121 protein-coding genes and 5 riboswitches (2 of these 126 cut by a window edge) are annotated in these 115,343 nt (G+C 36.1%); of the genes, 43 read left to right on the top strand and 78 right to left on the bottom strand.

The annotated features are described in order from the left end of the window. Together O1A01_RS05720 and O1A01_RS05715 are read right to left on the bottom strand one after the other, a co-directional pair. Nucleotides 1–738, bottom strand: partial view of an ATP-binding protein gene (locus O1A01_RS05720; protein ID WP_066419152.1) — the start only. The gene continues 2,268 nt to the left of window position 1, outside the view; only the first 738 of its 3,006 coding nucleotides appear in the window; it begins with the start codon at nucleotides 736–738; its stop codon lies beyond the left edge, outside the window. 5 nt (nucleotides 739–743) lie between these two features. Beyond that, entirely contained in the window at nucleotides 744–1,970 is a 1,227-nt protein-coding gene (locus O1A01_RS05715) for a metallophosphoesterase family protein (protein WP_066419154.1), read from the bottom strand. Nucleotides 1,971–2,151: 181 nt separating this feature from the next. Here O1A01_RS05715 and O1A01_RS05710 point away from each other — a divergent pair, with 181 nt between their 5' ends. After that, nucleotides 2,152–2,337 (top strand): YhzD family protein, encoded by a 186-nt coding sequence (locus tag O1A01_RS05710; RefSeq protein WP_066419156.1) that lies wholly within the window; start codon nucleotides 2,152–2,154, stop codon nucleotides 2,335–2,337. A gap of 55 nt (nucleotides 2,338–2,392) precedes the next feature. Here O1A01_RS05710 and O1A01_RS05705 read toward each other — a convergent pair whose 3' ends face one another. The 14 genes from O1A01_RS05705 to O1A01_RS05640 form a co-directional block, all read right to left on the bottom strand. After that, on the bottom strand, nucleotides 2,393–3,169 hold the full coding sequence (locus tag O1A01_RS05705) for an enoyl-CoA hydratase (RefSeq protein WP_066419158.1): 777 nt from the start codon (nucleotides 3,167–3,169) through the stop codon (nucleotides 2,393–2,395). Between the two features lie 213 nt (nucleotides 3,170–3,382). Beyond that, entirely contained in the window at nucleotides 3,383–3,964 is a 582-nt protein-coding gene (sipW, locus tag O1A01_RS05700; protein ID WP_066419161.1) for a signal peptidase I SipW, read from the bottom strand. Nucleotides 3,965–3,987: 23 nt separating this feature from the next. Continuing rightward, nucleotides 3,988–4,446 carry a hypothetical protein gene (locus O1A01_RS05695; protein ID WP_066419162.1) on the bottom strand — a complete coding sequence of 153 codons (459 nt, stop codon included), beginning with the start codon at nucleotides 4,444–4,446 and terminating at the stop codon, nucleotides 3,988–3,990. Between the two features lie 151 nt (nucleotides 4,447–4,597). Next, nucleotides 4,598–5,203 carry a TasA family protein gene (locus tag O1A01_RS05690; RefSeq protein ID WP_066419165.1) on the bottom strand — a complete coding sequence of 202 codons (606 nt, stop codon included), beginning with the start codon at nucleotides 5,201–5,203 and terminating at the stop codon, nucleotides 4,598–4,600. 185 nt (nucleotides 5,204–5,388) lie between these two features. Continuing rightward, complete coding sequence (locus tag O1A01_RS05685; RefSeq protein ID WP_066419168.1) at nucleotides 5,389–5,709, bottom strand: hypothetical protein; 321 nt, start codon at nucleotides 5,707–5,709, stop codon at nucleotides 5,389–5,391. 72 nt (nucleotides 5,710–5,781) lie between these two features. Then, entirely contained in the window at nucleotides 5,782–10,137 is a 4,356-nt protein-coding gene (locus tag O1A01_RS05680) for a S8 family peptidase (protein ID WP_066419210.1), read from the bottom strand. 675 nt (nucleotides 10,138–10,812) lie between these two features. Beyond that, complete coding sequence (locus O1A01_RS05675) at nucleotides 10,813–12,312, bottom strand: coproporphyrinogen III oxidase (protein WP_270065769.1); 1,500 nt, start codon at nucleotides 12,310–12,312, stop codon at nucleotides 10,813–10,815. Nucleotides 12,313–12,504: 192 nt separating this feature from the next. After that, the gene (locus tag O1A01_RS05670; RefSeq protein ID WP_066419172.1) at nucleotides 12,505–13,107 is read right to left on the bottom strand and encodes a response regulator transcription factor; all 603 of its coding nucleotides are present in this window, start codon (nucleotides 13,105–13,107) and stop codon (nucleotides 12,505–12,507) included. After that, nucleotides 13,104–14,234, bottom strand: a complete 1,131-nt coding sequence (locus tag O1A01_RS05665; RefSeq protein ID WP_066419174.1) for a sensor histidine kinase — start codon at nucleotides 14,232–14,234, stop codon at nucleotides 13,104–13,106. Before O1A01_RS05665 ends, O1A01_RS05670 begins: the two co-directional genes overlap by 4 nt. A gap of 5 nt (nucleotides 14,235–14,239) precedes the next feature. Continuing rightward, on the bottom strand, nucleotides 14,240–14,980 hold the full coding sequence (locus O1A01_RS05660; RefSeq protein ID WP_066419183.1) for an ABC transporter permease: 741 nt from the start codon (nucleotides 14,978–14,980) through the stop codon (nucleotides 14,240–14,242). Continuing rightward, complete coding sequence (locus O1A01_RS05655; protein WP_066419185.1) at nucleotides 14,955–15,875, bottom strand: ABC transporter ATP-binding protein; 921 nt, start codon at nucleotides 15,873–15,875, stop codon at nucleotides 14,955–14,957. Before O1A01_RS05655 ends, O1A01_RS05660 begins: the two co-directional genes overlap by 26 nt. 191 nt (nucleotides 15,876–16,066) lie before the next feature. Then, entirely contained in the window at nucleotides 16,067–16,927 is an 861-nt protein-coding gene (locus O1A01_RS05650) for a Cof-type HAD-IIB family hydrolase (RefSeq protein WP_066419187.1), read from the bottom strand. A 414-nt stretch (nucleotides 16,928–17,341) separates the two neighbouring features. After that, nucleotides 17,342–17,698, bottom strand: coding sequence for a YlbF/YmcA family competence regulator (locus tag O1A01_RS05645; protein ID WP_066419190.1), 357 nt, complete (start codon nucleotides 17,696–17,698; stop codon nucleotides 17,342–17,344). Between the two features lie 135 nt (nucleotides 17,699–17,833). Continuing rightward, nucleotides 17,834–18,967 carry a DUF445 domain-containing protein gene (locus tag O1A01_RS05640; RefSeq protein WP_066419196.1) on the bottom strand — a complete coding sequence of 378 codons (1,134 nt, stop codon included), beginning with the start codon at nucleotides 18,965–18,967 and terminating at the stop codon, nucleotides 17,834–17,836. Between the two features lie 120 nt (nucleotides 18,968–19,087). On the opposite strand from O1A01_RS05640, the gene O1A01_RS05635 reads away from it, so the two are divergent. From O1A01_RS05635 to O1A01_RS05600, 8 genes are all read left to right on the top strand, one after another. Continuing rightward, nucleotides 19,088–20,467, top strand: a complete 1,380-nt coding sequence (locus O1A01_RS05635; protein WP_066419199.1) for a YheC/YheD family endospore coat-associated protein — start codon at nucleotides 19,088–19,090, stop codon at nucleotides 20,465–20,467. After that, nucleotides 20,468–21,523: a YheC/YheD family endospore coat-associated protein gene (locus O1A01_RS05630; protein WP_066419202.1), complete on the top strand. Its 1,056-nt coding sequence runs from the start codon at nucleotides 20,468–20,470 to the stop codon at nucleotides 21,521–21,523. It abuts the gene before it with no gap. Next, a complete protein-coding gene (locus O1A01_RS05625) occupies nucleotides 21,520–22,878 on the top strand; it encodes a YheC/YheD family endospore coat-associated protein (RefSeq protein ID WP_066419205.1) in 1,359 nt (452 codons plus the stop codon). The genes O1A01_RS05630 and O1A01_RS05625 overlap by 4 nt, the downstream gene beginning before the upstream one ends. After that, on the top strand, nucleotides 22,875–24,131 hold the full coding sequence (locus tag O1A01_RS05620) for a YheC/YheD family protein (RefSeq protein WP_066419208.1): 1,257 nt from the start codon (nucleotides 22,875–22,877) through the stop codon (nucleotides 24,129–24,131). The genes O1A01_RS05625 and O1A01_RS05620 overlap by 4 nt, the downstream gene beginning before the upstream one ends. Nucleotides 24,132–24,514: 383 nt before the next feature. Then, on the top strand, nucleotides 24,515–24,727 hold the full coding sequence (locus tag O1A01_RS05615) for a DUF5342 family protein (RefSeq protein WP_066417137.1): 213 nt from the start codon (nucleotides 24,515–24,517) through the stop codon (nucleotides 24,725–24,727). Nucleotides 24,728–24,778: 51 nt separating this feature from the next. Next, nucleotides 24,779–24,958: a hypothetical protein gene (locus O1A01_RS05610; RefSeq protein ID WP_270065768.1), complete on the top strand. Its 180-nt coding sequence runs from the start codon at nucleotides 24,779–24,781 to the stop codon at nucleotides 24,956–24,958. An 85-nt stretch (nucleotides 24,959–25,043) separates the two neighbouring features. Beyond that, the gene (locus tag O1A01_RS05605; RefSeq protein WP_066417146.1) at nucleotides 25,044–25,970 is read left to right on the top strand and encodes a PucR family transcriptional regulator; all 927 of its coding nucleotides are present in this window, start codon (nucleotides 25,044–25,046) and stop codon (nucleotides 25,968–25,970) included. A gap of 114 nt (nucleotides 25,971–26,084) precedes the next feature. Further along, nucleotides 26,085–27,191, top strand: a complete 1,107-nt coding sequence (locus O1A01_RS05600) for an ABC transporter ATP-binding protein (RefSeq protein ID WP_066417148.1) — start codon at nucleotides 26,085–26,087, stop codon at nucleotides 27,189–27,191. A gap of 52 nt (nucleotides 27,192–27,243) precedes the next feature. Here O1A01_RS05600 and O1A01_RS05595 read toward each other — a convergent pair whose 3' ends face one another. After that, on the bottom strand, nucleotides 27,244–27,486 hold the full coding sequence (locus O1A01_RS05595) for a hypothetical protein (protein WP_066417150.1): 243 nt from the start codon (nucleotides 27,484–27,486) through the stop codon (nucleotides 27,244–27,246). Nucleotides 27,487–27,818: 332 nt separating this feature from the next. Here O1A01_RS05595 and O1A01_RS05590 point away from each other — a divergent pair, with 332 nt between their 5' ends. Next, nucleotides 27,819–28,034 carry an alpha/beta-type small acid-soluble spore protein gene (locus O1A01_RS05590; RefSeq protein ID WP_066417152.1) on the top strand — a complete coding sequence of 72 codons (216 nt, stop codon included), beginning with the start codon at nucleotides 27,819–27,821 and terminating at the stop codon, nucleotides 28,032–28,034. A gap of 200 nt (nucleotides 28,035–28,234) precedes the next feature. Here O1A01_RS05590 and O1A01_RS05585 read toward each other — a convergent pair whose 3' ends face one another. From O1A01_RS05585 to O1A01_RS05575, 3 genes are all read right to left on the bottom strand, one after another. Then, the gene (locus O1A01_RS05585) at nucleotides 28,235–29,536 is read right to left on the bottom strand and encodes a hemolysin family protein (RefSeq protein WP_066417155.1); all 1,302 of its coding nucleotides are present in this window, start codon (nucleotides 29,534–29,536) and stop codon (nucleotides 28,235–28,237) included. 121 nt (nucleotides 29,537–29,657) lie between these two features. Beyond that, nucleotides 29,658–31,673 (bottom strand): ABC transporter ATP-binding protein, encoded by a 2,016-nt coding sequence (locus O1A01_RS05580; protein ID WP_094366270.1) that lies wholly within the window; start codon nucleotides 31,671–31,673, stop codon nucleotides 29,658–29,660. 5 nt (nucleotides 31,674–31,678) lie between these two features. After that, entirely contained in the window at nucleotides 31,679–33,430 is a 1,752-nt protein-coding gene (locus O1A01_RS05575; RefSeq protein WP_270065767.1) for an ABC transporter ATP-binding protein, read from the bottom strand. A gap of 568 nt (nucleotides 33,431–33,998) precedes the next feature. On the opposite strand from O1A01_RS05575, the gene O1A01_RS05570 reads away from it, so the two are divergent. Next, complete coding sequence (locus O1A01_RS05570; protein ID WP_066417162.1) at nucleotides 33,999–35,009, top strand: S66 family peptidase; 1,011 nt, start codon at nucleotides 33,999–34,001, stop codon at nucleotides 35,007–35,009. 261 nt (nucleotides 35,010–35,270) lie between these two features. On the opposite strand, the gene O1A01_RS05565 is transcribed toward O1A01_RS05570, so the two are convergent. The 22 genes from O1A01_RS05565 to O1A01_RS05460 all read right to left on the bottom strand — a co-directional run bounded on the left by O1A01_RS05565 (nucleotide 35,271) and on the right by O1A01_RS05460 (nucleotide 57,102). After that, entirely contained in the window at nucleotides 35,271–35,711 is a 441-nt protein-coding gene (locus tag O1A01_RS05565; protein WP_066417164.1) for an NUDIX domain-containing protein, read from the bottom strand. A gap of 388 nt (nucleotides 35,712–36,099) precedes the next feature. Continuing rightward, nucleotides 36,100–36,585, bottom strand: coding sequence for an acyl-CoA thioesterase (locus O1A01_RS05560; RefSeq protein ID WP_066417167.1), 486 nt, complete (start codon nucleotides 36,583–36,585; stop codon nucleotides 36,100–36,102). A gap of 173 nt (nucleotides 36,586–36,758) precedes the next feature. Beyond that, a riboswitch (cobalamin riboswitch) is annotated at nucleotides 36,759–36,936 on the bottom strand. A gap of 36 nt (nucleotides 36,937–36,972) precedes the next feature. Next, nucleotides 36,973–37,554, bottom strand: coding sequence for a GNAT family N-acetyltransferase (locus tag O1A01_RS05555; protein WP_270065766.1), 582 nt, complete (start codon nucleotides 37,552–37,554; stop codon nucleotides 36,973–36,975). A 22-nt stretch (nucleotides 37,555–37,576) separates the two neighbouring features. Next, on the bottom strand, nucleotides 37,577–38,536 hold the full coding sequence (locus O1A01_RS05550) for a glycine-rich domain-containing protein (RefSeq protein ID WP_270065765.1): 960 nt from the start codon (nucleotides 38,534–38,536) through the stop codon (nucleotides 37,577–37,579). Between the two features lie 112 nt (nucleotides 38,537–38,648). Beyond that, nucleotides 38,649–39,626, bottom strand: a complete 978-nt coding sequence (locus tag O1A01_RS05545) for an aldo/keto reductase (protein ID WP_270065764.1) — start codon at nucleotides 39,624–39,626, stop codon at nucleotides 38,649–38,651. 303 nt (nucleotides 39,627–39,929) lie between these two features. Continuing rightward, nucleotides 39,930–40,562 carry a thiamine phosphate synthase gene (gene thiE / locus O1A01_RS05540; RefSeq protein WP_270065763.1) on the bottom strand — a complete coding sequence of 211 codons (633 nt, stop codon included), beginning with the start codon at nucleotides 40,560–40,562 and terminating at the stop codon, nucleotides 39,930–39,932. Next, nucleotides 40,559–41,362 (bottom strand): bifunctional hydroxymethylpyrimidine kinase/phosphomethylpyrimidine kinase, encoded by an 804-nt coding sequence (gene thiD, locus O1A01_RS05535; protein ID WP_066417179.1) that lies wholly within the window; start codon nucleotides 41,360–41,362, stop codon nucleotides 40,559–40,561. The genes thiE and thiD overlap by 4 nt, the downstream gene beginning before the upstream one ends. Before the next feature lie 10 nt (nucleotides 41,363–41,372). After that, nucleotides 41,373–42,389 (bottom strand): thiazole biosynthesis adenylyltransferase ThiF, encoded by a 1,017-nt coding sequence (locus O1A01_RS05530; RefSeq protein WP_270065762.1) that lies wholly within the window; start codon nucleotides 42,387–42,389, stop codon nucleotides 41,373–41,375. Then, the gene (locus tag O1A01_RS05525) at nucleotides 42,389–43,156 is read right to left on the bottom strand and encodes a thiazole synthase (RefSeq protein ID WP_066417184.1); all 768 of its coding nucleotides are present in this window, start codon (nucleotides 43,154–43,156) and stop codon (nucleotides 42,389–42,391) included. The genes O1A01_RS05530 and O1A01_RS05525 overlap by 1 nt, the downstream gene beginning before the upstream one ends. Nucleotides 43,157–43,158: 2 nt before the next feature. Continuing rightward, the gene (gene thiS, locus O1A01_RS05520; protein ID WP_066417187.1) at nucleotides 43,159–43,362 is read right to left on the bottom strand and encodes a sulfur carrier protein ThiS; all 204 of its coding nucleotides are present in this window, start codon (nucleotides 43,360–43,362) and stop codon (nucleotides 43,159–43,161) included. Then, the gene (gene thiO, locus O1A01_RS05515; protein WP_270065761.1) at nucleotides 43,359–44,486 is read right to left on the bottom strand and encodes a glycine oxidase ThiO; all 1,128 of its coding nucleotides are present in this window, start codon (nucleotides 44,484–44,486) and stop codon (nucleotides 43,359–43,361) included. The genes thiS and thiO overlap by 4 nt, the downstream gene beginning before the upstream one ends. After that, the gene (tenI, locus tag O1A01_RS05510) at nucleotides 44,483–45,100 is read right to left on the bottom strand and encodes a thiazole tautomerase TenI (RefSeq protein ID WP_270065760.1); all 618 of its coding nucleotides are present in this window, start codon (nucleotides 45,098–45,100) and stop codon (nucleotides 44,483–44,485) included. Before tenI ends, thiO begins: the two co-directional genes overlap by 4 nt. A gap of 358 nt (nucleotides 45,101–45,458) precedes the next feature. Further along, nucleotides 45,459–45,564: riboswitch (TPP riboswitch) on the bottom strand. A gap of 62 nt (nucleotides 45,565–45,626) precedes the next feature. Continuing rightward, entirely contained in the window at nucleotides 45,627–46,424 is a 798-nt protein-coding gene (locus O1A01_RS05505; protein WP_270065759.1) for an energy-coupling factor transporter transmembrane component T family protein, read from the bottom strand. Then, nucleotides 46,402–47,832, bottom strand: coding sequence for an ABC transporter ATP-binding protein (locus O1A01_RS05500; protein ID WP_270065758.1), 1,431 nt, complete (start codon nucleotides 47,830–47,832; stop codon nucleotides 46,402–46,404). Before O1A01_RS05500 ends, O1A01_RS05505 begins: the two co-directional genes overlap by 23 nt. Nucleotides 47,833–47,886: 54 nt before the next feature. Then, the gene (locus tag O1A01_RS05495; RefSeq protein ID WP_066417200.1) at nucleotides 47,887–48,468 is read right to left on the bottom strand and encodes an ECF transporter S component; all 582 of its coding nucleotides are present in this window, start codon (nucleotides 48,466–48,468) and stop codon (nucleotides 47,887–47,889) included. Between the two features lie 12 nt (nucleotides 48,469–48,480). Then, nucleotides 48,481–49,161 (bottom strand): thiaminase II, encoded by a 681-nt coding sequence (gene tenA, locus O1A01_RS05490; protein ID WP_066417202.1) that lies wholly within the window; start codon nucleotides 49,159–49,161, stop codon nucleotides 48,481–48,483. A 164-nt stretch (nucleotides 49,162–49,325) separates the two neighbouring features. After that, nucleotides 49,326–49,432: riboswitch (TPP riboswitch) on the bottom strand. Between the two features lie 324 nt (nucleotides 49,433–49,756). Then, on the bottom strand, nucleotides 49,757–52,810 hold the full coding sequence (locus O1A01_RS05485) for an efflux RND transporter permease subunit (RefSeq protein WP_270065757.1): 3,054 nt from the start codon (nucleotides 52,808–52,810) through the stop codon (nucleotides 49,757–49,759). A 339-nt stretch (nucleotides 52,811–53,149) separates the two neighbouring features. Continuing rightward, nucleotides 53,150–53,605 carry a spore coat protein GerQ gene (gene gerQ, locus O1A01_RS05480; protein WP_270065756.1) on the bottom strand — a complete coding sequence of 152 codons (456 nt, stop codon included), beginning with the start codon at nucleotides 53,603–53,605 and terminating at the stop codon, nucleotides 53,150–53,152. Nucleotides 53,606–53,628: 23 nt separating this feature from the next. Further along, the gene (locus O1A01_RS05475) at nucleotides 53,629–54,108 is read right to left on the bottom strand and encodes a cell wall hydrolase (RefSeq protein WP_270065755.1); all 480 of its coding nucleotides are present in this window, start codon (nucleotides 54,106–54,108) and stop codon (nucleotides 53,629–53,631) included. A gap of 294 nt (nucleotides 54,109–54,402) precedes the next feature. Then, nucleotides 54,403–54,717, bottom strand: coding sequence for a YbjQ family protein (locus tag O1A01_RS05470; RefSeq protein ID WP_066417216.1), 315 nt, complete (start codon nucleotides 54,715–54,717; stop codon nucleotides 54,403–54,405). After that, entirely contained in the window at nucleotides 54,698–54,901 is a 204-nt protein-coding gene (locus O1A01_RS05465) for a hypothetical protein (protein ID WP_066417218.1), read from the bottom strand. The genes O1A01_RS05470 and O1A01_RS05465 overlap by 20 nt, the downstream gene beginning before the upstream one ends. Nucleotides 54,902–55,080: 179 nt before the next feature. Continuing rightward, entirely contained in the window at nucleotides 55,081–57,102 is a 2,022-nt protein-coding gene (locus O1A01_RS05460; protein ID WP_270065754.1) for a transglycosylase domain-containing protein, read from the bottom strand. 215 nt (nucleotides 57,103–57,317) lie between these two features. Between O1A01_RS05460 and O1A01_RS05455 the strand changes: the two genes are divergently transcribed. Then, entirely contained in the window at nucleotides 57,318–57,704 is a 387-nt protein-coding gene (locus O1A01_RS05455) for a hypothetical protein (protein WP_066417224.1), read from the top strand. A 298-nt stretch (nucleotides 57,705–58,002) separates the two neighbouring features. Beyond that, the gene (gene mscL / locus O1A01_RS05450) at nucleotides 58,003–58,416 is read left to right on the top strand and encodes a large-conductance mechanosensitive channel protein MscL (protein WP_270065753.1); all 414 of its coding nucleotides are present in this window, start codon (nucleotides 58,003–58,005) and stop codon (nucleotides 58,414–58,416) included. A 667-nt stretch (nucleotides 58,417–59,083) separates the two neighbouring features. Here mscL and O1A01_RS05445 read toward each other — a convergent pair. Continuing rightward, nucleotides 59,084–60,328, bottom strand: coding sequence for a dicarboxylate/amino acid:cation symporter (locus tag O1A01_RS05445; protein ID WP_066420659.1), 1,245 nt, complete (start codon nucleotides 60,326–60,328; stop codon nucleotides 59,084–59,086). Nucleotides 60,329–60,599: 271 nt separating this feature from the next. On the opposite strand from O1A01_RS05445, the gene O1A01_RS05440 reads away from it, so the two are divergent. The 3 genes from O1A01_RS05440 (at nucleotide 60,600) to O1A01_RS05430 (ending at nucleotide 64,625) form a co-directional block, all read left to right on the top strand. Continuing rightward, on the top strand, nucleotides 60,600–60,830 hold the full coding sequence (locus O1A01_RS05440) for a hypothetical protein (RefSeq protein WP_066420657.1): 231 nt from the start codon (nucleotides 60,600–60,602) through the stop codon (nucleotides 60,828–60,830). Between the two features lie 143 nt (nucleotides 60,831–60,973). Continuing rightward, nucleotides 60,974–61,168, top strand: a riboswitch (cobalamin riboswitch). Nucleotides 61,169–61,337: 169 nt separating this feature from the next. Next, nucleotides 61,338–63,572 carry a ribonucleoside-diphosphate reductase subunit alpha gene (locus O1A01_RS05435; protein WP_066420656.1) on the top strand — a complete coding sequence of 745 codons (2,235 nt, stop codon included), beginning with the start codon at nucleotides 61,338–61,340 and terminating at the stop codon, nucleotides 63,570–63,572. A gap of 12 nt (nucleotides 63,573–63,584) precedes the next feature. Further along, nucleotides 63,585–64,625, top strand: a complete 1,041-nt coding sequence (locus O1A01_RS05430) for a ribonucleotide-diphosphate reductase subunit beta (RefSeq protein WP_270065752.1) — start codon at nucleotides 63,585–63,587, stop codon at nucleotides 64,623–64,625. A 52-nt stretch (nucleotides 64,626–64,677) separates the two neighbouring features. Here the strand turns inward: O1A01_RS05430 and O1A01_RS05425 are convergent, their stop codons facing one another. Both O1A01_RS05425 and O1A01_RS05420 read right to left on the bottom strand, forming a co-directional pair. Further along, a complete protein-coding gene (locus O1A01_RS05425) occupies nucleotides 64,678–65,457 on the bottom strand; it encodes an undecaprenyl-diphosphate phosphatase (protein WP_066420653.1) in 780 nt (259 codons plus the stop codon). Between the two features lie 11 nt (nucleotides 65,458–65,468). Then, the gene (locus O1A01_RS05420; RefSeq protein ID WP_066420651.1) at nucleotides 65,469–66,053 is read right to left on the bottom strand and encodes an undecaprenyl phosphate transporter UptA; all 585 of its coding nucleotides are present in this window, start codon (nucleotides 66,051–66,053) and stop codon (nucleotides 65,469–65,471) included. Nucleotides 66,054–66,265: 212 nt separating this feature from the next. Between O1A01_RS05420 and O1A01_RS05415 the strand changes: the two genes are divergently transcribed. Next, nucleotides 66,266–67,258, top strand: a complete 993-nt coding sequence (locus tag O1A01_RS05415; protein WP_066420650.1) for an HD domain-containing protein — start codon at nucleotides 66,266–66,268, stop codon at nucleotides 67,256–67,258. Between the two features lie 26 nt (nucleotides 67,259–67,284). Here O1A01_RS05415 and O1A01_RS05410 read toward each other — a convergent pair whose 3' ends face one another. Further along, the gene (locus O1A01_RS05410; protein ID WP_066420649.1) at nucleotides 67,285–67,521 is read right to left on the bottom strand and encodes a hypothetical protein; all 237 of its coding nucleotides are present in this window, start codon (nucleotides 67,519–67,521) and stop codon (nucleotides 67,285–67,287) included. A 220-nt stretch (nucleotides 67,522–67,741) separates the two neighbouring features. On the opposite strand from O1A01_RS05410, the gene O1A01_RS05405 reads away from it, so the two are divergent. The 3 genes from O1A01_RS05405 (at nucleotide 67,742) to O1A01_RS05395 (ending at nucleotide 69,393) form a co-directional block, all read left to right on the top strand. Further along, nucleotides 67,742–68,104 (top strand): hypothetical protein, encoded by a 363-nt coding sequence (locus tag O1A01_RS05405; RefSeq protein ID WP_066420648.1) that lies wholly within the window; start codon nucleotides 67,742–67,744, stop codon nucleotides 68,102–68,104. A 307-nt stretch (nucleotides 68,105–68,411) separates the two neighbouring features. After that, nucleotides 68,412–69,029 carry a hypothetical protein gene (locus O1A01_RS05400; RefSeq protein ID WP_066420647.1) on the top strand — a complete coding sequence of 206 codons (618 nt, stop codon included), beginning with the start codon at nucleotides 68,412–68,414 and terminating at the stop codon, nucleotides 69,027–69,029. 157 nt (nucleotides 69,030–69,186) lie between these two features. After that, on the top strand, nucleotides 69,187–69,393 hold the full coding sequence (locus O1A01_RS05395; RefSeq protein ID WP_270065751.1) for a hypothetical protein: 207 nt from the start codon (nucleotides 69,187–69,189) through the stop codon (nucleotides 69,391–69,393). 59 nt (nucleotides 69,394–69,452) lie between these two features. Here O1A01_RS05395 and O1A01_RS05390 read toward each other — a convergent pair whose 3' ends face one another. Next, a complete protein-coding gene (locus O1A01_RS05390) occupies nucleotides 69,453–69,854 on the bottom strand; it encodes a DUF2500 domain-containing protein (protein ID WP_235858292.1) in 402 nt (133 codons plus the stop codon). 188 nt (nucleotides 69,855–70,042) lie between these two features. On the opposite strand from O1A01_RS05390, the gene O1A01_RS05385 reads away from it, so the two are divergent. The 4 genes from O1A01_RS05385 (at nucleotide 70,043) to O1A01_RS05370 (ending at nucleotide 74,019) form a co-directional block, all read left to right on the top strand. Further along, complete coding sequence (locus tag O1A01_RS05385; protein WP_066420645.1) at nucleotides 70,043–70,936, top strand: EamA family transporter; 894 nt, start codon at nucleotides 70,043–70,045, stop codon at nucleotides 70,934–70,936. Between the two features lie 99 nt (nucleotides 70,937–71,035). Next, nucleotides 71,036–71,137, top strand: a riboswitch (purine riboswitch). Nucleotides 71,138–71,280: 143 nt separating this feature from the next. Further along, the gene (locus O1A01_RS05380) at nucleotides 71,281–71,910 is read left to right on the top strand and encodes a xanthine phosphoribosyltransferase (protein WP_270066378.1); all 630 of its coding nucleotides are present in this window, start codon (nucleotides 71,281–71,283) and stop codon (nucleotides 71,908–71,910) included. Further along, on the top strand, nucleotides 71,876–73,387 hold the full coding sequence (locus tag O1A01_RS05375; RefSeq protein ID WP_270065750.1) for a solute carrier family 23 protein: 1,512 nt from the start codon (nucleotides 71,876–71,878) through the stop codon (nucleotides 73,385–73,387). Before O1A01_RS05380 ends, O1A01_RS05375 begins: the two co-directional genes overlap by 35 nt. 356 nt (nucleotides 73,388–73,743) lie before the next feature. Next, nucleotides 73,744–74,019: a hypothetical protein gene (locus tag O1A01_RS05370; RefSeq protein WP_066416681.1), complete on the top strand. Its 276-nt coding sequence runs from the start codon at nucleotides 73,744–73,746 to the stop codon at nucleotides 74,017–74,019. 49 nt (nucleotides 74,020–74,068) lie between these two features. Here O1A01_RS05370 and O1A01_RS05365 read toward each other — a convergent pair whose 3' ends face one another. From O1A01_RS05365 to O1A01_RS05340, 6 genes are all read right to left on the bottom strand, one after another. Further along, nucleotides 74,069–75,142 carry a D-alanyl-D-alanine carboxypeptidase family protein gene (locus O1A01_RS05365; protein ID WP_066416683.1) on the bottom strand — a complete coding sequence of 358 codons (1,074 nt, stop codon included), beginning with the start codon at nucleotides 75,140–75,142 and terminating at the stop codon, nucleotides 74,069–74,071. Nucleotides 75,143–75,306: 164 nt separating this feature from the next. After that, nucleotides 75,307–75,501, bottom strand: a complete 195-nt coding sequence (locus tag O1A01_RS05360; protein ID WP_066416684.1) for a hypothetical protein — start codon at nucleotides 75,499–75,501, stop codon at nucleotides 75,307–75,309. Continuing rightward, nucleotides 75,494–76,015, bottom strand: a complete 522-nt coding sequence (locus O1A01_RS05355; protein ID WP_270065749.1) for a QcrA and Rieske domain-containing protein — start codon at nucleotides 76,013–76,015, stop codon at nucleotides 75,494–75,496. Before O1A01_RS05355 ends, O1A01_RS05360 begins: the two co-directional genes overlap by 8 nt. A 26-nt stretch (nucleotides 76,016–76,041) precedes the next feature. After that, nucleotides 76,042–76,584 (bottom strand): 4Fe-4S dicluster domain-containing protein, encoded by a 543-nt coding sequence (locus O1A01_RS05350; RefSeq protein WP_270065748.1) that lies wholly within the window; start codon nucleotides 76,582–76,584, stop codon nucleotides 76,042–76,044. A gap of 18 nt (nucleotides 76,585–76,602) precedes the next feature. Then, nucleotides 76,603–78,726, bottom strand: coding sequence for a formate dehydrogenase subunit alpha (gene fdhF / locus O1A01_RS05345; RefSeq protein ID WP_270065747.1), 2,124 nt, complete (start codon nucleotides 78,724–78,726; stop codon nucleotides 76,603–76,605). Then, the gene (locus tag O1A01_RS05340; protein WP_270065746.1) at nucleotides 78,723–79,886 is read right to left on the bottom strand and encodes an MFS transporter; all 1,164 of its coding nucleotides are present in this window, start codon (nucleotides 79,884–79,886) and stop codon (nucleotides 78,723–78,725) included. The genes fdhF and O1A01_RS05340 overlap by 4 nt, the downstream gene beginning before the upstream one ends. A gap of 312 nt (nucleotides 79,887–80,198) precedes the next feature. On the opposite strand from O1A01_RS05340, the gene O1A01_RS05335 reads away from it, so the two are divergent. Both O1A01_RS05335 and O1A01_RS05330 read left to right on the top strand, forming a co-directional pair. Continuing rightward, nucleotides 80,199–80,966, top strand: coding sequence for an Mrp/NBP35 family ATP-binding protein (locus O1A01_RS05335; RefSeq protein WP_066416692.1), 768 nt, complete (start codon nucleotides 80,199–80,201; stop codon nucleotides 80,964–80,966). Beyond that, the gene (locus O1A01_RS05330) at nucleotides 80,950–81,654 is read left to right on the top strand and encodes a Crp/Fnr family transcriptional regulator (RefSeq protein WP_270065745.1); all 705 of its coding nucleotides are present in this window, start codon (nucleotides 80,950–80,952) and stop codon (nucleotides 81,652–81,654) included. Before O1A01_RS05335 ends, O1A01_RS05330 begins: the two co-directional genes overlap by 17 nt. Nucleotides 81,655–81,675: 21 nt before the next feature. Here O1A01_RS05330 and O1A01_RS05325 read toward each other — a convergent pair whose 3' ends face one another. Both O1A01_RS05325 and O1A01_RS05320 read right to left on the bottom strand, forming a co-directional pair. Beyond that, the gene (locus O1A01_RS05325; RefSeq protein ID WP_270065744.1) at nucleotides 81,676–82,806 is read right to left on the bottom strand and encodes a TIGR04053 family radical SAM/SPASM domain-containing protein; all 1,131 of its coding nucleotides are present in this window, start codon (nucleotides 82,804–82,806) and stop codon (nucleotides 81,676–81,678) included. An 88-nt stretch (nucleotides 82,807–82,894) separates the two neighbouring features. After that, nucleotides 82,895–83,479 (bottom strand): molybdenum cofactor guanylyltransferase, encoded by a 585-nt coding sequence (locus O1A01_RS05320; RefSeq protein ID WP_270065743.1) that lies wholly within the window; start codon nucleotides 83,477–83,479, stop codon nucleotides 82,895–82,897. A gap of 129 nt (nucleotides 83,480–83,608) precedes the next feature. Here O1A01_RS05320 and O1A01_RS05315 point away from each other — a divergent pair, with 129 nt between their 5' ends. Next, nucleotides 83,609–84,295 carry a Crp/Fnr family transcriptional regulator gene (locus tag O1A01_RS05315; protein ID WP_270065742.1) on the top strand — a complete coding sequence of 229 codons (687 nt, stop codon included), beginning with the start codon at nucleotides 83,609–83,611 and terminating at the stop codon, nucleotides 84,293–84,295. Between the two features lie 38 nt (nucleotides 84,296–84,333). Here O1A01_RS05315 and O1A01_RS05310 read toward each other — a convergent pair whose 3' ends face one another. Both O1A01_RS05310 and O1A01_RS05305 read right to left on the bottom strand, forming a co-directional pair. Continuing rightward, entirely contained in the window at nucleotides 84,334–85,050 is a 717-nt protein-coding gene (locus tag O1A01_RS05310) for a YwiC-like family protein (RefSeq protein ID WP_270065741.1), read from the bottom strand. A gap of 176 nt (nucleotides 85,051–85,226) precedes the next feature. After that, nucleotides 85,227–85,619 (bottom strand): respiratory nitrate reductase subunit gamma, encoded by a 393-nt coding sequence (locus O1A01_RS05305; RefSeq protein WP_270065740.1) that lies wholly within the window; start codon nucleotides 85,617–85,619, stop codon nucleotides 85,227–85,229. A 263-nt stretch (nucleotides 85,620–85,882) separates the two neighbouring features. On the opposite strand from O1A01_RS05305, the gene O1A01_RS05300 reads away from it, so the two are divergent. After that, nucleotides 85,883–86,209: a hypothetical protein gene (locus O1A01_RS05300; RefSeq protein WP_066416710.1), complete on the top strand. Its 327-nt coding sequence runs from the start codon at nucleotides 85,883–85,885 to the stop codon at nucleotides 86,207–86,209. Between the two features lie 38 nt (nucleotides 86,210–86,247). Here the strand turns inward: O1A01_RS05300 and O1A01_RS05295 are convergent, their stop codons facing one another. From O1A01_RS05295 to O1A01_RS05275, 5 genes are all read right to left on the bottom strand, one after another. Next, nucleotides 86,248–86,976, bottom strand: a complete 729-nt coding sequence (locus O1A01_RS05295) for a nucleotidyltransferase domain-containing protein (protein WP_270065739.1) — start codon at nucleotides 86,974–86,976, stop codon at nucleotides 86,248–86,250. Between the two features lie 211 nt (nucleotides 86,977–87,187). Beyond that, nucleotides 87,188–87,421, bottom strand: a complete 234-nt coding sequence (gene moaD, locus O1A01_RS05290; protein ID WP_066416714.1) for a molybdopterin converting factor subunit 1 — start codon at nucleotides 87,419–87,421, stop codon at nucleotides 87,188–87,190. Next, entirely contained in the window at nucleotides 87,418–87,879 is a 462-nt protein-coding gene (locus O1A01_RS05285; protein WP_066416717.1) for a molybdenum cofactor biosynthesis protein MoaE, read from the bottom strand. The genes moaD and O1A01_RS05285 overlap by 4 nt, the downstream gene beginning before the upstream one ends. Beyond that, entirely contained in the window at nucleotides 87,872–88,381 is a 510-nt protein-coding gene (gene mobB, locus O1A01_RS05280; RefSeq protein ID WP_270065738.1) for a molybdopterin-guanine dinucleotide biosynthesis protein B, read from the bottom strand. The genes O1A01_RS05285 and mobB overlap by 8 nt, the downstream gene beginning before the upstream one ends. Further along, nucleotides 88,378–89,601, bottom strand: coding sequence for a molybdopterin molybdotransferase MoeA (locus O1A01_RS05275; RefSeq protein WP_333482935.1), 1,224 nt, complete (start codon nucleotides 89,599–89,601; stop codon nucleotides 88,378–88,380). The genes mobB and O1A01_RS05275 overlap by 4 nt, the downstream gene beginning before the upstream one ends. A gap of 236 nt (nucleotides 89,602–89,837) precedes the next feature. Here O1A01_RS05275 and ric point away from each other — a divergent pair, with 236 nt between their 5' ends. Both ric and O1A01_RS05265 read left to right on the top strand, forming a co-directional pair. Next, nucleotides 89,838–90,551, top strand: coding sequence for an iron-sulfur cluster repair di-iron protein (gene ric / locus O1A01_RS05270; RefSeq protein WP_066416724.1), 714 nt, complete (start codon nucleotides 89,838–89,840; stop codon nucleotides 90,549–90,551). A 19-nt stretch (nucleotides 90,552–90,570) separates the two neighbouring features. Continuing rightward, nucleotides 90,571–91,104, top strand: coding sequence for a hemerythrin domain-containing protein (locus O1A01_RS05265; RefSeq protein ID WP_235858139.1), 534 nt, complete (start codon nucleotides 90,571–90,573; stop codon nucleotides 91,102–91,104). A gap of 38 nt (nucleotides 91,105–91,142) precedes the next feature. On the opposite strand, the gene O1A01_RS05260 is transcribed toward O1A01_RS05265, so the two are convergent. Further along, complete coding sequence (locus O1A01_RS05260) at nucleotides 91,143–92,153, bottom strand: MoeB/ThiF family adenylyltransferase (protein ID WP_066416727.1); 1,011 nt, start codon at nucleotides 92,151–92,153, stop codon at nucleotides 91,143–91,145. Between the two features lie 139 nt (nucleotides 92,154–92,292). Between O1A01_RS05260 and O1A01_RS05255 the strand changes: the two genes are divergently transcribed. The 3 genes from O1A01_RS05255 (at nucleotide 92,293) to O1A01_RS05245 (ending at nucleotide 93,897) form a co-directional block, all read left to right on the top strand. Beyond that, complete coding sequence (locus O1A01_RS05255) at nucleotides 92,293–92,787, top strand: MogA/MoaB family molybdenum cofactor biosynthesis protein (RefSeq protein ID WP_066416729.1); 495 nt, start codon at nucleotides 92,293–92,295, stop codon at nucleotides 92,785–92,787. Between the two features lie 12 nt (nucleotides 92,788–92,799). Beyond that, nucleotides 92,800–93,285 (top strand): cyclic pyranopterin monophosphate synthase MoaC, encoded by a 486-nt coding sequence (gene moaC / locus O1A01_RS05250; protein WP_270065736.1) that lies wholly within the window; start codon nucleotides 92,800–92,802, stop codon nucleotides 93,283–93,285. A 144-nt stretch (nucleotides 93,286–93,429) separates the two neighbouring features. Beyond that, complete coding sequence (locus O1A01_RS05245; RefSeq protein ID WP_066416734.1) at nucleotides 93,430–93,897, top strand: hypothetical protein; 468 nt, start codon at nucleotides 93,430–93,432, stop codon at nucleotides 93,895–93,897. Nucleotides 93,898–93,941: 44 nt separating this feature from the next. Here the strand turns inward: O1A01_RS05245 and moaA are convergent, their stop codons facing one another. Further along, nucleotides 93,942–94,964, bottom strand: a complete 1,023-nt coding sequence (gene moaA, locus O1A01_RS05240; RefSeq protein WP_270065735.1) for a GTP 3',8-cyclase MoaA — start codon at nucleotides 94,962–94,964, stop codon at nucleotides 93,942–93,944. A gap of 139 nt (nucleotides 94,965–95,103) precedes the next feature. On the opposite strand from moaA, the gene O1A01_RS05235 reads away from it, so the two are divergent. Next, nucleotides 95,104–95,640, top strand: a complete 537-nt coding sequence (locus O1A01_RS05235; RefSeq protein ID WP_066416742.1) for a hypothetical protein — start codon at nucleotides 95,104–95,106, stop codon at nucleotides 95,638–95,640. A 45-nt stretch (nucleotides 95,641–95,685) separates the two neighbouring features. Here the strand turns inward: O1A01_RS05235 and O1A01_RS05230 are convergent, their stop codons facing one another. From O1A01_RS05230 to O1A01_RS05185, 10 genes are all read right to left on the bottom strand, one after another. Then, on the bottom strand, nucleotides 95,686–96,879 hold the full coding sequence (locus tag O1A01_RS05230) for an MFS transporter (protein ID WP_270066377.1): 1,194 nt from the start codon (nucleotides 96,877–96,879) through the stop codon (nucleotides 95,686–95,688). A gap of 136 nt (nucleotides 96,880–97,015) precedes the next feature. Beyond that, nucleotides 97,016–98,353, bottom strand: a complete 1,338-nt coding sequence (locus O1A01_RS05225; protein WP_270065734.1) for an MATE family efflux transporter — start codon at nucleotides 98,351–98,353, stop codon at nucleotides 97,016–97,018. Nucleotides 98,354–98,937: 584 nt separating this feature from the next. Next, a complete protein-coding gene (locus O1A01_RS05220; RefSeq protein WP_066416749.1) occupies nucleotides 98,938–100,455 on the bottom strand; it encodes a potassium/proton antiporter in 1,518 nt (505 codons plus the stop codon). Between the two features lie 27 nt (nucleotides 100,456–100,482). Further along, nucleotides 100,483–101,034 (bottom strand): tyrosine-type recombinase/integrase, encoded by a 552-nt coding sequence (locus tag O1A01_RS05215; RefSeq protein ID WP_270065733.1) that lies wholly within the window; start codon nucleotides 101,032–101,034, stop codon nucleotides 100,483–100,485. A gap of 142 nt (nucleotides 101,035–101,176) precedes the next feature. Continuing rightward, nucleotides 101,177–101,899, bottom strand: a complete 723-nt coding sequence (locus O1A01_RS05210) for a hypothetical protein (RefSeq protein ID WP_066416757.1) — start codon at nucleotides 101,897–101,899, stop codon at nucleotides 101,177–101,179. Beyond that, nucleotides 101,899–102,636 carry a hypothetical protein gene (locus tag O1A01_RS05205; protein ID WP_157076655.1) on the bottom strand — a complete coding sequence of 246 codons (738 nt, stop codon included), beginning with the start codon at nucleotides 102,634–102,636 and terminating at the stop codon, nucleotides 101,899–101,901. The genes O1A01_RS05210 and O1A01_RS05205 overlap by 1 nt, the downstream gene beginning before the upstream one ends. After that, a complete protein-coding gene (locus tag O1A01_RS05200; protein ID WP_066416761.1) occupies nucleotides 102,614–103,510 on the bottom strand; it encodes an ATP-binding cassette domain-containing protein in 897 nt (298 codons plus the stop codon). Before O1A01_RS05200 ends, O1A01_RS05205 begins: the two co-directional genes overlap by 23 nt. Then, the gene (locus O1A01_RS05195) at nucleotides 103,507–103,887 is read right to left on the bottom strand and encodes a GntR family transcriptional regulator (protein WP_066416764.1); all 381 of its coding nucleotides are present in this window, start codon (nucleotides 103,885–103,887) and stop codon (nucleotides 103,507–103,509) included. The genes O1A01_RS05200 and O1A01_RS05195 overlap by 4 nt, the downstream gene beginning before the upstream one ends. A 118-nt stretch (nucleotides 103,888–104,005) precedes the next feature. Beyond that, the gene (locus O1A01_RS05190) at nucleotides 104,006–104,476 is read right to left on the bottom strand and encodes a small multi-drug export protein (protein ID WP_270065732.1); all 471 of its coding nucleotides are present in this window, start codon (nucleotides 104,474–104,476) and stop codon (nucleotides 104,006–104,008) included. A 17-nt stretch (nucleotides 104,477–104,493) separates the two neighbouring features. Further along, the gene (locus tag O1A01_RS05185) at nucleotides 104,494–105,168 is read right to left on the bottom strand and encodes a TVP38/TMEM64 family protein (protein ID WP_270065731.1); all 675 of its coding nucleotides are present in this window, start codon (nucleotides 105,166–105,168) and stop codon (nucleotides 104,494–104,496) included. A gap of 143 nt (nucleotides 105,169–105,311) precedes the next feature. Here O1A01_RS05185 and O1A01_RS05180 point away from each other — a divergent pair, with 143 nt between their 5' ends. Continuing rightward, a complete protein-coding gene (locus O1A01_RS05180) occupies nucleotides 105,312–106,319 on the top strand; it encodes a DUF3231 family protein (RefSeq protein WP_270065730.1) in 1,008 nt (335 codons plus the stop codon). Nucleotides 106,320–106,353: 34 nt separating this feature from the next. Here the strand turns inward: O1A01_RS05180 and O1A01_RS05175 are convergent, their stop codons facing one another. Together O1A01_RS05175 and pdxR are read right to left on the bottom strand one after the other, a co-directional pair. Further along, a complete protein-coding gene (locus O1A01_RS05175; protein WP_066416773.1) occupies nucleotides 106,354–106,875 on the bottom strand; it encodes a YbaK/EbsC family protein in 522 nt (173 codons plus the stop codon). Nucleotides 106,876–106,950: 75 nt separating this feature from the next. Beyond that, a complete protein-coding gene (gene pdxR / locus O1A01_RS05170; RefSeq protein ID WP_066416775.1) occupies nucleotides 106,951–108,369 on the bottom strand; it encodes a MocR-like pyridoxine biosynthesis transcription factor PdxR in 1,419 nt (472 codons plus the stop codon). A 112-nt stretch (nucleotides 108,370–108,481) separates the two neighbouring features. Between pdxR and O1A01_RS05165 the strand changes: the two genes are divergently transcribed. The 5 genes from O1A01_RS05165 to O1A01_RS05145 all read left to right on the top strand — a co-directional run bounded on the left by O1A01_RS05165 (nucleotide 108,482) and on the right by O1A01_RS05145 (nucleotide 112,653). Further along, nucleotides 108,482–109,171 (top strand): aspartate/glutamate racemase family protein, encoded by a 690-nt coding sequence (locus O1A01_RS05165; RefSeq protein WP_066416777.1) that lies wholly within the window; start codon nucleotides 108,482–108,484, stop codon nucleotides 109,169–109,171. 149 nt (nucleotides 109,172–109,320) lie between these two features. Next, on the top strand, nucleotides 109,321–109,704 hold the full coding sequence (locus O1A01_RS05160; RefSeq protein ID WP_066416780.1) for a DUF6944 family repetitive protein: 384 nt from the start codon (nucleotides 109,321–109,323) through the stop codon (nucleotides 109,702–109,704). A gap of 106 nt (nucleotides 109,705–109,810) precedes the next feature. Continuing rightward, nucleotides 109,811–111,001: a chromate transporter gene (locus O1A01_RS05155; protein WP_066416782.1), complete on the top strand. Its 1,191-nt coding sequence runs from the start codon at nucleotides 109,811–109,813 to the stop codon at nucleotides 110,999–111,001. A gap of 115 nt (nucleotides 111,002–111,116) precedes the next feature. Then, nucleotides 111,117–111,299, top strand: a complete 183-nt coding sequence (locus tag O1A01_RS05150; RefSeq protein WP_066416785.1) for a hypothetical protein — start codon at nucleotides 111,117–111,119, stop codon at nucleotides 111,297–111,299. After that, nucleotides 111,292–112,653, top strand: a complete 1,362-nt coding sequence (locus O1A01_RS05145; protein WP_270065729.1) for an amidase — start codon at nucleotides 111,292–111,294, stop codon at nucleotides 112,651–112,653. The genes O1A01_RS05150 and O1A01_RS05145 overlap by 8 nt, the downstream gene beginning before the upstream one ends. A 365-nt stretch (nucleotides 112,654–113,018) precedes the next feature. Here O1A01_RS05145 and crcB read toward each other — a convergent pair whose 3' ends face one another. Next, nucleotides 113,019–113,396 carry a fluoride efflux transporter CrcB gene (gene crcB, locus O1A01_RS05140; RefSeq protein ID WP_066419479.1) on the bottom strand — a complete coding sequence of 126 codons (378 nt, stop codon included), beginning with the start codon at nucleotides 113,394–113,396 and terminating at the stop codon, nucleotides 113,019–113,021. After that, nucleotides 113,396–113,800, bottom strand: coding sequence for a fluoride efflux transporter FluC (locus O1A01_RS05135; RefSeq protein ID WP_066419478.1), 405 nt, complete (start codon nucleotides 113,798–113,800; stop codon nucleotides 113,396–113,398). Before O1A01_RS05135 ends, crcB begins: the two co-directional genes overlap by 1 nt. 126 nt (nucleotides 113,801–113,926) lie before the next feature. Between O1A01_RS05135 and O1A01_RS05130 the strand changes: the two genes are divergently transcribed. From O1A01_RS05130 to O1A01_RS05120, 3 genes are all read left to right on the top strand, one after another. Further along, the gene (locus O1A01_RS05130; RefSeq protein WP_084380613.1) at nucleotides 113,927–114,250 is read left to right on the top strand and encodes an ArsR/SmtB family transcription factor; all 324 of its coding nucleotides are present in this window, start codon (nucleotides 113,927–113,929) and stop codon (nucleotides 114,248–114,250) included. A 183-nt stretch (nucleotides 114,251–114,433) separates the two neighbouring features. Beyond that, nucleotides 114,434–115,300 carry a permease gene (locus O1A01_RS05125; protein ID WP_270065728.1) on the top strand — a complete coding sequence of 289 codons (867 nt, stop codon included), beginning with the start codon at nucleotides 114,434–114,436 and terminating at the stop codon, nucleotides 115,298–115,300. A gap of 17 nt (nucleotides 115,301–115,317) precedes the next feature. Then, a protein-coding gene (locus O1A01_RS05120; protein ID WP_268874284.1) for a hypothetical protein crosses the window boundary here: on the top strand, nucleotides 115,318–115,343 show its 5' portion. It continues 103 nt past the right edge of the window; only the first 26 of its 129 coding nucleotides appear in the window; it begins with the start codon at nucleotides 115,318–115,320; the stop codon falls past the right edge of the window.

Raw genomic sequence — 115,343 nt, 5'->3', positions numbered from 1 at the left:
CATCGGTGTGATAGCTACCATCGTTTCCACTTTACTCTGTTCAGCTTGCAATGCTTTTAATTCCAATTGTACATTCTTAATTTGTTTCTGTATTTCTTTTACTTCTCTTTGCAAATTATCATAATCTGTTAATTTCATTTTCCACTGTTTTACATCATGATTTAACTCTTTTAATACTACTAATTGTTCGTTAATAATCGGTTTTCTACCATTTCGTTTGAACAATGCCTCACTATCTTTTTCTAACGTTTGCATTATTTTATGTATGTGATCCGAACCGATAAATCCAGAGGAGAATAGATAGCTTCCTAATTGGTCCACATCTGTTAAGGCGATGTTTTGAATATCCATAATATTAAAGGAAAATACTCCTTTATATAGCGATTTTTCCATTCCTTTTAGGATAGGTTGAATATCGGTGGAAGTACTACCGTCATTATAGAAAACAGTTACTTCTCCCGCTGCCTTACCAGCAACTCTTTCTATTTTCACCTCACCAAATTCCGATGTATCCAATAGTAAACTACCACCGTATTGCATTCCTCGCTTCGGTTCATAGCGTAACTCTGTTTGATTTTTCAATGGAAATCCAAAAAGGATAGCCTGTATAAAAGCCATAATCGTTGACTTCCCAGCTTCATTTTCACCCAAAAATAGTTGAATTTTATTAGATAATCCATCTATTTGAATGTCCTGTAGTTTACCAAAACCGTAAATATGAATTTCTTTTATTATCATTCGTATCACCTCTTTTCCTCTAGTATTTTTGTAATAATCCATTGTTCTGCTTCTGTTTTCATTTCTTGTTTCTCTTCAAGTGTCAATGAAGTTAAATATTTTCTAGCCTCGCTATGAGAATATAATGCGCTAAAGTCAATATCGCTTGTCTCTTCCACGAGTTTAAAAAAGTCTATAAAAAATGGGGTTTCTTTTAACTGATCTTTGTTTATAAGTGGTTGTGTTTGCACTTTCAGGTCATACGTGTAGACAAAATGGACATCTTCCTCTTCTTGTTCGTTTAGTAGTACTAGCAGATCATTTTGATTGTCCTGCTGCACAAGCTCGGAATGAAGCTCCCCTTGTCCTTGCAAAATAACTTGCAATAACACACCTTCATGTTTTGCACGCTTTTTCCTTTTTTCATCTTGTATGGCATCAACTATTCTATCAATTGATTTCATGTTTTCTATATTTATAAACGTAGTATCCCAGAGGACTGTTTCAGTTTTAAAAAATTGAAGCTCCGTTTTTTCCTCACTCATCGTCACAACATAACAGCCTTTTGTACCTTCTTCTTTTTTATGCCTGCCTTGAATATTACCTGGATACACGATATACGGATTAGAATAAAGTATTTCTCTTTTATGTATATGGCCTAATGCCCAGTAGTTAAATTGTTTAGATAGAAGCTGTTGGACGGTAAAGGGAGCATATGGATCATGCTCTTCACGGCCAGCTAAGTTTCCGTGAATCATCCCAATATGAAATGGAACATCTTCTTCTTTCACGTATTCATCGACTCTATTTTCATAATGATGGCGTGTAGGATAACTAAATCCATAAATGTTCGCAACGTGTTGATTGTGTTTATAAAATGGAAAGGAAGTAACTTCTGCTGGGAAAATATGAACGTTATTAGGATATTGAAAACTAGTAGAAGTATTACCTTCTAGATGATCATGATTTCCATGGATAACGTACACATGAATATTTGCTTCCTGCAACTGTAAAAACTGTTCTCTTAATTTAGCTTGCGCGTAAATACTTCGATTTTCGCCATCGAATAAATCTCCTGCTATTAAGACAAAGTCTACTTCCTCGTCCAAGGCAGTTTGTACTACTTTCCTTAACGATTCAAAAGTACTCGCTCGCACTTTTTTTAATATGTTATTTGGTAATGTATGTAAGCCATAAAAAGGACTGTCTATATGCAAATCCGCACAATGTAAAAATTTAATTGAATGCATCATTTTACCTCACCATTTAAAGTTTCTTCTATTTTACCATGCTTAAAACACGAATGCACGTTCGTATGAAAGTTTTTTCTATTGGATAACATCATTCCTACTAAATTGTTTTCATTTTTCCAATTTCGTGATACAGTAATAGAAAATGAACATCCATTCATTATTGTGTAAGGGGGGCCATATGATGGAGAAATTTACTTTAACTGTTTTTCATAATAATGGGGAAAAATTGTTAGATGAGACTTTTGAGGCTGCAAGTGAAAAAGAAGCAAAACAATTGGGAGAAAAGAGACTAGAAGAATTAAATTTCCTACAAACAACTCACCGTTGTACAAATTCAAAAGGAAAGTTACTATTATTTCATCGATAATATTCCAACCATTATAAAAACCATCGCTAATTGAGTTAGCGATGGTTTTCTTTTACTAACACCCTTTAAAGTGAGGTACTCTTTTTTCAAAAAACGCCTTTATTCCTTCTTGGTGATCTTTCGTGTGACGCATCTTTCGTTGTCCCTCTTTTTCTAACAACAGCATTTGTTCTAGAATTGGATATTCTGTTCTTTGAAGGATTGTCTTCGTTTCAATCATCGCCTGTAAAGGAGCTAACTGTAGACGTTTTATTTCCGCTAAAATAAAGTCATCTATCTCACTTTCTACAATACTATCAATTAAGCCAAGCTCCTTCGCTTCTTTCGCATGAAGCTTTTTACCTTCCCATATTATTCTTTTAGCATTTGCTTCCCCTATTCTGTTCTTTAAGAAGAAATGTCCTCCTCCATCTGGTATTAGTCCTATTCCAATAAAATTCATCGCAAGTATAGCCGTTGGTACTGCCACCACTTTATCACAAGCTAGGGCGATACTTAGTCCTAATCCCGCCGCAGCCCCATTAATCGTACAAACTGTAACTTTTTTTAATGAATAAAGGGTGGAAACAATATTATTTATAGTCGTAATGACAGACTCATACAATGCCTCATCTTCCTCTAACATCATTTTAATATCTCCACCCGCACAAAACGCTTTCCCTTTACCAGTTAAAATTAATATAGAGGATGGGCTTTTAGCAGCCTCTTGTAAGGCTTTCTCCAATTCATATAACAATTCATCATTTAAGGAGTTTAGCTTATCTGGACGGTTTAAAGTAATTTTTGTTATTTTTCCATTATCTTCATACTGAACATTTTTCCATTCCTTCATATGTAGCACATCCTTTCTCGTTAAAAATGAATGATTATTCATTCAAATTATACCATGGTTATTAAAACAAATGTGTAAATAATACAAAGTCCAACTACTAATAATGAATATTTGTGCTAACAACTAATGAACATTTCATAATCCTTACAAGGTTAATGAACAGAAAAGTCCTAATAGTCAGTTTCTACTGACTATTAGGACAGCCCCCTTTTTTCACGTAGATTCTTCCACATTATTAGCTACGTGTTGATCACTACTTTTCGATTCCACGAGTATATTTCTTACATTAATAATAGACTGAATAATTAGTATTAATCCCGGGATAAAAAACAAGAATAGAACACCATTTTTAGATTTCGTAAATTCAATAGCGTAGCCTAAGTAAGGAATAGTGAAACCGCTATATTGCGCTACTATATTTTCTGGTAGGAGTAACGTTTGATCCACCCCATCATTATTGTCTCCTCTAGTTCGATACATAATGTTACCGTTCTTTTCTATTACTTCTACAATTCTATGCGTAACTAATGTTGCCCTATTTTCCCTGTATGTGACAATATCATTTTCTTTAAATCTAGTCATATCTCCCCCTGGCTTCACAGCTATAATGGATCCTGTCATAAATGTAGGCTCCATAGATCCAGAGAGAACCGTTTTTAGTTGATAGCCAAATATTTGAGGCTCTCCTCCAGAAGCTTTTGATGAAAGCACAAAAAATATGATGAGTGCTAATCCAATATATAATCCTATCGTCACAACATTAATTACCCCAGATATAATGGACTTAAAAGACATTCTCTTCACCTTCTTTTATTAAACTACTCATCTTCGTCTACCATTTCGTCATCTTCTTCAAAATCTATTACTTCCTTTTCTATCTCTTCTTCTTTCTCTTCTATATCACCTTCTACTGTCTCCTCTTCTTCTGAATCACTTAACGGTGGTTGTTCGTCACTAACTTCTTCCTTATTACTTTCTGTCGGGATTTCTTCCTCTTCTGCTGCTTCCTTTTCATTGTCAGATTTCTCTTCTATTCCTTCTGTTTCTTCTATTTCCTCTGTTTCTTCTATTTCTTCTATTTCACTCGTATCCTCTTCTATCCAATAGCCAGCCTGTAAAGTACCTGTCACTTTATAGGTGTCGATATAATACGCATCAGTTGTTGACGCAAAGTACGAAACAGTTAGAGTAAATAAATATATAAGTGTAATATTATGTAAAAAAAATCCCCGGAATTTATTTTTTCTTTCTTTCACTTTCCCTTTTTGCCCATACATAAAAGAACACCCCCAAGTTTTAATGCATTACTCATTAACGATCTCAGCAAATATAAATGAAATAGCATCTACATTTTGCTCAAATCATTAAGCAAACAATTTTTAGAAAGATGGGGTTGTCCCCATCTTTCTAATGATAAAATATGTCCTATTAATCTATATGTTCACCTTCACCTTGTTTCGCAACAAATTTCCAATTAATGATTAAGGAATCACCTTGGAATTGTGATTGATCCTCATTATTGTCAACGAACTCAAATTGTACCCACATTAAGTCATCTGTACCAGCTGGTAAGCCGCTACCTTCTCCAAAGTACTCATCAATTTTCTTTTCTACTGCATCTGGAGCCATATCTTTTAAGTCATATAGAGTTGTAGAGAAGATAATATCGTTGTAGTATTCTCTACCTGTTTTGTCAACATTCTCAAGGAAGTTAACTCGAATATGTTTTCCGAAGTCTTCTGTATTATCGCCATTCGCATCGATTACTTCATAAGATGATTCCAATATAACTTCTGCAATATCTAGTGATCCATTGTTTTCAAGATAGAAAACGCGATTCATCCAGTCGCCTGGCTTCATATTATCTACTTCAATAATTGTTTCTGGGTTCACCGCTAAATCAAAAGTACCTGCTGCAAAAGTACCGTTAGCATCAGCAGTATCCGTAAAGTACGCATATGTACCCCCAATTAATAAAGATAATCCAAGAGCTGCAGGAGCTAGTCCCATACTTAATTTCTTTTTAAGTTTCATTTAAAGTTTCCTCCTCTTTTTCCCTTTGTATCATACTTACTTTCGTTTGTTCTTTTTTACAGCAAAATGCGTTCTTTATAAAGAATGTTAATTATAGTATACTTGTTCTACCCGAAAATATAAAGTACTATTTTACAATTTTTAATAATTTATCCATTCCCTATTAAAAGTATTATTGGAGTACTTTATTTTCTTTTAGCCTCGTCCTTGTAGCCAGGAACATCTTTTAATTCAGGTCTACCGACTTTTGGAGTTGAAGGCCTCTCTTTAAGTGACTTCTCCTTCGAAGGAGCAACACTATTTTGCTTGCTTGTACCTTCTAAATTTACATCTTCTAATTTAAGAGAATTCTTTTCTTTTGCGGTTTCTATGCTTGTTGTATTAGCTTCTTGTTTTGATGGATCTTTTGCTTCAGAAGAGTTATTTACAAGTAGATAGCTAGGAACTAATATAAGTACACACATACTTGCTATGAGTAATGATTTGGCACTTAATTTCAATGTCACTAACCTACTTTCCTATTAGTAATAGAAAGGAAGGATGTAAGAGGAATCTCACACCCTCCCTCCTTACTTTAATTATTTCGTTGGTGCAATATCTCCTCTAACCGGTAAATCTGGTAAGTCTGGTCTACCTGGTAAAGGTCTTACTGGTCTATCCTTGTCTCCAGGCTGCCAACCATTAATATGAAGTTTACCTGCAGCAATTTCACGAGATTCGTTACCATAATCATCTCTAGCAATTACTTCAATTTCCACACCTTCAGCCATAATAGTAGAAGGAGCAGTCCATGTTACTTCATATTGACCTGGGGCAACTTCTGTTAATGGAAGCTCTGTTGCATTATTTAAGCCAGAAAGATTTGTTAATGGCATACGTAATACAAAGCTTGCATCTAAATCTTCTTCACTTGAGAAGGAGATTGTTACAGATTCGCCTGCACGTAATGTTACATCTTCAGAAGGCTCAACGTTTGAAATCGTAATATCGCTAAACTTAGCATAAACAGTCATAGAGTCAGAGCTTGTGTTTCCAGCTTTGTCTGTTGCTACTACTTCGATTTCGTTAGCACCTTCGTCTAATAAAATACGTTTAGAGAATGTTCCGTTAGATACAGTAGCACTTTGACCATTAACAGTAACGCTATCAATGTTCTCATCTTCTACTGTTCCTTCAACCGTAACTGTTTCTCTATTTGTTTTTAATCCATCTACTGGACTAGTAATCTCAACTTCTGGTGCTACTTGATCTAGTACAACGACTACTGCTTCAGAAGCATCCGTCATACCATTTTCAGTAGAAGCTTTAGCAGTTAAGCTATTTTCTCCTTCACTTAAGGAAACTTCAACAGAGTATGTTCCTTGAGATGAAGTAGATGCTGTTCCTACTTCTTCACCATTGTTATACACATGTACAGTTGTAGATGGAGCAGAAGTACCTTCAACCGTTACAGATGATTCATTAGTGAATGTTCCATCTACAGGTGAAGAAATAGTTGGTGCTGTAACCTCATAATTAACTGCGGCACGAATCATGTAGTTACCTTCTGCCGTTGGTGCCGGTGACCAAGCCCCACCAACCATTTGCCAACTACGACCTGCATTCGGTCCATCTTCATCTGTTGCTAAACCTGGTGTGTTCGGATTCGGATGCGATTGAATGTAAACCATGTAGAAGTCTCCCTCTACAACGATTCCTTCTTCACTTAAATCTACATGCGTCCAAGTCCCATCACGTAATGCAGTTGCATCGATTGGTCCTGCAAGTCTAGTACCAGGTGCACCATCTGCTCCGTTTGCATCATGAATTGCAACTTGGAATGCTGTACCGCCTGGAACTGGCCATTCAGTATCCCAGAAGCGGAAGATACCGCCAGTTACTAGTGCTTTGTTATGACCTTCTTCTAACGACATTTTAACTGCCCAACCGTTACCAGCATCGTAGAACGCTCTAGCGTTTTCAGCAGTACCGTCATCATAGCCGATTTCACCAGGGAAACCGATGAATGGCTTTAATTCAACGTTTAATTCAACATTACCTTCTAATGTTACAGTGAACTCATGACTGTAATAGCTTGGTGCTACAACTTTAAGAGTGTATTCACCTTCATATCCTGTTAATGAATATGCGCCGTTTGCATCTGTTGTTGCTGGAGCAACTGCAGCATCTTCCATTAAGTAGATTGTTGCACCTTCAACTGGTAAACCTGTTGCTTCGTTCGTAACAGTTCCAGCTACAGTTCCTTTCGCTAACTCTTCAAGGTTGAAGTTAACATTAGCTTCAACACCATCTTCAATTGTGACCGTTTGCGTTTGTGATTCATGTCCATATGCTTCTGCAACCATCGTATAATCACCAGTTGCATGAGTCATAGAATAACTTCCATTAGCTGGATTTGTATTAACGGAACGACCAGTTTCTAAAATGGAAACTTTTGCAGCTAATGGTAATGCTACCGGTCCAATAGAATTAGACTCGACATTAATAGAAACATCTTTGAACTTAGAAACGTCTGGTCTTTCTCCACTACGTTCTCTAACACCTTTTTTCGTAACTTCTCCTCGTTCTTTTTTCGGCGTTACTTCTTTACCAGTTTCTAAACTAGATAAAGCAGTGTCAGAAATACGGAAATCATCAATGTACCAACCGTCACGTACTACACTTCCATCTGTATCTAAGTCAAATGAAACGATAATAGTATTACCAGCATATCCACTTAAATCAAATTGAGCATCTACCCAACCGTTTGATACATTCGTATATGTTGCTACATTATCCCAAGTAGCTCCACCATCAGCTGAGATCCAAACATCTCCGAAATCCCAGTTGTTTTCGATGTTATACCAATGCTTGAATTGTAAAAATGCTTCTCCGCTTTCAGGTACTGCAATCGGTGGTGATTCAAGAATGGAATAAGTATTATTTACATACTGTCCAGCAAGATTTGTAGCTACAGCTTTTTCACCAGAATATGCTGAGCCTGGTCCGCTAGTCGGTACTCCCCATTCCCAAGTGTTGTTATCTCCGTATGTTACCCACCCAGCAAAAGATTCTTCAAAGTCTTGATAATATCCTACTGATGGTGCAGGATTTACAGTGATGGAATAGTCGTCACTAACTGTTTCGTTTCCACCGAAGTCTGTTGCTTTAATACGATATACGAGTTCGCCTTCCACCACATCTTCGCCAGGAATAGTAGCTTCATAAACTCCATTTTTGAAGTCTCCGCTAACACGTCTAGCAGAAACAGTTTCAAAAGAATCACCTTTTGAGTATTCCACTACTACACTTGTTACACTAATATTGTCTTCTACAGATGCCTCAATTGCTACTGGAAGACCAGCATATGTTTCACCATGACCATCATGCCCAATAACAGGCGCTTGATCATCATCCCCATCTACCGTAACGTTACCTTTTACAGTACCTAAACCGGAGATGACAGATGAAACTGCATCAAATACGTTAATGATCCCATGTCCAAAACCATTGTTAGGTGCTTCTGGATATTGAGAGTTTGTTCTTGGTGTTGCTGTCGTTTCTAAAATTTCAGCAATGTCATCAATAGATAAAGATGCATTTACTTGTTTTAATAGAGCAACTGCACCAGCTACGTGCGGAGCCGCCATAGACGTCCCATTCCATCCACCTTGATAACTACTTCCAGGAGTAGCAGAACGGATATTTACACCAGGAGCAGATACTTCTGGCTTCATTTCTCCATATGGAGATGGTCCTTGTAATGAGAAACTACCTAAGTTCATGTTAATATCAGTTGCACCAACCGCATAAGACTCTGGATAGTTTGCCGGTACAGCAACAGAACCAGGGCCACCTGGGTTAGTTAACGTAGTGTTACCAGCTGCAAATACAGGGTAGATATCAGCAGATCTCCAAGCTTGCACCATCGGACGGAACCACTCATCCATTCCAGGTCCTCCACCCCATGAGTTGTTTACAACGTCAGGAGCCATATCTGGGTTAGGCACACCATTTTCATCTGTTGGTGCTAATAAGTATTGTGCACCAGCAAGAATGCCAGCTGTAGAGCCACTACCTGAACCACTTAAAATTTTAACCCCAATCCACTTAGCTCCAGGAGCTACACCAATTGCATTTGTTCCATCCATTTCCACACCTAGGACAGTTCCAGTAACGTGCGTACCATGTCCATGATCGTCATAAGGTACTGCACGACCATTTACTGCGTCGAACCAGTTGTAAGTATGAGAAGGATTATTCGGATTGTTAAAATCATAGCCGTTGTATTGTTGGATTAATGCAGGGTGATCCCATTGAACACCTGTATCCATAACAGCTACGACAACACCGCTACCGTCGATTCCCATATCCCAAGTTGCAGGTGCACCTACTTGTTCAATGTTCCATTCAACATTTCCAGAAGTAGGAGCTGCATCTTCTACAGAAGAAGTTGGTTCAGCATTTGGATATAATTGAACCTCAGCGTTATGTGTAATTGCTTCAACTTCTGGGAAGCTTGCGATTTTTTCCATAACGTCTTTAGTTGCTGTTACAGCGATACCGTTTACGATATAGAAAGATTGTACGTCTTTAGCTTTTCCAGAAGCTTCTTGTTTTGATAAGAAATCTAAAACATCTGCTTGTGTAACTTTAGCTGTTGCTTGTAACTCAGAAACAATTGTAGAACGTTTTGCTAATGATGTTTTGCCAGGTGTTAAATTTTGCTTTGCAGCTTTTTCCTCTGCTTTTGCTGCTACACTTACAGTATCAACTTGCTCCTTAAAGCGAACAAGAAATGATACCATTTCATCTTTTTTATATTTTTCTACTAAACTTTTACTTACTTTAGCTTCAGCTGCACCTTTACTATCTGCAAAAGAAACGGATGTACCTTTTGACTCTGCTGAAGCCGTGTTAAAATTAAAACTTGGAACGAGTAATAGTGCGCACATAAGTACGGCAGCTAATTTTGTAAACTTACGTTTAAAACTCCTCAATTAAGTATTCCTCCCTTATTTTTTAATAAGGCAGTACTCATAAAATATGCTGCTATACAGCTGTTATGAACTTTTCCAATTTTACTAGAATTATATAAGATCAGTGGTGAGTAGGAAGTTATCGTTGTATCGCGGTTTTCTCTTTTTATTAGCGATACTTCTTGGAGATGCAACGGAGTTTAACAACATATTTTAGAATAGTGCCTATGGAAACATTCGAGCCTTTCCCCCTTTCAATTAAATTCCCATAATCCAACCTGAGTCGTAACTACTCCAAATGTCCTAACTAACAATTTGTAAGACGCTTATGTAGGATACAGGTACAAACTATACTCTATAGAGAACATTTAAAAAATGTTGTCGCAATAAGTCGAAATAATCTAAATTTTTAAAAAATAGTTATTTTTGCCTATAAATAAAGGTTTAACGTACATGTCATTTATAATTCTTTCTGCTCATATCCAATAAAATACAGGTGTTTTTTACCATAAATTATTTTTCGTATCTTATTAAGAACGACATTATGGAAGGTCTATAAAAAATGTTAGATTTTATCTAATTTTGTTGAACTAGATTTTTTGTAGCACATTATTATTGAAACTAATAAAAGCCCTCCAAAAGGAGAGCTTCTTACATGTTAAAAAGGTCTTCTAAAATTTTTATTTTTTCTTCCGTATAATGCAAATACCCATCATTATATGATTTTGGATCTTTCGGGTTCGCAAATCGAGTAATCTTCCCTGTTACCGGGTTTACAAACTTACTCGATGCCCCACAACCTAAACCGATAATGGACTGACGTTCTTCCATAATCATAATATTGTAAATACTATCTTGTCCTGGTAGTGCATATCCAACATTTTCAAGATTACCTAAAATATTTTTTTGACGGTACAAGTAATAAGGAACGTAACCATGGTCCTTCGTCCATTTCGTAGCCATGTCCATCATTTTACTAATTTCATCACGGTCGGCAACTTTATATTTTTGCTTATTCTTTGTCATTTCAGACGCACGTTTAAACGATAAAGTGTGAACTGTTAATGACTCTGGCATTAACTTCTCTGTTTCACTTAATGTATAGTCAAATTCTTTTGTCCCTTCTCCTGGCAAGCCAATAATAAGGTCCATATTGATGTTGTTCATGTCCATCGAACGTGCTAAGTGGAATTTCTCTACAGTTTCCTCAACAGTATGATGACGGCCAATCGCTTTTAACGTTTCTTGTATATACGATTGTGGATTAATACTAATACGGTCAATATTCCATTTCTTCAATACTTCTAGCTTTTCAGGTGTTATTGTATCAGGGCGTCCCGCTTCTACTGTTACTTCCCGTACTCGTTCCATATGAGGAAAAGATTGATACATTTGTTCATATAACATATCCATTTCTTCCGCTGTAATACTCGTTGGAGTACCACCACCGTAATAAACAGTTGTTATTTTAATATCATTGTCTTTTAACCATTTGCCGACTACTTCTATTTCGTGGTGTAATCCTCCTAGAAACGAGTCCACTTTTCCTTGCTTTCCGTTAATTGCGTATGCTGGGAATGTACAATACGCACATTTCGTCGGACAAAAAGGAATACCGATATAAATACTTACTTCCTTTCCTAAATCGTACAGGTCTGGAACGACAGAAAGTTGACGGTCTACAATTTCTTGCATTAGTTCAATCTTTTCATCGGTAATTAAATATTCCTCTTTTAGTTGACGATGTACTTCTTCCTTACTTTCGCCGTTTTGTAGTTTCGTATGAAGTAGCTTAACGGGACGTACACCTGTTAAAATACCCCACTTTTGAACAATACGAGTGTAGTCTTGTAAAAGAGAAAGGAACACATGAAGAACGGTATTTTTTACTTGCTTTAACTGTTCTTTTTCTGTTTCAAAACCTTCTAAGTTTTTTTCTTTCGTACAATCCATTATTTTTGTATCTTTTTTAAGGGTACCTGTGACAGTGCACTTATTGTTTTCAATAGTTATAGACATATTAACCTGTAGTGCTTCCGGGCTATCATCCACTTGAAAGGTTAATGTGCTTTCTTCAAAAAATAAATCGGCTATTAATGTTAGTGGTCGATGTAATCTTTGATCATCGACTCCTTTAATATTTATATTCATTATTTATCACACTCACTTTATAGCAATACAAACTTTCTTAAGTGTACAAAAAGATGAATGGCTTATCAATAGATAAAAAATTGTCTGTTTGTCCTACAAATAACAGCATAATCTGTTATGCTTGAAGTAATTACTTTACTATATACTATATTTAGGATATTCCTATTTAATTAAATGATAAAATAGAACCACTTATATCCATCCTCTTTCTTTTGCTAGTTTTATCGCTTCCATTCTATTTTTCACTTGTAGTTTACTAATGATTTCTGAAACGTAATTTCTCACTGTTCCTGGTGATAAAAATAGGTGCTTAGAGATTTCTTTCGTCGTCATCCCCTCTGCCGCTAACCTCAAAACTTCACATTCCCGCTCTGTTAACGCCTCTTGATCATGTAAACTACCAAAAACTAATTCTGGCGCAAATTCTCTTTTTCCTTTCATCACGTTCCGAATGGACTCCGCTAACTCATCACTAGAACCGTCCTTTAGTAGGTAACCGTGAACACCTGCTTGAACGGCTCTTTTAAAGTATCCTGGTCTCGCAAATGTCGTTAATATAATTACTTTGGAAGGAGCGTTTAATTTTTGCAACGATTCTGCTACTTCCAAGCCTGTTTTTTTAGGCATCTCGATGTCTAGTAAACAAACATCCGGGTCTTCAGAAAGGATAGTTTGTAACGCCTCTTCCCCGTTACTTACTTGTGCTATTACTTCCAAATCATCTTCTAAATCTAATAACGAGCCTAGTGCCCCTCGTAACATGCGCTGATCTTCTGCGATAAGTAATCGAATCATGAAGCATTATCCTCCCGTTCTTTTAAAATAATTGGAACAGTGATGTTTAACTTAACACCCTTATTCGATGAGAAGGATAAACAGCCATCAATTAATTCTAACCGCTCTTCAATACCTTTTAAGCCATTTCCTCCCGTTTGCTGTTCTTTCATTCCTACCCCATTATCCTCAATCGTGATATTCACTTCTCCCGCATTTTTCACTATATTTATAGAACAGTTCGTTGCCTTACTATGCTTAACGATATTCGTCATCGCTTCTCGGATACATAAACTTAAAATATTTTGTGTTAAATGAGGGACTTCCTTCACCGATGTCTCGCCAATTATCGTTAATTGAATGTTTGCCGTCTCTAATAGCGTTTGTGCTTCCAACAGTTCTTCTGCAATCGTAACGGTACGCATTTCTGAAACTAGCTCCCTCACTTGGGAGAGAGCTGATCGAGAAATTCGCTCCATCTCCTTCGCTTGAATACTTGCTTTTTCTCCGTCTTTTAACGCTAGTTTACTAATAAGCTGGCTTTTTAATGTTAATAGAGAAAGCGTATGTCCTAACGTATCATGGAGATCACGGGCAATTCTCATTCGTTCCTCTCTTTTTACTAGCTCTTTAATTTGTTGATTAGCTTCATCTAGCTGTCGCTCCAACTCCATTCGGCTGTTCATAGAACGCACACCGATAGGAGACATGAGCATGATGATTAAAAAAGGTACAAAAAACACTAAATGATAAAAAGTGTCATTGTTAAAAATATAAATAACGAGCGGAATAACTAGAGTAATAATGAACGCAGCAAGTGCGGTGAAAAATGAATTCTTTTTCGTGTACCACCCGATAAAATTAGCTGTAAAGAAACCTAAAAATATATTGTAAATATCAAAAAAGATAGATAAATAAAGAATAATTAACATTTGTAATGCTAGCCATACATGAAAGTATTTTTGTGTTACGTAAAGCTGTCGGTAAGTAAGTAAAAATAATAGAAGAGCAATCCACCCTGTAATGGCTTTCCAACCTTCTTCTTGGTATACGTAAAAAGCTGGTAAACATAAATAGATTAGAAACACATATGGAAAGAAACCATATTTTTTCGGGAAAATTTCTATTACTCTTCTACCTTTCGCCATGAATTCTACACCGCCACTTCTTGTTTTTTCCTAATATAGGTTGATAATACCATAAATAAAAGGACGTAGGCAGTTAAAATCAGAATATTCATCACACTCGGATGCCCACCACGAATAATTTCCCACGCACCGTTTCCAAAGTTAAAAGATGGTAACCATTTTGCGATAGATTGGATAATACTAGGCATCAAATCGATTGGCATCCACATGCCACCAGAAATGGCTAATAACATATACATTAAATTGCTAACTCCTGCAGCCGTATCTACTTTCTTCATCGTTCCTACTAATACTCCTAGAGCAAGAAAAGGGATGGAAGCGCCTAATATCCAAACACCTGCATAAAGCCATTCACCTATCGATAACGATACCCCGTTAATTAGACCTCCCGCTAAAAAAATAACTATAATAGAGAATACATGAATGATAGACTGGCTAACCATTTTGGCAATAAAATAACTGTTATCAGATAGAGGCGTCACTTTTAGAAACATAGACCATCCTTTTGCTCGCTCTTCTACTATACGTATGCCTAATGTCAAAATTGCGGAGCCCATCACACTAAATGTAGTCATCGACATTAAATAATGAGCATGCCATTCTTCTTTATTTTCAATTCCTGTATTAAAAACATTTGTGAAAATAAAGTAAAACACGATAGGCATAAATAACGACCAGAAAACGTAATATGGGTTTCGTAAAATTCGAATGATTTCCGCTTTACATTGCGCCATTAATGGTTTCAACAACATCCACCTCCGTTAACGTTAATTGTTCAAACACATCATCTAGTCGACCTTGTTCTACTCGAATATCTTTTACGTTAAGTTTTTTATCAAACAAATAAGAAAGGATTTGATCGGTGTTGTCCGTTGTCACTACTATTCTTTCATCTTGTATGTGTACGTTTGAAACAAAAGGTTGACTTTTCAAGGCAGCAACATAATGATGATTTCCTAAGAAAGACACTGTTTGTTTTGAAACTTTTCTTTTTATATCTACCGTCGAGCCGTCCGCGATAATATTTCCTTTATGAAATAAAATAATGCGATCTGCCATATCGTCAGCTTCTTGTAAGTAATGGGTACAAAAAATAATCGTTTTCCCTTTTTCTTTTAGAGCTTGAATAGTTTTCCAAAAAGAAGATCGTGAATGTATATCCATCCCTACTGTCGGTTCATCTAAAAACAACAAATCAGGATTTCCTGCTAATGCTAATGCAAAAGATAATCTCCTCTTTTGACCTCCAGACAATTTATCCGCCCGCTTTTTTAAATCTCCTTCTTTTAACCCTGTTAAACTAACTAACTCTTCAAACGATAGTGGATGTGGATAATAACTTCGAAATAGCTGTATTACTTCCTTCACCTTTAACGCATCAATGATACTTACTTCTTGAAGCATTGCGCCAATTTTCTCCCTTACTTTACGATTACTTGGGGTATCATTAAACAATTGCACGTTACCAGTTGTTGGTTGCAGTAAACCTAACATCATTAATATCGTCGTTGATTTTCCAGCTCCATTTGGCCCAAGTATGGCAACTGACTCCCCACTATTTATAATAAAGCTGACATCATCTACTGCCTTTTTTCCTTTAAACACTTTTGTTACCCCTTCTACAGAAACTACTTTCTTCATTACGCCACCTCCTAAACTACTTTTATTATACAGAGGTGGTGGAGTTTCCTTTTAGTGGGTTATGTCATGAATACATATGACATTTGTCATTATTAAACTTTATAATGCCGGCTTACGGGCTCATGTCAAAAACATTAAACTTTTAGAATACACAAATAAAAAAGGACTCTATATAAGAGCCCTTTTCCATCCTATACTTTTAAGTCTTTCAAAAACTGAAGTCTTTGTTGTTTGCGAAAATGTTCTTTTATCATATAAGCTACACCTAGTTGATCATTCGAGCGGGTAATCCAATTTGCCGCTTGTTTTACTTTTGGAGAGGCGTTACCCATCGCTACCCCTAAGCCAGCTACTTCAATTAACGGGATATCATCTTCGTCGTCCCCAATGTACACCATTTCTTTCCATGAGATTTTCAAAATCTCTCCAAGAGCTAGCAATCCATCTAACTTTGTTCCGCCTTCTGGTAAAATATCAATTTTCCCATTTTTATGTTGGTGAACTTCTAAAGAAGGAAATGCTTTTTTAATCGTTTCATAAATAGTATTCACTTCGTCTTTATCTTTCGGGTATACTTCAATCTTTGGTGGTGCAATCGGATTATCTCTTAACGTATCCCCTAAAGACTCTACAAATTGAACTGGATAAATAATCGGATCATTAGCTCCAAAGACCGCGCGTGACATTAAATTATTGCCACCACGTAATCGATTTCCTATCGAAAACCGCTCATGCAAAACTCGTACTCTACAATCAAAATTTTCTAACACTTGAACAATATTAAACGTTTTCTCTTCTGTAATCCTTTTTACAACTAACGGCTGTTCCATCTTGGAAGCGATAAACGCTCCACCATGTGTAACAAGAAAGGAATCTAACTTCAACGCTCTCGCAATCTTTTGTGCAGAATAAAAATTGCGTCCAGTAACTAATGTGACATAAATTCCTTTATCTTTAACATATTGAATAGCATCTTTCGTCTCCTTAACGAGACGGCCATTCGATTTAAGTAATGTTTGGTCAATATTTATAGCTAACAGGCGATACATCATGGAGAATCCTCCTCAATCTAGGATGTTTGTACTTACTGTATGAGTATGAAAAACAGATAAAAAATAGAACAGTAAAATAGAAAAGTAAATGGTCTTTATTTAGCTATGTATATGTTTTTCGTTAGCGATATATATCTCCAATCCAGTTATAAATTTACAAGCAGAAACTAGCAGAAAGAGCGAGCATTTACTTATGGAAAGTCAGCGTAAAGCTAGCTGTGGTGCATAAAACTCTAGATTTGGTGCAATCACGAGAGGAAAGTGATGCAAACGGAAAATGGTGCATGAACCTATGAAAAGTCAGCATAAAAACTAGCGGAAGGCATGTCTGAAACGGACATACTATATTCCACACTCAATTTTCAATGCAGACAAACTAAAAAGCGTACCCCATAAGGCACGCTTTTTAAACAATTATCTATTTTCCACATTACTATAAAGCTCTTCTAAAGGCTTCATAATAATTTTATTTAACTCTTGTATAACCATGCTCATACGCTGTTCAGCTTGCATTAGTTGTGCAATTTTAGGATCTTGTTGCACAAGAGCAACTGTTTTTTGCGCTTGTTCTACCTCTTCTTGCGTAATTTCTTGACCTGACATTTGTTTTTGTTGCAGGTTTAATTGAATATTACGGAAGTTTTCAAACATACGTTTTGTTCCTTCATCAGCAAATACAGCTGCATAAAGGTCTTGTAGTTGCTTGAAATCATCGCTTTCACGAACAGCCTTTTCTAAATTATACGCTACATCATAAAGATTTGTAGACAAAAAATCATTCCTTCCTTTTTTGTCCTAATGGACATGATAGTGTTAGGGAAACTAATGCTTTCATAAGCAAATGTCTAACACATTCTTAAGAACCAAGTATAACAAACTACCCTTTCCCTTACAATAAAAACCAACCTATAAGAGCATCACGAATAGTCCTTGAATAAAACCAATCGATCCACCAAGAAGTGCTCCAAGATAGGTAATCATTTTCAACTCGCGTTTTGTAACGGACAACACAATTTCTTCTAATCGCTTAAGTGAAAATGATTCCACTTGCTCTTGCACTACATGGGCTAGCTGCAATTTTTCCAAAATAGCATCCAATTGATTAAGTAATCGCTCTGTTCCTAAACGAATCCCTCGAGGCAGTAATTCATTTACAATCCAAGGACGAATTGGTTCCGCTAACTGTTTAATCGATAGGTCCAAACAACGGTCTATATTTAAAATAGTATGTGCTAACGAATGAATAGTGCCTAATATAGCTTCTTTTGTTAGTTTATTTTCAACTTCCTCTACCCGATAAGCTTTAATCTTTTCCCATTCTTTATCTAGGAGTGCTTCAATCGTATCTGTCGTACCTTCATTTCTTAAAAACTTTAATACTTCTGGCTGTACTTTATCTACTAGGTTAACGTTTCCTAAAAACATTTGCATCATATTACCTAGCATTCCTTTTGAAGAAACAAAATCATTGATCAACTTTTGTAACTGGTATTTCCCTTCGTCACTTTCAAAATAAGCTTGTCCTTTTTGCACTATATAAGCAGCTACTAAAGGTATGTAGCTTTCTAATTTTTCCGCCAAATGCTGGGGCAAAATTTTAGATAGTTCCTTTTCTCCATACTCTTCCAACAGTTCGTCATATTTTTCTTCTACCCACTTTTCAAACTTACTATTTGTTAATGATTTAAAATCATCGACACCAAACGTTATCGCCAATTGTTGTAGTGTTTGTTCTGATTGTAACAGCTCATTAGTTTGCTTTATTACCCAATGGGTGATTTCTTCTTGAAAAGCACTATTCATCAACCTTCTTTTTACACTATCTGCCGTCAGCAAATGTTCCATAACTAAGCGACCAAGTTGTTCGGCAAGTTCATCCCGACGTTTCGGTATTAGCCCAGGTGTAAAAGGAAGCTTCCATTTCCCAATGTAAATTGGGTTATATGGTCTAAACAACATTTTGATTGCTAATAAATTCGTCATCCCTCCGATAAATGCTCCGATTATTACCATAATCGTTAATATTAATACTTCATTCATCAATCCATCAAACCTTTCTAATCACCTATTCTTTAACTTTTCATACGATATTTTATAAGCATTTGCCTATTTTTTTAAACCATTCACTACTTTTATACAAAGAGAAAATGAGGGACGTTTATGAAATACGTAGTCGGAAGAATCATTCCATACGCTCATCACAATGATACATCCACAATTTATTTAAGTGAAAAACTCGCTACCACTTTAAACATACCGTTTGAACTGCCCTTCATACAAGTACAATGTAGTCGGAATACATTGACAGTACCTCTCGTAATAATGAAAGGAGAGGAAGCCTTTGTTAAGATAGGGCAACAATCATTAGATCAGCTATATTTATTAAACGAAGAACGAACGTTTTTCCTCACATACAATTCTACTACTAATACAATATCAATTGGACCGATTATTGCATTAATGACAGAGATTTTAGAGGAAGAGCCAATTGATTTAAAATCGATTTCTCAATTTAGTATAGAGCTTACGAAGTACTCGGAAGAAGTTGGTGCCTTTTTTTACGTCTTTACATTACCACAATCATTAGCTGCACCATCGCTCGAAGGTTATGTGTTCACTAATAACGAATGGATAAAACATACGCTACCTTTCCCTCATATCATACACAACCGACTTCATAAAAGGAAGAACGAAAAGAGTAACGTTTTTTTATCGTTTACAGAACAGTTGAAAGACTGGAATGTGCCGTACTTTAATGAATCGTTTTTAGATAAATGGACTGTATATTACCATTTACAAGAAGCAGAACATTTAAAACCATATTTACCCGAAACAGAATTGTATAATAAAGAAACGATAATAAATTGGTTAGAGAGAGAAGAAGTTATCTTCTTAAAACCAATTAACGGGAGTCAAGGAAAGCATATTTTAAAGATTGAAAAAGAGGATGAAAGTTTTATTGTTTCGCACTCTTCCTTTCAACAAGAAAAGAAACATTATTTAAACACAGCAAAAGAAGTCATCAACAGACTTTCACCTTATGTAACAAGAAGAGACTATCTTATTCAAAAAGGAATTCCGCTGTTTCAAGTAGAAGGCAAACCTGTTGATTTTCGGTACCTATGTCATCGAACGGAAAATGATCGTTGGAAAATCACTTCATCTGTTTCACGTATCTCGAAGCCCGGCCAGTTTGTCTCAAACATTGCCCAGGGCGGTCAATTGTCTACCGTACAACAAGCATTACGTGCCTCCTTTTCTAAAGAAGAGATAAAACATTTGCAAAAACATATGAGATCTTTAGCGATTGACGTAGCTTATGAAATTTCAAGTGTAGCAACCGGAATGTATGCAGAACTTGGAATTGACCTCGCTATTGATATAGATGGTAAACCTTGGATTATCGAAGTAAATACGAAGCCTTCTAAAAATGTAGACGGTGATGAACAAACAACAGCTATTCGACCATCTGCAAAGGCTATCATATTATATTGTTTATATCTTGTTCATGAAACAACGAAAGAAGGGAGAGTCGAATAAATGACAGCTTTTTGCATTCTAGCTTTCACTTCTCCAGTTAAAAGTAAATATTTCACTCATATCGCCCAACATGCAGAGAAATTAGGTGTAACTGTATATCACTTAACACCAAAGAATCTAACACTGACTTCCGTTGATTCGGTTACTGGTTATAAATATGAATGCGGCACATGGGTGCCAACGACATTCTCTCTTCCGAACTATGTATACGACCAATGTTACTATGCAACGAAAAGAACAAAAGCTTACAAAGCAAGGGTAAAATGGTTAAAAGAGAAACGAAAAATAACCTTTATAGGAAACGGGTTACCAAACAAATGGGAAGTTTTTCAGGCAGCTATGAAGGTTTCAACGTTACAGCCTTATTTTCCATTCACTACAAAAGCGACGGAGGATACTATTTTTTCCTCGCTAAAACAATATAAAACGATTTTATTAAAGCCTGTAGATGGGCTACAAGGGAACGGAATTATAAAACTTCACGATTCATTCCTTCATATTAGAGCTACTTTAGTAAATAATGGTGACGAAATAACGAAAGATTTTATGACACATGAAGCTTTATTAGCATGGATTTTTCAAGAAAAGAAAGAGTATATTATTCAACCATTTTTACCGTTACAAGATGAACTAAATCATCCGTTCGATCTGCGTATTTTGCTTCAAAAAAATGAAAATGGCAAGTGGGAAGAAAGAAAGCGAGTTATTCGAAAAGGAAAACAACATACTTTCACTTCTAACATTGGAAGTGGTGGCAGCGTTATCGCATATGAAGATTGGCGTTTAGATATTCCTCCTTTTTTTGAGCAATCGATTCAAGAAATAATCCATCAATTACCATTATGTATTGAAAAGCAATTTCTTCCCTTGTTTGAACTCGGAATTGATATCGGAATTTCTCCTGATTATTGCCCATACATTTTAGATATAAATTCTAAGCCTGGGCATAAAATTATGGAAACATCCACAGAGGAGCAAAAAGAAAAAGTGTATGAGGCACCAACTAAATATGTACTCTATCTTGATCAATTGAAAGAATGGAGGAAAAATCGATGAAGGTATTATCTACCTTAAAAGTATCAAAACAACTAAACGAAAAAACGATTTCTGTTCCAGAAACATTTAACCATAAAAAAATTGATTTTATTTCATTCGGAACCATTACATTAAAGGTTAATATAACGTACCATAACGGTCCAATGTTATTAATTTCCGAAGATGTCTTTCAGCATCTAAAAATTCCGTATGAAAACAAAATACACTTTTTTATTTACGAAAACACAATACATGTCGGACCTTTAGTCGGAGTATATACTGCAGGATTCACGAGTTCACTCGTTCGCCCAATTGGAGAGAGATCGTTATTTTTCTCTAAACTTCTTTCAGCTGATAGAAAAGTTGGGGCATTTATGTTTCTTTTCGGTCCGAAACATATTAAGTGGGACGAAGGGGTTATTGATGGTTTTCTGTTTACCGATAAAGGCTGGTGTCAACAAGAGCTTCCCTTCCCACATGTTATATATGACCGACTGCCAAATAGAAAGACGGAAAACCACTCTTTACTTAAAGAAACAAAAGAACGCTTACAACAACAGTATCTTATCCCTTGGTTTAACCCTGGATTCTTTAACAAATGGGAAGTTCACCAAAAGCTTTCGTTAGAAGAAAACATCTCTCATTATTTGCCTGAAACACATTCAAAAATTTCTATTACGTTATTAGAAGAGATGTTATCTCGGTACCCGTTTGTTTTTTTAAAGCCTTCTAACGGTAGTCTCGGATTAGGTGTTTATAAGATTGTCTATCATCGCGAAGAAAATTATTATTATTGTCGTTATAAAGATGAAAAAATGCAAAATCGACTCCAACGATTTTCTTCGCTAGAAAAGTTGCTAGGACGCATTTTAGCTGGAAAGGATTTAAACCAATATATTGTCCAGCAAGGGATTGCGTTATGGAGGATTAACGACACACCAGTAGATTTCCGCGTTCATACGAATAAGAATGAAAATGGGGATTGGGTCGTAAGCGCCATCGCTGGTAAGTTAAGTGGAAAAGGAAGTATTACGACACATTTAAATAGTGGTGGGATCGTTCGAGTTCTAGATGATATATGTAAAGATGATCAAGAGTTTGTCGAAACTAAGCGGTTATTAGAAACAGCAGCTATACAACTTAGTATGTCGTTAGATCGACAAATGAAAGGGTATATTGGTGAAATTGGTTTTGATTTTGGGATAGATAAAGAGAAAAAGATTTGGCTTTTTGAGGCAAACTCAAAGCCTGGCCGTTCTATTTTTCACCTTTCTAAACTACGAACAGAAGAATTAGAAACGAGAAAATTACCTTTACAATATGCTTTATATTTAACAGAACAATCCCTACATTCTTTACAGGTTGTGGAATCATGAAAATCTTTTACGATTTAAAGAATAACGAATGGTTTCACACCCTCCCATCTGAAACAGTTTTTTCTATAGGTGAAAAAAATAAATCTGTACGGTTCGACAGGAGACAATCATTGAAAGATTGCCTCCCTTTTCACGTTCGAAGGAAAGGTCAAAAAGTTGGCCCTGTAATTGGAATACTAGTAAGCAATAAACAGAATAAGTTTTATGGTAACATCCCGCTTTTCAATCGAATCCAGCGCAAACTTTTTGAGTTGGGCGGATTTTCCGTCTGTTTTCCAATCGATCAATTATTACGCGGAAACCTTTCCGGCTATTGTTATATCCCTTCAACTAATCATTGGATATCAATAAATGATTTAGTCCCTGACGCTTTTTATAATCGTCTGTTACGAGATGACGAACACAAACTTAAGTTATTAAGTGAAATGTATACTACCCCCTTTTTTAATCGACAGTTTTTCGATAAATGGGAACTTTATTCTGTATTAAGCCAAGATAATTTGCTTGAAAAGCACCTCCCAAAAACGTTGTTATTAACAGATTCCAATTTTAATGAGTATTTAAATACCTACTCTTCCTTTTATGTGAAAGAAAGAGAAAGTTCGAAAGGAGCGGGGATTTTTTTAGTTGAGAAGGAAAGAGAAAACATTATAATCCAAACAGTCGAAAAAAAGTTCGTATTTTACAATGTTAAAGAGGCTTGGGATTTTTTAAAAAAGCATACAAACGACTGTATCATTCAAGAAACAATTCCTTCACAGCGTTGGCACGGAAATAAGTTTGACTTACGACTATTCGTTCATTTTATTGATGGAAATTACGAAATTAGCGGCACAGGCGTTAGAGTATCACATGGCCAACAAATTACAACACATGTACCAAATGGAGGAATGGTTGGTACATTGAACGAATTGCCTATCACAATCGACTCCCCCCTCTTACAAGCTTTAATGAATAATTGCGGAAAACTTTTAACTAAAAAAATTTCGTTCGTTGGAGAGTTTTCTGCCGATATCGGAATCACTCCAACTGGCCATTACTACATTTACGAATTAAATTCAAAACCGATGGACTTCGATGAACCAATCATAAAACAAAAAGGTACCGAAAACTTAATACACACTTTTTACAACTTCACCTCCTTTCCATGGAGGAATCATAAAACATTTGTCGAAAATAAAAAAAGAAACAACCAAAAAAATTCTATATTAATAAAAGAAATAGTAAAAGTAAAAACAAATCGATTACCGTAAGTAGAACAGACTAACCTAACCAACATGACTATTTTCAAGTTACCCACCGTGAAAGAGAATTATTTAACCATGAAGTTTGAAAATAGGCCAGTTCTACTGAAAATTGTGATTGTAGTGATTATGTTTAAAACCGTGAGTGAATCGGAGCGAAGGACATTTGACTCCTCGAAAATGCTATCGCATTTTCTTCGTGCGATGTAATGCTGCCGAAGCCTTCCTTGTCCTGCGGGAGTAGCGTGAGCCTTGAGACCCCGCACGAGCGTAGCGAGGAGGAGGCTCAAGCCACGCCCGCGGAAAGCAAATGTCCGTAGCGAAGAGGAACGGACTAACTTTAACTTTATCTTATTTTTCCAAGTAGCATCTTAAAAAAGGAGACAACAAAAATGATTACACACTTCACATATGAACCATTATTTGAAAACAAACAACTACCAGGATGGAAAATCTCCTTCTATTATCAACAACAACCTCATAAAGCAATTTACCATAAAAACGGTGAAATAGAATGGCAAACAGAACATTCCTTTACCGAAAAAATCGAAGACGAACTAAAAAAACAAATACACGAATTAATGCTATTTCACGTTTACGAATAATACACAAAAACTTCCTGTACATACTAACAGTATGGAAGGAGGCTTTTTCTTTTGAAAAATAAAAAAGACAAAAATTCATCACAATACGAAGGACGCGACCAATACTACGTAGACATCGACCGGATGATAAATGAAGGCCTTGCTGGTGGTTCCGTTTTCGAAAGAGAAGAATATACAAACATTGAAGAAGCACGTGAATTACCGAAAGAAGACGAACCAAATGAAAACTAGTGGTTACAACACCACTAGTTTTTTATTTCTTCTTGAGCAACTGATATAATATAAGTATTACTCTGAGATAGAAAGGATCCGTTTTATGTTACGTTCCCTTCAACAACTATATAAAGACCAACTACTTATAACGGACGAACCGATGAATTTTGAACAATACAATTGGTTCTGTTACAACGATCAATATATCGGCATATTAAAAGCAAGCATCGCCCCAAGAGAATTGCAATTATTACATACGTTTATGGAGCCTGTTAGTGAAAAGCCATTTCATTTATCTGAATTAGAAAAATGGTGGCATTCCTTCTTATATAATCGTAATGAAATGGATGTGGAATTAATGGAACAAGAGCTATTATTTAGTGAAAATGACATGTTTCGTTTTATCCAATTCCGTTTTTCAAAACCATTTCAGCTAAAGAAAAATTGGAAGGAAGCGATGGGTGCTTTTTTCGAACCAAGTATTGAAATAATTTGGACAAGTCATCAATCAGGAGTCATTATTGAGAGAGATACGTCTACAGAAGAAGATGTTGATTTTATAAATATAATTGAAACAACAGCGAGTGATTTTTACGAAAACTTAAGGCTATTCGTAGGTAGTTTTCATCCATTTTCTGAAAAAACGACTCAGTTTTTTCAACTAGAAGAAACATGCTTCCAAATCGCGTTGACTTATAACAAAAAACAGTCTATCTATTCATTAGAAGAAACGATGCCTTACTTATTAATAGATCAATTAGATGACAACATTTTACAACTAATGAGAGATTCTTTTCTCCACTCCTTTCCGATGGAAGAGGATGATTTATTGCAAAACGTTAAAGTTTTTATCGAAAATAATTTAAACGTTTCTTTAACTGCCAAAAAACTATACTTGCATCGAAATAGTGTTCAATATAGAATCGATAAATTTATTGAAAAAACAGGACTTGATATAAAAAACTTTCAAGGTGCGTTTTTAGCTTACCTTGCAATACTATTAATAGAAGCGGACCGAAATGGTGGGTAACTTGCACAAAGCAGTTACCCATTTTTTGTGCAAGTTGTACATTGTTGTATCCGGTTACATTTAGTAGACTTTATTTAGAAAGAAAACGATTTCAATTACGAGGGGGCTATTAAAATGGCTGAAATTAAATTAGAAAATATTTATAAAATATATGAGGGAGACGTTACAGCAGTTTCCGATTTCAACTTACACATTCAAGATAAAGAGTTTATCGTATTCGTAGGTCCATCTGGGTGTGGTAAATCTACAACACTTCGTATGATTGCTGGTCTTGAAGAAATTTCAAAAGGAGAATTCTTCATCGATGGAAAGCTAATGAATGAAGTGGCTCCAAAAGACCGTGATATCGCGATGGTATTCCAAAACTATGCGCTTTATCCACATATGAGTGTTTATGATAATATGGCATTCGGATTAAAGCTTCGTAAATTTCCAAAAGAAGAAATTGATCGTCGCGTAAAAGAGGCAGCAGCTATTCTTGGATTAGAAACATATTTAGACCGTAAGCCGAAAGCTCTATCCGGCGGACAGCGTCAACGTGTTGCGCTAGGTCGTGCAATTGTTCGTGATGCAAAAGTTTTCTTAATGGATGAGCCTTTATCTAACTTAGACGCGAAACTACGTGTTCAAATGCGTGCAGAAATTTCTAAACTTCACCAACGTTTAAAAACAACTACTATTTACGTAACACATGACCAAACAGAAGCAATGACAATGGCTACTCGTCTTGTTGTAATGAAAGATGGTCTTATTCAACAAGTTGGTTCTCCGAAAGAAGTTTACGAAAACCCTGAAAACGTCTTTGTTGGTGGATTTATCGGTTCACCGGCTATGAACTTCTTTACGGCTAAATTAGCTGATGGTACAGCTACGATTGGATCACAATCTATTACTGTTCCAGAAGGAAAAATGAAAATGCTTCGTGATCAAGGTTACGTTGGAAAAGAGATCATTCTTGGTATTCGTCCAGAAGATATTCATGACGAGCCTGTATTTATAGACGCTTCTCCTGGAACAAAAATTACTGCAGAAATCGAAGTGGCAGAACTACTTGGAGCAGAATCAATGCTTTATTCACAAATTGAAGGTCAAGAATTTGTTGCACGTGTTGACTCTCGTACAGATATTAAACCTCAACAAAAAATTGAACTTGCACTAGATATGAACAAAGCACACTTCTTCGATGTAGAATCTGAACTACGTATTCGTTCTAAAGCGTAATATACTTGAATCATAAGACTGTTCTTTGCATACGTAAAGAACAGTCTTTTCCTTATTCATTAATAGTAATAACTATATCTGTCATACAAGCTGGACATTGCATTAAATGAAGACAATCTCCATTTTCAAAAGAATGATTAAAGCCATCCTCTAATTTCATTAAATCTATTTCCATGTAAGCACTATAGTCATCAAAATAATCACTAAGTTTGCCTGTGTCTTCCATCATTGTTCCACATTTATTACATGGATAGGATATAGTTTGAAAGCCATTGCATAATGGACAAATTGCCATGTTACCCCTCCAATATAGGTAAGTACCTATCGTTACTATATATTCTTATTTTCCTCGTCCTTTTTACGTTTATCCATGTAAGTATTTATTTTTTTCCTTACTGCATCCTTAGTCTATTTACATTTAAATAAATTCCACTAATTTCCTTATATTTTTTTGAATAAGAAGATTACAAAACTCTAATAATACAATTAACATCAAGCAAACAACAACTTTCACAAACAACTTATTACATTGGACCAAGCCGAGAAGGCAGCACAACTTAGTGCAAATGCTGGTGCGATTCCAGCTGGTCCAACCATATTAAAAAATTACGAGGAGATGAATCAAACATGGCAAATCAATCATCTAGAAGTAATTCGTCAAATCAATTAGTAGCACCTGGAGCTCAAGCAGCAATCGATCAAATGAAGTATGAGATCGCTTCTGAGTTTGGTGTAAATCTTGGAGCAGACACTACATCACGTGCTAACGGTTCTGTAGGTGGAGAAATTACAAAACGTTTAGTACAAATGGCTGAGCAACAATTAGGTGGCGGCAGCTTCTAATAAAAATTTAATACTAATGGCTATGAAGAGGCACCTTTTAAAAGGTGCCTCTTTCCCTTTTACTTTTCATTACTAAGAGATTTAGTTAAGGCTACATTAGTTTCCTTTTTAACTGATCATTTTATGTGGCATTAGCAAAAAGCAAAAAAAGGCCTAGCGCACCAAATGCGATTTTCACATTACGGAGTGCTAGGCACTTTTTATTCGTCGTTCAAATTCTCTTCTTCCTCATCACATGGAACATTTTCGTCCGATATTTCTACTAAAACTTTTCTGATTCGTCTTCCTTCTACTTCATGTATAGTTAGTGTTATATGCTCGAAGGTAAATTGTTCACCAATTGTTGGAATTCGATCAAAGTTTTCGAATAGCCAACCACCTAATGTATGGCTTGACTGGTTCATTTTGTCATAGTCCATACCCATTTCTTCATAGAAATCTTCTAAAGGAATGTCTGCATTAAATTCATATTTACAGTTATTTATTTTTATAAAATCACGTACCTTCTCATCATGCTCGTCCCATATTTCCCCAACCAATTCTTCAAGAATATCTTCAAGTGTGACTAAGCCAGCAGTTCCTCCAAACTCATCAACAACAATTGCCATATGCACTTTATTTTTTTGTAACTGAGGTAATAGTGTCGCAATTTTCATCGTTTCCACTACAAAAACAGGAGTTCTTAATAGCTCTTGTATTTTTACATGTTCGGTTTGAATGAGATTACTTAAAAACTCTCTTTCTGAAAGTATCCCGATAATATTATCAATATGGTCCTCATAAACAGGAATCCTTGAATATCTTTCTTCTAAAAAGACATCTCTAATTTCCTCTAACGGTTGATTCACTTCAACAGCAACGATATCTATTCGAGGTTTCAAAATTTCTCCTACTGTTATATCATCAAACTCTAACGACCGATACACTAACTCTTTTTCGTTGTAATTTAGAACGCCTTCTTCTTGACTAATATCTACCATTACTTTAATTTCTTCTTCTGTAACGGATGGAGTATCATTATTTCCCCCTTTAAACAACTTACTTACAAAACGTCTTAAATAAACAAACATTATCGTAATCGGTGCGAATAACTTCATTAGGAAAAGTAAAATTCCTGATATTTTTAGGGAATATGGTTCTGCGTACTCTTTAGCTAATGACTTTGGTAATATTTCTCCAAAAATTAAAATGAGCACTGTCATCACAAGGGTTGAAATTAAAATACCTGCCCCTGCCCCAAATAAATCTGTTGCGACCTTTGTCGAAATGGAAGTAGCAGCAATATTAACGAGATTATTTCCAATTAATATCGTTGATAATGAACGGTCAAAGTTGTCAACAATGTAAAGTGCTTTTTTACTCCCTTTTCGGCCAGATTCTTCATAATTCCGTAATCGTATTTTATTGACACTAGAAAAAGCTGTTTCTGCTGATGAAAAAAATGCAGATAACATTATTAATAGAACTAACGTTAGTATCAATCCCGTAGATAATTCTTCCAAAGGAGTTCCCCTCCATTTTGGTTTAATATTCTCCTTTTATGCTTTCCAAAAGAAAGGTTCCCTATGAAAAGAGTTTAACCAAATGAAAACAGGGCGCAATAATTAATCACGCCCTGTCTCCTTATCCTGCTAAATGATTTTTCCCTTTTTGTAATTCGTACATTTGATAATAAATTCCTTTTCGAGCCATTAGCTCTTCATGATTACCTCGTTCCACAATTGCTCCTCGATCTAACACTAAAATTTGGTCTGCATTTTTAATAGTCGAAAGTCGGTGGGCAATAATGAATGTTGTTCTGCCTTTTTTCAATACTTCTAGAGCTTGTTGAATAACGGCTTCTGTTTCTGTATCAATGCTTGCAGTCGCTTCATCTAGAATAAGAATAGCTGGGTTAAATGCAAGTGCCCGGGCGAAGGAAATTAATTGACGTTGACCAGAAGATAATGTGCTACCTTTTTCTAAAACAGGTTCGTCTAATCCTTTCGGTAACTTAGAGATAAACTCCATCGCTCCGACATCTTGTAATGCTTTTTCCACTTTTTCTCTCGTAATTGTCGGATCCTCTAAACTTACATTCGATTCAATTGTGCCTGAGAAAAGAAATGGATCTTGAAGCACGATCCCCATATGCTGTCTTACTGCTTGCTTTGGTAACGAAGCAATATCAATACCGTCAATTTTTATCGTTCCTTCTTGTATATCATAAAAGCGGAACAATAAGTTCATTATGGAACTTTTCCCACTTCCTGTATGTCCTACAAGCGCTACTGTTTCTCCTTTATTAGCAGTGAAATCAATATCCTTTAAAACATATTCGTTCTCTTTATAACCGAATGACACATGCTCGAACGATACATTTCCGTCGTAACGAGGATATTTTTCATCGGAAACGTCAACACCGACTTCATCCATCAATTCAAATACTCGAACCGCGGACACACGCGCTGTTTCTAAGTTTGCTAATTGATTTGCCATCCCTGAAATGGGTCCGAACATTCTTCCTAAATAATCAACAAATGCATATAGAACCCCTAGTGATAACACTGTTCCAATTTGAAGCGAAGCACCGCCAAAGTACCAAATCAGTGCAACGAAAGCGATATTTCTTAACACTCCAACTAAATTATGAGAGGTTAATGAATTTAAGCTTAATAACTTATTTTGAAACGTAAAATATTGTTCATTTAAGTTTTCAAACTCCTCTTTCGTCCGCTTTTGACGACGAAACGCTTGAATAATTCGCATCCCTGAAATAGATTCATTAATATATCCATTAATATCGCTAAGGAGCGAACGAATTTTATGATTATATACAGAGGCAATTTTTCGATATACGTAAAACCAAATCACTAAAATCGGCAGTAATAATAACGTAATCGCAGCTAGATTTACATCGAGTAAAAATAGGGCAATGTAAATACCGGTAATATAAATAATACTCGAGAAGAAAGTTGCCAGCACTGTTACATATAATTCTTTTATCGTTTCGGTATCATTTGTAATGCGAGAAACAACTTTTCCTGCTGGTAGGTGATCAAAGTAGGAAATTGGCAATTTTTGAATTTGCCCAAACACATCCTCACGCATTTTTTGAATAATTCGGTTCGCTGATGATTGTAAATAATAGCTTTGCCCGTATTGAAAAAATGCCGAGACGACAAGTAACCCAAAATAGAGTAAAACTAAATAAATGATATATTTTACTTCTGGATTGTAAAATGATAATAATTCGTCACTAGAAAGATGTGTCGCCTCATACTCTACTCGCTCATCTCCTCTAGCGATCACTACTTTCCCATCCTCTACTGACCTTTCTCCTTCTAACGTAACGGATTGTGGAATGAAATAAAACTCTCTACCAATTTGAAGAATTTTACTCCGGTTATCTGGCATACTTTCTGTAGCCCTGTCTTCTCTCAAAAAGTATTGGCCGTTGTATTCAACACTATCCGTTGTTTTTTCCTCTACTAATACCCATTCTTTTTCGATTCCCATTATGTGCTGATCGATAATTCTTTTGGCAATAAAAGGACCTGTTAATTCTGTTGCAACCGCAACGGATAACATGAGAAGCGCTATAATAATAATTTTCTTTTGCGTTAGTGCATATTGAAATAAACGCTTTCCAGCTTTTATTTTTTTCATGATACCACCTCACTTCCTTCAGACACTTGCTGGCGCTCGTATTGCTCTTTATACCAGCCACCATGTGCCATCAGCTGGTCATGTAAACCAGCTTCTACAACTTTACCGTCATCTAGCACGACAATCCAATCAGCATGTTGTACTGCTGATAGGCGATGTGTTGTAATAATCGTCGTTTTTTCGTTTCGTTCTTTTCTAATATTTTCAATAATTTTTGCTTCTGTTTTTGCATCTACTGCTGATAGGGAATCATCTAAAATTAATATTTCAGGGTCGGCAATTAACGCCCGAGCAATCGAAATACGTTGTTTTTGTCCACCTGATAACGAAACACCTTTTTCTCCGACAAGTGTTTGTAATCCATCTGGTAACATTTCTAAATCTTTTTCAAAAGCAGAAAGTTGTATCGCTTTTTGTAAATCAACTTCAGTTGCAGTTTCTTTACCGAATAAAATATTTTCTTGAACTGTTCTTGAAAATAAAATATGATCTTGCGGTACATAGCCAATCCAGCCCTGAATAGTATGCAATGATATTTTTTCAAGTGGTGTACCGGCAATAAATATTTTACCCTCACCGAGTTTGTATTCTCTCAACAATTGCTTCACTAACGTCGATTTACCACTACCTGTTTTCCCAACGACACCTAACGTTTCTCCTTTTCTTAAATGAAACGAAACACCATTTAAACTCGGATTAGTTCCAGACGGATATTGAAAAGTTACGTTTTCGAATTCAATCTCAGTTGGAGCAATTTCCGTTATCGGTTGCTCGGCATCATAAACGTCCGATTTATAAGCTAGAGTTTCATTCACTCGATTTAATGAAGCATTTCCTCGCTGCATAACGTTAATTAATTCTCCAATAGCAAACATTGGCCAAATCATCATTCCTAAATAGACGTTAAAAGCAACTAGCTGACCGATTGTAATTTGTTGATGGAAAACTAAATATGCCCCGTATCCAAGTCCGATTAAATAGCTGGCACCTACTAACAGTTTTATCGTCGGGTCAAATAACGAATCAATCACTGCTACTTTCAAATTTTTCTTAAACACATCGTCCGTCATATTGTGAAAACGGCTTTGGTCCGCACGCTCTTGCACGTAAGCACGAATTACACGCACTCCTGCGATCGACTCTAGCACTTTATCGTTCATTTCACCGAATGAATCTTGTGCTTCAGTGAACCGTTTGTGAATTTTTTTCCCGTAAATATTCATCGCTAGTGCCATTATCGGCAATGGGATAATTGCTGCAAGTGTGAGCTTCCAGCTAATTAAAAAGCCCATTGTACAAAGGATAATTAACATATACACACTCGAATCAACTAATGTTAATACACCAAAACCAGCTGTTATAGAGATTGCGCGCAAGTCATTTGTTGAGCGTGCCATTAAATCACCAGTTTTATTCTTTTCATAGAAGGTTGGTGTCATTTTCAACAAATGTCCCATTAAACTTCTTCTTAATAACCTCTCGACTAAAAAGGAACCCCCGAATAATTTATAGCTCCACATATACGTAATCCCATAAATAACAAGTGCTAGTAAAAATAAAAAGCCTACATACTGAATTAATTTTTCAGAAGTTAAAGTGCCAACATGAATTTCATCGATCGCATGCCCAATCATTCTTGGCGGGATTACTTCTAAAATCCCGACGACAATTAGTAAACATATCGCTATTGTATATCGCTTCCAATATTGTTTAAAAAACCAACTAAGTTTTGTAAGTACTGATAACATACTATCTTACCCCCTTGATCGAACAGTCGACCATTTTGTATTCGCTACCCTGAATCTGCCGTTCCTTCATACATAAGTCTAATAACAAATAAATTTTGCATAATGCTCTCCTCCTAAATTTGTTTTAAATATATCCAAAAAGCTCGAAAGGCTTTGTTGGTAAAAAAAGGATGTAGATGAAGACAAAAAAAGACACACCGAACGAAAGTCGGTATGCCGATATTAAAACATATAAAAAGCACACGTCACGTTCTGTTAGCGTGACCTGTGCTAAAATAGGTAATTTGAAATGATGATAGTACTCCCTTGTGTTTACAACGGAGAGCTAGATGAGGACAGGTCACGAATTTTATTAAGTTTGTCATTCATTACGTTTAATACAATAGATTTTTTCATGTTCGTGTACCTCCCTTTCTCCATTTTTTAATTAGTAGTAAATTCCACTTTTCCACAATAACACCGTGGACAAGTTATTGTCAATTACTAATTTTAAAAATATTTTAAATTATATATTGCCCAAATACTCTTTCCTTGTTAAAATCGTAAAAAGCTCAAGGGGGAATTTTCCATGTTTTATCCACATTTACGTGAAGGGGCTACTATTGGAGTCACAGCACCATCTTCTGGTGTGCAAGAAGTTTTACATTCTTTGTTGGATCAGGCACAAAAAAGACTAGAATCAGAAGGATTTACTGTGAGGTTCGGAAAAACAGTAAAAACCCAACATAAAGCAAAGTCTGCACCAGCTAAGGTGAGAGCAGATGAATTAAATGCCATGTTGCAAGACGATGGAATCGATACGATCATCCCACCATGGGGCGGGCAATTGTTGATTGAAATACTGCCGTATGTTGATTTCGTAAAAATGAAGCGAAAATGGATACTCGGATATTCCGATACAAGTGTTTTGTTATTAGCAACGACATTAAAAACAGGGATTGCAACGGCACACGGCACTAACTTAGTAGATTTACGAGGAGAATATTCCGACGAAACAACCGCCATGTGGAAACAAGTGCTACAAACAAAAGCTGGAGAAGCAGTAATTCAACATTCATCAGAGCTTTTCCAAAAACAGTGGCAACACGGCAACCCTACTCCTCACATTTTTCATTTAACCGAAAAAACGGAATGGAAAACAGTGAACGGTAAAGATGTAACCGTGAAAGGTAGAATACTTGGTGGGTGTGTAGATGTTATTCGCCACTTAATTGGTACACCTTTTGGCGATGTGAAAGCATTTCAAGAACAATTCACAAACGGCGAACCGATTCTTTGGTACTTCGAAAACTGTGAGCTTTCGACAACAGACTTAAGAAGGTCGATAGTTCAAATGAAATTAGCAGGTTGGTTTAATAATTGTTCAGGAGTTTTATTCGGAAGAAGTCCAGCAAATGAACCAGTGGACGGGTATACGGTTGAGGATGTATATGAAGAGATAGCTTCTGAACTGGAAGTACCGGTTGTGTATGACATAGATTGCGGGCATGTTCCTCCTCAAGTAACGTTAATTAATGGAGCGATGGCGGAAGTAGAAGTTAAAGAAGGAAAAGGAACGATTATACAAAAGTTTATATAATATAATTTATCAACATCGGGATTTTATTTATCAAAGAGTTCTAAAGGGTGGAGTGTATTAGCTAAGTATTTTTATACCGTGGAGAAAGCCGAAATAACTTACGATGTCGTAGCTTAAATAACAACTAGTTAGAAAAACATTTAGCAGACTAAATGGTGCTGTCCTAAAAGTCCAGTTGAGACTGACTTTTAGGACTTTTAAGTTTGTTATCCTAATAAGGGTTTAAAATTTTTATTAGCAGTTAGTATAAATCTCTATTAATTAACGAATGAACGCCATTTCCCTATTAGAAAGAGCATCCTTTAACCATCGGGGATGCATTTTCAATAAATCTTGCGGTAAATTATCTGGACTGAAAAATTTTATTTCAAGTGATTCATCAGAATTACGTCTAAGTTCTCCGCCTGTAATTTCAGCAAGAAAACAAGTTGTTATAAAATGTACTACTTTACCATTTGGATATGCAAACACCTGTGAATTAGGCTCAGAGTACACACCAATAAGTTTTTTTATTTTTATATCTAAGTTAGTTTCCTCTTTTACTTCTCTAATAGCTGCTTCAGAAACTGTTTCTCCAATTTCTATATGTCCTGAAGGAATACCCCATAGCTTTACATCAGCTCTTTTCTGTAACAAAACTTGTTTTTCCCCATTCAAAATAATAACTGCTACACCTGCTTTTAATTCATCAATTCTTTTCATTTAATAAACCTCCCTTAAAATAATAAAAAAGGTCCGAGGGGATAAGGATTTCAACGCAAAAGCAAATACGCTGAACCTTTCCCCTCGGACCTTTTATGTCAATAGGTGCCTTTTACGTTATGGTAAAAGATGTAGCCCTCGGTCACAGACCTACTAGATAGCGGAACCCTAGCTACAATTTTCAAGTTCATATTTATTTTACAACTATTACTTAGAAGATGAAAGAAGCTTTTCGTTCATACAATAACTTTCACAAAAAAATAGCACCCTAATTCACACAAATTTAATCATAGTCAAGATGTTCATTCGGTGTTATTTGTATGCTAAAAGATATGTATACTATTACGATTCACTAAAAAAGCGGATCAGCAACCACGTTTTTTCATTACTATATTTTCTCATTTGACCACTTGTTCTCTAACAACCTTTTTTCTCTTCTAATTGTTGCTTCCTTCAGTAACTGGATTTCTTTTTCCGTTTCAGGGATTACGCCTGGAACTGGGACTGGTTTACCTTCGCTATCAATTGCAACCATTGTTAAAAGGGATGTTGTTGTAAGTTTTGTTTCACCTGTTTCAAACTGATGACACTCCACTTTTACATACACTTCCATTGACGTTCTTCCAGTAGATATAACAACTGCTTCTAACGTTAATATATCTCCTACTTTTGCTGAAGATAAAAAATTCACTGTATCAATCGAAGCTGTCACGACCACCTTGTTACTATGTTTCATCGCTGCTATAGCGGCTATTTCATCAATATACGATAAAACAACTCCTCCAAAAATTGTTCCTAAATGATTCGTATCTGGGGGTAAAACTAGTTTCGTTTGTACAGTTCTAGATACATTTGTTGATATTTTTCCCATCATTCTCCCACTCTCTTTTGTTTTTAGCTTCTACAAGAAAGTGGTTGGAAAATAAAAAATCCATCACTCTAATATGAGGATGGATTAATAGGCAAAGAAAATAAAACTAGACAAATAGAGCTCTATTTTCTAATAATTGCGCACCATTATCCAACCTTCCTAACTCCCGAAGAAGACGATCGTTCATCATAATGGCAGGTCTCCTGACTCGTGCTTCTTCCTACTTTAAGTCCTTCCCGTCGAATGACAGTGGCTATACTTATTTCGTCGGCACCTACAGTTGCGGGTACAGTTCTGGATTTGGACCAGATTCCCTATTAAGTCTAAACTGACACCATTATTATTGGTATGTTTTATTGAATTGAAATACTTATTACTATTAGTAGTTTATTACAAATTTACTATTCTGCCAACTTGTTCACCATGCAATGTTTGCCATTCTTCTCTAAGTACTCCGAGTTTTACAGAATCATAGTACTGATCGTTTACAATACGAGCTTTTCTAATTCTAGCTTCTTCTATCATTCCAAGTTTTTTCCCAACACTCACCATCCGATGGTTTCCTGACCATGAAGTATATCCTAATCTAACTAGTGTAGGAAATTGTTTAAACAGATGAGTGACCCATAACTTAATGGCCTCCGTTCCATATCCACCATTCCAATAGTCAGGGAGATAGATGATAATACCTACCTCCATCCATCGGGAAGGTTCGTGCTCCCAATAGTAAACAACGGTGCCAATAATTTTCCCATCTACTTCTATAATCATTTCGGAATCATAACCCGATTCTAACTGACCTATCATCCGATTATAAAAGTCTTCATATTCCACTCGGACTAGTGGAAAGTATGGTGCATCCCACTTTTTAAACTCTGGGTTCTCTTCTACATATCTTAACTTCCAAAGAGTTTGTATATCTTCTTTTTGTACCGACCTAAGAATAATTTTTTCTCCAACTATTTTTAACATAGATTCACTCCGTTATATTATTTTATGAGGAACATCCTCCGCCGCCACAGCTTGCGTCGCCGCTGGAGCAACTGCTATCTCCACCACTATTTTTATCGCTACTAGTTGCAGATCCGCAAAAAACAGCACTTGTACATCCACTACTAGAATTCGAAGCAGATGAGTACAAATAAGCCTTTGCCATTAACCAATATTGGTCATAGTAATAGATTGAATAAAACACCATAATTAAAGAAGTACTGGAAAAATCACCGTATTGCTGTTGTTTTGTGAATGCTCCTTTTTCGTTTCGTTTATGCATTTCATCTGCTTGATGGGATTGTTCTTTTAGCCTAGTTATTAAGTAATCTACAATCTGATTTGATTCCTCTGTAATTTTGAAATATTTATTTTTCAAGTATTCCTTATCCTTGTATTTAAATTCGGTAATTAATGCTGGATTTAGTGGGCTCTTAAAGAAGTCTCCCCAAGTCGACCAGCTATATGTTGTAACTTCAAACAATTGCGAGAATACCCAATCAAAGAACGCACGCTCATCAGGGTTCCCTCCACCTTGTACATTTGGTTTATGATGTAACATACTGCCATTAAATTTTTCTGAAAAATTTTGATAGGCTTGCGTAAACATCAACATTTCATGCCAAACATCATCTACTTCTTCACTATACATCGGAACAGTTTTTAACACTCCCGTTAAAATAAAAAACCGTTTCAGTTCAAAAATACGCCATTCTAATTCGTCTTCTGAAACTTTCGCGTTTTGTTGTAAAAACCGTTGCTTTACTTGATTTATATACTCATCAGGAAGTGCTAACTCTAACTGGGAAATTAATGGTTGAATTGAGGTGTTTTCAATAGCTCCTAAGTTTTCCGGTATATTTTCCTTTTTTAAGTTTTTGGCGGGCTTTGTTTTTCTAAAAATACCTACTAAGGCTAATACGACAACGAATAAAATTAAAATAAAAATAACAACTGTTTCCATCTTATCTCCCCCCTTTATTCTTTTTATTAATACGATATGAAACGTTTAAAAGTTTCATTTATTAAATAATACATAATATTAAAAAAGCATCCTTTAAAAAGGATGCTTTCCATTATGGTAATCTTCTACCTCTAGAAGTAACGTACAAGTTATACCATTGTTCTCTCGTCATTTTTTCTGAAACAGGTACAGCGTCTTGACAAGCTACAATGCGGTCTGGATTTGTCGTACCGATGACAGGTTGAATCATTGCAGGATGGCGCATTAACCAGCCTAGTACGATAGCTTCCCTTGTTGTTTCTAGTTCTTCCGCCATTCTAGCTACTAACGCCGCTGTATTTCTTTCTGCTTCTGTTTTAATTTCTTCCTCTCGACCGGTGAAGACACCTTTTCCTAATGGAGACCACGCTTGGATTTGTATATCTTTTTCCATACTATATTCTAAAAATCCATCTGTGAAATGGGCTGAAGTCCCTTCGTGTTGGTTTACTAATACACCTTGGTCCACCCAGTCTAATTTGCGCAAACTCATTTCTAATTGATTTACGATGATAGATTCGTTTGTATACGTTTGCAGAAGTGCTACTTGTGCTTTATTCATGTTGGAAACACCGAAGTGTTGTACTTTCCCTTCTTTTTTCAGAAGTTCAAACGTTTCTGCCACTACTTCTGGTTCCATCAATGGATCTGGTCTATGTAATAGTAAAATATCTAATTGTTCAATGTTCAATCTTGCAAGAATACCATCGACAGAGTTTATAATATGCTCTTTTGAAAAGTCATATCGACCTGGCCCAGCATCATCTTCGAACCGAATGGCACATTTACTTTGAATGACCATTTGCTCACGTAGGCTTCTATTGTTTTTCAACACTTCACCGAAAACCTTTTCTGCTTTTCCTCTCGTATAAATATCAGCATGATCAAACATCGTAATTCCTGAAGATAATGCCGCCTCTACCGCTTTCTCCGCTTTTAACACTTCTTCTGATGAAAACGGCGAATTGTCCCAGCCTCCACCAAATCCCATGCATCCTAATACTAATCTACTGTTTGTAATATTTCTTTTTTGTAACGGCATTGTTCTCATAACTAATCATCCTTACTTTTTAAAAGATATTAATATTGTAAGAAATAAATGGTGGGGAAGCAAATAGTTATTTTCCTTTTAGTGCCTCTCGAATATGAAACATAACAAAATAAAGAGCTTGGGACATAACTATTTTTATTAAAGTAAAAGACGAACAAATAAAGTAGTTTGGAAATAACCCGCTCCGGAAATATACTTCGCTTTCCGCGGGCGGCTGGTGAGCCTCCCGCTGGAGTCCACGTATATTTCCTCCGCTAGTTCAGCGATTGTTCGTTTTTTTATCATGATTATATTAGTTTTGTCTCAACCTCTTTGTAGTTTTATAACTGTTTCCTCCGCATTTTCCGCTTTTGATATGGCCGATATGACTGCGACACCATCCGCTCCAGCTTCCACCACTTCTTTTGCATTGGAAATGTTAATTCCACCAATGCCGACGATTGGAAGGGTAACACCTGCTTCACGAATGGCAGTTATGACAGATGGTCCTTTCACTTCTTCAATATCTTTCTTTGTTGAAGTAAAGTACATCGGTCCTACGCCGATGTAGTCAGCACCAAGTTCTACCGCCCTTAAGGCCTCTTCCACATTATGTGTAGAAACACCGACTATTTTTTCATTCCCTATCTTTTCCCGAATGGACGTAATGTTACCGTCCTCTTGGCCGATATGTACACCGTCGGCATCGAGTTGTATCGCTAGTTCTACATCATCATTTACGATAAATGGCACTTCATACTCGTTACACAACTCTTTTAATCTTGTACCCAGCTCTAACTTTTCAATACCAAGTTTAGCTCCTTCGCCTTTTTCTCGATATTGAAAACATGTTACACCTGCTTCTAATGCCTCTTTCAGCACAACTTCCGGGTTACGATCACAATTGTTACTACCCATCACAAAATATACTTGCATATGTTTTCTTAAGATGTTCATGAGTGCACCGCCGCGTTTCGATATGCCCAATGATTCGTAGGACCGTGTCCACTGCCAATTCCTAATTCATCTTTTATTGCAGCATGGATAAAATCTTTTGCTACTTTTACTGCTTGTTCAACGGTCTTTCCTTTAGCTAATTCAGCAGTTATAGCGGCCGCAAACGTACAACCTGTTCCATGAGTATGACGAGTAGAAATTCTCGTACTCTTTAACTCTACAAAGCTTTGGCCATCAAATAATAAGTCCACTAGTTCCTCTTCTTCGCCGTGGCCACCTTTCACTACAACGTAATCGGCACCAAGTTTATGAAGAACTTTTGCTGCTTTTTTTCTAGCCTCGATTGTGTGTAGGGACAACTCTGTAATTACTTCTGCTTCTGGGATATTTGGAGTAATAACAGTTGCTAGAGGAATTAATGTTTCACGTAAAGAATTGATTGCCTCTTGTTGTAAAAGCTTTGCTCCACCTTTCGCAATCATGACCGGATCGATTACAACGTTGCCCCAATTAAACTCCCTAATATTGTTTGCCACTGCTTCAATTAGCTCGCTATTAAACAACATTCCCGTTTTAAGGGCATCCGGACGTAAATCAGCCTCAATAGAATTCATTTGCTCTATTACGGCTTCAAGCGGAAGGGCATAAACACCTTGTACACCTAACGTATTTTGTGCTGTTATTGCTGTAATTGCCGACATCCCGTAAACATTTAATTCTTGAAAAGTTTTTAAATCTGCTTGGATACCTGCTCCGCCACCACTATCAGAGCCAGCGATTGTTAACGCTTTTTTCACCACAGTCAGCCACCTACCCTACATATCGATAATAAATACTTTTTGCTTCCGTTATGTCTTTTGTCCCGTGGACAATAGCTCGCCCATCTTTAAATAAAACGAGACGTTGACTACCAATTTCTACTGATAAAAGAAAAGGATTTCGATCCACTTTTAACCCTTGGTCCGCAAATACCGATTCTATTTCTTCAAGATTTCTTTCTTGGTTCGTGTTCGGTCTAATTTGTACAGAGTCTCTTCCACAAAGCACCGCTGTTTTCGTTTGATTTTCGTAAGACAAGTATGGAAAGCTCCGACTTTCCCCACATGATAGACAAGAAGAATCTTTCATACGGTTTACGTCGATGGAAGAATAGCGATTTTCCCAAAGGTCGAACGAAACTAACTTTTTCCTTAAACTTTTTTGATTACCAGTTAATATTTTTAACGCTTCCGCTACTTGGTGGGCAACAACCATTTGTACTCCTGGAGAAATAACTCCCACCGTATCACAAGTAGCACCACCTAACGGAACGGACTTTAATAAACATTGTAAACAAGGTGTTTCTCCTGGAAGAATCGTATAGGAAATCCCATAACTACCGACACAGGCACCATAAATCCAAGGTATATTATATTTTTGAGATAGGTCATTAATAATAAAACGAATATCAAAATTATCTGTTGCATCTAAAAGTAAAGAAACACCATCTATTAACGGTTCTAGTAAATCTGGTGTAGCATCTCCGACGATTGCTTCTATTTCAGTAGATGAGTTAATTTCTAGTAGTCTCGTTTTAGCAGCAACTGCTTTAGGAATTTTATGTTCAGCATCTAATTCCCCGTATAGTTGTTGGCGCTGTAAATTACTCCATTCTACGTAATCTCGATCGATAATCGTCATTTTCCCGACCCCAGCTCGAGAAAGTGCCTCGGCAATACCTGTACCGAGTGCACCTGCTCCCACTATGAGGACATGCTGTTCCGTTAATTGCTTTTGTCCATTTACCCCAATTGGTTTAAATAGTATCTGTCTAGAATAGCGTTCCATTAGCTAACACTCATTCCTTCAGTTGGGCTACTAGCAGTGGCATAACGTTTTTTCTCCATACGCCCAGCCTCAAAACCTAACCTTCCTGCTTCAATTGCTAGTTTCATTGCTTTTGCCATTTTCACTGGGTCTTTTGCAGCCGAAACAGCGGTGTTTAATAAAACTCCATCTGCTCCTAACTCCATCGCCTGAGCAGCATCAGCTGGTGAGCCAACTCCCGCATCCACAATAACTGGAACGTTTGATTGCTCGATAATAAAGCTTAAGTTGAGCGGATTGATAATTCCTTGACCAGATCCAATTGGAGAAGCTCCAGGCATTATTGCGTGTGAACCTAATTCTTCTAGTTTGCGAGCAAGTACAACATCATCTGAAGTGTACGGTAAAACGATAAACCCTTCTTTTAAAAGCTCTTCTGTTGCTTTTAACGTTTCAACAGGATCTGGTAATAACGTTTTCCAGCAGCCAATTACTTCTACTTTAATCATGTCACATAATCCAGACGCTTTTGCTAATTTTGCAATGCGCACTGCTTCTTCCGCTGTTTTTGCCCCAGCAGTATTTGGAAGTAACGTATATTTCTCTAAGTCTAGTTTTTCTAAAAAGTTTGGTTGACTCGGTTCAAAGATGTTCATGCGACGTACCGCAAACGTTAAAATTTCTGATTCGGATACCGCAACCGCTTCTTTTTGTACTTCAAAGCTCGGGTATTTACCAGTTCCTAATAATAAACGTGATTCAAATTCATATGGTCCAATTTTTAACATGTTCATCCGCCTCCTACAAAATGTACTAATTCTAATTGATCGCCTTCTGCTAACGTAACTGATGGATGCGATTCTTTTTGTAAAATATCTCGGTTCTTTTCTACAATGACTACCTTTTGATCAAGGTGAAAATGTGCTAGCAAATCTTCTACTGTTCTAATATCATTAGGTAACTCTATTAGTTCACCATTTATCGTTACTTTCATGTTGTTATCACCCCTTTCAATCGTTCAAACGTAAACGCCTGTAAATAGGAAGGTAGCGTATGACCATTCATCATATCCGCAATAAGCTTTCCACTAATTGGGGATAGTAAAATACCGTTCCGATAATGACCTGTGCAGATAAATACGTTTTCTATTGTTGGGTGCACTCCAAGAAACGGTAACTCATCTATCGTTTGCGGTCGTATTCCAGCCCACGCCCTTTCAAACTGAGCTCGTTGAATGTCAGGCAAAATGTCTATGGACGCTTGAATCAAGGATGAGATTGCCTCAACGGAAACATGTTCCGAAAAACTATTAGGTATAGAAGTTGCACCAATAATTAAACGGTTTCCGCTTTTTGGGACTACGTAACACCGTTGTGAAAAGATGGTACTTTTAATGAGTGGCCGTTCTGTTATAACAGAAATACACTCACCTTTTACTGGATAGGTTGGTAGATTTATATTCGCTTCCTTCAATAAACGGGCACTCCAAGCTCCGTTAGCAACAACGATGTTTTCGCCATAAAAAGCACCTATATTCGTATGAACACCTGTTATCTTCCCACTCGATTCGATGAACGAATATACTTCTACAAACTCTTTAACAGTTGCACCGAGGGCGACCGCACTTTTGCTAAATGCCTGTGTAAGTTGCACAGGATTAACATGCCCATCATTCGGTATGTCCATAGCTCCGATGATACTATCACTTAATGATGATTCCATTTGTAGTGTTTCCTCACGGTCGAGCCATTTTGTATTCTCTCCGAATGAACGTTGTGCTTCAATTACAGATTGCAAATGAACTTTTTCCTCATCTGTTTTTGCGACTTTCAGCAAGCCTTCTCTAACAAGCTCGATATCGATACCACACATCTCTTTTAACTCTTCTTGTAATCTAGGAAACATTTTTCTACTTTCCCTTGCTAGTTCAAACATTGGTCCAACTTCCGTCAACTCTACTTGAGCACCTAGCATCCCTGCTGCCGCTTTTGACGCTCCTTGGCCAACGGTTCCTTTTTCTAAAAGAAGGACGTTTCTCCCTGACTTTTGTAAATAGTAGGCTGCTGCATTTCCGATCACTCCACCACCAACAACGATTAGGTCCCAATTGTTATTCATTTCTCTCCTCCTTCCACATAGCTGCTATGACTTTCTTGAAACCTTTTTGCCATCAATACTGGGTTTTTGCTCTCCATTATTCCACTCATCACTGCAACACCGGAGGCTCCGGTGGAAGCTACTTGTTTTAAATTCTTTGGTGTAATTCCACCAATACCGATAATTGGAACAAAACTATTCTCAACCATTACTTTAAGGTTATCTATCCCACGTGGTTGCTGCCCTAGTTTTGAGGATGTAGTAAAAATATGGCCGTATAGTAAAAAGTCCGCACCGTTTTTTTCTGCATATGCTGCTTCTTTTATCGAATGGACAGAGCATCCAATTTCTAACCTAGGAAAAGCCCGCTTTACTAACTGTACGTCTAAACTATGAAACGCAAGCTGGACACCACGCACCGAAAATGCTTGTGCAACATCAACTCGATCATTTACGATTAATTTGTTTGCAGGAACTCCACTTTTTAATATTTGTTCCAGTAATTGTGCTAGCTCTCTTGCCGTTTTTTCTTTTTCGCGAATATGTATTCTGTCTACATATGGATGGATACTTCTTAAAATGTTTGTTAACTCTTCGTTCGTTTTCTTTCCATCTGTAATAACATGTAGCTTCATAGATTGATAATCTCCTTTGTAATGCATATAGCGTTGACACTTACCTTAAAATCTACCTGTAAACTATGGGAGCCTTTAGAGATAGTCCGTTCCTCTTCGCTGCGGGAACTTGCTTTCCGCGGGGAGGGAGTCGAGCCTCCTCGGGCTGCGCCCTGCGGGGTCTCGACCTTCCCTCTTCCTCCCGCAGGAGTCAAGTTCCCTCCGCTCCGATCCACTCTCTGTTTTAAATATTAGTACTACAATCTTTACTAAAAGACGTCATAGAACAAATCCTTACTAGCATAATACTAAACAAAAAACCACTCTTTTCGCCTAAGCGTAAAGAGTGGTTTGTATGAATGAATAGTATATTTCTATACAATATATTTACCCACTTCCCTACGCTGGTATTAACCAGATCAGGTTCGAAGGGTCTGGAAACAATTTATTCCATCTCAGTCATTTCGACTCCCCTAGTGAAAAGTTCTTATTAAATTGTGTAAATAAAGTATAGCATACTAACCAATTTTTTTAAATAAAAGTGAACTTAATATCTAACATCCGTTATCGAAAAGTAAGGGAAAAAGGTAGCTGAAACAAAAGAGATAAGTAATACCATTAATAAAACTGTTGTAAATATTACGTCATTTTTTGAGTACTCTACTTGATAATAATAGGTGCGATTTTTTTGTTGTGAAAATTTTTTTGCTTCCATCGCCACTGCGATTCGATGCGCCCTTCTGATGCTTTGTGATAATAAAGGTATACTATATAAAGTGACCTTTTGTATGATAGCTTTCATACCTTTTTCCTGTTTAATCCCTCTAACTTTTAACGCTTTTTGTAAAGTAAAAAATTCTTCTACCATAATTGGCAGGAGCCGAATAGACGCGAGAAAACTGTAAGCATACTTTGGCGGTAGTTTCCATTGCTGCATAAGAGAATAAAATAAAAGAACCGGCTTCGTTGTTAGCGCGAATAGTAAACCTAAAAACGCAAACACTAATGCTCTTAATCCAATATGAACTCCTCGATAAAAGCTTTCTTCACTTATGTGAACAATGCCTAATTGAAACCATGTTGTATCACCTTTACCGAACAAAATCATCGTCACAGCAGAAGAGAAAAATAGAATGGTAAATGGTAGGAGAAGAACGACCTTTACCTTCCAACTATGTCCCGTTGACGTTATATAGAGCAATAACATAAATAGTGTCATATTCACTAATACATTTATGTTATGTATGAAGAGGACCGCTACAAAGAGGAGGACAATTGCTATTAACTTGAAACTCGGATTCACTCGATGCAACCACGTTTCGTTAACTTGTAATGACCATTGCATCGTGTACGTACCTCTCTTTCTCTATTACTTCTACTACTTCTCCACTCTCCACTACTAACACTTTATCTGCAAAATGCTCAACAATATGCTCATCATGTGTAACCATCACAACACATACCCCCTCTTCTTTGAGCTGTTGTAACCATTCAAGCATCGAAAAAGTATTTCGACTATCCTGACCGAATGTAGGTTCATCTAAAAGGAGTACACTCGGACGATGTACAACCGCTGATGCCACACTTAGCCGTCTTTTTTGTCCAGTTGAAAGCTCGAAAGGGTGTTTTTTTCGTACATGTGTTAAATGAAAATTGTCGAGCAGTTTTTCTACTTTATTATTTCTCTCTACTTCCGATACACCTTTTCGCAATAGCGTATATCCAATTTCCTCTTCAACGGAATGCGTAACAAATTGAAATTCAGGGTTTTGAAAAACAAACGTCACTTCTTCTTCGTAATTTTCACCGAAATAATGAAGCTCACCTTTCGTTTTTAAAAGCTTTCGAATCGCCTCTAATAGGGTACTTTTTCCTGCGCCATTTTTTCCGATAATCGTTGTCCATTGACCTTTATGGAACGTAACATCCTCCACTGAAATTTTACACTCTTTTCCTCTAAAACCCTGAAAATCGTGTAGAGATATAATCGATTCTCCCTTTTCTGGATTTTGGTTTAAATTAGTTGGATCAATTACTTCCTCCCAAACTCCAGGATACCAAATGCCATATTCTTTTAACTTTTCCTTGTATTGCGAGAAAACTTCTAAAGTAGCTCCGTCCGCTATGATTGTTCCTTTATCGTCAAAAACGACTACCCGCTCTACCCAATCTAACAGATAGTTTAATTTATGCTCGACAATAATGACTGTCTTTTCTTCTCCTACCCGTTTAATTGTGTCCCACACTTCCTTTGTTCCTTCTGGGTCTAATAGCGCCGTTGGTTCATCTAAAAATAAAACATCTGGTTCCATTGCTAAAACAGAAGCAATCGCTAGCCTTTGTTTCATTCCACCAGACAGTTCATTTATTTTCGTGTGGGGGTGTGGAAGCTCTAAGCCTACTTCGTTAAGTAAGTAATTTATTTTACAGTCCATTTTTTCTCTCGGTACCGCTAAATTTTCAAGTACAAATGCAAGTTCCTCGTCTACATAAGGCATGCAAAACTGAGAATCCGGGTCTTGGAACACATAGCCCCAAGACTCCGGTGTTATTATGTTATCCGCACGCATCGGTACTTCCATTACAGTCGGTATTAACCCAGAAATAACCTGTAATAGGGTTGATTTCCCACACCCTGAAGGACCGAGGAACAAAATTTTCTCGCCGTGTTTACAAGAAAAAGAGACATCGTGGAAAAGCATTTCATCCCCTGCATATTTTAGACGTAAATTTTCCACTTTAATTTGTGTCATGACTCTCTCCTTTTAATGCGCTTTAATTTAAACGTTTCAAAATCCCTCTTTTTGCTATTTACTCAAAGACTCATAATCTTCTTTACTAGCTGGTCTTAATAGTTTCGTTACCCCTGTTTTTTCTAATGCTTTCACTAATGCATACGCAACAAAGCCGGTGAAGAAAATGCCGCCTACAATGCGGAAAAATACTTTTAATGTCACACTCCACCATACTAAATCTAATAAATATCCTCGGAACAAATCTAATAAAAGTGACCCTACCGCTGAACTAGCTCCAGCAAGAGAAACGACTAATAGATCAAATCGTTTATAGCGAAAGGAGGCAAACACTGCTTCTGCAAATAATCCTTGTACGATTCCGTATACTAGTACGATTACACCGTATTCTGACCCCATTAATAGTTCACCAGATGCCGCTGCCACTTCTGCTAAAAATGCAACACCGGCTTTTCGAATAATTAAATACGCAACAGCAGCAGCAATGAACCACATACCGTATACTAACTCATCAATATGTAGTCCAAATGAGCTCATAACCCCACTCACTGGACCCCAAATTTTATATACAATCCCAAAAACGATGGAAATTAATATCGTTACTAATATATCTGTTAGCTTTAAATTTTTTTTCATTCTCGTAATCTCCTACTGCTTTACTTTCGCTTGAACTGGCCAACGTTCTAATGTGTAAGCCATTTGCCAAAACGAATATTCATATTGGCTACTCAACAGGAAATACTCTTTCATTCTTTCTTTTTCTCCCTCTGTTGCCTTTTCCGCTAATTCATCTAATCTATCAATTTGCTCTTCCACTAATTGACGGAACCAGTCCCCTCCGTAGGCGGCAATCCATTCTTGATAGATTGGTTCTTCAGGAGTTGAACCTTGTAACCTTTCACCAATTTCATAGTATAACCAGTAACACGGTAATAACGCTGCGATTACTTCTCCTAATCCACCAGTTAAAACTGCACGGTACATATGGGATGTGTATGCGTAAGCAGTTGGTGCTGGTTGGAAGTTTTTATGTTCTTCTTCCGAAATTCCTAGACGTTTTGAAAAATTTTCATGTAGTGACAGTTCAGCTTCATACGTTCCTTGTGCGTGTGCAGCAAGTCTAGCAGTTGTTTGAAGGTCAAATGCTTTCCCCCCTCCGTATGCTTGAACTTTTGCAAAGTGACTTAAATAATATGCATCTTGCATTACGTAATATTTAAAGCTTTCCAAGGAAAGTGTTCCATCAGCAATTCCTGTAACAAATGGATGTTGAAAGCTTGCCTCCCATATATGATCTGCTTCTTTTCTAATTATTTGTGAAAATTTCATCCTAATCATCCTCCTAGATACATTTTGTTGCTTCGGAATTAAATAGTGGGCCCTACTATTTTTTCCGAAAAAATAAAAAACCACCTTCTTCGCATGTGCGCAAAGAAGGTGGTTGATTAAACATAATGATATGTAGTTCATGCGAGGAAATAATTCATGCATGAAAATACAACCGTCCACTTCCCTACGCTGGTGTTAACCAGATCAGGTTCTAAGAGTCTTAGAGTCACACTCTAATCTCAGCCTTGTAAAGGCACCCCTAGTGGTCTTAATTATTAAATTTTTAAGGTGTTTTCTGATAATTATCATATCAGTTTATTTTAAAATGTCAAAAGGTTTTTTCTATATCTATATCGAAAATAGGTTAGCGTTTTAAGTCAGACCGTTCCTCTTCGCTGCAGGTACTCGCTTTCCGCGGGGAGGGAGTCGAGCCTCCTCGGCTTCGCCTGTGGGGTCTCGACCTTCCCTCTACATCCCGCTGGAGTCTCGCACCTTCCGCTCCGTTACACTCACGGTTCTAAACTTGTGTGAAAGGCGAACCTTATAAGATCCATCGGCCTTGGTGCAGTTTTTCAATAGGTTTACTTTTGCAATATTAAATATTTATTTCGCTGGTTTCATCTTTATTACTCCGATTCTTTTTCTTAAACATTTTCTTTCCTACTTTCCCGATAGTAGAGAATAGTTTGCAAACGGCTGGGATGAGTAGGAGTGTGATAAAGGTTGCAAATAGTAAGCCTGATATGATTACGGTTGCCATTGGTGCTTGGTAGTTACCTGATGTTCCTGAAGCTAACGCTAAAGGTAACATTCCACCAGCTGTCGTTAATGTTGTCATAAAGATTGGTCGAATACGGTTTTTCCCAGCTTCTATTAAGGCATTTTCAATTTCCTCACCTTGATTACGAAGTTGGTTAGTCCGGTCGATTAATAAGATTGCATTATTCAATACAATTCCAATTAACATAATGATACCCATCGCTGACATGATACTTAGCTCTCTTTGGGTTAGAACTAAACCTAAAATTACTCCAACTATCGTCATCGGTATGATTGACATGACAATAATAGGTTGGATTAAATGATTAAACTGCACAGCCATCACTAAATACACTAAGAAAATTGCTAACCCTAAGATCATCATCATTTCTACCATTAATTCCTGTTGCTGTTCTAAATCACCAGCTGCCGCAACCGTATATCCAACAGGTGTTTCAAATTTTTGAATGACATTTTGAACTTCTCTATTAATAGATCCTAAATCTTTTCCTTCCATGTCTGCAGAAATAGAAATATATCGCTCGCCATCTATATGAGTAATTGCATTCGGCGTGTTTACACTTTTTAATTGAATAAACTCAGATAGTTTACTTGTTCCGTCGTTCGTTGGAATTTCCAGGTTCAATAAATCAGCTTTTCTGTTTATTCGCTCCTCCCATGTTACGATTAAGGGAAGCGTTTCGTTATTAACTGTAACCTCTCCGATTGGAAAATGCAGAAAAGCTTGCTCGATCATTTGTCTAATTTGAAAATTCGTTAGGCCTGCCTCTTCTATCGCGTTCTCGTTTAACTCTATTACTTCTTCAATAGATGTTCTTTCTGCGGAATGGGAGATTCCAACAACTCCATCTATAGCTTCTAGTTCTTGTATAAACTTATCCGCTAACGATTGTAATTGTTCAAAGTCGTCTCCTTTAATATTAACTTGGACAGGTGACGCACCTCCTGCATCCATCGAACTTTGCACTCCAACAATTGGTTGAGTTTCTGTTAGCTCACGAAGGGAGCGAAAGATTTCCTCATTTACTTCCTTTTGCTCTCTTGTAATGTTTTTATCCTTTGTCATGTTAATGATTGCAAAAATATACGTTCCATCGTCTATTATATAGTTGGATTCCACATCCGTAATCGAACTAAGTCTTTCATTTATTTCTTCTACTACAGTTTGTTTTTCTTCAGGTGTTATTCCTGATTCCATTGAAATAACTAATTCTGCATAACGATTAAATACGTCAGGCATAATAGTCATCGGTATTTTTGTTACTAAAAAAAGAGAACCAACGAACATTAGAAAAAATATGCCGATAACAGCGATACTATTTCTCGTTTTCTTTACAGTCCAAGAAACGAGTTTACTGTATGTTTGTAGCAGTTTCCCTTCTTTTTTTACTGCCTTTTTCTTTTTTAGCTTTAAAAATTTTTCCGCAAGTGCTGGAATTAAAGTAAATGAAACGACAACGGAACTAATTAATGTTACCGCAACTACTACGGACAGTATGATCATAAACTGGCCTAACTCTCCGCCGAGTAAGCCAATTGGCAAAAACACTACTATTGTCGTTAACATAGATGCAATAACAGCCGTTGCAACTTCTTTTACTCCTTCTAATACAGCATCTAATTTTTTTAAACCTTGTTCCCTTTTACGATATATTGATTCTAAAATGACGATAGCCGAGTCCACCATCATCCCTATCCCTAAACCTAAGCCTATAAGTGTTAAAATGTTTAAGCTGTAATCAAGTAGCCACATACAAATAAATGTTAATAGGATTGATGTTGGAATGGAAATACCTACAATGAATGTTGCACGTAAATTTCGTAGGAACAATAGTAAAATAATAACTGCAAGTATTCCACCTATTAAAATATTGTTTGAAACTCCATCAATTGATTCTTGTACGTAATCAGCTTGAGAAACAATAAAATTGACGTCGAAGCCTTTTACCAATCCTTCTTCTTCAATTTTCTTTACTTCTTCTCGAACTGCATTCGCCATGTCAATTTGAGTAACATTAGCTACTCTTCCGACTTGCACAAAAATAAAATCTTTCTTTCCATTTTTCCAAACGTCAGAGGAGTTTTCTTTAGGCATTAAAGTAATTGTACTTACATCTCCTAGTTCTACAAAGCCATTTAAAGACGGAAGCTTCATACTTCTTATATCTTCCACATTTTCAAACTTTGTGTTCCAACGAAGAGACGGTGAATCTTGTTCTTCTTTTATCGTTCCAAGTGTTGCTTCACTATTATTTTGTTGAATAAAACCGATTACATCGGAAATTACCATTCCTTCACTAAGTAATTTTTCTTGTTTAAACTCTATTATTATTTCATTTTCTTGAATTCCGGTTAATAAAACATCGGAAACTTCTTTTAAATCTTCTAATCTTGGCTCTAATATTTCTTGTGCAAAAACCGTCATTTCTTCCAGGTCGCCACCAGACACATCCATAAAGAAATCGTACGGTTGATTTGTACTATATTTACCTGTAACCACATCACGAATACCTGTTATATTAGCGGTAGTACTACTTACGATGGTTTCTAGTTCGTTATATACCTCATCTCCACTGCCACGCTCAAAAAACACATTAATACTACTCACACCTATATTGGAAGTTGAGCTAACGCTATCAACACCATCGATTGCCATAATGCTGTTCTCAAGCGGACTAGTGATAGAGCGCTCCACTTCAATGGATTGCATATCATCGGCATAAATGACAATGTATGCTCCATCAAAATCTATTGGTGGAAATAACTCTTTATCTAGCTTTTGCAAAGAAAACGTGCCAATTAATAGCACAAGCACCGTTAACAAGCCGACTAGAATTTTTCGTTGAACAATCATTTTAATAAATTTCATCTTTCCATTTTCCCCCTATGTTCCCAACTTTCTATCCTCTCGCATTATATCCTAAAAAAGTGTGAAAATTACTACTTTTACAATATATTTACAAAAATATAGCTAGAGACAGAGACCTACATAAGACTGTAGGAGAAGAGAATATAGGTCTTAGGTTTTACAGGACGGAAATAGCCTTCTAAAAATCTAGTTCATTTAAACGTCGTTGCAAGTGCTCGCTTTTCCTTCAGAGGGAACAGGAAAGCGAACTTGTCCATTACAATTCAATTATGTATTCTAAATATGACCAAACTAAAAACCCGCTTTTATTGGTAGCGGGTTTTTAGCAAATTGGCATTATCACTGAGTTGTATCCAATGTTACTTCAGGACTAATTTCTGTGTGAGGATAGTTAATTCGCTCGTCAAATTCTACCCAGTCAAGATTTGCCATCATAAGCAGGAAACGTTTGCCGCTGGCAGGGTCGCTAATGATGATATGGTCACGCCCAGCCGTTTCAACGCGTCCACGGTAAACCCTAGCATTCCATTCAGTGTTACCTTGGTAAGTAAAATAGAATGTACCAATCTTACCTTTATTGAAGCGCAAAATATTTTCGATAAACGATTCTTCCACTACCCGTGTTCCTAGCAGCTGTCCTGTCCCCATCGGCATTACTGGCACAGAATAAGCTGGTCCAGAAGGCATCCCCGCCGGAAAGCCGCCTAGTTGTTGTTGTGTGGGACTAGTCTTCATACCTGGATAAGCACTTGGTGAATAAGTTGTTGGGTAATAACTTGATCCTCTACAAGTCATGAGAAAATCATCTCCTTATTTTTTTATCTATTATAAAACTCTGGGCAGTAGCCCGGTACAGCGACATAGAAGCAATGATTTTTATGCGCAAATTCGAACTGCGTCATAGGGGATCTTGGCATCGTAGGGGTACAAGGTTCACGGTATGTTTTCCCCGGACTCGGATTAAAAAACCATAAATTCAATCTCGCACGAGGATTTCTATGACCAAGAAGTAAATTCCTTGCCCTTTGAAGATCTTCTTCTGTGGGCCGTTGTGTATACAACGCTCCATTTAAAACAGGTTCGAAGTGAGGTATTCCAGTTCCTGGTATCACTTGGTAGATTGCATGTCTTATATTGCGTAAATTTTGGAAGTCCGGTGCACAGTCTGCCTCGACCCGATTGGCCACAACCGTTCCAACCATCTCCATCCCTTCGGCTCCTTCACCGATCGCCTCCGCCAACATAAGCCTTGCTAATTCCTCCACGTCACGTTCAGTATGTTTTATTCGCCTACCCACTTTCTCACCCCCTTCGGCCTATACGAGTATACTATTGCCCAATGTTATTTTTGGTGACTTGCCTATCCGCCCAAACATTGGAAAAAACAAATTTTATAAAGAAAGAAGCTTGTACTTTTCTAGTTATTAAAAACATAAAACGATTTCAAAGTGAAACCGTCTTGAAGCATTTGTAGTTTAAGTGTATCTTTCACATTTAGGTATAAGCATAATTTGGTGCTTATCTGACAATAAAAAATGGAGTACGGATTAATTGCTAATCCCTACTCCAATTACTACCTTTTTATTATTTAGCTACTCTACGTATACAGCTGTTCCATATGCAATAATTTCTGATGCATTTGCCATAACATTTGATGTTTCTAAACGAACTGTAATGATAGCATTAGCACCTTTTCCTTTTGCGTCTTCTACCATTCTTCCAATAGCTTTTTGCCTTGCTTCATTCATCATTTCGGAGTACGCTTTAATTTCTCCGCCAACAATCGTTTTTAACCCAGCTAAAATATCTTTCCCAACATGTTTGGATTGAACGGTACTTCCTCTTACGAATCCCTTTAATTCCTTAACTTCCTTACCAGGTACAAAATCAGTAGTCACTATAATCATTCTGATCATCTTCCTCTTTTTCTTTTTTTCGTTCTATTATGAATAGTATGGATAACACAAGTAATGCAACAAAGTATAAAGCGTAAAAGACCCCTGCCCAGATTAAACTGATAAAAACTAAAACAATACCTAAAACTTGCCCAGCGATGGCAGTTATTAATAATGTGTACTTTATTAAGTCCATATACTCACCTTACGTTCTTTCATACTATACTCATTTTACCACGATAAAATTACATTGAGAGATATTTATCTATCATGTTTTTTAATGCATCTCTTGTGTGCTACTTTGGTAATAAAAGAGTGTAATAAACTGCGACAAACAAAACTAAAAGGCCCCATAACGAGTTATAAGGCCTTTTATTAATCATCTTTCTTTTTACCCTTTTTGTTCTTTTTATTTTTCTTCTTTTCTTCCTTCTTTTTTTGTCCCGGTGGAGTTTTCTTTTGCTTTTTTTGTTCTTTTTTATTATTATCCACCTTTTTCACTGGTGGTGCTTTTAAATAAGACCCGAGACTAAAACTCGTAGATGGTAAATCTTGAAGTCCAAGTGAAATTGTTTTGGAGAAAAGAGTAGCAGCAGTATTTCCCGCTCCTGCAACAACTGGTACGTAATGTGACTCATCTGTCCTATCAAACCCAATCCAAAACGCTCCAACTACTTCTGGAGTATACCCTACAAACCATTGATCTTGAATAGCATTTGGAACCCCATCAAAGTTCACTTGAGTTGAGCCAGTCTTTCCAGCTACTTCTCTACCAACGATAGAAGCATTTCTACCTCCACCTTCTTCGACCGCACCTTTTAACATAAACGTCATTTTTTGTGACACTTCTTCTGAGATAATTTGTTTCTTTTCTCCTTCGAATGTCGCTACTGTTTTTCCGTTACGATCGACTATTTTTGATATCGCATGTGCGTTTGTTTTAACACCTTTATTAGCAAATGTAGTGTACGCCTCTGCCATGTGAATTGGTGCTACACCTTTTGAAAATCCACCTAATGCCAAACTACTTAAGTGATGATCATCATCCGTAATAGGAATATTAAAGCGACTAGCTGCATCAATTCCATATTTTATCCCCATTTCATGTAAAAGCGAAACGGCCGGAATGTTGTATGAATGAATGACTGCATTGTACATCGATACTTCTCCTTGATACGACCTCGTATGATTTTGAGGGGAATACCCATTAATATTAATTGGCGTATCGTTTAACATATGATGAGGCTCATAGCCATTTTCAAGTGCTGGTGTATACACAAACAGTGGCTTAACGATTGAACCTGGTTGACGTTTAATACTTGTCGCACGATTCAAATGTCGAAATTGATAGTCTCTCCCGCCAACTAAACCTAAAACTCCAGCTGTTTCAGCATGTAAGAGAATACCTGCGCTCTCAGGAACGTTACCATCTGGAGTCACCGGAAAGTTAGACACTTCTGAATACAGATTTTCGAGAGTTTGTTGCACACTTTGATCCATTTCTGTATAAATATGATAGCCTCCAGAAAGCAACTCATTTTCTGTTAAACCATAAAGATTCATTGCTTCTGTTACGATATGGTCGATATAACTAGCATATTTCCCTCGATATTCGTCTATCTTTCTCTCTTCTATTTCAAGTTTTTCGTTTTTAGCTTCTTCAAATTGACTATCTGAAATAAAGCCTTGATTATGCATTAATTGTAATACAACATTTCTTCGCTCTATTGCCCCGTCTTTATTTTTAATTGGGGAAAGCGCAGAAGGAGCTTTCACTAAACCTGCTAACGTAGCAGCCTCCGCTATTGAGAGGTCTATCGGTTCTTTCCCAAAATATACTTGAGCCGCTTTTTTTATTCCCCAAGCACCTTCACCAAAGTATATTTGATTTAAGTACAAACTTAATATTTCACTTTTCGTATATTCTTGCTCTACTTTTTTAGCTAAGAAAAATTCATCTAATTTTCGTTTGAACGTTTTTTCATTGGTGAGAAACACATTTTTCACCAATTGTTGTGTAATTGTACTTCCACCTTGCACAACATTTCGCTCTTTTACATTTTTTAATGCTGCACGTAAAGTACCGATTAAATCGAAACCATCATGCTCATAGAAACGTTGGTCCTCGACGGCAACTATCGCTAATTTCATAACATCCGCTATTTCGTTTTCGTTCACACCTTCCACTTGATTAGAAGAAAACTTACTAGCTATATCACCATTACGGTCATAAACGATTGTTGATTGAGGTAACGGTTGTAGTAAGGCACTTACATCTCTCGTATTAATGTGAAACTGCATTCCAACTAAAAGAATTAGAGTAAAAATACCTACAAGTAAAAGAACAAACTTTATATTAAACCCTTTTTTCTTTTTTCGTTCCAATCTTGAAGCCATTTTGTACCTCCATAAATATTTTAACTATAATAAATTCGTTTATAGGGGTATGTTTATGACCGTACAAAATACCCAAATTTTAGTAACGAAGGAAACTTAATGTGATTAAACAGCACCTTCTAATAGGCATTTGCATATTGTAAACGTATCGAAGGTAGAACAATACCTTTTATCTTTTTCCTTCAATTATGGTTTTTTAAGAAAGGAGATTTTTTATGTATCCTTATCGACAATTCCCTGGATTCCCTCCTTCAACACCACCGCCTTATGGGGCTGGTGGAGGAATGGGCCCTGGTAGCGGATTTGGACCCCCTGGGCAAGCAGGAATGGGTCAACAAGTTGGTCCACCCCCCGGACCTCCACCAGCTACACCTCCACCAGCAAGCTTTGCTGCTGGTCCTAGTGTAATGGCAGTTGATCCTGGATCCTTACGTGGATGTTTATTCCGTTTTACATGGATTCGATTAACTAGTGGGCAATCATTCTGGCTCTATCCAACTTACATCGGAAGGCGATCGGTAGCTGGATGGCGTTGGACTGGGTTCCGCTGGGTTTATTTCGGAATCGACACTAGAAGAATCCAATGGTTTCAATGTGTTTAAATCCGATTCATCTGAGCCGTCCTAAAAGTCAGTAGAAACTGACTTTTAGGACTTTTTTATTGGTTACTATTATAACAATGCTGAAATTTCCAATAGGTGTAAGTACAAAACATTCATTATAAGGAGTTGGTATAGATAGGTTTAGGCCAATCTATAAAAAAGGAACACTTGAAAAAAACAAAAAAAAAGATTCGTTTCTCTACTGTTTTAAGACTTATAAGACAGCCCGTTTTTTTTCATCATAATCATTATTTTAATTAATAAAATTACTAGTAAGACAACTTTAGGAGTTGGAGCTATGCTTAAAGACTTTAAACAGTTTGCTTTGAAAGGTAATGTTGTAGATTTAGCAGTAGGGGTTATTATCGGTAGTGCATTTGGAAATATCGTTTCTTCTTTAGTAAGTGATATTATGATGCCATTATTAGGTATCGTGTTAGGAGGAGTAAACTTAACTAATCAAAGCTTTCAAATTGGCCAAGCTATTATTCAATACGGGGCATTTATCCAAACAGTAATTGATTTTCTAATCATTTCACTTTCTATCTTTTTCGTTATAAGAGTCATCCAACGACTAAGAAACAAAGAACGACAAAAGAAACAAACACCTTCCCCCTCACAAGAAGCAATTCTACTTACAGAAATAAGAGACATAATGAAAAACGAAAACAAAACCGAAAAACCCAATAAAATGAAAATACATATTAAGTAGAAAAGCGGAGGTGGCTCGTTTAGGTCCAAACAAACTGGAGCTTTTCCGCAGGAGATAAAGGAAACACAGCGAACGTTAGAGAGCTGATGTTGACTTATCGTACGGAGGAAAAGTGAAGTTTGAGCCGGACCTAGCCACCGGAGCTAGACAATTAGAAAAGCGGAGGCGCTTCGATCAGGCCCGTACAAACTGGACTGTTCCGGTAGGAGATAAAGGAAACACAGCGAGCGAGAGCGAGCTGATGTTGACTTATCGTACGGACGGAATGGGAAGTTTGATAGGGCCTAAGCGCCGGAGCTAGACAAATAGAAAAGCGCAGGTGGCTAGTTCTGGCCCGACAAGCATAAGACAGGCGCTGCAGGTGGACGCTCTTTGTCCACCGGAAGTGACTGCCTTATGACTCGAGGGCCAAGCCGCCGGAGCTGGACAAAGAAAAGCGGAGGTGGCTCGTTTAGGTCTGCTCATTTCTATTTGCGATAGGTTCAACCTTATTTGCGATACCTTCATCCTTATTTGCGGTAAATCATTTTTATTTGCGATACCTTCACCGTTATTTGCGGTAAAGGTAGTCCATTTTCATTTGCAACACACCATTTATAACAAGCAGTCAAATATGAAAACAGAACAAAACATGGCTCCCTTTTACAGAGAGCCATGTTCTAGTCGTTTATTTTTCATCGGGGATGGTCATATCTTCTCCCTCTGTTTTTGCTACGATGTATGCACATGCTGCATCACCAGTAATGTTAACAGACGTACGAAGCATATCTAGTAGACGGTCCACTCCAAGAATTAAGGCAATTCCTTCGACTGGTAAGCCAACCGATCCTAAAACCATCGCTAATAGGATAAGCCCGACACCTGGAACTCCTGCAGTTCCGATACTTGCGACAACAGCTACAGCAACAACTGTTACTAGCTGCATGACAGTCAAACTTTCTGCAAAAACTTGTGCAATAAATACGGTTGCGACACCTTGCATAATTGCTGTCCCGTCCATATTAATCGTCGCCCCTAGAGGTTGAACGAAACTACTTATATGCTTTGGCACACCTAATTTTTCTTGTGCCGTATCCATAGAGATAGGAAGTGTTGCATTACTACTAGATGTACTAAAGGCAACACTCATTGCCGGTGCAAAGTTTTTGAAGAACGTAATTGGACTTGTTTTCCCAAGTACCGCTATGGCGGAACCGTACGTGACAAATAAATGAATAAAAAGTGCTAAAACAACTACAATGAAATATCCAAACATCGCTTTAAAAGCATCTAGCCCCATTTTTCCTATTGCAGATGCGATTAGTCCGAACGCCCCGTATGGAGCAAATTTTATAATGAAGTGGACAAGCCACATTACTACTTCATTAGCTTGTTCGAATAAAGATTTAATCCCAGCTGCTTTATCGCCTAACACATTGATTGCTAGCCCTAATAAAATGGAGAATGCAATAATTTGTAGTAAATTCCCTGTAGCCATCGCTTGAATTGGGTTCGTTGGAATAATGTTAAGTAACGTATCAACTACAGCTGGTGCTTCCGTCACCTCGTATGGTGGTAAGTCTTCACTGTTAAAAGTACCAAAATTACCAGGCTTAATAATTGTTGCTAGCGTTAACCCAATTGTAATTGCGATACTTGTCGTAACCATAAAAAATACTACTGTCTTGAAACCAATTCGTCCAAGTTTTTTCGTATCACCTAAATTAACAACACCTAACGTAATCGAGATAAGAACGATAGGTACAACAAGCATCGTAATTAAATTAAGAAAAATCTTACCTAGCGGAGTAAAAAACCAAGTATCAATTCTTGAAAATAATATATCTGATGCAAATAGGTTTAATATTAGCCCAACTACTATACCTAGAGCGAGACCTATTAATATTTTGGATGTTAAGGATAACTTCTTCATAAGATTCCCCCTTATTAATAATATTTTACATCGTTTACAACTATCTATGTATGGACAACACTTGATTATACCGGACTTTAACTATTTTAATTGTAAAAAGGCATTCTGTAAAGTGACATACATTAGAGTAAAAATATTGCAAATTGTATTACTACAGATTAAAATGACAATAATTGAATCTTGTACTATACTGAATTTTTTGGTATAGTAGTAAAGATTTTTTCTGTATAAACTAGTAGGGTTAATAGTTTATATTTTGGAGGGGTTTTACATGAAATTACTTTGGAAGGTAATTATTGCACTTTTCTTGTTGATTACTGCCAAAGTTGGTATGGATTCATACAAGATATTAAAAACTGCTGCAGGCGGAGAGCATATTCGAATTGATCCTGCTCTTTATTTTAATTTATCGTACTTAATTTTCGGCGCAATTGGCTTAATGATTTTATCGGATGTATTTAAAAAATATATAAAAGAAAATAATGAATATAAGCAAGTTTAATCAAGGATGAGTGGTGTTTTACTCGTCCTTTTTTATATTATTTTCTTTATACTCTTAATTTAGGCCATTGCATTTATTAGATTAATAGATTATGATAATCACAACATACAGATTTTAATCACAAAATACATACAATATATAGATTTTATAACGAAGTTAAAGGTGTCTAATATAGACTTAATAGGGAAATTGGTGAGAATCCAATACTGTCCCCGCAACTGTAAGTGTAGACGAAATGAAAGTCCACTGTATAAGACTGCTTAAAGGCGCTTATATGGGAAGGTTCAAAGTAGGATGAAGCACGAAGTCAGGAGACCTGCCTTTTCTTCAAATGTTTCGCATTCTTCGGGGATTGGGAAGATGAAACGATGGTGTAATATGCACTTTTTGTTTCTTATGCTTATTCCACTTTCGTTTGATCCACTCAGTCCTTGAGTGGATCTTTTATTTTTCTCCAGTTGGTCGTTGGACTAAAAGGAAAAAACTAGAATAGAAAGAGGGATAAGTATGACTACAATTATTCAATCAGATCATGTACTAGATAAAGTTAAATCAACATTTGAAAAACATCCAACACTAAACGCACAACCTTTTCTTGATAAAGCAGCAAAAATAATAAATCAACATCACCAACTTTCCAACGAAACAATTTATGAGTTAATAATTTTAGAAGCGTTAAGTTTTATTAGTGAAGAAGAACCAGAATGGACACACATTGCTGCGAATCTTTATTTAAACGTTTTGTACGAAAATACAGCTAAAGTAAGAAAAGAGAACAAGCACTATAAAGGCTTTTATCATTTAATAAAATCTCTAGTAGATAAAGGGATTTATGATCCAAAACTATTAAATTTCTATTCACCTGAAGAACTAAATGAATTAGAAAAAGAGATGGACCCTAATAAAGATGAGCTCTTCACATACATAGGGATTAAAACATTAGCAGATAGGTATTTAACGAAAGACCATTCGATGCAACTGTGGGAACTGCCCCAAGAGCGATTTATGATTATTGCTATGACATTAATGATCAACGAAAAGCAAAACCGCCTTCAGCACATAAAAGAAGCATATTGGGCATTAAGTAATTTATATATGACGGTTGCCACTCCTACATTAGCAAACGCAGGGAAAACTCATGGACAGTTATCGAGTTGCTTTATTGATACGGTAGATGATAGCTTACAAAGCATTTATGACAGTAATACCGATATTGCAAACTTGTCTAAAGCAGGTGGCGGAATTGGCGTCTACCTTGGGAAAATTAGAGCTAGAGGAAGTAATATTAAAGGATTTAAAGGTAATTCCTCCGGAGTAATCCCTTGGATGAAACAACTTAATAATACGGCTGTAAGTGTTGATCAACTAGGACAGCGTAAAGGTGCGATTTCTGTCTATTTAGATGTATGGCATCAAGATATTTTCTCCTTTTTAGATGCAAAACTTAATAATGGCGACGAACGATTACGTACCCACGATTTGTTTACGGGCGTTTGTATTCCTGATTTGTTCATGGAAAAAGTAGAAGAGCGAGACGATTGGTATTTGTTTGACCCTCATGAAGTGCGCCAAGTTATGGGGTATTCATTAGAAGATTATTTTGATGAAGAAAAAGGAAACGGTAGCTTCCGTCATAAATATTACGAGTGTGTGGGGCATCCTACTTTACACAAAGTAAAAGTGCCTGCGATTGACATTATGAAAGGCATTATGAGAAGTCAACTCGAAACAGGAAGTCCCTTCATGTTTTATCGTGACGAAGTAAATAGAATGAATGCAAATAAACATACGGGCATGATATATTGCACAAATTTATGTACAGAAATCACTCAAAATCAAAGCCCTACTATCATGACCGAACAAGTTGTACAAGAAGGGAAGATTATTACGACAAAATCACCTGGTGACTTCGTTGTATGTAACCTTTCTTCTATAAATTTAGCAAGAGCTGTTATGGATGAGGTTGTTGAACGGTTAGTACGAATTCAAGTAAGAATGCTAGATAATGTAATCGATTTAAACACTATCCCTGTTTTACAAGCACAACTAACTAATCAAAAATATCGTGGGATTGGCTTAGGCACATTTGGTTGGCACCATTTATTAGTGTTAAAACAAATAGGCTGGGAAAGTGAAAAAGCGGTAAAATATGCGGACGAGCTTTATGAAAAAATAGCCTTTTATACGATTCAAGCAAGTTTTGAATTAGCGAAAGAAAAAGGAGCTTACCCAACATTCCCACAATCAGAATGGGAAAGTGGCAAATACTTTGAACGAAGAGGCTACAGATCTAACGAGTCGGAACTTCCTTGGGATTCGCTACGAGCTAATGTTCAACAGTATGGAATTAGAAACGGCTATTTAATGGCAGTCGCTCCTAATGCAACTACTTCAATTATTGCAGGAAGCACAGCAAGTATAGATCCGATCTTTATGAAAGTGTATTCCGAAGAGAAAAAGGACTATAAAATCCCGGTAACTGCACCAGACTTAAACAGTCATACAACTTGGTTCTATAAATCTGCTTATTTTATTGATCAACATTGGAGCATCGCACAAAATAGTGCTCGTCAACGACATATCGACCAAGCTATTTCTTTTAACATATATGTACCTAATACGATTAAAGCGAAAGCACTACTAGACTTGCATGTAGACGCATGGAAGAAAAATTTAAAAACAACTTACTATATTCGTTCTACTTCAAGTGAATTACTTGATTGTGAATCTTGTTCTAGTTAAGGAGGAACTAATATGACTACAATACAAAGACGTGTTCTAATGGATGCAGACGCTCCAAACGCATCTACACGAATCATCAATGGTCAAAGCTCTAACGTCTTAAATTGGGATGATGTACAGTTTAGTTGGGCGTACCCTAAGTATAAAAAAATGTTAGGGAACTTTTGGACACCTTTTGAAATCAATATGGCCCAAGATATTAAGCAATTTCCACTACTTTCAGAGGATGAAAAAGAAGCGTTTTTAAAAATAATCGGCTTATTAGCTCTATTAGACAGCGTCCAAACCGATTACGCTGGGAAAGTTGCGGATTATATAACCGATTCTAGTATTAATGCATTAATGATAATCCTAGCACAACAAGAAGTAATTCATAACCACTCCTACTCGTACGTGCTGTCAAGCATCGTTTCACGCTCACAACAAAACGAAGTATTCGAATATTGGAGAACAGAACCAACTTTACGAAAAAGAAATGATTTTATTACGAACGGTTATAAAGCATTCGCAGAAGAACCAACTGTAGCAAACTTGTTGCGTTCCATCGTTTATGATGTTATTTTAGAAGGCTTATTTTTCTATTCTGGGTTTGCATTTTTCTATCATTTGGCCCGAAATCAAAAGATGGTCGCGACGAGTACGATGATTAACTATATTAATAGAGATGAACAGCTACATGTTGATTTGTTCGTAAAAATCTTTCAAGAAGTGTTAAACGAATATCCAGAGTATCATACTGAGGATTTAGCTACATTCGTTCAAAATACCTTTAAGGAAGCTGCCCAATTAGAGATAGAATGGGCTCGACAAATTATCGGAAATAAAATTGTCGGTATTGATATAGAAGACGTGGAGTCTTACATTAAGTTTTATGCCAATGTCCGCACGAACCAACTTGGATTTGACCGCCCATTTGAAGGCTATCGCACAAATCCGATGAAATGGATTAAAGCATATGAAGATGTTGACTTAGGAAAATCGGACTTTTTCGAACAAAAATCCCGTCAATACACAAAAGTAAACGTTCAAGACAACGGATTTGATGAATTATAAAAACAAAACGAGTGCCAACAATACTCTCAAAGTTGGCACTCGTTTTCCGTTATTAAAACAAACCTAGATATTGCAACCCTAACACTAGTAATCCTAATGCCCAAACATAAATAGCAAACGATTTTAAGGAATGCTTTTTTAAATAATTGATCATCCATTTAACAGCAATATACCCGAATATACAGGAAGCTAATATCGCAATCATTAGTGACGTTAACCCAATATCTTCACGTCCTACTTGAGCTACTTCTACTGTTTGTAATGCGACTGCTCCAGCTATAGCAGGCGTGGATAGTAGGAAGGAGAAATACGCAGCTGTTTCACGATCTAGTCCTCGAAACAGCCCTGCTGCGATCGTTAATCCTGAACGTGAAATCGCTGGAAAAATTGCTGCCGCTTGAAAGGACCCAATAAACAAAGCATCTTTCCAATTAATATCGTCCATCCTTTTAGCGCCTTTCCGGATTGAATCAGCAAACCATAGAAATGCTCCTGTTATTAAAAACTCCCATCCTATCGTCACACCTGTTTTTGAAATTTCTTCAAAATAGTCTTTAAACGCTAACCCGATTACTACCGCTGGAATTGTACCTATTATTAATAAAAACGATAACTTATGAAACGGGTTTTTTATAATTTTCATAAACTCTTCTCGATAGAAGTATAGAATGGCAATCAATGTCCCAAAGTGAAGCATCGTATCTAAAAGTAGCCCCGCTTCCTGTAGACCGAATAAATTTCTACCTAAATATAAATGTCCTGTACTACTAATCGGTAAAAATTCTGTTAATCCTTGAATAATACCTAATATAAATGCCTCTATTTTTGACAAAATGCTCCCTCCTATTTTTTCTTGCGATCATAAATAAAATAGCCGACTACCCCTAACACCATCAGTACAATTAACGGGATAATGAACGGTTGGGCAACTTCCTTAATTTCTCGCCAATTCTCCCCTAATTGGAAACCTAAATATAAAAAAAGGATAGTCCAAGGAATAACCGCAGCAACTGTATAAAAGATAAAAGTGGATACAGGCATTTTCGCAACACCTGCTGGAATAGATATCGCATGCCGAACAACCGGAACAAATCGAGCAGCAAAAACTACAACTGGTCCATATTGTTGAAACCATTTTTCGGACACATCTAAGTGACTTTTCTTAATAAGTAAATACTTACCGTACCGCTCTAAAAATGGTCTCCCCCCTAAACTACCAGCCCAGTACAAAAATAACTGCGCAATCGTTCCGCCAACTACTCCGGCTACAAAAGCACCAACCATGCCTATTTCACCAATGGCAATTAAGTAGCCCCCATAGCCAAGTACAATCTCACTCGGAATAACTTCCACCATTAAGCCTAAAGCTATCCCCCAAACCCCTAAGCCTGCAAAAAACTCAAATAGTTGTAAAAAGAAATTCTCCATACACTCACGCCTTCGTCCAAAAATGAAAGTTGTCCATATAAATGTATGAACACATGTCCATAAAAAGCACACCAAATTTGTGGGAGACAGTCCCCTCGCCCACACATTTATTGGAAATTCCCCATTTTCATCAAGTTGTTTATTTCATTTTTTTGTAAACTATATCCTTATCTCTCAAGAAAAATTGTTATAGTATTAGTGAGGTGAAAAAATTGATAATAGAAGATATTTATGGAGTTACTGAAATAACCGAACCTGTTTTAATAGATTTATTACATTCAAAGCCGGTTCAACGATTAAAAGGTATTTATCAAGCCGGAGCTGGCTTTTTCGTTCAACCGAAGTGGAATACTACTAGATATGAACATTCAGTGGGAGCATTAATACTCGTTAGAAAGCTTGGTGCTTCCCTCGAGGAGCAAATAGCAGCACTGCTTCACGATGTCTCTCATACAGCTTTTTCACATACAGTGGATTATGCATTAGGAAGAGCAAACGAAGATTATCATGAAGAAATATTTGATGAAATTGTGAGAAGGTCAGAAATCCCTTCTATTCTGCGTAGTCACGGTTACTCTACTAATTTACTAAATGATATTGAGAAATGGACGTTGTTAGAAAAGAATGCACCAGATTTATGTGGGGATCGGATTGACTATACTTTAAGAGATCAGTACAACTACGGATTCATTACAGCAGAGGAGATTCATTCGTTTTTACATACTCTCATTGTGATAGACGGAACAATTTGTATCTCCTCACTCGAACAAGCCGAATGGTTCGTGAACATCTATTACCAAGAAGTTATTGACTTTTTTCTTGATCCGCTAAATGTATATGCTTATCAGCTACTAGCTAAAGCATTAAATTATAGTTTTAAGCAAAATATCATCACTAAAAACGAGCTTTTGTTAGAAGACGAGCAAGTAATGAACCGATTACGCTCCTCACAAAATATAAAACTGAAAGAAATGTTAAGTCGTTTATCACCAGGCGTGCAGGTAGAGGAAAAGAAGGAAGATTATGAGTTCTATCAAAAGAATAAATTACGGCTCATTGACCCGTTAGTTTTTATCGATAACAAAACAGTTAGAGCGAGTTCGCTTTCTCCGCAAGTACATACAATGAACAAACTAGCAAGAGATCGCACTGAACTCGGGACTTATGTGAAACTAAAAAGGGTCCACAAAGACAGTCTTTACTGACTTGTGGACAACCTTCTTTTTTTCTATTAATCCTCTAATTCTTGATAAAAAGTAATCACTTTCTTTTTCGTGTCGATGGTAAAGGTACAGTTCCATCCATTCATTTTCTTCACTTGAATTACTTCATCTTCTATACAAAAACGAAGAGCTAAATCGTCTTCTCTATCTAATAACGCATAAGAGTGATTTCTAGCAAAAAGGGAAAAATCATAGTTTGTATTTAAGATCCAATCTTCCACTAAAAAGTGTTGTTTTAAGTTCATATTTTGCCCTTACCCTTCCATACATAATTATGATTATCTTGCCATATAACTAGCAGTCTAGCAATATATATTTTTTTCCTGAACAGCTTCCATTCATTTCTTCCCCATTTGCGCACTTTATACTTTTGCACCACCAATGAATCATGTACAATATAGTAGGATATGAGAAAAATGTCGGATAAAAGCGAGAAATTGTCAAAATTTTTTAGGGGTGAATTTATTGAAGCGCATATTGATTTTTCCTCTTCTACTAATATTGTTAACCGCTTGTAGTGGTCCTAAAGCAGAGATAGGGCCTCGCTTTTCATTTATAGAGGTTGTGGAAGATAAAGAGCACGCTGTATTGCATGAAATTGAAGACATTGACATTATATTAGAAGATAGTGAAGTTATCGTTGGAAACGAAGAAATGTTAGAAAAATATCCACGTTTTGAGCTCGTACAAATTCCTGCTTATATTATTTTTGAAAATACAGGAGTGCTAACGAAAGATATGGTTATGTGGACTTACGACCTAGAAGAAGCTGTTTTTTATTTAGAAGATATGGTGGAAGAATATAAAGAAGCAATGGAAAAACAGTAGCGATTTAGGCTACTGTTTTTACTCTGTTATCATCATCTATAAAAAGATGGGCTTTTCAAATGACTTTAGAAGGAATAAATGAACTTATCAAGAATAGTAATCATTAAAAACGCTTATCTTTGGGGTGGCTATTCTTGAATAAATTATGTTTATCTTCTTTTTGTATCGGTTATGATGTAATTGCCGTTACGATATTCGGTCTTATTATCATATATATAGGTTATAGAATGCTCGGGCACGAAGATTAATTGAATATTTTTCCTCTTTTTGGACATAATACGGGCAAACAAAAAGAGGAGTGTATACGATGAAAAAACTAGGTTTAGTCGTGTTACTTTTATTAACTGCCTGCAATGGCGACACTCAAAATAACAATTTTTCTATTTTACCTACTGAAGGAGAATATACTTTTCACCGATTTGTAGAAGACAAGTTTCAGTCGGACTATCGAATATTGTACAGTGTTGTACCTGACAGTAATATTGTTCAGTCAAAATTTGTGCAAACAATTGATACGAACGAAGTAATTGAAACCCATACGTTCTATACAGAATTAGATGATGGTGTTTATGGGTATTATGTAGTGGAAGAAGAATTTCCAGAGGATTGGACACCTGCAGATATAGAAAAATTTTCTAAAGAAAAAATTTTACCAATCCCTCCAGAAGTGGGAGAAACTTGGTCTAACATCATAGAAGAATTAGATAATGAGACAACATATCGTATTACCTCCAATTCTGAAACACTAAAAACAGAGGCTAAAACGTTTAACGATGTAATTGTCATTCAATTTGAAGAAAAAAATAATGGAAAAACAATCCGAACAGGTCATTCCTACTTTGTTCCACAAGTTGGATGGGTCCGGTTTGAAGCTAAAGGTGAATTTTTAACAGAAGTAAATGAAATTATAGAAATTAATAATTAATCTTAATAAATTTTTGAACTAAATCAAAATCCCTATCGTCTATATTTGTAAAGGCTTTATTGAGATAACTTATAGGTAATTTAATACAAATGTAATAAAACGTAGGTATTTTTTCATGTATAATAACAAATAGTATCATCGTTTTTGGGGGGATTAGATGAAGCTAAGTAAAATTATCTTTGGAGTAAGTATAATCGCTAGCTTCTTGATGCTTGTTGCTACGGTCATTGCAATTGTCATTCATGATTACGGATACTCTTTCGTCATGTTTGCTTTGTTCGTCGTTAGCATCTTACAAAATGTTTCTGTATATAAAATTATTTTTAAATCTAAAAGTGAAATAGAAAGCACCGTTACGAGCTAACAATCGAAACGGTGCTTTTCATCTTCTTTCATTTTCATTTCTCGCTTCTCCCGTGCCTTTTATACGATCCGTTCAAATTTCAAATATCTAGTTCCTTGGAACGTTAATTTTCCTCTATCACCTTCTGCCAGTTGGCCGTATTCACGTCCATTGACATGCAATTCCATCCTATCTCCACTTTCAACCTGGAACGTTACATAATATGTGGTACTACTCGAATGATGATGATGATCTCCGTGATGATGAACATTTCTTCTTACATTTGCACGTTTCGTCACAACAATTGCCGCTACCGTTAAAACTGGTTGTTGATTGTTATAACTCCATTGTTTAATCCCTTTAATAAATGTGAAAAGAATGACACCTAATATGATGAAAAAAACTAGAAAGAAAATTGTATTAAAACCACCAAAAAACATACCGCCACCAAAAGCCCCAGCTAGCCCCATAAAAGTTTCCATCGAAACCCCTCCCCTTCTCTAATATTATATTTACGGTCAAGAAATGAGAAGAGTTTCAATGCTAAATTTTTTCACCATGCTTGATTAAGTGAATATGTTTATTTTGGTACACTTTTTGTACATTTTTTAGTTTTTTTAAGTACAATAAGATTAGTGTACAATTTTAATAGAATTAAAGGTGAATAAAAATGGTGAATAAAACGTTATATTTCTCCCTCTTTGTGTTTTTAGGAGGGTGCTCGTACGGGGTTCTATCTACTTTTGTAAAAAAGGCGTACGAGAAAGGATTTGTTTTCCAGGACGTTATTCAAAGTCAATTTTTCTTTGGCTGGGTCCTATTATTATTACTCATGTTGCTTTTCTCTCGTAATAGAGTGACAAAAAAGCAAATGATTACATTGATGCTAGTTGGAATTACTACGAGTTTAACAGGAATGTTCTATTATTTATCCCTTCAAACGATTCAAGCATCGTTAGCTATTATTTTATTATTTCAATTTACTTGGGTAGGAGTCTTAATAGAAAGTATTGTAAATCGAACTTTACCATCTAAAGAAAAAGTCATTTCCGTTATTATTCTTTTTATTGGAACTTTGTTATCTGGCGGTTTTTTCGGAAGCGAATCGTTCTATTGGGAAAAAAATGGAGTGTTTTTCGGACTTTGTTCTGCTATAACTTTTGCACTATTTATCTTCTTCAGTGGTAGAGTGGAAACGAACGTACCTACTATTACAAGAAGCTTTATGATGACATCTGGTGCGCTCTTATTTTTATTTATCATTTTAACGCCATCGTTCCTTATAAACGGGTCATTATCAGACGGTTTATGGCTTTACGGTGTACCTCTTGGAGTTTTCGGAGTTGTATTACCTGTTATCTTTTTTGCATATGGTGCACCGAAAATAAATAGTGGATTAGCTACGATATTAGGAGCTTCTGAGCTTCCTGTTGCAGTCATTATGTCGATGCTCGTTTTACATGAAGCAGTGACGTTTTTACAATGGGTTGGAGTGTTCATTATTTTAGTTGGAATTGCGCTCCCTCAATTTAACGTATTGAAAAAACAACCGTTGCAAGTTTAAGGATTTCCGAACTAAAATTTGTTTTTAGAAATAAATATTCGCTTTTTATTCTAAAAAAGGGGTTTTCAAACATCAGATTATAGTTTATAATCACTACTAAATCACAAACAACATACTGCTCATATAATCGTGGGGATATGGCCCACAAGTTTCTACCGAGTTACCGTAAATAACTTGACTATGAGTGACATTGACATGTATGCAAAAATACATTTTTTGCATCGTTCTTCGTATTTTCTTTAAATACTTAAGTCCGAATGTCAAGGATCACTTATATCCTTGATGTTCGGACTTTTTTGTTTGTTAAAAAATGATTTTTCAATACTTATAGGGAGGAAGAAATGATGAAACTACTAGAGCAAGCAATTCGTGAAAAAGGAACGGTTCTTCCTAATGATGTTCTAAAAGTTAATTCTTTTTTAAACCATCAAATTGATACGGAGCTAATGATTGCAATTGGCAAAGAGTTTGCACATCTTTTTGCACAAGAAGGAATTACGAAAGTGTTAACGATTGAATCGTCTGGTATTGCTCCAAGCTTTATGGCTGCAAACGAGCTAAAGTCACCACTTATTTTCGCACGAAAAAAGAAATCTTTAACCCTACAAGATAATGTGTATACAAGTAGTGTTTATTCTTATACAAAAAAAGAAACGAACGAGATTACTGTCGCAAAAGAGTTTTTAAATTGTAACGATACCGTATTAATCATTGATGATTTTCTTGCTAACGGTGAAGCAGCGTTAGGGCTAGCATCAATCGTTGAACAAGCGGGTGCGACAGTTGCAGGGATCGGGATTGTTATCGAAAAATCGTTTCAACCTGGTCGAAATAAACTGCTACAAGCAGGTTACCGAGTAGAGTCTTTAGCAAGAATTGAATCATTATCCAACGGTACTGTTACTTTTGTTACAAAAAATCATCTGGAGGAAGTACAACATGAAAACGAAAACTGTTCATTATCCGTGGTATAAGAAAGAAGATACAGATGCATTCTTCGCCCTTTTTCAAAACAATTTAGCTAACTTTGTTATCATTGCCGTTACGATGCTTGGACTAGGGTTTCCAGCAAGTATTGTATTCGGAAAAGTTATTCCTGGAGCTGCTGTTGCCGTTATTTTTGGAAATTTATATTATGCCTACATGGCAAATCGTTTAGCACAAAAAGAAAAGAGAACGGACGTAACCGCACTATCATACGGAATTAGTACCCCTGTTATGTTTGTCTTTTTATTCGGGGTGTTAGCCCCAGCGAAAGCAATTACAGGTGATCCTGAGCTAGCTTGGAAAATCGCAGTTGGTGCCGCATTTTTAAGTGGACTTATTGAAGCAGTAATTAGTTTTTCAGGAAATTGGGTTCGCGACCATTTGCCACGTGCTGCAATGCTCGGAGCTTTAGCAGGTGTTGCGTTTACGTTTATTGCCGGAGAAATGTTGTTTAATACATTCGCTATCCCAGTAGTTGGGCTTGTATCTTTAGTAATAATCATATTAGGTGTGATTGGAAAAGTAGTCATGCCATTTAAAATTCCAGCTTCCTTATTTGCTGTAGTAATTGGAACGGTTTTAGCATTCACGTTAGGATATCAATCGCCAAGTACGTTTCAAGAAGGATTAGCACATATAGGATTTTACCCATTCTTACCAAGTTTAGTTGCCTTTGAAGGTATTTCTTATCTTTTTGGAGCTTTAATCGGACTTTTAGCAGTTATTTTACCTATTACTCTTTATAATGCAATTGAAACAATGAATAATGTTGATGCAATGGCAGCTGAAGGAGACTCATACGACGTAAGGGAAAGTCAAGCTGTTGACGGTGTCGGCACAATGCTCGGTGCTATTTTTGGTGGATTATTCCCAACAACTGTTTATATCGCTGCTGTTGGTTCTAAATGGATGGGCGCTGGTAGAGGTTATAGTATTTTAAATGCTGTAGTTTTTGCTATTGCTGCAATGACTGGATTAATCGCTGCTTTAGCTGCTATTATCCCACTAGCTGCAGTTGCACCAATTTTAGTATTCGTTGGTATGTCGTTAGTAGTTAGCTCTTTCCAATCAAACGAGAAAAAGTATTTCCCTGCTGTTACTATCGCAATGTTACCTTACTTAGCTAACTATGTGATGACTAGATTTAATAACAATGCTGGTGAAGTTGTTGCTGGTATATCGGAAGGGATTGTTCCGTTAGGTCAAGGAGCGATGTTTACTGGTATCATACTTGGAGCAATTACTGTTTATATTATTGATAAAAAATACTACCATGCTATGAGTTTTGCATTTATTGGAGCATTTCTATCCTTTATCGGATTGATGCACGCACCGAAGCTCGCTATTAATGCTGCTCCAGATTTCTCAATAGCCTATATTTTAATTGCGCTATTCTTATCCTACTACGGTTGGAAAGAAGCAAAAACCTCCACGATTCAAGATGTAACAAAGAAAGTTGCCTAAAGAGGTTGAGACACAACTATTTTTATCAAAGTAATAAACGAACAAAAAATAGTAAAGTGGAAATAACCCGCTCCGGAAATATACTTCGCTTTCCGCGGGCAGCTGGTGAGCCTCTGCTCCCGCAGGAGTCTACGTATATTTCCTCCGCTGATTCCGCAATTGTTCGTTTTTTATCATGATCATTTTAGTTTTGTCCCAGCCTTTTTTTGATTGTTTTTCATTGATGAGAAATAATTCGTTTTAGGCACTTAACTTGTCTTAAAATTAATTCTCCTTTTTTGTGACAAGCGCCCACGAGTTTTCTAGACTTCTTTCATAGACTAGGAAGGAAAGGAAAAGGAGGAGGAAAAAAGTAAATGTATAGACATGATATGCATGGACCACCTCATGGCGGACAAAGATTTATTGGTGGTTTTGGTTACCCACTTTTAGGTGGTTTTTTAGGTGGCGTATTAGGTGGTGCTTTAGTTTCTGGCCCAGGATTTGGTGGGGGATTTGGACCACGTCCTAGACCGTTTTATGGTGGATATGGACCAGGCTTCGGTGGGTACGGACCTGGATTTGGGTATGGACCTGGTGTTAGACCTGGATTTGGATATGGACCAGGATTTGGCGGAGGTTTCTATCGTTAAAAATTTATCATTTAAAATAAAAACCTGAAAGAGATTTCTTTCAGGTTTTTTAATCTATATAATGATTCATATCAAATGGTACATATTTCATAAATACCGGAACAGACTTTACTTCTTTCTTTCCTATTTTTATAAGAAAATTACCAACCGGTTCATGAGGATCTATATGTTCTTCGTTTACGTTTATATTTAAATCAACTCGTAACTGCTCTTTTTCCGCTTTCGTTAAAGGAAATCGAATAGACTCTTTCACGTAGAGATTTTCAGTGAATGGCTGTTTCTTTTCACGAGATAACTGACTAGTTACGATATCAACCATCTCATAGTTGTTAAATGCATTATTGAATAGGGAAATATGATCACGCCAATCATGTGGATCATTTAGTGTTACAGCAATTAAATCCATTCCATCTTTATTCGCTGTTGACACTAACGTTCTTTTCGCTCTTATCGTATAACCTGTTTTTCCACCAGTCGAGTATTGATACATTCCTGTTACTAATCGGTTTTTATTTCGCCAATATTGATCTCCATATTTTTTAGAAGAAAACTTATATTCCTTCGTCCCAGCAATTTTTTTATATATAGGATTATTGTATGCATAACGAGTTAGTAACGCCATATCATATGCGGTAGAATAATGTTTCTCGTGATCATCTAAACCGTGTGGATTAGAGAAATACGTACTTTCCATTCCCAATTCTTTAGCTTTTTCATTCATCAACTTACAGAAACCATCTAAACTTCCACCAACATGTTCTGCAATAGCTACAGCCGCATCATTTCCCGAACGAAGCATCATTCCGTAAACTAAATCTTCTAGTTTTACCTTTGTGCCTGCTTTTAAATATAAGGAAGACCCTTCTACACCTTCAGCATTTTCACTTATATTAACCAACTCATCTAATTTCCCAGACTCTACCGCAATAATTGCTGTCATTATTTTTGTAATACTAGCAATTCTCTTTTTCGAATAAGCATCCTTTTCAAACAGTATTCTTCCTGATTCCTGTTCCATTAAAATGGCACTTTCTGCTGAAAGGGCATGTGCATGATTCGTTTTCGCTATGATAGGAATAAGGCAAAGAATGATTGAACACATCAACTTTATCGAAAATTTCAAAGCTAAATCGTCCTTTCCTTTTAGAGATACTTTTTAGTGTGCAGTATCTAAAAGAAAGTATTCTATAAATGTTCATTGAATAATTTGGTAAACATACTATTGTATTACTATTCTTTCTCTAGAAAAAAAGCGGAAGTTGCACTAATAGCAACTTCCTACTTTTTTCACTCTGCATATTCTAACTTCTTCCATCTAAAAAACGTGATGATCGCAACGATAATAGAAACGCAAGCGATTCCTGTAAACAGATAAACGTGCTCATAATGTTTACCGTAATAAGACTCGATAGTAAAATGTAAAGAAACTACGTTCACGGCAATTGTTAAAACGATAATAACCCAACATAACTTCTTACCCATGACGAATCTTCCTTCCGACTGCATACACCGTCCCATTGTGAACTTCTAGCTCAATTAAAGGTAATTCCCGCTGCGGTGGTCCTGCTTCAGGATGGCCACTATCAACATTAAAGTAACCTTTATGGCATGGACATAAAAGCGTATCATTTTCCTTTTCATAAAATACCGGACATTGTAAATGGGTACATTTATTGTTATATGCTTTTAATTCACCACGAGGTGTATGAACTAATATCGCTGGTTCATGTTCTGTCGGATAATTAAAGTTAACGGAAGTTCCTTTTGGCAAATTTTCCAAGTCAACTATTTCTACTCTATTTTCATCCTCTACACCGTCGTCCATCATTGCTTTTATAGAAAAAGGAATTGTCGCTAACCCAAGTGTTATAGATGCTCCTACAGCGGATTTTAAAAATGCTCTTCTATTATAATTCAAATCATCTTTTTGATTTAAGTTATCGACGAGATTTATCATATCTTCGGTCTTTTTTCCTTTATTCTCTTTGTTAGGCATCGGAACCACTCCTCTCTTGCATATTCTTAGTCACTATAAACTCCAAAAAATTCAGGGACATATTCCCACTTATTTCCCTCTTTTGGTTTTTTTCCTTCGACTAAGTTCATTTGTGTTCGTCTTCTACGTAATGCTTGCATTTCATCAAAGTCAATAAAACGAATGGCTTCAGATGGACAAACAGATGCACACATTGGAGCGATATCATACTTCGTTCTGTCATAACACATGTCGCATTTATACATTTTATTCTCTTCGAAATCGAACTTAGGTATTCCGAACGGACAACCGAACGTACAGTTCCGACAACCGATACATTTTTCTTCCATAGCAGAAAGTACGACGCCTTCTTCTGTTATTTGAATCGCATTCGCTGGACAAACTCTCGCACAAGCAGGTTCTTTACATTGCATACATAGCATCGGATATGTTTGACGGCTTTCCATAAAGTCCACATACTCTACATAGTTTCTTTCTTTCGCATCATGGTCTCCACACTCTCGACAAGCAGCTTGACACGCACGACACCCTATACATCTTTCAAATTCTAAATACATTATTTTATTCATGATGTTCGCCTCCTTTAGCTAAATTTTTTCTATTTTAACGGAACATACTTTAAATTCAGGCATTCTAGATGTTGGGTCTAAAGCAGGGTTTGTTAATTGGTTAACGGCAAGCTCTTTTCCCCAGTGATACGGTACAAAGATCGTGTCTTTTCTAATTGCTTTCGTTAAACGTACCTCTAATTCCATATGTGATCTTTTCGTTGTAAGTTTTACTTTATCTCCATTTAATAAGTTGTATTGACTAGCTAGCTCGGGATGCATTTCCACGTATGGTAGTGGGCATTGTTCCATTAAGAAATCGACACGTCTCGTTTGAGAGCCTGATAAATAATGGAATACTACACGTCCTGTTGTTAAAATGTGTGGATATTCAGGTGTTGGGATTTCTCCAGGTTCTTGCCATTTAACAACTGCCAAATTCGCTTTCCCATCTGGAGTTCCAAACTTTTCTTTAAACATCGTTGGCGTACCAGGGTGATCTTCGGAAGGACACGGCCAGAACACTCCGTCCTCTTTCTCAATACGCTCCCAAGTAATTCCGTAATAATCCGCTTTTCCACCTTTTGAAGCAATCCGAAACTCTTCAAATATTTCTCTTGCATTGTTATATGGAAATAAATGGCCTTTACCCATACGTTCTGCGATCATCTTAAAGATTTCCCAGTCTGGTTTTGATTCGCCAATCGGTTCAACTACTTTACGAATCCGAATAACGCGACCTTCTAAGTTCGTTGTTGTTCCTTCATCTTCAGCCCAAGATGTTGCAGGTAAGACTACATCTGCAAATTCAGCTGTTTCTGATAGGAAGAAATCACTTACTACCATAAAATCAAGCTTCTTGAACCCATCCCAAATATATTCTGTATTTGGTGCTGATACTGCAGGGTTACTACAAATAACATGCATCGCACGAATTTTGCCTCTTTGAATCTCGTCAAACATTTCGTATGCGGAAACTCCTTCTTTCGGCATTTCGCTCGGATCGATTCCCCATACGCCTGAAATATATTTCACCGCTTCAGGATCATTAATTTTTCTATAGCCTGGAAGTGCATCTGCTTTTTGTCCGTGTTCACGACCACCTTGACCGTTCCCTTGTCCAGTAAACGTTGCAACACCAGAAGCAAATTTTCCTACTTGACCTCTTAGTAGTGCCATTGAGCTATATAACGCAACATTGTCTACACCTTTCGTTTGTTGTTCCACTCCGCGAGCAAACATAACAACGGATTTTGGAGACTGACCAAATATATGAGCAGCTTTTATTATTTTTTCTTCCGCAACACCAGTAATTTCTGAAGTGTATTTTGGTGTGTACTTACGTACCGAATCTTTTAACTCTTCATAGTTATTACAGCGCTCCGCTACATACGCTTCATCCACATAGCCTTCTTTTATTAGTAAGTGCATCATTCCGTTTGCTAGCGCAGAGTCTGTACCTGGTTTTAAATCTAAATGTACGTCAGCCACACGAGCTGTTGGAACTTCACGTGGGTCCGCTACAATTAATTTTGCGCCTTTGTCTTTTGCTTTCCACAGCCATTGAATACTAGTTGGATGACATTCAGCTGTGTTCGTACCAGCCATAAAGAAACAATCGGTATGTTCTAGTTCTGGCCAAGGTAAAGTCGAACCACGGTCAATACCGAATGTTTTCATGAAGCCACCTGCAGCAGAACTCATACAAAAACGTCCGTTATAGTCAATGTATCTCGTACCTAATACGGCGCGAGCGTATTTCCCAACTAAGTAACATTTTTCATTTGTCATGGATACTCCACCGAAAACAGAAAGGGCATCTTTCCCATGTTCACGCTGTAATCTTTTATAATTCTCTTCTATTAAATCTAAAGCTTCTTTCCATGTCGCTTCTACAAATTGACCATTTTTTTTAATTAGTGGTGTTTTAATTCTTTCTTTATGATCAATTGTTTGATAAGCAGTAACACCTTTCGGACACATTTTTCCGTTTGTTACCGGCCAATCATATCTTGGTTCAACACCTACTACTTTTCCAGATTTCTCATTTACACGTATATGCATCCCACACTGCATCCCACAATAGCAGCAATGTGTTGTAATTAACTTTTCACCTGGTTTAATTAAGTTTTTTACTCCGTCTTTAACTTGGTATACACTCACGTTAAGTCCCTCCCACTGTTACTCTCATCTTTGTTTGTTGGTAATTTATAAAAATCTTCTGAGCGTTTTTTCCCAAACCCAGATAGATGAATTCCATTTCTTGTTTGAACTGGTCCGTATGGATCACCAATTGGCGCTTCCATATTCATTTGCTTCATCGCGCGAATTCTTCTTCGACAAGCAGGACAATAATCAGATAAGTATGTTCCATCTGCTAGTTTTAAATCGAAGCTTTGTGCACCTAATATTGCCTTTACGTCTGAAATTTGATCGTCACTACTATACGTTGTTTTACATTTTGCACACTCTCTCGTATCTACCTTTAGCTCCTCCTGGTAGTTCATCGGAACCGCTGTCGCTAAAGGACGAATTGGGAAGTGGAATAGCTTACCGAATGGAAAGTATACGAGTAGCATTACTACTGTCACTTGGTGAATTAGCGTTAAATAATGATGTAAGAAACCATTTAAGAAAGCATAAGAGACAGTTAAAACTAATCCTGAAACTGTTACTGCAAGCAATAAATATAATGGGAATAAATCAAATTCCACTCGTTGTGTTACTTTCACATCTTGACTTTTATTTCTTCTAATTAGTGCCATGACTACACCAAGTAACACCATTAGAGCTGTAATATTTAAACCGTTATATATTAAGCTAGCCAAAAATCCATTAGCAGCCATTTTCATAGTTGGTATATTAAACATGACAATTTGGTAAGTGGATGGGTCTATTAAATCAAATCGTAACCAACCGAATGTTAATCCGAATGTAATTGCGAAAGATCCAATACAACCCCAAGCAATCATGATGTGTTGCACTCCACGCCATATTCCTCTTTTAAAAATAAACTTTTGTAGAACGATATTTTCAAATGCCGTTTTTGCGATTGCTTTCACATTTCTTTTTTTACGTTTACGATTTTTTAAGTTTGAGAAACTTCTTTTCATTACTTGATGAGTAGCTGGCCGAATTAACCATGCACACATTCTAATCGTTATTCCGATTGCAAAAATAATTGATGATAGGAAATAACCTAGTAACGCCATATCAAAATGTAAAAAACTATCGGTACTAACCCAAGTAAGAAAGATTAAAAATAATGAAACAAAAAACGCGTACATACTTGTTTTAGAATAAAAAGACCTTGAAAACTCCATTATGTTCACTCCTTATAAACGAATACTGCCTCTTTTCGTATCTTCATTCTATCTGTTGAGTAATTCACCTGACTGTGAGTTACATCACACTTAATTTTGACAGTTATGTGACTAGCAAATTTTAAAATAGTCTAAATATTAATTTACAAAAAACTGAAAAACTTCTATTAAAATTAAGTAGCATTTTGCACATCCCACTGTGACAAAATCGTGAAATAAAATTATGCCATTTGTTATTTGTGAGGAAAATCACATTATTGAAAATGGAAGTACCCTACAATAAAAGTATGAAAGCAAGAAAGGGTGTTTGAAATGAAAAATACACATATAATTGCAATTGCAAGTGGTAAAGGCGGAGTTGGTAAGTCTACCGTTTCTGCCAATCTAGCTGTTAGTTTAGCGAGAGAAGGAAAAAGTGTAGCACTAATCGATTTAGATATATATGGATTTAGTATTCCGAAGATGTTTTCTATTACAGCAAGCCCAAAAACGATCAACGGAAAAATCATCCCAGTTGAATCACATGGGGTTAAGATTATGTCAATGGGCTTTTTAGTAAAAGGAAATGAGCCAATTGTTTGGAGAGGCCCTATGTTGGGAAAAATGATTGAACATTTTACGAAGGATGTAATTTGGGGAGAGCTAGATTATATGATATTAGATTTACCTCCAGGTACAGGTGATATTGCACTTGATATGCATCATTACATTCCTCAAAGTAAAGAAATTATCGTTACGACACCACATCCAACAGCAGCACATGTAGCAGAACGAGCTGGTGTGATGGCTCAAAAAGCAAATCATGATATTTTAGGTATTGTTGAAAATATGAGTTTCTTCACCCCTCCAAATTCAGAGGAAAAACATTATATTTTTGGCAAGAATGGTGGAGTCAACTTAGCAAACACACTTCAAACAGAAGTATTAGTTAAATTGCCGATTGAACCAGTTGAGGAAGATAAAATTAGTAGTGCCATTTTCACGGAAGAATCGCCGTTATATTACGCTTATAAAGAGTTAGCACAAAAAGTACAATTACTTTTACAAGGTGCAGGTGATAATTATGTTAACGAAAAATAAATCTTTTTACGAAACCTATGAAACGTTAAAAGAACTTATTAACTTAATTGACCATACGGTTAAAGTGGAAAAAGAATGTTTTTTATTCCAAGAAGGGATGTCTGCTAAAGAAATATATATCGTACGCTCTGGAAAAATTTTAGTTAGTAAAGTAGCAGCTGATGGAAAAGAACTGACTATGCGTATTTGTGGAAAAGATGAAATTGTCGGTGAGCTTACTTTATTTACGGATGATGCGAGATATATTTTAAATGCAAAAGCAATGGAACATTGTGAAGTTGGTGTCATCAAAAAAGATGTATTAGAAGAAGAGTTTCTTCACAACAATCAATTAGCCTTTGAATTTATGAAATGGATGAGTGATCATTTTAGAAGAACACAGACAAAGTTTCGCGATTTAATATTAATAGGAAAAAAAGGAGCGCTATATACAACGTTAATTCGCATGACAAATAGCTATGGAGTTCCTTCAAGTAATGGCATTTTAATTGATATGCATTTAACAAACCAAACGCTAGCCAATTTCTGCGGGACAACGAGGGAAAGCGTAAACCGTATGCTGTCTGAGTTAAAGAAAAATAAAATAATCTCTATTGCTAGAGGAAGAATTACGATTCATGATCTTGAATATTTAAAAGCTGAAGTAAACTGTGAAGGCTGTCCAATTAAGTACTGTACAATTGAATAAAACGAAAATAAAAGCAATTGGCTAAGCCCAATTGCTTTCTTCCTTTTTCTTTCTCATCACTTCTGGTATATAAACACAATACGGTTCGCTTTCTAAATAATCACCTGTAGCCGCATACGCTCTCGATCTTGAACCGCCACATACGAAACGAAATTCACACACTCCACATTTCCCTTTGTAAAGGTTAGGATCTCTTAACTGTTGGAAAATTGGAGATTCACGATAAATAGTTGCTAACGGTGTTTCACGTACGTTTCCGCCCTTAACGGGAAGTAATCCGCTCGGATATACATCGCCGATATGAGAAATAAAAACAAAACCGTTACCATCATTAACACCTTTAGGAGCACGACCGAGTCCATCAATTAAACCAGTAGTTCCATCCTTCAACACATGTTCATATTGAATGACTTGCTCCTTATTTCGAGCTTCTTTTCTCTTTTCCAGCAACACTACTCTTCTGTAATGTTGAGCAGCTGTCGTTTTTATGTCAAACGGCACTCTTTTACTTGCTGCATAAAGCCAACGAAATACTCGCTCATGTTCTACTGGTGAAATCATATCCTTTTCTTGTCCGCGACCTGTTGGTACAAGAAAAAACACACTCCATAAAACACAACCTAATTGTTCTACTAATTCCAGCATTTCATCCAATACATGTATATTATAATTCGATATGACCGTATTTATTTGCAACGGTATTTCCAACTCTTTTAAATACGAAATTGCATCCATTGTTAGCTGAAAGGAACCACTCGTACCGCGAAAATGATCATGAATTTCCGCTGTCGGGCCATCTAAACTAAACGCCCATCTAGCTAATCCTATCTCTTTCGCCTTCTGGATAGCTTCTTTCGTTACATTTGGGGTGGCACTAGGTGTCATGGAAACACGCACACCTTTTTCGATAGCATATTTCCCAATCTCAAAAACGTCAGGTCTCATTAATGGATCTCCACCAGTAAATACTAAAAGCGGGTTATCCATTTCGTATATTTCATCAATTAATTTTTTTGCTTCTTCAAAGGATAATTCTCTTGGATCCCTTTTGTATTGAGCTTCTGCTCGACAATGTAGACAATTTAACTGGCATGCACGTGTTAATTCCCAAATAACTATGAATGGATTTTCATTAAAGTCTTTATCCCACATCGAGTAACACCTCCTATATTTATTATAGGGTGTTATACTTTTAACAGATGTGACCACTATCACAACATCCTTCACTTTCACAATGTTGTCAAGACTTGCCTATTCGTTTTAAGTCTTCTTGATAATTTATATTTTGGAATATATTTTCACTTAACTGAAGGTCATGCTCATCTAAATATTTTACGTAAAGCTCGTTTACCAAAGCCATTACTTTTAAATTATCCTTCTGCAAAAAGGATTGTATAATTGGTGCCGTTCTACAATGGTACACCCCTACTAACGGTTGAACTTTTCCAAACACTTTCGGAATAATGGCATCATACTTTTCCATCCTAGCATCCACTATTTTATTTAATACTTTTCCATCAATAAGCGGCATATCACAAGGTATAACTACATACCAATCCGATTTAATTGTATTCATACCAGTGTATATACCTGCTAATGGACCCTTTCCTTTCACTTCATTCCTATCTACAACGACCAATCTCCCTTGTTTTTGAAATGTTTTTTGTAAATGTGGAACACTAATTGTAACAATTTGATTTGTTACTACTTGTAACGCTTCAAAAGAATATTGATACAATAGCTTATTTTTGTACGAAGCAAGTGCCTTTGGTGTGCCAAATCGACTCGATTTCCCACCAGCAAGTAGCAATCCTGTAATACTCATATTTTACTCCTTTCTACCATAAATATCATTCATTCATGATAACAATATTGCCACAAAATATTTATAGCTTTTTATTTTTTTTACCGTTACAATAGTGGAAACGCTAGGAAAGGGGATGACAACCAATAAATGCCTGACAAACTTTCAAAAGAGCTGAAACAATTTCTTTATACATTTGAAAAGAAAATTAACATAAAAAAAGGTACTTACCTGTTTCATGAGGGTGAAACAGCTAATGAAATATATTTAATCCTTAGTGGAAAAGTTCAAATGAGTAAAATTACACCTGATGGACAAGAGCTTACGATGCGTTTATGTAGTGAAGACGATATTGTCGGTGAACTAACGCTATTTACGGATGGTGCACTTTATTTGCTTAACGCTAAAGTTATAGAAGACGGAACAGCAATTGTAATTCCAAAAGATGAACTAGAAATAGGTGTTGCTAACGATAGTAAAATTGCTGTAGAGCTGATGAAATGGATGAGTATCCATTTTCGAAAAACACAAACAAAATTCCGTGACCTCGTTTTAAAAGGGAAAAAAGGTGGCTTATATTCGACATTAATACGAATGACTAATAGCTACGGTGTAATGAAACCGAACGGTATATTAATTGATACACCACTTACAAACCAAGATTTGGCTAACTACTGCGGTACATCTCGAGAAGTTGTTAATCGGATGTTAAGCGAGCTTAAGAAAAATGAAATCCTTTCTGTTGAAAAAGGAAAAATAACCATCCATGATCTAAACTTTTTAAAACTTGAGATCGACTGTGAAAATTGTCCCGTTGAATTATGTAGCATTGACTAGAGCAGAACAGCAATTGTTCTGCTCATTTTAGTATTGCACTACTTAAGAAAAACTAATAAAATCGTAAAGAAAAATAAAGCAGAGTTTATAATTTCATAAATACCTAACTTCATTATTGACAAACTTTTCCCATAAAAGTAAAATGCACGGAAAAGACTTGGAATAAATGCAATTATAAGCAACGGATTTATGAATAGCATCCCCACCACTGCGATGATGTGATAGCCCCACGAAATAAATAAATATTTCCGGTTATTTTTTTCTCTAATCATCGTCTTTACATAAAAAGTACTTCCTACAAAAAATAAGAAGTTAAACATAAAAAGAAGCCATGCAGTACGATCAATACTTTCAACACCAACGTGATAGCTCGCCAATCCAGCAATACAAAAAACGATAATAGCGCTAATATCATTTAGTAGGGCACGCTCGTTTTTTTGTCTAGCAAAATATATGTTTATGAGAAAAAACGGAATTAAACTTACTCCAAAATAAAATAACGGGAAATGATAGTATAAAACGATTATAAGAAAAAGTAAGGCAGGAAAGGCATAATAGAAAAACCATTTCCAATGTAGGGACGGCTTTTTCTTCTTTATTGCCATTAATAATGGATATGTTGATAAATAAAGAAGTAGCCATCCTAAAAATAACGGTATATGCAAAATAGATGCATTACCTATAAAAGCACTTAGTAAAAAAGGAATAAGTAGCATAGCCCACGCACCATGCTGTTTAGGTAAAACAAGCTTCATTTCGAAACATCTCCTTTCCTCTTATAGTATAATTTCTATAAAAACCATCTGAAGTGATGTACATCACACCTTCCCACTCTAATTATGACTTTTTTGCAAATCAACAACGAAACAGTAAGTTTTGCAAATTCGACAAATCCCTAAACCCAAACAAAAACGCTAGAACTAATCTAGCGTTACGATAACTTTTCTATAATATATATTCTTTTTCTTCCGATTTTCACTTTTGAAGCTATTGTTTCCAGGAAATTCATAATAAGCAAAGAGCCAAAAATCCAGTGAATGATGTAAAGTAAAGGATAGGTTGCGAGTTGATCCATGTTAGGGTTTAGCGTTAAAAGACCGTATAACCACTCGTATAGCAAGGAAAATATATTGCTCATATCTGCACTTAAAAATAACAGTAATCCACTTATAAGAAATCCAATTAAACTTCCTTTCAACTTAAAGCCTCTTTTCGGTTTTTCATCGTTACTGAAGTCACATCTCCAAATAAAAGACATAACTACAATAGCAACCATTAAGTACGGAACAATAACCCATAGAATGATATCAACCATATTCATCATTCACTTCACCCTTTTCCTTTAAGTTACTACTATTGTAACGTTGTCATTGTTTCGAAACTGTGATTATTATCACAGTTCTGTCACTTTTTTTAACTTTGTCTGTACAATAGGTCACTGATTTAGATTGAAAAGCGCATGTAAATAGCAAAACGAAAAACACTAAAATTATTTTCTTAACATATTAATATAAAGGTACTCCAAACAGTGGTAGCCAATAGACAATTATTTCGATTTAAATTCAGAAATTAGGAGTGGGTTTAACGATGTTTTATGCTCGTTTAGTTCAATTTAAATTAGGAAAAGACAACCGAATGACTGCGGAAAATATAATAAAAAAATACGATAAGATTAGTCGTCAGTTAACAGGTTTTCGGGGGAGTGTTTACTTTTTTGATGATGCATCAGGAGAGTATCGAGCTTTAAACTATTGGGATACGAAGGAGCATGCAGAAATTGCTAATGAAAAGCTTTTTCCATCGCTAGTGGAGGACCTTCAGAACATAACAAGTTCGGAGCCTACTTATAAATATTTTGAAGTGTTTGATCCTACAGACGATATCGATCTAATCAAATCACATAGTATTAAGTGAAACTACAATCAGTGGTACCCCCACTGATTGTTTGTAAATTAATCGGAATTTTTTTTTGTTTTTCCAATAGAAAAACCTTCAAAGAACCTTCCACCGTAAGGTTTAAGAACTTTATCAATAAAGCTCACTATTTTATGAATATCGTTTGTTTTATAAAACGTATCGAAGGCTTCAACAAATTCGTTTGCAAGTTCCTTATCGTGCTGAACTAAGGAACGGACAACCCATTTTGATGAACCTATCCATTTACGGTTACTGCGTAGAATGAACTCACTTACTAGTTCACCGAGTTTACTAGCAACAAAAATCCCTTCGCCTCTGTTTTGGCAACCGATTAAATCATCTAACGCATCTGTAATAAAATATCGCTTCATATCAATCGTATCTTTTGACCACTCTTTTGGTCCTTGATTCAACAACTCTTTTGCTTCTTTTTTTATTTCTGTCAAAATACCAGTATCTTTTAAAATCTTTCCTTCACTTACCATTGTTGGCATACTAGGTCTAGCTGCCTTACAATCACTTTCAAAAAAGAACCGATAAGATGTTAAATTATGTACAAACAGTTCAATGTTCCAACCAAATTCAATGAGCGACTCACGATATGAAGAAGTTAAATTTTCATCAAAAATTACAATATCTAAATCAGAAGTTTCCGTTGCTTGTCCACGAACAACACTTCCTGCTAAAATAGCTCCCTGACAATTTGAAAAGTACTTTTCAATAATGCAAGTGGCTGCTTCTATCGGCTCTAGTCTATTTTTCATTTTTATTTACTCCTCTCAACAAGAGTTAATTCTCTTAAATTCATCCTCTCTGTCTACCTATTTTTTACTACCTAATATAGCAATTTTAACATGAATCTCCTATCTCTCCACAAAAAAAGTCCGCTTTATGCAGCGAACTTTTCTAAGTTAATTATATACTTTTGTGGCTTTCTCTCCTAATAAAATTCGTTCAATAAAACACCTTTTCCTATTAACCGCCGCTTACTGGAGGTATTAAAGCAACTGTATCACCTGAAGCTATTATTTGTTCATCCGTTGCATATTCTTCATTTATCGCGACCATTACTTGTTGTAGATTTGTAAGCTCATACTCCTTATTCAACTTTTCCTTTAGTTGTAATACGGTTAATTGCTCTGAGTCTATTTCAAGCTGTCCTGCACCAGCTGCCTCTTGTAAATATGAAAACAGTAAAACTTTTATCATTCTAATCCCTCCGGTTTTCCACTTGGGTAACTCGTAGTTTCTAATTGATCTCCAATCCACATATCTCCGTCTTCCCAATGTTCCTTTTTCCAAATCGGTACAATTTGTTTAATTCTTTCGATTGCGTATTCATTAGCTTCATATGCATCTTTACGATGTGGCGTCGAAACCGCTATTACTACTGCAATATCTTTAATGTCGAGCTTACCAATTCTATGTGAAATGGCTACATGAGCATCTGGCCACTTCTCTTTTATCTCTGAACCAATCTCTGCAAGTTTTTTTTCTGCCATAGGTACATATGCCTCGTATTTTAAATAGAGCGTTCGTTTACCTTTCGTAAATTCTCTAACTGTACCGATAAACGTTGTAATTGCGCCAGCTTCTCTTCGCTCTACCTTTTTTACTATATCTTCCATCGAGATCGGCTTATCTGTTATCTCAAACATTTTACTCATTTTCCTTTGACACTTCCTCCCATAACCAATGTATAAACCGTTCATCTTCCTCTAGATAAAACGTCGGTATTCCATTGTTGTTTTTAAACACTACGTTGTCCCAGCATATTACTGCTATAATGTTCGATAATTCATCAAGCATGTTTAAGTCATTGTCATTTTTTATTAAAACTATTTTCGGATAACCCTCTTTTTTATACCCTTCAATAATAACTTTACGAACGTTTAAAAACTCATACAGTTGAACAATTTTGGCTAAACTCCATTCCTCACCATGGGCAAATAGTTGAACTTCTCCGTCCCCTTGAACAGTCGATAAAAGCGCTCCTGCTTTTTGGTGACGTACCGAATCTGACCCTTCCACACTTTCCAATTTACCACCGTGTCCATGATGTTTAATTGAACCAACTTGAAGACCATTTTTTGTAAAATAACGAATTATTTTTTCAACGAGCGTTGTTTTTCCACTATTTTTATAGCCTACAACTTGAATAATATTCATTTTTCCGCCCATAGCGTATTTGTCCCTTGCTCCACTTCTAATAGAAGGATCGTTACTTTGTCACCCTTCGTAAACCCTCGAGTCCCACCTGGTAATACGATCAATACATTTGCACCAGAAAGCGAGGTAACAACGTTCGATTTATCAAGACCACTTGTTTTTACTACTAAGTGACCATCTTTAAAAGTAGCCGCACCACGTACAAATCTAGTAAACGGATTTGGTTTAGGAAAATCTTCTTCTAAAATCGCATCAACCGACTGTAAGTATGGAGTATAGGAGCGTAACATCGTTTTAACTACAGGTCTGACGAAAAGCTCGTACCCTACATAACAAGCAGATGGATTGCCCGAAAGTCCAAATAGTAGTTTCCCATTTAATTCTGCTACCGTTGTTACACTTCCTGGCCTCATCCCAATTTTATTAAATAACACGTTCGCACCAAGTCGCTCATAAATTGCTGGTAAATAGTCGTAGTCACCTACTGAAACGCCACCAGTTGTTATTAATATATCTACTTCGTCTAGTGCATTTTTTATAGCCTCAAAGCATTCATCCAATTGATCGTTCAGCTTTCCAAAGTATCGAAACGTAGCCCCACTTCTTATAACTTGTCCTTGTACCATATAAGCGTTACTGTTCCTAATTTTCCCTGGTACTAACGGTTCGTTCACTTCCAATAATTCCGTTCCTGTAGCAAAAATACCTATTAATGGCTTCTTACTAACGCGAACTTTTTCATATCCAAAAGTTGCTAACAGTGCTTGAACTCCTGGATTAATACGTGTCCCTTTTTCCACTAAAGGTGTGCCTTTCTTCGTATCTTCTCCTTGAAAGGACACATTATCACCTGAACGGAAAGAGCGTTTAATGCTCATATATTTTTTGCCGTCCCGTTCATATTCTTTCGTTAACTCTAGCATCACAACAGCATCACATTCATATGGCATTTGTGCACCTGTCATAATACGAACAGCCTCAAATGGCCCAACTTTTTTTGTCGTAACAAATCCCGCTCCAATTTCATCTATTACTTTAAATTCTATTTCATTAAGTTGTGAAGCTTCCTTTGAATCTATTGCTCTTATCGCAAAACCATCATAGGGAGACTTATGGAATGGCGGTACATCGTGACTTGCGATTAAATCTTCCGCTAAATATCTTCCATAGCTATCCGGTAGAAGCACCTCTTCGTTGCTCCCTATTTCAGCGAATTTCATCACTTTTCGTATTGCTTCTTTTACTGGAATTGGCTTTCTTGTTTCAACAGTCAATCCTCTCACTCCTTCTACCTTCTTATAATACCAATTTATCAAACACATTTAACAGAAAATGTGATTTACCTCACACGTCACATTATTGTGACATTTATATTGATTATTTGTGATTCACATCACATTCACTTCATCCAATAAAACTTATGATAATAGTGAAAAGAATAATGGAGGCGATATAAATGGAACAAATCTTTCATGAACAATCTATCGTAGGTGATATTGTTACAAAGTTTCCGAAAGCCGGTGATTATTTTAAAAGTGTTCGAATAGATTTTTGTTGTGGTGGTAACCGCCCTTTAATAGAAGCTGTACTAGAGAGAAATCTAGAAATACAAGATGTATTATCTAGTCTATCCAATATGTATATGGATGCAAAACAACGGAATGAATTAGGTACAGATTGGGATCAAGCATCTTGTGAAGATATTATAGATATTATTATTCAGAAACATCATCAATTTTTGCAAGAAGAGCTGCCTGCTCTTAGCCCTTATGTTACAAAAGTATTTAGAGTCCATGGGCAACATCATACACATTTAAAAGAAGTTCATAGCTTATTCCATGAACTTAAAACAGAACTAGAACAACATACAATAAAAGAAGAAACGGAAGTGTTTCCAGCTATCATTGAAGCAGAAAGAGAAAATGTGGAAACAGCTTCCGCTGAACTTCTAGAACATATTAAACATTTAGAAGATGAACATGATCACGCTGGTGACATTATAAAGAAATTAAGAGAGATTACGAATGATTTCACTCCACCAGAAGGGGCATGCGGCACTTACCAACTAGTATATCGCCGTTTAGCTGGCATTGAGGATGATTTGTTTAAACATATTCATTTAGAAAATAACATATTGTTCCCAAAAGCAAAAGAACGTTGGATTTCTTGAGTATAGGAGGAAAAATAGTATGCAACAATGTGGAATGTTTAACGATTTAAACAGGGAGCCTATCCAATTATCTCAAGGTTTGCAGTTACTAAAATCTGAACATGGTCCATTAAATGAAGCGAAGGCAGAAATGAATAATCTTGCTAGAGACTACGCTCAAAATACAGAGCCAAGTCAATACAAGAAGTCTTTATTGCACTTAAGAACGATTGTTACTAACTTTTTTGATGAATTACACGTTCATTCGGAAAAAGAAGAAGGATATCTTTTTAAAATGATGGAAAAGTATATCGGAAAAGAGTCTGGACCACTAGTTGTAATGGAATATGAACATGATGAAGCGAAGCGTAATATTCACGAGTTTCTTGCTCGTACTGAAAATATTACAGAACCTATTCAGCCTGAAACATTCGAAAAGCTTCTAATTCACGTAATGACAACTTATGACGTACTAACATCTCACTTTATGAAGGAAGAACAAGTGTTGTTCCCAATGGCAGAGCAATATTTAACAGTAGAAGAAAAAGAACTCTTATTAGAACGAGTAAAATAAGTAATGGGCGTCCCACATAATGGACGCCCATTTTTCTTCTATCCGATATATTTATAATAAACACTTTTTGCTTTTATCATATCATTTGTTCCGTGAATAAACGCTCTACCGTCATAGAAAAACACCACTTTTAAATCTCCATCCATAATGGAAACTAAATATGGATTTCTTTCACACTTACCTAGCTTCGTGAGCTTGTTATACAGTTCGTCTAAATTAATTTCCCCTATCGTTTTAGGGCGAATTTGTACTGTATTTCTTCCACAAAGCACCTCTGCTTTTGTCGCGTTTTCATAACGTAAATATGGATAAGTTCGAACTTTCCCGCAAGAATGGCAATCATTACTTTTCGCATTTTGTACTTTCATCGTAAAGAAGTCATTTTGCCATACATCAAACGTTAATAATGTATCACGAATAGCCTCATCATTTTCTGTTAAAATCTTTAACGTTTCTGCTACTTGATACGAAGATACTATTTGTACCACTGGACTAAGTATACCTACAGTATCACAAGTCATTCCTGACATTGGAATCGTTTTTAACAAGCATTGTAAACACGGAGTTTTTCCTGGAATAAACGTAAAATTCATCCCGTAACTTCCAACACATGAACCAAATACCCAAGGAATGTTATGTTTTTGTGCTAGATCATTGACAATAAACCTTATATCAAAATTATCAGTTCCATCGACGATAACACTTACGTCACCGACTAGTGGTTCTAACGTTTCTCTATCAGCATCCATAACATGGGGGACAATTTCTACTTCTGAATTTATTTCTCTTAATCTTCTTTCGGCAGCAACCGCTTTTGGTAATTGCTCCACAACATTTTCTTCCTTATATAATTGCTGTCGTTGTAAATTTGTCCAGTCAACGTAGTCACGATCGACAATCGTTAATTTGCCAATCCCTGCTCGAACTAACATTTCTGCGTTGGCACTTCCTAAAGCACCTGCTCCTACAACGAGCACATGTTTATCTCTTATCTTTTTTTGCCCTTCTTTTCCGATAGGAGTAAATAGCTCTTGACGAGAATATCTCATTTCTTCTCCCCCATTAACATAATGTATCTATATTACAACATTTGTACAGTCGTCCATCTGTGATATACGTCACAGATTATTCACTTAATGATTGTTACCCTTTTATTAGGTTATAATACTATAGAGGTGAAGAAATCATATGATACCAACAAATAAGTACTCTGCTATTAAGGCAGCTATTTTGACGGTAAGTGATACTAGAACAATTGAAAATGATCGCAGTGGACAAACGATAAAACAACTTTTAGAGAATAGCAATCATACCGTAATAGACTATAAAATTGTAAAAGATGATTTTCATGATATTGTTACTATTTTAGAAGATTGGTGTAATCTTCCTGACATACAAGCTATTATCGTTACTGGCGGTACTGGTTTTACTGCAAGAGACATTACATATGAAGCCGTGACAAGTATATTTGAAAAAGAAATGACAGGTTTTGGAGAGTTATTTAGAATGTTAAGCTTCGAGGAAATTGGAGCGAGAGCAATGTTTAGTAGAGCAACTGCGGGAAGTAAAAATAGAACACCTATCTATGCTCTACCCGGTTCTACGAATGCAGTGAAACTTGGTACAGAAAAATTAATTCTCCCTTCTGTTTCTCATTTTATTGAAGAATTACATAGACATTAGGAGTGAGGCTAGATGAGTTCATTTTCACATTTCAACGAACATGGTCGACCAAAAATGGTAGACGTTTCAGAAAAAGGAGAAACGAAAAGAAGTGCCACAGCGCGTAGCTCTATCGTTTTTTCTAAAGAACTATACGAAGCGATTAATAGTGGAAGTATTAAAAAAGGTGATCCATTACAAACTGCACAAATCGCCGGTATTATGGCCGCAAAGAAAACGTGGGAGCTTATCCCAATGTGTCATCCTCTACTATTACAAGGAATTGATTTTTCATTCGAGTATATTTCTCATCCTTCGCATTATGAATTACAGATCGACTGTGAAGTGAGATGTAGCGGTAACACCGGGGTCGAAATGGAAGCTTTAACAGCAGTATCTGTGGCGGCTCTAACGTTTTACGATATGTGTAAAGCGATGGATAAGGCGATGGTTATTAAAGAAACGTTCCTCCTTGAGAAAAAAGGTGGAAAAAGTGACTTTATCCACAATAAAAGCTAGCCATATACACTTCTAAATAAAACTATCATTAAAAGGATAATATCTTTCTGATATTATCCTTTTTTGGTCATATTTAGCTACTCTAGTTACTATAAAATCATAGTAATATTTACATATAATCAGTTTTCTTAAGGGGCTGTACCCATGAAAAACAATAAAGTTGTAACCTTATTCTTTAGTGGCTACTTTTTACTGTTGCTATCGTTAATACTTGGTGTACTGTTTTTTCAATATGAACGGAATGAAGAAGAAACTATTAACCTCTCATTTAGCGAAGAACTAGAAAAGTATGAGAAAGAAGTCGAAGTACGGGAAATGGAATTATCGAATTCAAGAAAATGGACAGTATCTAAGGAGTTTGCCTTGACGGCAGTTACGATTGGCGCTATTTTAGATGTTGTTTTAGTCGTTTTATGGGCTAAATATGAAAATAAAAAAAAGAAGAGTCCAGCAGCATTCAATAAAAAAAGATGGCGAGACTCCAAATGGTTTTGGTACATATTCGCTTTTGGAGTCATACAACCGAAAAATCATAAACTTGTTATAAACTGGGCGAACATGGTTACTCTTTTCTTCCTTATGCATTTACTTTTCTTTTTTTTATTTTCATGATCACATAAAAAATGCAAGGTAATTTATGATTACCTTGTATTTTTTTATCCACCTATATAGGACATTTCTATTTTTTTACGGTTACGGGCAGTTTCTTCCGTTCTTTCTTCTGAGTAACGGTCCGCTCTTTTAGACCAAATATTTTTTATTGCATCTGTAAGTTCTTCGTCCGTTGCACCATTTCTTATTAAATCACGCAATGAAAATCCCTTTGTAGCAAAAAGGCAGTTATAAAATGTTCCGTCTGCTGATATTCTCGCTCTCGTACACGTAGAGCAAAATGCCTCTGATACGGAAGTGATAAACCCTAACTCTGATTTTGTACCAACGTGACGATAACGTTTCGCAACTTCCCCAAAATGAGCAGGATTTACTGGCTCTAGTTCAAAATGCTTTTTTAAAATGGTAAAAATCTCTTTCTTCGTTACAACATAATCAAATTTCCAACCGTTAGAACTTCCGACATCCATAAACTCGATAAAGCGAAGGGTAACTCCTAAATCTTTGAAAAAGGTCGTCATCGGTACGATATGATGGTCATTTAAGCCTTTTTTTACAACCATGTTGATCTTAACTTCAAGACCAGCGTCGATACTAGCGTATATTCCTTTAAGTATTGGTTTCACACCTACGCCTCTACCATTAATTTGCTTAAACAAATCTTCATCTAACGTATCTAAACTAATGTTTACTCTTTTCAAACCTGCTTCCGCTAGTTTTTTCGCTTGTTTTGGTAAATGTACGCCATTAGTAGTTAAAGCGATATCTTGAATACCCTCAATTTTGTTTAATTGCTCAATAAGTAGATGAAGATCTTTCCTTAATAACGGCTCTCCACCCGTCAAACGCACCTTTTCTACCCCTAATGGAGCTAAGTTAGTAACAACCCGAACAATTTCATCAAACGACAATAATTCTTTTTCTTTCATGAATGGAAAATCTGGTCCAAATATTTCCGCTGGCATACAGTAGGCACAGCGAAAATTACACTGATCGGTAACAGATATTCGAACATCACGAATTGGTCTATTTAAATAATCTTTTACCACTTCTAATTGTTGTGCCATCCTAATCGCTCCAGTCGTTTATTCTTATATTTTCATTTTAGATATTTCCTAAAACTATATCTGTGATGAACATCACAGTATATGTAACTATTATTATTTATACTCAAAATAAGGGACAAATTGAGACGGAGGTAAGAAAATGTTTAAAATTTTTCTAAAAACCGATAAAGCTATGAATGACGTGACAGAAACGATGATAAAATATGGTTGGTTTCATTCCGAGAATGTATATAAAAAAAGTAAAAATCGTAAAGTATTGATTACTTTTTCATGGGAAAATCATTCGCTTGTAGGAACGTTTGCACAATCGCTAAACTTTAAAGAATATGAGTTTATTCATCACGCATTAATCGATCTAATAGATAATTTACATGCAACCTACGATGATAGTCATTGCTGTTTAGGTTACTTAGAAGATGGAAGCCAAACTTTTATCGTAACGAATTGGGCTGCATGGGAAAAGTTTTTAACCACTGCAAAGCTAAAGTCATTAGAAGGAAAGAAAGTTTCTGTTCAAGATGAAAATGAAAACGTGTTGTTAGAAGGCTTACTTGTCGACTACGAAACGGATCCATTTAATGATATTTTCACAATCATTTCTTGCTCTGTTATTACTCTTTTTGGCGAAAGAAAGACAACTGGGTCAAATTTAAAAATTGAAGCTGTATATGAATAACTCTAATATAGTAAAGGATGCCAACAAACAATGGCATCCTTTTTATTAGGAAGAAATTTTTTGTGGTTGCGGTAACACACGTCTTTTTTCTTTTCTTTGAAATAGAACAAAGAAAAGAGCGATGATAAGGAATATGCTTGAGATTTGGAAAAGTACGGCTATTTCAACAAATTGAGCAACAACACCGAAGATAAGTCCACTTAATCCGATTCCTAAATCAATGGACGAAAAAAACATCCCGTTTGCTACTCCTCTTCTTTCCGGCGGAGTTTGAGATAATGTCCAAGATTGTAACGTTGGGATTAAGGAGCCAAAACCTACTCCAAAGAGAACTCCAGCAATTGCGATCATTAAATTAGAATGAGCTAGCGATACAACCCACAGGCCAATAAAAGCTAACGAAATACATAGTACTACTAAACTTTTCGGTCCATGTTTATCAAACCATTTACCAGCAATTGGTCTAGATATAGATGCCATTATTGCATTTAAAAGATAGAAAAGGAAGATTTGTTTTATTCCCCGCTCATCGCCAAAAATAACGATAAATGTGACGATTGTTCCATAACCAAATGTTACCATAACAGTGATAAGCGCAGGATACCAACTCGATTTTTCGATAAACGATCCGAAGTAGGAAAATGGTATTTCTTCTTTCTTTGCTTTTCTAACTTCTTCAGGTGTTTCATATTGAACGACAGAAAATAAAATAATCGCAATAACTCCTAAAAAACTAGATATATAGATTAAGTTTGTAAACGTTGTTACTTGATAAAGAAAGATACCTAAACTTGGTGCAACAATCATACCTATCGTTACAGATAGACCAAAGTAGCCCATTCCTTCCCCTAGCCTTGAATTCGGTACAATATCAACTGCTGCTGTTCCATTTGCAGTAGTGGAAATCCCCCAAGCTATTCCGTGCAACAAACGAATTATTAAAACGATGGCAACAATTTGTGTTATCGGATGTATGATCGTTACAAATAATAGCGCAACAGCTGATAAAACAACTAACGGTTTTCGTGCTGAAAACCTTAATAAAAATCCAATGTATGGTCTGCACAATACAGCTCCAATGGAAAACATTGCGGTCACTAAACCAATTTCAAACCCTGACGCACCTAACGATTTTATATAAGCTGGCAATGTTGGGATAAGCATTTGAAATGACATAAAAAGAAAAAGATTTGCAAATATTAGCATAATAAAAGATTTGGTCCATAGTGGTTCTTTCATGCTTTGTTTCAATATATCTCCTTCTTCCTAGCTATTTATATATATGGAAATTTGTACTTATCATTATACTATTTCGCCCTCCTAAATAATAGCACACCCATTATTTTTATTACAGGTAGTCTTTAGTAAAAAGCTGTTAGTTTACTTGAAAGAGCTTTACCTTTTTCCATTTTCCGTAACGGTAATAAGCGTAAGCAAAGACGCTACTAATAACAAAGCTTACTCCCATCCCATATGCTATTCCGTCTTCACCCCACCAATTAGAGAATAAGTACGTAAGTGGATAGCGAAGAATCCAAAACGAAATTATATTTAAAACTAATACTTGGAACATCGCTCCTGATGCTCTAACAACACCATTTAATATAAAGTTAATTCCAAGGAAAGGATAAAAGAATGCAATTGTAATTAAATATTTGACACCAAATGAAACAGCTTCAGTTTCTTGTATAAATAGCTTAATAGACCATTCTGCGACAAAAACGATCAATATTGCAATGAGTAACATAATAGCAAAATTATATACAATTCCATAAATACTAATTTGTCTCACTCTATTCCATTTTCCTGCTCCTATGTTTTGTCCAGCCATACTATTTACAGCTGTTCCTAAAGCCATCGCTGGTAGCATAATAATGCTATCAAGTCGCTGTGCTGCTCCAAACCCGGCTACAACACCTTCACCGAAAGAGTTTACAACTGACATAATGGCCATTACACCGGCAGCAATAACTGTCATTTGTAAGCCTGAAGGAATGCCTAATTTTAAAATTAGCCATGCTTCTTCTTTTTTTGGGACAAATGGAATCGTGAACGGTGCTAATTTTTTCTTTAAAATAAAAATTAGTCCAGCAACAAAGGCAACACCTTGTGCAACTAATGTTGCATAAGCAGCGCCTGCTATTCCTAAATTGAAAACATATATAAATAAAGGATCTAAAACAGTGTTTAAAATAACAGCGATAATGACGAAATATAAAGGAGTTTTACTATCACCTAGCGCTCGAAGTACGGTAGCAATAAAGTTATAACCAAATAGTAACAAAATCCCTAAAAAATTAATTTGTAAATAGATTGTAGCATCTTGAACCATTGCCTCCGGGGTACTCATCCAACGTAAAATATTTTCCGCAAATAAAAAGCCGATAAATCCTAGCAGTAAGGATAGTGTGGTTAAAATAACGACAAAAGCATTTAAATATTTTTTTAGCCCACTTTCATCCTCTCTTCCCTTTTGCTGCGATAGAATTGTCAACGCCACATTGTTTATTCCGATAATAAAAGATAATACAGTAAAGATGACTGTACTTGATACGGCCACAGCGCCTAGAGCATTGGCTCCTAATAAATTTCCGACCCATAGGCTATCGATAAATTGATAGGATACTTGTAAAAGGTTTGTAAGTAGTAATGGTGCTGAAAAAAACAACATTTGTTTCATTATGTTTCCGTTTGTAAAATCGTATTGTTTCATATTATATATAACTCCCTACGTTTCATTATATTTATCGTAACATGTACGAAACTGGAAAAGAAGAAAAGTATACCTTGTATTTTTCATTCATCATGAAGCACAAAGAAAAGGGATAGTCCAATAAGTCCCTCTCATTATCAGGCAACCTCTCTATCGTAATTTTAAGCTATATTAAATTTATGACGCGTGTCTTCGTTAATTAAATTGTGGGCATTTTTAGGTATTTCAGTATTAAGGAAATTTGCTTCTTGTTAAGTAATTTTCAATACCTGTTAAGTAAATTTCGCCCCCTGTTAAGTAATTTTCAATACTTGTTAAGTAAATTTCGCCCCCTGTTAAGTAATTTCCAATACTTGTTAAGTAAATTTCGCCCCCTGTTAAGTAATTTTCATTACTTGTTAAGTAAATTTCATTACTTGTTAAGTAAAATCCATTTCTGATAGGGTTTAAGTGCTGTACCTTGTCGTAACAGTACAAGTCAGAAGCTTATCCCCAGAACATTCCAATGTTATATTTCCCAAACTGATAAAAAGGTCCAAAAAAATCAGTATTCTACTGACTTTTCGGGACCTTTTTAATGATTATTACGAACTTTTTTCTTGTTCGAAATCAAGTTCTTCTATATTAACTTCTTTCTTTTTCTTTAATAATGTTTCAACTTGCTTTTTATGAATTCGAGATACTAAAATATATAAAATATCATCTTCTTGTATCGTTGTGTCTCCTGTTGGAGTTACGAGCTGATCCTTACGAATGATGGCATTAATTAATGTACCTGTTGGAAAGTTAATAGTAGATAATGACAAGCCAACGACATCGGCATCTTCTTCAACGTGGAATTCAATAATTTCTGCATTTGCTTTACCAATCGATACTAATTCAAGTGAGTGCATTGGGGTTATTTTTTTCGGCCCAGTAAGTCCTAATTTAGACGCAACTAGTGTAATCGTGGATCCTTGTACTAACGTAGATGTTAGTACAACGAAAAATACTACATTGAAAAATAGTTGACTGTTGGGCACTCCTGCAATCATCGGAAAAGTCGCTAATACAATTGGTACAGCCCCACGTAAACCTGCCCAAGAGAGGAAAATTCGTTCCTTTCGGCCATAACCAAGTTTAAAAGTAGAGATAAATACTGCGATTGGTCTAGCTACTAACATTAGAATAATAGATAATAAGAGTCCCTTCCAAATAATATCCCACTGAAATAATTGACCAGGGAAAACTAACAATCCTAAAATGACGAACATTAATATTTGCATCATCCATGCAAAACCTTCATTAAAACGGAATATCGATTGTCGATAAGTTAAATCATTATTTCCAATAACTAGAGCAGCTACATATACCGCTAATAAACCACTTGCACCTATGAATGCTGCAATACTATAAGTTAATAATGCGAAAGCTAAGGCAAAAACAGGATAAAGGCCACTGGAATCTAAGTTTATTTTATTAATAGAAATAGAAGCTAATTTTCCAAGTGCTAAACCAATAAATAAACCAAACCCCATTTGCCAAAAGAAGTTTCCAACTAACGTAAAGTAATTTGGGTCTGAAGCTAATAAAATTTCAATAAAGGATATTGTTAAAAAAACAGCCATCGGATCATTCGTTCCAGATTCCGCTTCAAGTGTAGACGCTAATTTCGGACGAATGTTTTTCCCCTTTAATACAGCAAATACAGCTGCCGCATCTGTTGATCCTACAATCGCACCGAATAAAAACGCCTCCGTATAGCTAACATTTAAAATTAATTTTGCAGCGAATGCTACAATGGTCGTTGTTAATACTACACCAAGTGTGGCAAGTGATAGTGATGGCCACATTACTGGTCTAACGTTGCTCCACTTCGTTTCTAAACCACCCTCAAATAAAATAATAACGAGTGCAACAATTCCTATAAGCTGAGCGTGTTTCGCGTTATCGAAATAAATAAATCCAAGTCCATCACTACCTACTAACATCCCAACTAATATAAATAGGACTAGTGACGGAACACCAAGTTTCGTTGAAAATTTTGTAGTGATAACTCCAGCTATTAACAATAGCCCAATTAAAAGTACAAAATAGTCAACGTTAAAGGCACCTTCTAACATAGCATATCTCCCTTCTATATTTTTTAACTAAAGATTAACGTCAATTTTCACAGGAGAGTCTTTACACTTAGTAATTCCTAAATACCTTAACGTCTCGGAAGATGAAGTATGATTAAATATCTTTTGCAAAAGGGAAATCGCAATACCCTTATTAAAAGCATGGTAACCATATGTTTTTCTTAAAGTATGAGTACCAATTTTATCTGGAATTCCTACCTCTTTCGCTGCAGAATTAATAATCCGATAAGCTTGTTGCCTTGATATTGGTCCTGACAGTTTTTTTGATTGAAAAATGAAATGATCTTGATTCGGTAATTCGTTGTTTAAATATTCTGAAATGGATATTTGTACTTGTTGATTTAAATAAATAGGAGGTAGGTTAGGTAATTGTAGAAATTCTTTTACATCGCCATCATTATCGAGAACGTCTTCCCAACGCAAACATAGTAACTCACTAATTCGCAAGCCGGTATTAATTCCCATTACAAATAAAAGATAATCACGTAACGATTGGTTTTTTAAAAATTGCTTTATTGCTTGAATATCTTCTATTTTTTTGATTGCTTCGACATACTTCATGAATATAATTCCTTTCGTATGTTACTTAATACTATTATAACACTAGATTATGTAACATTAAAAACGATAAGTATTATTTTTTTCAAAAAAAAGACTATTTCAATAAAGAAATGCGTCATTGAAATAGTCGAAAATATAGTAGTTAGTTATTTACATAATCAATCATAAACGGTGTTTCATTTGTTATTTTTATTCCTTTAGGAACTTTAAGATATAGTAAATGATTAGGAACTTCTGAATGAGAATTCCACCAATACCATTCATCTTCTGTTCTCTCATTACCTATTTGCTGAAAAGAAAAAGGAAATGAAATTTTATTTATATTTATTGAGATTGGTACAGGCATTTCAACTGTCATTTGCCTTTCATTAATACCTACATAAATTGGATTTTGATGTGAGCTAATGTCTACTCCATCTAACATAGATGTCCCTCTAACATAATAAACTTCAAGTTTTTCATCATTTGCTTCTGTTCTTTCTATAAAAATAGATAAGTTGTACCCATCATATGTGCTAGAAGTAATGACGATTGAATCATAAGGATAATCAACATTCCAATTACTAATGATCCTTTCCTGAGGTATTTTTTCTATTAATCCATTTATGAGTAATTCCTCTAATTCCTGATTTTCTATTGCAACAGTGCGCTTTTCTACCATCTCATATTGATCGTCACTTGAAGTAAACATTGCATATACCGGGATAGAAATTACTAGTATTGTAAAATAAACCGCTAGAGCATAATATGGACGCTTACTAGAGATGTTCTTCGATTTGGGTGCTAGTTTTAGTAGTGAAAAAATAATAATTCCAACGATTAGAAAAAAGCTGAGAAGCAATAATAAAGAAACTATTACACTCATTATTTCCCCTCCAATCTGTTCATTAAAAATGTTGCACTATAAAATAAAGCACCTGAAACGATAAACACTTTCAATGTGAAAAGGAGGAAAGATGACTCCATCCCAAAAAAAGCAGTAATGTTCTGTACAATTGGAACGTTAATAGAATTAATCATTATCCCAAAAACGATCGCAGGGATAATAATTCGAAAGGCTTTATGAACTTGACCGAGTACACCGACAAAATAACCTGCGGAGCTAATTAACAAAATATATAACATTGTTATTACAACGCCAATTGCTATATCAAAAACGGTTAACGCATCCGTTTCCAAAACTAATTGTTGACCAGTTACTACATAGATAACAACATACAGAAAATAGTGACTTAGCCAGGTGAAAATAGCTCCGATAATGCTAGCAGTTGCTAAAAAAGCAATGTTTGAGATGCTGCTTGATAGTCTAGTGCTGACAAACGTCAGATCGTCATTTCGGTAAGCAGTCGTTGTTAATAGGAGCGCAGATGTAAAAATCCAAATAAACGTGAAAATTAACTGAACGTCATTCGTATAATACGTCATTTGATAATCAATTCCAATACTCCCACCTGCAGCGGATCCGGTCATAGTTGTCGAAAACAATAGACCTATCACTTGTAATACGATAAACGAAGTAAACACAGCTGAATATGCTCGTAACTTATAGCGATACTGTTTTTTTATTATCTCCATAAAACTAACGGTCGCGAAAGACATCATCTATTCCTCCTTTCGTATTGGCAGTTAAATAAACGGCTACATCTTGGGCGGATACCGGACTAATTACTACTTGATTTTTCAAACAAGCTTCTCTTACCCCCAATGAATTTTTCACCACTTTATAAACAGAATCTAAACCTAGTTCCTTCTCGTATAACACGCTTTCAGCAGAAATACATGTTTCAATAGCTTCTTTTTTACCTGACAAACCAATCGCATATTCCTTTAAATCATCCATACTCGTATGAAGAAACGTTTCTCCATTTTTGATGAGAAGAACTTCTTCGAGTAAATCCTCTATTTCCTCTAAATGATGACTTGATAGAAGAATAGTACGTGGGTGTGCTAAGTAGTCCTTTAATAACGCCCGGTAAAAGTCTTTTCTAACCGCTGCGTCCATACCTGTTGTCGGTTCATCAAAAATTGTTAATGGACATCTGCTAGCTAAGCCGATAATGGTATAAAAAGTGTTTCGCTTTCCTTTTGAGAGAGTATTATGTCTCTGCTTCGGTTGAAATTGAAAATAGTCAAATAATGCTTCAGCAAGTCCCCTGTCCCAATTTGGATAAAACGACTCACAAGTTTGTAATATTTCACTTAAATTTAATGCGGTCGGTAAGCTCATATAATCATCAATATAAATACAATTAACAGATGCTAATAAACTATTAAAAGGCTTCTCCCCAAAAACGTGAATTCTTCCTGACGTTTCTTTATAAAATCCAGCTATTATTTTTAATAACGTCGTTTTTCCAGCGCCATTTCGGCCGATAACGCCTACAATTTTATTTTCACTTAGTGTAAAAGATATATTTCGTAATGCTTCATGGCGACCGTATTTTTTCGACAGACCCTCACATTCGATCACATTCATTCTGTCGTCTCCTCCCCCGCTACCTCTTTTATCATGCTTATGAGCTCATTCTCACTTACCCCAAGTCTCCCAGATTCTAAAACTATTTCTTTGATCAATCTTTTCAACGTCTGATTTTTCCGTTTATGTCTAATTAATTCCAACGCATCATTTGTAACAAACATTCCTAACCCCCGTTTTTTATACAAAATGTGATCTTCTACTAATAAACTTAATCCCTTTGCAGCAGTTGCCGGATTTATATTAAACATTTCCGCCAGCTGATACTGTGAATACACTTTGTCTTCACTTACGAAGTTCCCGTTTAAAATTTCAGTTTCAACCCATTCTGCTATTTGCATATAAATTGGTTTTGTTCCGTCATTATTTACAATCAATTTTCCACCACCTAACATAGTGCATTACTGTTGTAATGTACTATATACTATATGCCAATATTTTGCAATATGTACTTTGAAAATAAAAAAGCTTGAATCGTTATAAAACGAATTCAAGCTAACCTTTTCCGATATTTAAGAAATCTAACCCAAAGTAAGTAACGACAACAAATATTAAAGTCCAAACTGCTAAACTCATCGTCTGCCAAATAATTGTACTTTTCTTATTTGCACCAAGTATTAACCCAATAAACGCAGCAATATGAGAGCCAATGACAATTGGTCCTAGAAAACTTAAACCTGGAAGTCCGTACCGATTCCAAATTTTATAAGCACGCTTTCCTTTTTTGGACTTACTTGGTTCATCAAGTTTTCTCTTCTTTTCTCGCCACGCTTTAAACTTCTCGAAAAAGATAACTAATAGGTAAACCGTAGCTAAATTGCCTAAAAAAGCAACAAGTGCTACTAAAACTGGATTTAACCCACCAATTATAGCAAGTGGAATAATAAGAGCAATTTCAAACCACGGAATTGCAGCAAAAATAAAAACTAATATATATTCCCAAACTTCTAGTAAAAAAGATACCAACAAACCACTCCAATTCATTATTCATTCGTTGCTTTTGCTTTCACTTTCGCAAATCGTAACTTTTTTCGATATAAAAATAAAGGAATGGCAATAATAGCTATTAAAATTAAAACAAATTTTTCTACTTCAGCTGACATTAACCCAAGTGGTATTAATGATAAAAAGAATATATAAATCATGTTTCCGAAAAGTGTACCTATCAAATATTGCTTAAAGCTAACTGTACTAACCGCAGAGGCAATATTAATTAAGCTTGTTGGAGCAACTGGTACAATTCTCGAGATAAAAACGAAGAATGTTCCATTTTCCTCGATTTTTTTTTGAATCGTTTCGTTTAATTTATCCATAAAAAAGTCTTGTAACCAGAAGCGAACTACTAAAAATGTAATAATACAACCTATAACACTAGTAAAAAAACTCCACACGTAGCCATAAGCAAAACCAAAAAATAGTACGTTAATCGTTACAATTAGAATGAGCGGAATGATCGAAACAGCATTTTGAATCACCATAAACAACAATGTAAAGAATATAGTCGAAAATAAGTTATCTTCCATCATTGCGCGTAACCCTTCTATATCGCCATCTAGCAATAAAGAAAAGCCTTCAAATTGTAAAAGAATATATATTGTATATGCAGTTGCTAATAACAACAATGTTCGAAATATATTTTTCCTATTTACGATCGTCACCTTCTTTTTTTTGCCTACCTCTATATTATCACGTGGCCAAGTCTTATATCTAATTTAATTCCCTTTATATATAAATAATTTGTATAAGAACTGTACTAGAGGAAAATCTAACTATAACTGTTATATGAAGGTGGTGTTTAAGCGTGAAAAAAACAGGATTAACTTCTGCTGAGATTGGAATTTTGTGGACTCACTATATGCAAAATAGCATGTCGTTACAAATATTAAAATATTTTAATAAGACAGTTGATGATGATGAAATAAAAACAGTAGTAAAAACTGCGATTGTTAATGCGGAGAGCGTTCTACATGAAATCACACTATTCTTTACAGAAGCTAATTTAGATATACCTGTAGGTTTTACCGAAAAAGACGTGAATCTTTCAGCCCCTAAATTATTTTCCGACTATTTTATGCTCGTTTTTCTAGAAATCATGGGGAAAACTGGTTTAGTAGCTTATGCACTATCACAAGGAGTTAGTTCACGTAAAGATGTTAGAGATTTCTTTTCCAAAAATTTAATGAATACATCGAAATTGTTTGATCTTTGTGTAGATACAGCTAAAGAAAAAGGTACATACGTTAATCCCCCGTTAATTAAAATTCAAAAAGGGGTAGAATTTATTGAAGGAAAGAAATATTTTAAACAAGGAATCCCACCTTTTTATAAACGCTCCTTAAATGCAATTGAAATAACTCATCTATTTGAAAATATTAAAACCAACACACTTGGTGTTTTAGCATGCACTGCTTTTGGACAAACAACAAAGTCGAGAGAAGTTAAGAAATTTCTCGAAGATGGCAAACATATATCTGAAAAGCATGTTCGGATATTTACGAAAGCATTAATAGAAATGGATATCACCCCTTCTATGAATCACGATATGGCCATAACTGATTCCACTACTACTGTATTTTCTGATAAATTAATAATGTATTTAATGAGTGTACTAAGTGCTAGCGGGCAAGGGAATTATTCTGCCGCATCTACTGCTAGTATGAGATATGATTTGGTTTTAGATTATCAGCGGTTATCCGTTGAAATAGCCCTCTTCGCGAAAGATGGACTTGATATTATGTTAAAACATAATTGGATGGAAGAACCACCGCAAGCTCTAGATAGAAATCAATTATCCAATATACAAAATTAAATAGGATGTCCTATAAGGTCAGGACATCCTATCATTATAAGGTTGATATTTTTTCGTTGTTTGAACGATTATTCTCTTCTGTCTCTTGCCATCCTTTACAAACATCAACCCAATCCTTCGCATATGAATATTCATATATCTCTTGGCAAGATAATTGGATGGCTGAGTTTGTACTTCCACATGCAGGATATAACGTCTCAAACCGCTTCATCGAAATATCTAGGTAAACATCTAATTCGTTAACTAATCCAAATGGGCAAACACCACCGATAGCATGTCCTGTTTGTTCTAGCACTTCTTCTGGAGAAAGCATCCGCGCTTTTACTCCGAACGTTTGGCGAAACTTTTTATTATCAATTTTAGCATCTCCAGCTGCCACTACTAAAACTGCTTTATCTTCTTTTCCCCTAAATGACAATGTTTTAGCGATACGAGCTGGCTCGACTCCAATAGTTTCAGCAGCCTGTTCAACTGTCGCACTCAACGTTTCAAACTCCATAATTTCCGATTCTTTATTCCACTTTTTAAAATGTTCTTTTACCCTTTCAATTGACACCTTAATCATCATCCTTCCAATGTTATCCTATTTAAAAACTATCACACTTTACTAATGGAAAGCAATGAAGATACATTACGGATGCTTACATTTAGATATAACGTTGAACAGAATCGAAACTCCCTCCTCTATCTCTTCTTCACGCAAACTACCATATCCTAATAGCAGTTTATTCGAATGGTTACCTTTATTAATAGCGTATTCCTCCACTGGGTAAACTTTTATTCCTTCACAATATAATTGCTGTAAAAGTTTCTTATCAAATTGAATAACTGGGAACTCAACGACTAAATGCATCCCTGTGTTTTCTCCAATTATCGTAAAATGATCAAAATATTTCTCTAAACTGTTTACAAGCGCTGTTCTTCTTCTTTGATAAATTCGCTTCATATTCCGAATATGTTTTAAAAAGTGCCCTTCTTTCATAAAACGAGCTAAAACAATTTGCTCTAAAGAAGAGTTGTGACGATCTGTGTACCATTTAAGCTTTCTAAAATCGGAAAGCAATTCATGAGGCAGTACAACGTATCCGATTCGTAAAGCTGGTGCTAATATTTTGCTAAAAGTTCCGACATAAATTACTTTTTCGGGTGCTAATCCTTGCATAGATCGAACTGGACTACCTTCATATGTAAACTCACTATCATAATCATCTTCCACAATGTAACAATTTTGCTTTTCCGCAAAATTAATTAGTTCAATTCTTCTTTGTATCGAAAGTGTTCCACCGAGAGGAAATTGGTGGGATGGTATAACAAATACAAAGCTTGGCTTCGCTTGAGGAATATTAGAAGGAATGATCCCTTGAACATCTGTATCTACTGGAATTATTGTTGCCCCATTATGTAAGAATATTTGCCTCATTTCGTCGGTTACCGGGTCTTCTACTATTACTGAATCTTTTTCTTCGGTTACTAATATTTTTGTAATAAGTGATAATGCTTGTGTAGCCCCAGATGTTATGACGATTTGATCTGGTACACATACAACACCTCTTGTAGTTTCTAAATAAGACGCTAACTCTTCTTTTAACTCTTCGTTCCCACTTTCATCCTGATAGCCAAACAACGAATCTGGAACATCGATACATACTTCCTTTACTATTTTTCCCCACACTTTTCTCGGAAAATGATCCATAGCAGGATTACCAGCTTTAAAGTCGATTATATTTTTTTTCGATGAGCATTTATTATCTGTCGGTGCAGGTTGTTTCGTATTTTGCAAATCTTTTTTTCTTAAATGGGAGATAGAAGTTCCAGATGCGATAAAGGTACCTGATCTTTGTTTTATATGTATATATCCCTCTGATTCTAACTGATGATATGCTTCTAATACAATATTTCTAGAAACTCCTATCGTTTTTGCTAATTCTCTTGAGGATGGGATTTTCTCATTTTCTTTTAAAACATTTTCTAAAATTCGCCATCTAATTTCTTCATACACTTGTTGGGTTAATGTTTTATCTTCGGAACGATCCACTTGAAACAACAGCATTACTAATCCCCCTCACAAACTGGTACTATAAAACATTTAGAAAAGTGGCACTATTAACAACCAGTATACCATGTTACGATACACGAAAATAGAATTACGGAGGGGACTTATTTTGAAAACAATCGGGCTTATTGGAGGCTTAAGCTGGGAATCAACGGCGGAATATTATCGAATCATTAATGAAACTGTTAAAGAACAATTAGGGAAGCTTCATTCTGCAAAAGTTCTTCTACATTCCTTTGACTTTGAAGAGATAGTGCAACTGCAACACAATGGACAATGGGATAAGGCTACTCAAAAAATGATTGCAGCAGGTAAAACGTTAGAAAATGGTGGAGCTGACTTTGTAGTTATTTGTACAAACACCATGCACATCATGTCCGAGGAGATGACGGATAACTTAAACATCCCCCTACTTCACATTGTTGATTGCGTTGGGGCCAATATTCAAAAGGAAAAAATTAAAAAGGTCGGGCTATTAGGTACAAAATTTACGATGGAGCAACCATTCTACCGCGATTTACTAAATGAAAAAGGAATTGAGGTTATTATTCCAGACGAGGAAGAACGCCAAATTGTACATGACATTATTTATCATGAACTTTGTAAAGGGATTATAAAAGAGGAATCAAAGGATATGTATTTATCCATTATTCATTCTTTAAAAGAAAACGGTGCGGAAGGAGTCATTTTAGGTTGTACGGAAATCCCATTGTTAGTTCAACAATCAGATACTCCAGTTCCATTATTTGATTCCACCGCAATTCACGCAATTGCTGCAGCAAAAGAGGCATTAAAATAAAAGAACGATGGCTGCTCTATTATTGAAGGGTAGCCTACTGTTTTTTATACACTGAAATAACTTCCTCCTTTGTACTCCCTTTAACCTTTTCCATTTCCCTTGAATAAGCTAAAGAAGAAAAATACTTCAAATGCCTTGAGGTGATACTATTGGCTAAAGAAACACATTCCCAACTAAATGAACAAGAAAGAGAAGAACTAATACTCTCTCTTGAAAAACAAATAGCTGCAGCAGTATGGTTACAAGCAATTGGAAATATCGCCGAAGCTATTTTAGTTTCCAAACTACTGCTTATTAAAGAAGAAGTACAAGGAGATACAAAAGTAGTTACTGGTATATGGGTACAAACTATTGGTCAAGTAATGGAAGCAATAGGCGTAACTAAACAAATTGAAGCAGTTGATCCTTCTATAGTTTTCGACGCTCAGCGGTTAACAATTATGGGAGACATTTTACAATCTGTCGGAGCAGCTGTGGAAGCAATTGGAGGTAAGCAAATTTTACAGAGCGAACAAGAAGGTTTTATCCCTTAATTTCGTGTATTGTAAAGATTATTTTAAATTTCCTTCACTTAAATTGCATTCATTTATACTGTTTGTTACTATTTTTTTATTATGTGTATAAAGGAGGTATTACTACTTGGAAAAACAAAACAAAGGACTAGCAACTCTCTTGGAGATTCTTCTAGTATCTACAAGACTAGGACTAACTTCATTTGGTGGACCAGTTGCTCATTTAGGCTATTTTCATAACGAATACATACAGAGAAGAAAATGGATGGATGACAAAAGTTATGCTGATTTAGTGGCACTTTGTCAGTTCTTGCCTGGACCAGCTAGTAGCCAAGTTGGAATAGGAATTGGAGTTATGCGTGGTGGAATTTTAGGTGGAATAGCTGCCTTTATCGGATTTACTCTCCCTTCCGTTCTTATATTAATTATTTTCGCATTACTTTTACATAATTTTGGTTTTGAAGATGCAGGATGGATTCACGGATTAAAAATAGTTGCTGTCGTTGTTGTTGCCCATGCAATACTAGGGATGGCGAAAAATTTAACTCCTGATGTTTCTAGAAAAGCGATCGCACTAGGGGCTATTGTCATTACTTTATTATGGCAAACGGCTTTTACACAAGTATCGGTCATTATAATAGCTGGAATTATTGGTTATCTAATATTTAAAGAGCAAAAAGTCCAAGAAGGTGCTGTTAAAGCTCTCTTCCCTATAAGTAAACGATTTGGATATATTAGTTTAGCAATCTTTTTTGGGCTGTTAATTGTTCTTCCGATTATGAGAGAAGTTACATCTTTAGAATCTGTTGCGATGTTTGACAGTTTTTATCGTTCCGGCTCCTTAGTGTTCGGTGGTGGACATGTCGTATTACCACTGCTCGAGCGTGAGTTTGTACCGACAGGCTGGTTGACTGAAGAACAGTTTCTAGCCGGATACGGAGCAGCTCAAGCTGTCCCTGGCCCTCTATTTACTTTTGCCGCCTACATTGGTGCTGTTATTAACGGTTGGCAAGGAGGTTTACTTGCTACTGTTGCGATTTTCCTTCCTGCTTTTCTACTCATATTAGGTACATTACCATTTTGGGATACACTACGTCAAAATGGGAAAGTAAAGGCCGCTCTAATGGGTGTCAATGCAGCGGTTGTCGGAATTTTAATTGCTGCTCTCTATCATCCGATTTGGACTAGTTCAATTCTTTCTGCCATTGATTTTGCTTTTGCTGCTGTGCTTTTTAGTATGTTAATGTATTGGAAGCTTCCACCGTGGTTAATCGTACTAACCGGTGCTGTTGGTGGATTCGTATTAACTTTGTTTTAATTAATGATGAAAGGTGCAGGATGTTCCCTGCGCTTTTTGTTTTTTCTTAAAAGACTCCTCCCAAAACTTCATTTAAATCATACAGTAATACTATCTGGGTATTAGGAGGTATATCATGCAGGAAATAGAAATCTCGTTACAAAAACACAATATTAGAGTTATAGAAAAAGATGTTCCTTATGTTCGTGAAATCGTATCTATCATTCACCAAGCTCAAGCTTCACTTGAAGAATTTCCAACGATTAATGAAGAGGTTCCGATTGTCGTTGTTGATCCAGAGGTGATAAAGTTTGACTGAAATTTATAAACTTACCGCTACCGAACTTGCCCCTCTCATAGAAACTAGAAAAATATCACCGGTGGAAGTTACCACGTCCATCATGGAACGTATAGAAAGATTAGATTCTACTGTTAATGCCTATATTACAACATTACCGGAACTAGCCAATCAGCAAGCAAAAAATGCGGAAGCTGAAATAATGAATGGAAGATATAAAGGCCCATTACACGGGATTCCGATTGGTATAAAGGACAACAAATATACGAAAGGAACTCGAACAACTGGTGGTTCTGCTTTATTAAAACAATTCGTACCAGATTACGATGCAACTGTCGTAAAGAAGCTACTCTGTGCAGGTGGAATTATGACAGGTAAGCTCAACATGCATGAGTTTGGCGGTGGAATAACAAATACGAACCCAGCTTACGGTAATGCAAGGAACCCTTGGAATTTAGAACATTCTCCAGGAGGATCTAGTGGAGGAAGTGGCGCAGCATTAGCCGCAGGATTAGCCACATTAACTACTGGCACCGATACGTTTGGATCAATAAGAGTTCCAGCTGCAATGTGCGGGATATATGGTTTAAAACCTACTTACGGTTTAGTAAGCTCATACGGAGTTGCCCCACTTGCATGGTCATTAGATCATATCGGCCCAATGGCACGGTCTGTTTCGGATCTTGCCATTATGTTAAATGAAATGGTAGGCTATGACCCAAATGATCCTGGAAGCATAAAAGCACCGAAGCCTGACTATAAAGAAAAATTGGTTAAAGACATGAAAGGTTTAAAAATTGGTGTACCTACTCTTTTCTTACAAGGTTTGGAGCCCGATGTGGAAATGAAATTTAAAGAAGCACTTTCCTACCTAAATAGTTTAGGAGTACACATTATACAATTGGATATTCCGGAGCTTGAACTTGCTACTTTTGCCAATTATGTGATAACGACTGGAGAAGCTTCAAGCTATCATTACGAAAGACTCCAACAAAACAATGAAGGTTTTGCTGATGATGTACGTATCTTTTTCCAGACTGGCATCGTAACGGACACCCCCCAATACGTTAGAGCACAGCAAGCTAGACGTGTAGTTGCAAACGCAGTTAAACAAACTTTTGAACAGGTAGATATTTTAGCAGGTCCAACTATTCCAATTGCTGCTCCTAAATTCCAAGAAGACATTGTCCCTTTTAATATCGAAATTACAAAAAAGTGCATGCCTTTTACTGCTCCAGCTAACGTGTCAGGAAATCCAGCACTTTCCATTCCAGTTGGATTATCCAGTAAAGGACTGCCAATTGGTATGCAAATTATCGGGAAGCATCTTGACGAAAAGTTACTTTTACAAGTAGGAGCCTTATGGGATAATTGAGGTGAGACAAAACTAAATTGATGATGATAAAAAACGAACTATCACAGGATTAGCGGAGGAAATATACGTAGACTCCAGCGGGAGGAAAGGCATAGGTGAGAAGATAGCAGTGCGAAGCACGAGGAGGCTCACCAGTACGAAAAGTGAAGGCGGCTCGCTCTGGCCCGACAAGCATAAGACAGACGCTGCAGTTGGGCGCTCTTTGCCCAACGGAAGTGACTGGCTTATGTCTCGAGGGCCAAGCCGCCGTAACTAGACACGCCCGCGGAAAGCGAAGTATATTTCCGGAGCGAGTTTTCCCTGTATATTTTTTGTTCAATTAAACTTTAATAAAAATTGTTATGTCCTAACCTCATTTAATCAATTTATCTACTTACCATAAATCCAATTAGAAAAATTCCAATACTACCGAAGATAGATAGTGAGAAATAAAGAATCGCCTTTTTATAAAACTTTTTTCGTATCAATTCTATTAACTCCATACTAAACGTTGAGAAAGTAGTGAAAGCTCCAAAAAAACCTATACCTAGTAATAAATATAGTAATTCATCATATGCGGCTGTTGGAATAGCATCATAGACCGCTCCAAAATACAATCCCAGCCCGAGTGAGCCCGTTAAGTTCACGATGAGCATCGCACTTGGTATGTACGGATGAGGGTATTTTTTCATAAAAAGTAACCCTATTAAATAACGTGAGACAGCTCCTGCCGCTCCACCTGCTCCTAATAGAACTAATTCCATTAATGATTCACCACTTTTCTTTTCACCTCGGATTCTCCCCACTTACTGCCGAGTATTAATCCTATGAACCCTAAAGTTATTCCAGCGAACAACGATACAAATAAATAAACGAAGCTATGAAGCAAACTGGAGTCCATGTACAACAGTAGTGTGTCTGCAGCTAGTGTTGACATCGTCGTAAATCCACCACAAAACCCAACTCCAATTCCTGTTTTCACCCAATCTTTCGTTCTTTTATGTATTAACCAGCCTGTAAACAAACCTAATAAAAAACTTCCTACTATATTTTCAATGACTGTTGCAATGGGCAAACCAATCCACAACGAGTGCATATTTAATAGTCCTCGACCTATCGTCCCTAATGCACCACCAATAGCAATGGCAATAATATTTTTATAAATCATTTCGTTTCTCCTTTGAAACAAACTTAATATACAACATAAATTATATCAGACAGTTTGACATTTCCATGAAATACTTATACATTTTAATTATCCATCAAAAAAAATTGATTAAAGAAGGTGTTGTCAGTGAAAAAAGAAATAGATTTGCAAGAAACACCGTTAGAAACGGTTTTTGAAGTGTATGAAAGTAAATTTAAGGCCATTGCGGATAAGCAAAGACTCCAAATAATGAATTTACTTACCCAAAAGGGGGAAGTGAATGTAAACGATTTAGCCCAATTAGTGAATATGACACAGTCCAAATTATCTTATCATTTAAAAATCCTTCTTGACGCTAACCTTATTGTGAGGGAAACAAGAGGTACATGGAATTACTACAAATTAAATCAAGAGGAAGTTAACCATCTATTGTCGGCAGAACTTTGTTGTTTATTTCGACCGACTTGTTAAAAAAATAAATCAATTTTTTTTGATATATCCATTGACAGATGAAAATATTGGATATATATTAAATACATCAAGAAAATTTGATTTAACAACTAAGAATCCTACTTTTATTTTTATATACTTAATCAATTTTTTTTGATTAATAAATCAACTTTTTTTGATATTAGATAAAGGTGGGGATTACGTATGATCGTACAAACGTTAAAAGACTTTTTATTTATTGCTTTAGAATTAACGATTTTATTTATTGGCATTTCATTTCTTATCAGTCTTTTGCAATGCTTTATACCTTTTGAAAAATTAGAGAAGAAATTAGCAGGGAAAAACAAAATAATTGCTGCCTTCGGGGCTGTATTATTTGCATTTATTACACCGTTTTGCTCATGCTCCACAATACCAGTCGTAGTAAATATGCTTAAACGAAAGCTACCTTTTGGAATTGTAATGATTTTCTTATTTTCATCTCCTGTACTGGATCCAACAATTATTACCATTATGGGAGTTATACTCGGATGGAAAGTCGCTATTATTTACACAGTAGTAACAACTTTTTTTTCGATTGTTATCGGTTTTGCGCTTGAAGCCTTCGGTTTTGAGAAATATGTGAAGAATGTCATTATGTCTGGTTATGATGAAAAAGGAAAAAGATTCAACATTAAAGAAGCTTTTAAAGACACTGTTAGTTTAATAAAAAGCGTATTTCCATATCTTCTTATTGGTGCTGCTATCGGTTCCATCATTAACGGCTTAGTACCGACCGAGTGGATTTCCAATACTTTCGGTTCAGACCATTGGTGGCTTATACCCCTTGCAGCTGTTTTGGGAATTCCTTTATATATTAGACTTTCTAGTATGATCCCAATATCACAAATATTAATTCTGAAAGGGATGGCACTCGGTCCAGTAATGGCGATGATGATTAGTTCTGCAGGAGCGAGCCTACCTGAAGTCATATTATTAAAGTCCATTTTCAAACAGCAGTTAGTTATTACCTTTGTTATAGCTGTTATTACGATGTCAACATTTGCTGGCTTTATCTTTTATTTAATATAAGGAAGGGATGATTTTACATGTTATCACTATTTAGAAAAGCTAC

This window comes from Sutcliffiella sp. NC1 (assembly GCF_027594365.1).
Lineage (GTDB): Bacteria > Bacillota > Bacilli > Bacillales > Bacillaceae_I > Sutcliffiella > Sutcliffiella cohnii.
Note: the sequence above shows the minus strand (reverse complement) of the source record. Positions and strands in the feature narration are given on the sequence as shown.

Coding starts and splice junctions, on each gene's coding strand:
- O1A01_RS05210 (WP_066416757.1), bottom strand. CDS start 101,899: ATGAGTGTAATAGTTTCTTTATTATTGCTTCTCAGCTTTTTTCTAATC.
- O1A01_RS05625 (WP_066419205.1), top strand. CDS start 21,520: ATGAAGGTATTATCTACCTTAAAAGTATCAAAACAACTAAACGAAAAA.
- O1A01_RS05675 (WP_270065769.1), bottom strand. CDS start 12,312: ATGAATATAAATATTAAAGGAGTCGATGATCAAAGATTACATCGACCA.
- O1A01_RS05360 (WP_066416684.1), bottom strand. CDS start 75,501: ATGGGTAAGAAGTTATGTTGGGTTATTATCGTTTTAACAATTGCCGTG.
- O1A01_RS05465 (WP_066417218.1), bottom strand. CDS start 54,901: ATGGACTTAATAAAGTACACATTATTAATAACTGCCATCGCTGGGCAA.
- O1A01_RS05495 (WP_066417200.1), bottom strand. CDS start 48,468: ATGAAAAAAAATTTAAAGCTAACAGATATATTAGTAACGATATTAATT.
- O1A01_RS05340 (WP_270065746.1), bottom strand. CDS start 79,886: ATGGAGTTTTCAAGGTCTTTTTATTCTAAAACAAGTATGTACGCGTTT.
- O1A01_RS05200 (WP_066416761.1), bottom strand. CDS start 103,510: ATGAATGTGATCGAATGTGAGGGTCTGTCGAAAAAATACGGTCGCCAT.
- O1A01_RS05565 (WP_066417164.1), bottom strand. CDS start 35,711: ATGAAAAGAATTGATGAATTAAAAGCAGGTGTAGCAGTTATTATTTTG.
- thiS (WP_066417187.1), bottom strand. CDS start 43,362: ATGAAAGTAACGATAAATGGTGAACTAATAGAGTTACCTAATGATATT.
- O1A01_RS05545 (WP_270065764.1), bottom strand. CDS start 39,626: ATGAGAACAATGCCGTTACAAAAAAGAAATATTACAAACAGTAGATTA.
- O1A01_RS05285 (WP_066416717.1), bottom strand. CDS start 87,879: ATGAGTAAAATGTTTGAGATAACAGATAAGCCGATCTCGATGGAAGAT.
- O1A01_RS05570 (WP_066417162.1), top strand. CDS start 33,999: ATGTTTTATCCACATTTACGTGAAGGGGCTACTATTGGAGTCACAGCA.
- O1A01_RS05370 (WP_066416681.1), top strand. CDS start 73,744: ATGTATAGACATGATATGCATGGACCACCTCATGGCGGACAAAGATTT.
- O1A01_RS05435 (WP_066420656.1), top strand. CDS start 61,338: ATGACTACAATTATTCAATCAGATCATGTACTAGATAAAGTTAAATCA.
- O1A01_RS05605 (WP_066417146.1), top strand. CDS start 25,044: ATGTTACGTTCCCTTCAACAACTATATAAAGACCAACTACTTATAACG.
- O1A01_RS05575 (WP_270065767.1), bottom strand. CDS start 33,430: ATGTTATCAGTACTTACAAAACTTAGTTGGTTTTTTAAACAATATTGG.
- O1A01_RS05390 (WP_235858292.1), bottom strand. CDS start 69,854: ATGGAAACTTTTATGGGGCTAGCTGGGGCTTTTGGTGGCGGTATGTTT.
- O1A01_RS05460 (WP_270065754.1), bottom strand. CDS start 57,102: ATGGCTTCAAGATTGGAACGAAAAAAGAAAAAAGGGTTTAATATAAAG.
- O1A01_RS05220 (WP_066416749.1), bottom strand. CDS start 100,455: ATGTTAGAAGGTGCCTTTAACGTTGACTATTTTGTACTTTTAATTGGG.
- O1A01_RS05375 (WP_270065750.1), top strand. CDS start 71,876: ATGAAAACGAAAACTGTTCATTATCCGTGGTATAAGAAAGAAGATACA.
- O1A01_RS05315 (WP_270065742.1), top strand. CDS start 83,609: ATGCCTGACAAACTTTCAAAAGAGCTGAAACAATTTCTTTATACATTT.
- O1A01_RS05325 (WP_270065744.1), bottom strand. CDS start 82,806: ATGTGGGATAAAGACTTTAATGAAAATCCATTCATAGTTATTTGGGAA.
- O1A01_RS05640 (WP_066419196.1), bottom strand. CDS start 18,967: ATGAATGAAGTATTAATATTAACGATTATGGTAATAATCGGAGCATTT.
- O1A01_RS05235 (WP_066416742.1), top strand. CDS start 95,104: ATGTTTAAAATTTTTCTAAAAACCGATAAAGCTATGAATGACGTGACA.
- O1A01_RS05665 (WP_066419174.1), bottom strand. CDS start 14,234: ATGGCGAAAGGTAGAAGAGTAATAGAAATTTTCCCGAAAAAATATGGT.
- O1A01_RS05440 (WP_066420657.1), top strand. CDS start 60,600: ATGAAATTACTTTGGAAGGTAATTATTGCACTTTTCTTGTTGATTACT.
- O1A01_RS05550 (WP_270065765.1), bottom strand. CDS start 38,536: ATGGAAACAGTTGTTATTTTTATTTTAATTTTATTCGTTGTCGTATTA.
- O1A01_RS05505 (WP_270065759.1), bottom strand. CDS start 46,424: ATGCAATGGTCATTACAAGTTAACGAAACGTGGTTGCATCGAGTGAAT.
- O1A01_RS05500 (WP_270065758.1), bottom strand. CDS start 47,832: ATGACACAAATTAAAGTGGAAAATTTACGTCTAAAATATGCAGGGGAT.
- tenA (WP_066417202.1), bottom strand. CDS start 49,161: ATGAAATTTTCACAAATAATTAGAAAAGAAGCAGATCATATATGGGAG.
- O1A01_RS05350 (WP_270065748.1), bottom strand. CDS start 76,584: ATGAATAAAATAATGTATTTAGAATTTGAAAGATGTATAGGGTGTCGT.
- O1A01_RS05260 (WP_066416727.1), bottom strand. CDS start 92,153: ATGAGATATTCTCGTCAAGAGCTATTTACTCCTATCGGAAAAGAAGGG.
- O1A01_RS05525 (WP_066417184.1), bottom strand. CDS start 43,156: ATGTTAAAAATTGGACCATATGAATTTGAATCACGTTTATTATTAGGA.
- O1A01_RS05680 (WP_066419210.1), bottom strand. CDS start 10,137: ATGTGCGCACTATTACTCGTTCCAAGTTTTAATTTTAACACGGCTTCA.
- O1A01_RS05630 (WP_066419202.1), top strand. CDS start 20,468: ATGACAGCTTTTTGCATTCTAGCTTTCACTTCTCCAGTTAAAAGTAAA.
- O1A01_RS05125 (WP_270065728.1), top strand. CDS start 114,434: ATGATCGTACAAACGTTAAAAGACTTTTTATTTATTGCTTTAGAATTA.
- thiE (WP_270065763.1), bottom strand. CDS start 40,562: ATGAACATCTTAAGAAAACATATGCAAGTATATTTTGTGATGGGTAGT.
- O1A01_RS05650 (WP_066419187.1), bottom strand. CDS start 16,927: ATGATGTATCGCCTGTTAGCTATAAATATTGACCAAACATTACTTAAA.
- O1A01_RS05385 (WP_066420645.1), top strand. CDS start 70,043: ATGGTGAATAAAACGTTATATTTCTCCCTCTTTGTGTTTTTAGGAGGG.
- O1A01_RS05600 (WP_066417148.1), top strand. CDS start 26,085: ATGGCTGAAATTAAATTAGAAAATATTTATAAAATATATGAGGGAGAC.
- O1A01_RS05710 (WP_066419156.1), top strand. CDS start 2,152: ATGGAGAAATTTACTTTAACTGTTTTTCATAATAATGGGGAAAAATTG.
- O1A01_RS05310 (WP_270065741.1), bottom strand. CDS start 85,050: ATGAAGCTTGTTTTACCTAAACAGCATGGTGCGTGGGCTATGCTACTT.
- O1A01_RS05530 (WP_270065762.1), bottom strand. CDS start 42,389: ATGGAACGCTATTCTAGACAGATACTATTTAAACCAATTGGGGTAAAT.
- O1A01_RS05395 (WP_270065751.1), top strand. CDS start 69,187: ATGAAGCTAAGTAAAATTATCTTTGGAGTAAGTATAATCGCTAGCTTC.
- O1A01_RS05560 (WP_066417167.1), bottom strand. CDS start 36,585: ATGATGGGAAAAATATCAACAAATGTATCTAGAACTGTACAAACGAAA.
- O1A01_RS05230 (WP_270066377.1), bottom strand. CDS start 96,879: ATGAAAGAACCACTATGGACCAAATCTTTTATTATGCTAATATTTGCA.
- O1A01_RS05245 (WP_066416734.1), top strand. CDS start 93,430: ATGAAAAACAATAAAGTTGTAACCTTATTCTTTAGTGGCTACTTTTTA.
- O1A01_RS05380 (WP_270066378.1), top strand. CDS start 71,281: ATGAAACTACTAGAGCAAGCAATTCGTGAAAAAGGAACGGTTCTTCCT.
- O1A01_RS05590 (WP_066417152.1), top strand. CDS start 27,819: ATGGCAAATCAATCATCTAGAAGTAATTCGTCAAATCAATTAGTAGCA.
- O1A01_RS05705 (WP_066419158.1), bottom strand. CDS start 3,169: ATGAAGGAATGGAAAAATGTTCAGTATGAAGATAATGGAAAAATAACA.
- thiO (WP_270065761.1), bottom strand. CDS start 44,486: ATGAATAACAATTGGGACCTAATCGTTGTTGGTGGTGGAGTGATCGGA.
- moaA (WP_270065735.1), bottom strand. CDS start 94,964: ATGGCACAACAATTAGAAGTGGTAAAAGATTATTTAAATAGACCAATT.
- O1A01_RS05595 (WP_066417150.1), bottom strand. CDS start 27,486: ATGGCAATTTGTCCATTATGCAATGGCTTTCAAACTATATCCTATCCA.
- O1A01_RS05690 (WP_066419165.1), bottom strand. CDS start 5,203: ATGAAACTTAAAAAGAAATTAAGTATGGGACTAGCTCCTGCAGCTCTT.
- sipW (WP_066419161.1), bottom strand. CDS start 3,964: ATGTCTTTTAAGTCCATTATATCTGGGGTAATTAATGTTGTGACGATA.
- O1A01_RS05430 (WP_270065752.1), top strand. CDS start 63,585: ATGACTACAATACAAAGACGTGTTCTAATGGATGCAGACGCTCCAAAC.
- O1A01_RS05335 (WP_066416692.1), top strand. CDS start 80,199: ATGAAAAATACACATATAATTGCAATTGCAAGTGGTAAAGGCGGAGTT.
- O1A01_RS05470 (WP_066417216.1), bottom strand. CDS start 54,717: ATGATTATAGTGACTACTGATTTTGTACCTGGTAAGGAAGTTAAGGAA.
- O1A01_RS05555 (WP_270065766.1), bottom strand. CDS start 37,554: ATGTTAAAAATAGTTGGAGAAAAAATTATTCTTAGGTCGGTACAAAAA.
- O1A01_RS05695 (WP_066419162.1), bottom strand. CDS start 4,446: ATGTATGGGCAAAAAGGGAAAGTGAAAGAAAGAAAAAATAAATTCCGG.
- O1A01_RS05655 (WP_066419185.1), bottom strand. CDS start 15,875: ATGAAGAAAGTAGTTTCTGTAGAAGGGGTAACAAAAGTGTTTAAAGGA.
- O1A01_RS05320 (WP_270065743.1), bottom strand. CDS start 83,479: ATGAGTATTACAGGATTGCTACTTGCTGGTGGGAAATCGAGTCGATTT.
- mscL (WP_270065753.1), top strand. CDS start 58,003: ATGCTTAAAGACTTTAAACAGTTTGCTTTGAAAGGTAATGTTGTAGAT.
- crcB (WP_066419479.1), bottom strand. CDS start 113,396: ATGGAATTAGTTCTATTAGGAGCAGGTGGAGCGGCAGGAGCTGTCTCA.
- ric (WP_066416724.1), top strand. CDS start 89,838: ATGGAACAAATCTTTCATGAACAATCTATCGTAGGTGATATTGTTACA.
- O1A01_RS05635 (WP_066419199.1), top strand. CDS start 19,088: ATGAAATACGTAGTCGGAAGAATCATTCCATACGCTCATCACAATGAT.
- O1A01_RS05305 (WP_270065740.1), bottom strand. CDS start 85,619: ATGATGAATATGGTTGATATCATTCTATGGGTTATTGTTCCGTACTTA.
- O1A01_RS05275 (WP_333482935.1), bottom strand. CDS start 89,601: ATGAAATTCGCTGAAATAGGGAGCAACGAAGAGGTGCTTCTACCGGAT.
- moaC (WP_270065736.1), top strand. CDS start 92,800: ATGAGTTCATTTTCACATTTCAACGAACATGGTCGACCAAAAATGGTA.
- O1A01_RS05670 (WP_066419172.1), bottom strand. CDS start 13,107: ATGATTCGATTACTTATCGCAGAAGATCAGCGCATGTTACGAGGGGCA.
- O1A01_RS05225 (WP_270065734.1), bottom strand. CDS start 98,353: ATGAAACAATACGATTTTACAAACGGAAACATAATGAAACAAATGTTG.
- tenI (WP_270065760.1), bottom strand. CDS start 45,100: ATGAAGCTACATGTTATTACAGATGGAAAGAAAACGAACGAAGAGTTA.
- O1A01_RS05420 (WP_066420651.1), bottom strand. CDS start 66,053: ATGGAGAATTTCTTTTTACAACTATTTGAGTTTTTTGCAGGCTTAGGG.
- O1A01_RS05215 (WP_270065733.1), bottom strand. CDS start 101,034: ATGAAGTATGTCGAAGCAATCAAAAAAATAGAAGATATTCAAGCAATA.
- O1A01_RS05485 (WP_270065757.1), bottom strand. CDS start 52,810: ATGAAATTTATTAAAATGATTGTTCAACGAAAAATTCTAGTCGGCTTG.
- O1A01_RS05615 (WP_066417137.1), top strand. CDS start 24,515: ATGATTACACACTTCACATATGAACCATTATTTGAAAACAAACAACTA.
- O1A01_RS05295 (WP_270065739.1), bottom strand. CDS start 86,976: ATGAAAAATAGACTAGAGCCGATAGAAGCAGCCACTTGCATTATTGAA.
- O1A01_RS05355 (WP_270065749.1), bottom strand. CDS start 76,015: ATGCCTAACAAAGAGAATAAAGGAAAAAAGACCGAAGATATGATAAAT.
- gerQ (WP_270065756.1), bottom strand. CDS start 53,605: ATGACTTGTAGAGGATCAAGTTATTACCCAACAACTTATTCACCAAGT.
- O1A01_RS05715 (WP_066419154.1), bottom strand. CDS start 1,970: ATGATGCATTCAATTAAATTTTTACATTGTGCGGATTTGCATATAGAC.
- O1A01_RS05400 (WP_066420647.1), top strand. CDS start 68,412: ATGAAAAAACTAGGTTTAGTCGTGTTACTTTTATTAACTGCCTGCAAT.
- O1A01_RS05455 (WP_066417224.1), top strand. CDS start 57,318: ATGTATCCTTATCGACAATTCCCTGGATTCCCTCCTTCAACACCACCG.
- O1A01_RS05255 (WP_066416729.1), top strand. CDS start 92,293: ATGATACCAACAAATAAGTACTCTGCTATTAAGGCAGCTATTTTGACG.
- O1A01_RS05620 (WP_066419208.1), top strand. CDS start 22,875: ATGAAAATCTTTTACGATTTAAAGAATAACGAATGGTTTCACACCCTC.
- O1A01_RS05330 (WP_270065745.1), top strand. CDS start 80,950: ATGTTAACGAAAAATAAATCTTTTTACGAAACCTATGAAACGTTAAAA.
- O1A01_RS05265 (WP_235858139.1), top strand. CDS start 90,571: ATGCAACAATGTGGAATGTTTAACGATTTAAACAGGGAGCCTATCCAA.
- O1A01_RS05300 (WP_066416710.1), top strand. CDS start 85,883: ATGTTTTATGCTCGTTTAGTTCAATTTAAATTAGGAAAAGACAACCGA.
- pdxR (WP_066416775.1), bottom strand. CDS start 108,369: ATGCTGTTGTTTCAAGTGGATCGTTCCGAAGATAAAACATTAACCCAA.
- O1A01_RS05410 (WP_066420649.1), bottom strand. CDS start 67,521: ATGAACTTAAAACAACACTTTTTAGTGGAAGATTGGATCTTAAATACA.
- O1A01_RS05445 (WP_066420659.1), bottom strand. CDS start 60,328: ATGAAGAAGTTATCCTTAACATCCAAAATATTAATAGGTCTCGCTCTA.
- mobB (WP_270065738.1), bottom strand. CDS start 88,381: ATGAATATTATTCAAGTTGTAGGCTATAAAAATAGTGGAAAAACAACG.
- O1A01_RS05135 (WP_066419478.1), bottom strand. CDS start 113,800: ATGATTTATAAAAATATTATTGCCATTGCTATTGGTGGTGCATTAGGG.
- moaD (WP_066416714.1), bottom strand. CDS start 87,421: ATGATAAAAGTTTTACTGTTTTCATATTTACAAGAGGCAGCTGGTGCA.
- O1A01_RS05205 (WP_157076655.1), bottom strand. CDS start 102,636: ATGATGTCTTTCGCGACCGTTAGTTTTATGGAGATAATAAAAAAACAG.
- O1A01_RS05150 (WP_066416785.1), top strand. CDS start 111,117: ATGCAGGAAATAGAAATCTCGTTACAAAAACACAATATTAGAGTTATA.